The sequence below is a fragment of the Tepidiforma thermophila genome, from assembly GCF_002563855.1.
Classification (GTDB): domain Bacteria; phylum Chloroflexota; class Dehalococcoidia; order Tepidiformales; family Tepidiformaceae; genus Tepidiforma; species Tepidiforma thermophila.
The window spans coordinates 2015454-2129286 of record NZ_PDJQ01000001.1 but is presented as its reverse complement, the minus strand read 5'-3'; the positions used below and the strand labels follow the sequence as shown (position 1 = coordinate 2129286).

Annotated in this window: 113 protein-coding genes (2 of these 113 only partly in view); 63 read left to right on the top strand and 50 right to left on the bottom strand. The window is 67.9% G+C overall.

Features of this window, described 5'->3' with window-relative positions:
* The 3 genes in view from gltX to lspA are tightly spaced (each overlapping or abutting the next) and all read right to left on the bottom strand, a layout consistent with a single transcriptional unit that may run on beyond the window.
* A protein-coding gene (gene gltX / locus A9A59_RS10315) for a glutamate--tRNA ligase (RefSeq protein WP_098504190.1) crosses the window boundary here: on the bottom strand, positions 1-1318 show its 5' portion. The gene continues 155 nt to the left of window position 1, outside the view; only the first 1318 of its 1473 coding nucleotides appear in the window; the start codon lies at positions 1316-1318; its stop codon lies off the left edge, out of view.
* A complete protein-coding gene (locus A9A59_RS10310) occupies positions 1315-2298 on the bottom strand; it encodes an RluA family pseudouridine synthase (protein ID WP_165772655.1) in 984 nt (327 codons plus the stop codon). Before A9A59_RS10310 ends, gltX begins: the two co-directional genes overlap by 4 nt.
* Positions 2250-2762 carry a signal peptidase II gene (gene lspA, locus A9A59_RS10305; protein ID WP_098504188.1) on the bottom strand — a complete coding sequence of 171 codons (513 nt, stop codon included), beginning with the start codon at positions 2760-2762 and terminating at the stop codon, positions 2250-2252. The genes A9A59_RS10310 and lspA overlap by 49 nt, the downstream gene beginning before the upstream one ends.
* Positions 2763-2873: 111 nt before the next feature.
* On the opposite strand from lspA, the gene A9A59_RS10300 reads away from it, so the two are divergent.
* The gene (locus A9A59_RS10300) at positions 2874-3467 is read left to right on the top strand and encodes a sulfite oxidase-like oxidoreductase (protein WP_098504187.1); all 594 of its coding nucleotides are present in this window, start codon (positions 2874-2876) and stop codon (positions 3465-3467) included.
* Between the two features lie 769 nt (positions 3468-4236).
* On the opposite strand, the gene A9A59_RS10295 is transcribed toward A9A59_RS10300, so the two are convergent.
* From A9A59_RS10295 to A9A59_RS10270, 6 genes are all read right to left on the bottom strand, one after another.
* Complete coding sequence (locus A9A59_RS10295) at positions 4237-5055, bottom strand: hypothetical protein (protein ID WP_133117595.1); 819 nt, start codon at positions 5053-5055, stop codon at positions 4237-4239.
* Positions 5056-5147: 92 nt separating this feature from the next.
* Positions 5148-5351: a response regulator transcription factor gene (locus tag A9A59_RS10290; protein WP_098504185.1), complete on the bottom strand. Its 204-nt coding sequence runs from the start codon at positions 5349-5351 to the stop codon at positions 5148-5150.
* 221 nt (positions 5352-5572) lie between these two features.
* Positions 5573-6469, bottom strand: coding sequence for a hypothetical protein (locus A9A59_RS10285; protein WP_133117594.1), 897 nt, complete (start codon positions 6467-6469; stop codon positions 5573-5575).
* 882 nt (positions 6470-7351) lie between these two features.
* Positions 7352-7468, bottom strand: a complete 117-nt coding sequence (locus A9A59_RS14465; protein ID WP_098504183.1) for a LuxR C-terminal-related transcriptional regulator — start codon at positions 7466-7468, stop codon at positions 7352-7354.
* 166 nt (positions 7469-7634) lie between these two features.
* Positions 7635-8003 carry a cupredoxin domain-containing protein gene (locus A9A59_RS10275; RefSeq protein WP_133117593.1) on the bottom strand — a complete coding sequence of 123 codons (369 nt, stop codon included), beginning with the start codon at positions 8001-8003 and terminating at the stop codon, positions 7635-7637.
* Positions 8000-9634 (bottom strand): DAK2 domain-containing protein, encoded by a 1635-nt coding sequence (locus A9A59_RS10270; protein ID WP_098504181.1) that lies wholly within the window; start codon positions 9632-9634, stop codon positions 8000-8002. Before A9A59_RS10270 ends, A9A59_RS10275 begins: the two co-directional genes overlap by 4 nt.
* A gap of 86 nt (positions 9635-9720) precedes the next feature.
* Here A9A59_RS10270 and A9A59_RS10265 point away from each other — a divergent pair, with 86 nt between their 5' ends.
* A complete protein-coding gene (locus A9A59_RS10265; RefSeq protein ID WP_098504180.1) occupies positions 9721-9933 on the top strand; it encodes a large ribosomal subunit protein bL28 in 213 nt (70 codons plus the stop codon).
* Positions 9934-10019: 86 nt separating this feature from the next.
* On the opposite strand, the gene A9A59_RS10260 is transcribed toward A9A59_RS10265, so the two are convergent.
* The 6 genes from A9A59_RS10260 to A9A59_RS10235 form a co-directional block, all read right to left on the bottom strand.
* Positions 10020-10667, bottom strand: a complete 648-nt coding sequence (locus A9A59_RS10260) for an alpha/beta hydrolase (RefSeq protein WP_098504179.1) — start codon at positions 10665-10667, stop codon at positions 10020-10022.
* Positions 10664-11590 (bottom strand): alpha/beta fold hydrolase, encoded by a 927-nt coding sequence (locus A9A59_RS10255; protein ID WP_098504178.1) that lies wholly within the window; start codon positions 11588-11590, stop codon positions 10664-10666. Before A9A59_RS10255 ends, A9A59_RS10260 begins: the two co-directional genes overlap by 4 nt.
* 134 nt (positions 11591-11724) lie before the next feature.
* The gene (locus tag A9A59_RS10250) at positions 11725-12522 is read right to left on the bottom strand and encodes an SIR2 family NAD-dependent protein deacylase (RefSeq protein ID WP_278286878.1); all 798 of its coding nucleotides are present in this window, start codon (positions 12520-12522) and stop codon (positions 11725-11727) included.
* Positions 12519-14087, bottom strand: a complete 1569-nt coding sequence (locus tag A9A59_RS10245; protein WP_098504177.1) for a glycerol-3-phosphate dehydrogenase/oxidase — start codon at positions 14085-14087, stop codon at positions 12519-12521. Before A9A59_RS10245 ends, A9A59_RS10250 begins: the two co-directional genes overlap by 4 nt.
* On the bottom strand, positions 14072-15571 hold the full coding sequence (gene glpK / locus A9A59_RS10240; protein WP_098504176.1) for a glycerol kinase GlpK: 1500 nt from the start codon (positions 15569-15571) through the stop codon (positions 14072-14074). The genes A9A59_RS10245 and glpK overlap by 16 nt, the downstream gene beginning before the upstream one ends.
* A gap of 46 nt (positions 15572-15617) precedes the next feature.
* Positions 15618-16133 carry a DUF3090 family protein gene (locus tag A9A59_RS10235; protein ID WP_165772654.1) on the bottom strand — a complete coding sequence of 172 codons (516 nt, stop codon included), beginning with the start codon at positions 16131-16133 and terminating at the stop codon, positions 15618-15620.
* Between the two features lie 176 nt (positions 16134-16309).
* On the opposite strand from A9A59_RS10235, the gene A9A59_RS10230 reads away from it, so the two are divergent.
* The 3 genes from A9A59_RS10230 to A9A59_RS10220 are packed head-to-tail and all read left to right on the top strand — an operon-like array spanning position 16310 to position 20815.
* Positions 16310-17275 carry a helix-turn-helix transcriptional regulator gene (locus tag A9A59_RS10230; protein WP_133117592.1) on the top strand — a complete coding sequence of 322 codons (966 nt, stop codon included), beginning with the start codon at positions 16310-16312 and terminating at the stop codon, positions 17273-17275.
* Between the two features lie 22 nt (positions 17276-17297).
* Positions 17298-18683 carry an aminopeptidase P family protein gene (locus A9A59_RS10225; RefSeq protein ID WP_098504173.1) on the top strand — a complete coding sequence of 462 codons (1386 nt, stop codon included), beginning with the start codon at positions 17298-17300 and terminating at the stop codon, positions 18681-18683.
* On the top strand, positions 18680-20815 hold the full coding sequence (locus A9A59_RS10220; protein ID WP_098504172.1) for a S9 family peptidase: 2136 nt from the start codon (positions 18680-18682) through the stop codon (positions 20813-20815). Before A9A59_RS10225 ends, A9A59_RS10220 begins: the two co-directional genes overlap by 4 nt.
* Here the strand turns inward: A9A59_RS10220 and A9A59_RS10215 are convergent.
* Complete coding sequence (locus A9A59_RS10215) at positions 20812-21726, bottom strand: methionyl-tRNA formyltransferase (protein ID WP_098504171.1); 915 nt, start codon at positions 21724-21726, stop codon at positions 20812-20814. The two genes, A9A59_RS10220 and A9A59_RS10215, sit on opposite strands and share 4 nt — an antisense overlap.
* 233 nt (positions 21727-21959) lie before the next feature.
* Between A9A59_RS10215 and A9A59_RS10210 the strand changes: the two genes are divergently transcribed.
* Positions 21960-22445, top strand: coding sequence for an N-acetyltransferase (locus tag A9A59_RS10210; RefSeq protein WP_098504170.1), 486 nt, complete (start codon positions 21960-21962; stop codon positions 22443-22445).
* Positions 22446-22454: 9 nt separating this feature from the next.
* Positions 22455-23048, top strand: coding sequence for a hypothetical protein (locus A9A59_RS10205; protein ID WP_098504169.1), 594 nt, complete (start codon positions 22455-22457; stop codon positions 23046-23048).
* Here the strand turns inward: A9A59_RS10205 and A9A59_RS10200 are convergent.
* From A9A59_RS10200 to rpsB, 9 genes are all read right to left on the bottom strand, one after another.
* On the bottom strand, positions 23045-23554 hold the full coding sequence (locus A9A59_RS10200) for a hypothetical protein (RefSeq protein ID WP_098504168.1): 510 nt from the start codon (positions 23552-23554) through the stop codon (positions 23045-23047). The genes A9A59_RS10205 and A9A59_RS10200 overlap by 4 nt on opposite strands.
* A 118-nt stretch (positions 23555-23672) precedes the next feature.
* Positions 23673-24431 carry a TVP38/TMEM64 family protein gene (locus tag A9A59_RS10195; protein ID WP_098504167.1) on the bottom strand — a complete coding sequence of 253 codons (759 nt, stop codon included), beginning with the start codon at positions 24429-24431 and terminating at the stop codon, positions 23673-23675.
* Positions 24428-25282 (bottom strand): alpha/beta fold hydrolase, encoded by an 855-nt coding sequence (locus A9A59_RS10190; RefSeq protein WP_098504166.1) that lies wholly within the window; start codon positions 25280-25282, stop codon positions 24428-24430. The genes A9A59_RS10195 and A9A59_RS10190 overlap by 4 nt, the downstream gene beginning before the upstream one ends.
* A gap of 37 nt (positions 25283-25319) precedes the next feature.
* Positions 25320-26126 (bottom strand): phosphatidate cytidylyltransferase, encoded by an 807-nt coding sequence (locus tag A9A59_RS10185; protein ID WP_165772653.1) that lies wholly within the window; start codon positions 26124-26126, stop codon positions 25320-25322.
* Between the two features lie 26 nt (positions 26127-26152).
* Positions 26153-26959 (bottom strand): isoprenyl transferase, encoded by an 807-nt coding sequence (locus A9A59_RS10180; RefSeq protein WP_278286877.1) that lies wholly within the window; start codon positions 26957-26959, stop codon positions 26153-26155.
* Positions 26949-27512: a ribosome recycling factor gene (frr, locus tag A9A59_RS10175; RefSeq protein ID WP_098504163.1), complete on the bottom strand. Its 564-nt coding sequence runs from the start codon at positions 27510-27512 to the stop codon at positions 26949-26951. The genes A9A59_RS10180 and frr overlap by 11 nt, the downstream gene beginning before the upstream one ends.
* A gap of 18 nt (positions 27513-27530) precedes the next feature.
* Positions 27531-28283 carry a UMP kinase gene (gene pyrH / locus A9A59_RS10170; RefSeq protein WP_098504162.1) on the bottom strand — a complete coding sequence of 251 codons (753 nt, stop codon included), beginning with the start codon at positions 28281-28283 and terminating at the stop codon, positions 27531-27533.
* 6 nt (positions 28284-28289) lie between these two features.
* Positions 28290-28778, bottom strand: coding sequence for an elongation factor Ts (locus A9A59_RS10165; protein ID WP_098504161.1), 489 nt, complete (start codon positions 28776-28778; stop codon positions 28290-28292).
* A 28-nt stretch (positions 28779-28806) separates the two neighbouring features.
* Positions 28807-29646, bottom strand: a complete 840-nt coding sequence (gene rpsB, locus A9A59_RS10160) for a 30S ribosomal protein S2 (protein WP_278286876.1) — start codon at positions 29644-29646, stop codon at positions 28807-28809.
* Positions 29647-30009: 363 nt separating this feature from the next.
* Here rpsB and A9A59_RS10155 point away from each other — a divergent pair, with 363 nt between their 5' ends.
* The 12 genes from A9A59_RS10155 (at position 30010) to A9A59_RS10100 (ending at position 40362) form a co-directional block, all read left to right on the top strand.
* Positions 30010-30801 carry a biotin--[acetyl-CoA-carboxylase] ligase gene (locus tag A9A59_RS10155; protein WP_098504159.1) on the top strand — a complete coding sequence of 264 codons (792 nt, stop codon included), beginning with the start codon at positions 30010-30012 and terminating at the stop codon, positions 30799-30801.
* Positions 30802-30880: 79 nt separating this feature from the next.
* The gene (gene hisE, locus A9A59_RS10150) at positions 30881-31093 is read left to right on the top strand and encodes a phosphoribosyl-ATP diphosphatase (protein WP_423242399.1); all 213 of its coding nucleotides are present in this window, start codon (positions 30881-30883) and stop codon (positions 31091-31093) included.
* Positions 31090-31932, top strand: coding sequence for an ATP phosphoribosyltransferase (gene hisG, locus A9A59_RS10145; protein ID WP_098504157.1), 843 nt, complete (start codon positions 31090-31092; stop codon positions 31930-31932). The genes hisE and hisG overlap by 4 nt, the downstream gene beginning before the upstream one ends.
* 41 nt (positions 31933-31973) lie before the next feature.
* Entirely contained in the window at positions 31974-32732 is a 759-nt protein-coding gene (locus tag A9A59_RS10140) for a zinc dependent phospholipase C family protein (protein ID WP_098504156.1), read from the top strand.
* A complete protein-coding gene (gene hisD, locus A9A59_RS10135; protein WP_098504155.1) occupies positions 32723-34048 on the top strand; it encodes a histidinol dehydrogenase in 1326 nt (441 codons plus the stop codon). Before A9A59_RS10140 ends, hisD begins: the two co-directional genes overlap by 10 nt.
* A gap of 1 nt (position 34049) precedes the next feature.
* The gene (gene hisC, locus A9A59_RS10130; protein ID WP_278286875.1) at positions 34050-35123 is read left to right on the top strand and encodes a histidinol-phosphate transaminase; all 1074 of its coding nucleotides are present in this window, start codon (positions 34050-34052) and stop codon (positions 35121-35123) included.
* Between the two features lie 2 nt (positions 35124-35125).
* The gene (gene hisB / locus A9A59_RS10125) at positions 35126-35746 is read left to right on the top strand and encodes an imidazoleglycerol-phosphate dehydratase HisB (RefSeq protein ID WP_098504153.1); all 621 of its coding nucleotides are present in this window, start codon (positions 35126-35128) and stop codon (positions 35744-35746) included.
* A gap of 55 nt (positions 35747-35801) precedes the next feature.
* Positions 35802-36821, top strand: a complete 1020-nt coding sequence (locus A9A59_RS10120) for a phosphotransferase family protein (protein ID WP_278286874.1) — start codon at positions 35802-35804, stop codon at positions 36819-36821.
* Positions 36818-37261 carry a hypothetical protein gene (locus A9A59_RS10115; protein WP_098504151.1) on the top strand — a complete coding sequence of 148 codons (444 nt, stop codon included), beginning with the start codon at positions 36818-36820 and terminating at the stop codon, positions 37259-37261. The genes A9A59_RS10120 and A9A59_RS10115 overlap by 4 nt, the downstream gene beginning before the upstream one ends.
* Positions 37262-37265: 4 nt before the next feature.
* Positions 37266-37832 carry an NUDIX hydrolase gene (locus A9A59_RS10110; protein WP_098504150.1) on the top strand — a complete coding sequence of 189 codons (567 nt, stop codon included), beginning with the start codon at positions 37266-37268 and terminating at the stop codon, positions 37830-37832.
* Positions 37833-37872: 40 nt separating this feature from the next.
* Positions 37873-39417: a UDP-N-acetylmuramoyl-L-alanyl-D-glutamate--2,6-diaminopimelate ligase gene (locus tag A9A59_RS10105; RefSeq protein WP_165772652.1), complete on the top strand. Its 1545-nt coding sequence runs from the start codon at positions 37873-37875 to the stop codon at positions 39415-39417.
* A gap of 111 nt (positions 39418-39528) precedes the next feature.
* On the top strand, positions 39529-40362 hold the full coding sequence (locus A9A59_RS10100) for a peptidylprolyl isomerase (RefSeq protein ID WP_278286872.1): 834 nt from the start codon (positions 39529-39531) through the stop codon (positions 40360-40362).
* Here the strand turns inward: A9A59_RS10100 and A9A59_RS10095 are convergent.
* Together A9A59_RS10095 and A9A59_RS10090 are read right to left on the bottom strand one after the other, a co-directional pair.
* Complete coding sequence (locus tag A9A59_RS10095) at positions 40343-40987, bottom strand: hypothetical protein (RefSeq protein WP_133117590.1); 645 nt, start codon at positions 40985-40987, stop codon at positions 40343-40345. The two genes, A9A59_RS10100 and A9A59_RS10095, sit on opposite strands and share 20 nt — an antisense overlap.
* Complete coding sequence (locus A9A59_RS10090; protein ID WP_098504147.1) at positions 40971-41210, bottom strand: hypothetical protein; 240 nt, start codon at positions 41208-41210, stop codon at positions 40971-40973. The genes A9A59_RS10095 and A9A59_RS10090 overlap by 17 nt, the downstream gene beginning before the upstream one ends.
* Positions 41211-41315: 105 nt before the next feature.
* Between A9A59_RS10090 and A9A59_RS10085 the strand changes: the two genes are divergently transcribed.
* The 8 genes from A9A59_RS10085 (at position 41316) to A9A59_RS10050 (ending at position 48778) form a co-directional block, all read left to right on the top strand.
* Positions 41316-42482: an NAD(P)H-dependent flavin oxidoreductase gene (locus A9A59_RS10085; RefSeq protein WP_098504146.1), complete on the top strand. Its 1167-nt coding sequence runs from the start codon at positions 41316-41318 to the stop codon at positions 42480-42482.
* Positions 42483-42485: 3 nt separating this feature from the next.
* The gene (locus tag A9A59_RS10080) at positions 42486-43718 is read left to right on the top strand and encodes a CaiB/BaiF CoA transferase family protein (RefSeq protein ID WP_098504145.1); all 1233 of its coding nucleotides are present in this window, start codon (positions 42486-42488) and stop codon (positions 43716-43718) included.
* A gap of 12 nt (positions 43719-43730) precedes the next feature.
* The gene (locus tag A9A59_RS10075; RefSeq protein ID WP_098504144.1) at positions 43731-44987 is read left to right on the top strand and encodes a CaiB/BaiF CoA transferase family protein; all 1257 of its coding nucleotides are present in this window, start codon (positions 43731-43733) and stop codon (positions 44985-44987) included.
* Positions 44988-45096: 109 nt separating this feature from the next.
* Positions 45097-45666 carry a LemA family protein gene (locus A9A59_RS10070; RefSeq protein ID WP_278286871.1) on the top strand — a complete coding sequence of 190 codons (570 nt, stop codon included), beginning with the start codon at positions 45097-45099 and terminating at the stop codon, positions 45664-45666.
* Positions 45667-45692: 26 nt separating this feature from the next.
* Entirely contained in the window at positions 45693-46619 is a 927-nt protein-coding gene (locus A9A59_RS10065; RefSeq protein ID WP_098504143.1) for a M48 family metallopeptidase, read from the top strand.
* A 535-nt stretch (positions 46620-47154) separates the two neighbouring features.
* Positions 47155-47628 carry a maleylpyruvate isomerase N-terminal domain-containing protein gene (locus tag A9A59_RS10060; protein WP_098504142.1) on the top strand — a complete coding sequence of 158 codons (474 nt, stop codon included), beginning with the start codon at positions 47155-47157 and terminating at the stop codon, positions 47626-47628.
* Positions 47625-48089: a RidA family protein gene (locus tag A9A59_RS10055; RefSeq protein ID WP_098504141.1), complete on the top strand. Its 465-nt coding sequence runs from the start codon at positions 47625-47627 to the stop codon at positions 48087-48089. The genes A9A59_RS10060 and A9A59_RS10055 overlap by 4 nt, the downstream gene beginning before the upstream one ends.
* 35 nt (positions 48090-48124) lie before the next feature.
* Positions 48125-48778, top strand: a complete 654-nt coding sequence (locus tag A9A59_RS10050) for an LON peptidase substrate-binding domain-containing protein (protein ID WP_341454992.1) — start codon at positions 48125-48127, stop codon at positions 48776-48778.
* Positions 48779-48790: 12 nt separating this feature from the next.
* Here the strand turns inward: A9A59_RS10050 and nadA are convergent, their stop codons facing one another.
* Complete coding sequence (gene nadA, locus A9A59_RS10045; protein ID WP_098504139.1) at positions 48791-50008, bottom strand: quinolinate synthase NadA; 1218 nt, start codon at positions 50006-50008, stop codon at positions 48791-48793.
* Positions 50009-50222: 214 nt separating this feature from the next.
* Here nadA and A9A59_RS10040 point away from each other — a divergent pair, with 214 nt between their 5' ends.
* Positions 50223-52628 (top strand): methyl-accepting chemotaxis protein, encoded by a 2406-nt coding sequence (locus A9A59_RS10040; protein WP_098504138.1) that lies wholly within the window; start codon positions 50223-50225, stop codon positions 52626-52628.
* A 104-nt stretch (positions 52629-52732) separates the two neighbouring features.
* Here the strand turns inward: A9A59_RS10040 and A9A59_RS14125 are convergent, their stop codons facing one another.
* A complete protein-coding gene (locus tag A9A59_RS14125; protein ID WP_165772651.1) occupies positions 52733-52879 on the bottom strand; it encodes a hypothetical protein in 147 nt (48 codons plus the stop codon).
* A gap of 394 nt (positions 52880-53273) precedes the next feature.
* Entirely contained in the window at positions 53274-53657 is a 384-nt protein-coding gene (locus A9A59_RS10035) for a hypothetical protein (RefSeq protein ID WP_098504137.1), read from the bottom strand.
* A gap of 122 nt (positions 53658-53779) precedes the next feature.
* On the opposite strand from A9A59_RS10035, the gene rnc reads away from it, so the two are divergent.
* From rnc to mutL, 12 genes are all read left to right on the top strand, one after another.
* A complete protein-coding gene (gene rnc / locus A9A59_RS10030) occupies positions 53780-54502 on the top strand; it encodes a ribonuclease III (RefSeq protein WP_165772650.1) in 723 nt (240 codons plus the stop codon).
* Positions 54493-58137 (top strand): chromosome segregation protein SMC, encoded by a 3645-nt coding sequence (gene smc, locus A9A59_RS10025; RefSeq protein WP_098504135.1) that lies wholly within the window; start codon positions 54493-54495, stop codon positions 58135-58137. The genes rnc and smc overlap by 10 nt, the downstream gene beginning before the upstream one ends.
* A 61-nt stretch (positions 58138-58198) precedes the next feature.
* Entirely contained in the window at positions 58199-59209 is a 1011-nt protein-coding gene (gene ftsY / locus A9A59_RS10020; RefSeq protein WP_098504134.1) for a signal recognition particle-docking protein FtsY, read from the top strand.
* Positions 59210-59214: 5 nt separating this feature from the next.
* Positions 59215-61647 (top strand): DUF2298 domain-containing protein, encoded by a 2433-nt coding sequence (locus tag A9A59_RS10015; protein ID WP_098504133.1) that lies wholly within the window; start codon positions 59215-59217, stop codon positions 61645-61647.
* The gene (locus A9A59_RS13555; protein ID WP_133117588.1) at positions 61644-63269 is read left to right on the top strand and encodes a hypothetical protein; all 1626 of its coding nucleotides are present in this window, start codon (positions 61644-61646) and stop codon (positions 63267-63269) included. Before A9A59_RS10015 ends, A9A59_RS13555 begins: the two co-directional genes overlap by 4 nt.
* Positions 63266-66514, top strand: a complete 3249-nt coding sequence (locus A9A59_RS10010; protein WP_106427073.1) for a flippase activity-associated protein Agl23 — start codon at positions 63266-63268, stop codon at positions 66512-66514. The genes A9A59_RS13555 and A9A59_RS10010 overlap by 4 nt, the downstream gene beginning before the upstream one ends.
* 17 nt (positions 66515-66531) lie before the next feature.
* Entirely contained in the window at positions 66532-67533 is a 1002-nt protein-coding gene (locus tag A9A59_RS10005; protein ID WP_165772649.1) for a lysylphosphatidylglycerol synthase transmembrane domain-containing protein, read from the top strand.
* The gene (locus A9A59_RS10000; RefSeq protein WP_165772648.1) at positions 67530-68864 is read left to right on the top strand and encodes an NAD(P)/FAD-dependent oxidoreductase; all 1335 of its coding nucleotides are present in this window, start codon (positions 67530-67532) and stop codon (positions 68862-68864) included. Before A9A59_RS10005 ends, A9A59_RS10000 begins: the two co-directional genes overlap by 4 nt.
* A 72-nt stretch (positions 68865-68936) precedes the next feature.
* Positions 68937-69410 (top strand): NADH-quinone oxidoreductase subunit NuoE family protein, encoded by a 474-nt coding sequence (locus A9A59_RS09995; protein WP_098504129.1) that lies wholly within the window; start codon positions 68937-68939, stop codon positions 69408-69410.
* On the top strand, positions 69407-71140 hold the full coding sequence (locus A9A59_RS09990; RefSeq protein WP_098504128.1) for an NADH-ubiquinone oxidoreductase-F iron-sulfur binding region domain-containing protein: 1734 nt from the start codon (positions 69407-69409) through the stop codon (positions 71138-71140). Before A9A59_RS09995 ends, A9A59_RS09990 begins: the two co-directional genes overlap by 4 nt.
* Positions 71141-71207: 67 nt before the next feature.
* Positions 71208-73769, top strand: a complete 2562-nt coding sequence (gene mutS / locus A9A59_RS09985) for a DNA mismatch repair protein MutS (RefSeq protein ID WP_098504127.1) — start codon at positions 71208-71210, stop codon at positions 73767-73769.
* On the top strand, positions 73766-75601 hold the full coding sequence (gene mutL / locus A9A59_RS09980; RefSeq protein ID WP_098504126.1) for a DNA mismatch repair endonuclease MutL: 1836 nt from the start codon (positions 73766-73768) through the stop codon (positions 75599-75601). The genes mutS and mutL overlap by 4 nt, the downstream gene beginning before the upstream one ends.
* 3 nt (positions 75602-75604) lie before the next feature.
* Here the strand turns inward: mutL and A9A59_RS09975 are convergent, their stop codons facing one another.
* From A9A59_RS09975 to A9A59_RS09950, 6 genes are all read right to left on the bottom strand, one after another.
* Positions 75605-76198 (bottom strand): FumA C-terminus/TtdB family hydratase beta subunit, encoded by a 594-nt coding sequence (locus A9A59_RS09975; protein ID WP_098504125.1) that lies wholly within the window; start codon positions 76196-76198, stop codon positions 75605-75607.
* Positions 76191-76718 carry a GNAT family N-acetyltransferase gene (locus A9A59_RS09970; RefSeq protein ID WP_098504124.1) on the bottom strand — a complete coding sequence of 176 codons (528 nt, stop codon included), beginning with the start codon at positions 76716-76718 and terminating at the stop codon, positions 76191-76193. The genes A9A59_RS09975 and A9A59_RS09970 overlap by 8 nt, the downstream gene beginning before the upstream one ends.
* A complete protein-coding gene (locus A9A59_RS09965) occupies positions 76715-77281 on the bottom strand; it encodes a GNAT family N-acetyltransferase (RefSeq protein ID WP_098504123.1) in 567 nt (188 codons plus the stop codon). The genes A9A59_RS09970 and A9A59_RS09965 overlap by 4 nt, the downstream gene beginning before the upstream one ends.
* A gap of 1 nt (position 77282) precedes the next feature.
* Positions 77283-78128, bottom strand: coding sequence for a fumarate hydratase (locus A9A59_RS09960; protein WP_098504867.1), 846 nt, complete (start codon positions 78126-78128; stop codon positions 77283-77285).
* 54 nt (positions 78129-78182) lie between these two features.
* Entirely contained in the window at positions 78183-78362 is a 180-nt protein-coding gene (locus tag A9A59_RS09955; protein WP_098504122.1) for a hypothetical protein, read from the bottom strand.
* A gap of 79 nt (positions 78363-78441) precedes the next feature.
* Complete coding sequence (locus A9A59_RS09950; protein WP_133117587.1) at positions 78442-79269, bottom strand: enoyl-CoA hydratase/isomerase family protein; 828 nt, start codon at positions 79267-79269, stop codon at positions 78442-78444.
* A 93-nt stretch (positions 79270-79362) separates the two neighbouring features.
* Here A9A59_RS09950 and A9A59_RS09945 point away from each other — a divergent pair, with 93 nt between their 5' ends.
* The 19 genes from A9A59_RS09945 (at position 79363) to A9A59_RS09855 (ending at position 95398) form a co-directional block, all read left to right on the top strand.
* Complete coding sequence (locus tag A9A59_RS09945; protein WP_098504120.1) at positions 79363-80532, top strand: acyl-CoA dehydrogenase family protein; 1170 nt, start codon at positions 79363-79365, stop codon at positions 80530-80532.
* A gap of 47 nt (positions 80533-80579) precedes the next feature.
* Complete coding sequence (queF, locus tag A9A59_RS09940) at positions 80580-80960, top strand: preQ(1) synthase (RefSeq protein WP_098504866.1); 381 nt, start codon at positions 80580-80582, stop codon at positions 80958-80960.
* 64 nt (positions 80961-81024) lie between these two features.
* Positions 81025-81801 (top strand): NAD(P)H-hydrate epimerase, encoded by a 777-nt coding sequence (locus A9A59_RS09935; protein ID WP_098504119.1) that lies wholly within the window; start codon positions 81025-81027, stop codon positions 81799-81801.
* Between the two features lie 81 nt (positions 81802-81882).
* On the top strand, positions 81883-82260 hold the full coding sequence (locus A9A59_RS09930; RefSeq protein ID WP_098504118.1) for an NADH-quinone oxidoreductase subunit A: 378 nt from the start codon (positions 81883-81885) through the stop codon (positions 82258-82260).
* Complete coding sequence (locus A9A59_RS09925; protein WP_098504117.1) at positions 82257-82781, top strand: NADH-quinone oxidoreductase subunit C; 525 nt, start codon at positions 82257-82259, stop codon at positions 82779-82781. Before A9A59_RS09930 ends, A9A59_RS09925 begins: the two co-directional genes overlap by 4 nt.
* Before the next feature lie 5 nt (positions 82782-82786).
* Positions 82787-83887, top strand: coding sequence for an NADH-quinone oxidoreductase subunit D (locus tag A9A59_RS09920; protein ID WP_098504865.1), 1101 nt, complete (start codon positions 82787-82789; stop codon positions 83885-83887).
* Positions 83884-85137: an NADH-quinone oxidoreductase subunit NuoH gene (nuoH, locus tag A9A59_RS09915; protein WP_278286869.1), complete on the top strand. Its 1254-nt coding sequence runs from the start codon at positions 83884-83886 to the stop codon at positions 85135-85137. The genes A9A59_RS09920 and nuoH overlap by 4 nt, the downstream gene beginning before the upstream one ends.
* Entirely contained in the window at positions 85137-85655 is a 519-nt protein-coding gene (locus A9A59_RS09910; RefSeq protein WP_098504116.1) for an NADH-quinone oxidoreductase subunit J family protein, read from the top strand. Before nuoH ends, A9A59_RS09910 begins: the two co-directional genes overlap by 1 nt.
* Positions 85652-85966: an NADH-quinone oxidoreductase subunit NuoK gene (gene nuoK / locus A9A59_RS09905; protein WP_098504115.1), complete on the top strand. Its 315-nt coding sequence runs from the start codon at positions 85652-85654 to the stop codon at positions 85964-85966. The genes A9A59_RS09910 and nuoK overlap by 4 nt, the downstream gene beginning before the upstream one ends.
* A 21-nt stretch (positions 85967-85987) precedes the next feature.
* Entirely contained in the window at positions 85988-86170 is a 183-nt protein-coding gene (locus tag A9A59_RS09900; RefSeq protein WP_133117586.1) for a hypothetical protein, read from the top strand.
* A gap of 4 nt (positions 86171-86174) precedes the next feature.
* Complete coding sequence (gene nuoL / locus A9A59_RS09895) at positions 86175-88130, top strand: NADH-quinone oxidoreductase subunit L (RefSeq protein WP_278286868.1); 1956 nt, start codon at positions 86175-86177, stop codon at positions 88128-88130.
* Between the two features lie 9 nt (positions 88131-88139).
* Complete coding sequence (locus A9A59_RS09890) at positions 88140-89603, top strand: complex I subunit 4 family protein (protein WP_165772646.1); 1464 nt, start codon at positions 88140-88142, stop codon at positions 89601-89603.
* Positions 89600-91057, top strand: coding sequence for an NADH-quinone oxidoreductase subunit N (locus A9A59_RS09885; RefSeq protein WP_098504112.1), 1458 nt, complete (start codon positions 89600-89602; stop codon positions 91055-91057). The genes A9A59_RS09890 and A9A59_RS09885 overlap by 4 nt, the downstream gene beginning before the upstream one ends.
* A gap of 2 nt (positions 91058-91059) precedes the next feature.
* A complete protein-coding gene (ybeY, locus tag A9A59_RS09880) occupies positions 91060-91536 on the top strand; it encodes an rRNA maturation RNase YbeY (RefSeq protein WP_278286867.1) in 477 nt (158 codons plus the stop codon).
* A 64-nt stretch (positions 91537-91600) separates the two neighbouring features.
* Positions 91601-93097 (top strand): DNA polymerase III subunit gamma/tau, encoded by a 1497-nt coding sequence (dnaX, locus tag A9A59_RS09875; RefSeq protein ID WP_278286866.1) that lies wholly within the window; start codon positions 91601-91603, stop codon positions 93095-93097.
* 68 nt (positions 93098-93165) lie between these two features.
* Positions 93166-93471 carry a YbaB/EbfC family nucleoid-associated protein gene (locus A9A59_RS09870; protein WP_098504110.1) on the top strand — a complete coding sequence of 102 codons (306 nt, stop codon included), beginning with the start codon at positions 93166-93168 and terminating at the stop codon, positions 93469-93471.
* A gap of 9 nt (positions 93472-93480) precedes the next feature.
* Positions 93481-94089 carry a recombination mediator RecR gene (gene recR / locus A9A59_RS09865; RefSeq protein WP_098504109.1) on the top strand — a complete coding sequence of 203 codons (609 nt, stop codon included), beginning with the start codon at positions 93481-93483 and terminating at the stop codon, positions 94087-94089.
* 2 nt (positions 94090-94091) lie between these two features.
* Positions 94092-94853, top strand: coding sequence for a DNA repair protein RecO (gene recO, locus A9A59_RS09860; RefSeq protein ID WP_098504108.1), 762 nt, complete (start codon positions 94092-94094; stop codon positions 94851-94853).
* Positions 94854-94957: 104 nt separating this feature from the next.
* The gene (locus tag A9A59_RS09855; RefSeq protein ID WP_098504107.1) at positions 94958-95398 is read left to right on the top strand and encodes an FmdB family zinc ribbon protein; all 441 of its coding nucleotides are present in this window, start codon (positions 94958-94960) and stop codon (positions 95396-95398) included.
* A gap of 75 nt (positions 95399-95473) precedes the next feature.
* Here the strand turns inward: A9A59_RS09855 and A9A59_RS09850 are convergent, their stop codons facing one another.
* Genes A9A59_RS09850 through rsmI form a run of 4 tightly spaced genes read right to left on the bottom strand, consistent with a single transcriptional unit; the run spans position 95474 to position 99812 of the window.
* A complete protein-coding gene (locus tag A9A59_RS09850) occupies positions 95474-96451 on the bottom strand; it encodes a polyprenyl synthetase family protein (RefSeq protein WP_098504106.1) in 978 nt (325 codons plus the stop codon).
* Positions 96448-97266, bottom strand: coding sequence for a TatD family hydrolase (locus A9A59_RS09845; protein WP_098504105.1), 819 nt, complete (start codon positions 97264-97266; stop codon positions 96448-96450). The genes A9A59_RS09850 and A9A59_RS09845 overlap by 4 nt, the downstream gene beginning before the upstream one ends.
* Positions 97263-98912, bottom strand: a complete 1650-nt coding sequence (gene metG, locus A9A59_RS09840) for a methionine--tRNA ligase (protein ID WP_098504104.1) — start codon at positions 98910-98912, stop codon at positions 97263-97265. Before metG ends, A9A59_RS09845 begins: the two co-directional genes overlap by 4 nt.
* Before the next feature lie 60 nt (positions 98913-98972).
* The gene (gene rsmI, locus A9A59_RS09835) at positions 98973-99812 is read right to left on the bottom strand and encodes a 16S rRNA (cytidine(1402)-2'-O)-methyltransferase (protein ID WP_098504103.1); all 840 of its coding nucleotides are present in this window, start codon (positions 99810-99812) and stop codon (positions 98973-98975) included.
* Positions 99813-100058: 246 nt separating this feature from the next.
* Between rsmI and A9A59_RS09830 the strand changes: the two genes are divergently transcribed.
* Both A9A59_RS09830 and A9A59_RS09825 read left to right on the top strand, forming a co-directional pair.
* A complete protein-coding gene (locus tag A9A59_RS09830; RefSeq protein ID WP_423242398.1) occupies positions 100059-101180 on the top strand; it encodes a GuaB3 family IMP dehydrogenase-related protein in 1122 nt (373 codons plus the stop codon).
* A complete protein-coding gene (locus tag A9A59_RS09825) occupies positions 101161-101757 on the top strand; it encodes a hypothetical protein (protein WP_133117585.1) in 597 nt (198 codons plus the stop codon). The genes A9A59_RS09830 and A9A59_RS09825 overlap by 20 nt, the downstream gene beginning before the upstream one ends.
* On the opposite strand, the gene A9A59_RS09820 is transcribed toward A9A59_RS09825, so the two are convergent.
* The 10 genes from A9A59_RS09820 to A9A59_RS09775 form a co-directional block, all read right to left on the bottom strand.
* Entirely contained in the window at positions 101754-102551 is a 798-nt protein-coding gene (locus tag A9A59_RS09820; RefSeq protein WP_165772645.1) for an HAD hydrolase family protein, read from the bottom strand. The genes A9A59_RS09825 and A9A59_RS09820 overlap by 4 nt on opposite strands.
* A complete protein-coding gene (gene prmC / locus A9A59_RS09815; protein WP_098504099.1) occupies positions 102542-103363 on the bottom strand; it encodes a peptide chain release factor N(5)-glutamine methyltransferase in 822 nt (273 codons plus the stop codon). The genes A9A59_RS09820 and prmC overlap by 10 nt, the downstream gene beginning before the upstream one ends.
* A complete protein-coding gene (prfA, locus tag A9A59_RS09810; RefSeq protein ID WP_098504098.1) occupies positions 103360-104436 on the bottom strand; it encodes a peptide chain release factor 1 in 1077 nt (358 codons plus the stop codon). The genes prmC and prfA overlap by 4 nt, the downstream gene beginning before the upstream one ends.
* Before the next feature lie 80 nt (positions 104437-104516).
* Positions 104517-104951 (bottom strand): 3-hydroxyacyl-ACP dehydratase FabZ, encoded by a 435-nt coding sequence (gene fabZ, locus A9A59_RS09805; RefSeq protein WP_098504861.1) that lies wholly within the window; start codon positions 104949-104951, stop codon positions 104517-104519.
* A gap of 2 nt (positions 104952-104953) precedes the next feature.
* Entirely contained in the window at positions 104954-105814 is an 861-nt protein-coding gene (locus A9A59_RS09800) for a PHP domain-containing protein (RefSeq protein ID WP_165772644.1), read from the bottom strand.
* A 1-nt stretch (position 105815) separates the two neighbouring features.
* Positions 105816-106583: a TIGR00282 family metallophosphoesterase gene (locus A9A59_RS09795; RefSeq protein WP_098504096.1), complete on the bottom strand. Its 768-nt coding sequence runs from the start codon at positions 106581-106583 to the stop codon at positions 105816-105818.
* A 7-nt stretch (positions 106584-106590) separates the two neighbouring features.
* Positions 106591-108120 (bottom strand): ribonuclease Y, encoded by a 1530-nt coding sequence (gene rny / locus A9A59_RS09790; RefSeq protein WP_098504095.1) that lies wholly within the window; start codon positions 108118-108120, stop codon positions 106591-106593.
* Between the two features lie 114 nt (positions 108121-108234).
* Positions 108235-108873, bottom strand: a complete 639-nt coding sequence (locus A9A59_RS09785) for a trimeric intracellular cation channel family protein (RefSeq protein ID WP_098504094.1) — start codon at positions 108871-108873, stop codon at positions 108235-108237.
* A gap of 37 nt (positions 108874-108910) precedes the next feature.
* On the bottom strand, positions 108911-109912 hold the full coding sequence (ilvC, locus tag A9A59_RS09780; protein ID WP_098504093.1) for a ketol-acid reductoisomerase: 1002 nt from the start codon (positions 109910-109912) through the stop codon (positions 108911-108913).
* Positions 109913-109969: 57 nt separating this feature from the next.
* Entirely contained in the window at positions 109970-110785 is an 816-nt protein-coding gene (locus tag A9A59_RS09775; RefSeq protein ID WP_098504092.1) for a nuclear transport factor 2 family protein, read from the bottom strand.
* A gap of 205 nt (positions 110786-110990) precedes the next feature.
* Here A9A59_RS09775 and pepN point away from each other — a divergent pair, with 205 nt between their 5' ends.
* Entirely contained in the window at positions 110991-113555 is a 2565-nt protein-coding gene (gene pepN, locus A9A59_RS09770; protein WP_098504091.1) for an aminopeptidase N, read from the top strand.
* Between the two features lie 199 nt (positions 113556-113754).
* Positions 113755-113833, top strand: partial view of an isochorismate synthase gene (locus A9A59_RS09765; protein WP_165772643.1) — the beginning only. 1118 nt of this gene lie beyond the right edge of the window; only the first 79 of its 1197 coding nucleotides appear in the window; its start codon is at positions 113755-113757; the stop codon falls past the right edge of the window.

Below are 113833 nucleotides of genomic sequence, written 5' to 3'. Positions count from 1 at the left end.
CCTCCAGCCCGCGGAGCGCCGCCTCAATCGCCGGCGTTGCCCAGTCGTGGTCGCTGATGGCATCGAGCCGGACGAGCGCCTCGTCCAGCACCCGCACCGCCGTCGCCGCATCGCCCACCCGCTCGGTAAGGAGTGAGACGTCGTACTCCGGGGCGTCGTACGTGAACAGGAACTCGACCATCCCGGCGATCTCGTCCAGCCGGGTCACCCGCTCGCGCAGCAGCGGCGCCGTCGCGCGGATCACCGCCGGGTCCAGCGGCCGGGGGATCGACGCCGGCAGGCCCCGGTCGGCCCACTCACCCACCAGCGCAACCCAGCGCTCCTCGGCCATCGCCCGGATGTAATGTCCGTTCAGGTAGTTCAGACGCTCGATATCGAACACAGCCGGGTTCGGCACCACCCGCGCGAGATCGAAGTGCCGCTTCATCTCCTCGATGCCGAGGATGGTCGTGTGGTCATCCAGCGACCAGCCGAGCAGCGCGAGAAAATTGACCATCGCCTCCGGCAAATAGCCGTGGTCGCGGTAGTCCAGCAGCGCAGTGTCGCCCGAGCGTTTGCTCAGCTTCTTATGGTCCGGACCGAGGATGAGCGGCAAGTGGGCCCAGGCCGGCGGCGTCCAGCCAAGCGCTTCGTACAGCTGGATGTGCTTCGGCGCGCTCGAAATCCACTCGTCCCCGCGGATGCAGTGGGTGATCTCCATCGCCGTGTCGTCGACGACGACCGCGAGGTGGTAGGTCGGAAAGCCGTCCGACTTCAGAATCACGAAGTCGTCCTGGAGCGCGTTTTCGAACACGACCTCGCCGCGGATGACGTCCTCGAGGACGGTGACCCCCTCCCGGCGCATCGCAAAGCGGACCACGTGCGGCTCCTTTGCCGCCCGCTCGGCCGCCTCCGCCCTGGGGATGCCGCGGCACAGTCCGTCGTAGCCCGGAGGCTGTTTTGCTGCAGCCTGCGCCGCCCGCAACGCATCAAGCCGCTCCGGCGTGCAGAAGCAGGGGTAGGCCCGGCCCAGCTCGATCAACCGGTCTGCCGCCCGCCGATAGAGGTCGAGCCGCTGCGACTGGAAGTACGGCCCGTGCGGACCGCCAATGTCCGGTCCCTCGTCCCAGTCGATGCCGAGCCAGCGCAGGCTCTCCATGATCGCCTCGACTGCGCTCTCGACGTACCGGTTGCGGTCCGTGTCCTCGATCCGCAGCAGGAATTTGCCCCCGTGCGACCGGGCATATGCCCAGCTAAAAAGTGCCGAGCGGATGTTGCCGATGTGCGGATTGCCGGTGGGGCTTGGCGCATAGCGCGTGCGGACTGGTCGGTCGGTCACGAAGCCTCGCCTCGCTCGATGGTCGGCGGAGGAACCGCCGCGTACCGAGAGGCTACCGCCTCTCCCCCGATGGCGCGAATCGCCGCGAGCAGGTCGGCCGGGGGCGGTGCAGCTGCAATTAGTCGGCCGCCGGCCGGGTGCGGCAGCTCCAGCCGGTAGGCATGGAGGAGCTGGCGGCTCCCCGGTGAAGCCGTGCCGTACACCGCATCGTTCGCTACCGGCGTGCCGATCGCCGCGAGGTGCACGCGAATCTGGTGCGTGCGCCCGGTCTCAGGGTGCACCTCGAGCAGGCTGCGGCCCCCGTCGCTTGCCACGACAACGTACTCCGTGCGCGCCGAACGGCCGCGCGCGGTGACCGCCATCCGGGTCCGGTCGCGCGGATCGCGGTCGATTGGGGCATCAATCACGGCCCGCGGCTGCGCCGGGACGCCGTCAACCACCGCGAGGTACGTTTTCTTTGCCCTTCGCTCTTCGAATGCCCGGCTGAGCGCCGCCTGCGCCGCTGGGGTTTTCGCCAGCACCATCACGCCGCTGGTCTCCTTATCGAGCCGGTGCACCACCCCCGGGCGCTCAACGTCGGGTGCGAACGCCGCGCTTGCCGGCCCGAGCCGGGCCAGCCACCACCCGGCGACCGAAGGAGCGGTATCGCCGGGCGCCCCGTGCACCGCAAGCCCCGCCGGCTTGTCGATGGCGGCCAGCAGCTCGTCCTCGTACACCACCGGCAGGTCAAAGTCCACCGCCTCCGGCGCCCGCGGTCCTGCCTCGATGACGACGACCACCGCATCCCCTTCAGCCACGACCGCCGACTTCCGCGCCACCGCCCCGTTCACGCGGACCATGCCCCGCTCGATGAGGCGCTGCACCCGCGACCGCGACAGGTCGTCGAGCGCTGCCGCGAGCACCGCGTCGAGCCTGCCGCTGCGCGGCGCCGTCAGCTCGACGACCTGTCCCGCTCCGTGTCCTGGAACAGCATGCTCCACAGGAGAATCACCACCCCGATGCTGATTGCCGAGTCGGCCACGTTGAACGCCGGCCAGTGCGGCACCTTTAGGAAGTCGACCACGCGGCCTTCGGCGACCCGGTCGATCAGGTTCCCCACCGCGCCGCCGAGCATACAGGCCAGTCCGAGCCGCACCACCGGGTGCGCGAACCCCGGGTTGAACAGGTAGACCACGATGGCTGCCAGGCCCGCAAGGCTCGCAACAATCAACAGCGGGCCCGCACCCTGCAGGATCCCGAACGCCGCGCCCGTATTCGTCACGTGGACGATGCGGAAGAACGGCAGCACCTCAACCGCGTCGCCCCGCTCGATACTCGCCCGGATCGCCCACTTGGTGAGCTGGTCGACCCCCACGATGGCGGCTGCGAGCAGCAGGAACCAGCCATCCCGCCGGGCCACCCGCAGGCGCGGCCCGCTGCGGCCCTGTGCGTGGACGTCTTCCATCACTACCAGTGTACCTGCCCGGACCTGAATGGTCGGCAGGGTGTCTTGCCGCCCTCGATCGCCACCGGCTACGCTGACAGGTGACCCCTCATTGCAGCGGAGGAACCGCGCATGTCCACCCCGGCGTCGAAAGAGCTCCGCCCCGACGGGAAACCCCGGCTCCCGCCCGGCCAGCACCTCACCACCGGGTGGCCGGTCCTCCACTACGGCAGCATCCCGCGCATCGACCTCGAAACCTGGCGCTTCCACGTCTGGGGGCTCGTGGAGGAAGAGAAATCGTTTACCTGGGAGGAGTTCAACGCCCTCGGCCAGGTGACCGACACGAGCGATATCCACTGCGTCACAACCTGGAGCAAGTTCGACAACACCTGGGAGGGTGTGCCGTTCCGCGCGCTCTACGATGCCATCCGCCTTAAGCCCGAAGCGAAGTACGCGATGATTCACTGCTACGGCGGCTACACGACCAACCTGCCGCTCGAAGACCTGTTGCGTGAAGGCGTCCTCTTCGCCCACTCCCACAACGGCCAGCCCCTGACGAAAGAGCACGGCTGGCCGATGCGGCTGGTCGTCCCCCATCTCTACTTCTGGAAGAGCGCGAAATGGGTCGGCGGCATCCAGTTTCTCGACCGCGACCGGCCGGGCTTCTGGGAGACCTACGGCTACCACATCTACGGCGACCCCTGGAAAGAGCAGCGCTACGCCTGACGGGCCGCTAACCGGTCCATCAAGCAAGCAGGCTGTCGCTGGGCCAACCGCCTGTCGGCGCCGGCTCAAGGATTCGAGTACTGCGTCACGTAGATCCAGTCGGATAGGTCACGGGGAAGCTGCTGGTACGTCGCTGTCGTGCAGGGAAAAACTGGTGCCGCCAACGGGCAGTTGTACCAGGGATCCCGCGGCAGCACGTTGTACGTGCCGTCAAGGCTCGCGTACCAGGTCATGATGTGTGGGGCCGAAGGGCAGCTGCCAGTTTGTGCGAAATTCCCGACGTGGCGGGTATTCCAATATCCGCCCGAAGAAAAATTGCGACCATAGAGAGTATACCAACTCCCGCTGTTGATTGCTGAACTATGTATGTAGTACATGCCAGATTTCGGATAAGCTGACTGATTGTGAATCTTCACGGATGTGGCCGGGCAGTTTGAATTTCCTGGTGCCGGATCGTTTCCGATTAGCATATACCCAATGAAAGTCGGTGAAGCGGTAGTATTGAATCCCCACCCATGAAAGAAGGCGCGCGCGGTCCAATAAGGGTCACTTGTCGCGATGAAGTCAAGGCCTCGCTCCTTAGCGATGGGGGAAGCTGAGCAGTCAAGATGCCAACCGCACGTCAGATAGGCATTTCCGTAATCAACGCCCGCGTAGATGTAGATGGTGGCTGCCGTAGTAGCTCCAGCGTCAGGTCTCGGCGAAAAAGCTCCCATAGCTGCACCGGCGGCCAGCAAGATGGCAAACAGAAAAGACGGGAGACGGACGTTCATTTCAGCAACTCCGAGGCGACCTGGACGAGCTGGGCGGCGGTTGCCCCGTGACCGATGACCTCGGTCACGGCGAATCCTTCCATCGACTTCTCCGCGAACACAACGCGTGCATCAACGGACTCAAGCCCGGGGATGCCTGCAACGACGATGACCTGGTTCGAAGCGACAGTCGTCGTCGAGAAGCGCTCTGGCGAGGCCGCAACAGCCGCCCAGGCCTCGGGGCGCAAGTACTTCACGATGTGGACCGTCACGGCAGGTGCGATGCTGACAAGTCGGTCGGACGTAACCACCCGGCCGTCGCAGGCCCAGGCTGTGTAGCCGGTACCCGGTGCATCGGACCAGCCCTTTGGTAGTCCGCGCACAAAGATGTCCATCGAACTCCCGGCGACGGTGTCGGTGTCGGCGATGCGCCTCGCGGGCTCTTTACAGGGCACGGTGTGCTCACCGAACCCGGTGCTGTCCGGTGCAATGCGCAAACCGGCGATGGTGCCCTCGAACTTTCCCCGGGTGTTCTCGTCGCACACGGTGCGGCCCGCGGAATCCAGCGGATACGCGGCGGGCGAACACGGTTCGAGCGGCGGTGTGGTTGTGAGGTCCGGTTTCACGGGAATTTCTGTCAGATTGCCGACTCCCGAATCAGGTCCGGGGTCGGCGACGGCGGAATTACCTGGGTCCCAAATGCCGCTGCCCACGATTCCACGCATCAGTATGAAGCCAGAGAGGAACGCCGCCAGACCGAGCCCGGTAAGGAGGACGGTGCGCGGACGCATCAGAGTGCCGAACAGTCGCTGCCGCACTTGAGAGATGAATCGCATCTCGTTCCTCCCCCGAGGGATGCGTCAGGAAGCGTCGCTCCAGCCGACCGAGTCTGCAATACGGCTCTTCGGCCCCCGCCGATCGGCCGGGATCAACCGGCTCCCTCCCGGTCGCGCAGCCACATGGCAAGCAAGACACGGTTCGTGACACCAGCCTTGCGCATGGCGGACTCGACGTAGTGCTTCACGGTGGACGCGCTCAATCCGAGCGAGCGTGCGATCTCCGCGTTGGTCATCCCGCTCGCCACCAGCCTCGCCACGTCGCGCTCCCGCGGGCTGAGTTGTCCCTGGTCCATCCTTCACCTCCGGCCGCTCCGCTCCCGGAGTGCCGGGGGATGTAATAGCACAAATCCGGGGTCGCCTCCATCACTTGAGAGTAAACGTGGGCGATTGGCCGCGACTGCAGCGGACGAGTGCAAGAAGAGCACAGGAGTGCCAACCCGGACCCATCGGCAATAGCAGCGAACCCCCGCCGCTGGGCAGGGGTCGGCTGAATTCCGCTGCGCGGGCCCCTCGTTCAGGCTCTGTGGCGAACTGCAAACCCCAGGGCGCCCAGCAGTGCTGCCAGCGCGACGAGTCCGGCGCCTGCGATGCCCAGGGGCGTGAACCTACGTGATTCGTCGCCAGGAAGCTGGCCGGTTGCAGGCGGGTTGGGCGCGGCGCCGACCGGCGATGGGTCACCCGTTCCGGGAGGCGCGGCCGCAAAGTTGTCCAGCAACCGCGTAACCCCGGGGATCAGTTCCATTTCCACGAAGAGCCGCTGGCCGCGGCTGTTGAAGAACGTCAGCCGGGCGCCGGCCCTCGAGCACGCGGCCGGCTGGCCCGCCTCGCCGAGTCGCAAAGCGAGCGGCGGCGAGCCTGCCGATACGCCATTAGTCGCGACCCCTGTGCAACGCTCGCCGTCCGCACGCACCTCTACAGAACCGAGGAAGGCCCCGAGCGAGGTCCTGTCGGGCCCGTTCGAGAGGCTGGCCAGTGCGGCCGATGACAGGAGGATCGTGGAGGTGTTCCCGGGGTTGCGCCCCGGGTCGAGGACCGCCAGCTCGACACCGAGCGAATCATCGACGACGGGAGCGTCGAGGCACTCGCCCTGGACTCCCGGCCACACGCGGGTGGGGCCATCCGGCAGCTCCCGAGGGAGCGGGAATGAGACCGAAAATGTCCCGGCGGCTGATACTGCGGCGTTCGTTCGAGCGGTGTTTGAGGGTTCGAACGGCGTGATCACCTTCGGGTCGCCGCGGTCGCGGATGAAGAGCCCGACCTCGACCTCCCGACCTGCACAGGAGGCCGGGAGGTTGCCGACGACGTTCATCGCACCATCTCGTCCGACGACGTTCACCGGCGAAGAAGCGCGGACACTCGGCGCGGGCGCCTGGGCTGCAGCCGGCGCAGCGCCAAAGGCGACTGTAAGCAACGCCAGGCTGACCAGTGTAATGATTCGCATTGTTTCTCTCCGTAAACTGCCGATTTCGGGCTACCAGCCATTACGGCTGATGACCGCCGCAACTTCATTGTTGGAAGCCGTGTAGTTGTAGGGGAAACCTGAACAGGTGCCAAAGGTTCCGTTGTTCATCAAAGGTTGATATCCAACCCACCACGCCCAGCATGATGTCGAGGTGTCGTTCAGTCCCAGGGCATGGGCCATCTCGTGCCGCTTAGCGTGCAGATGGCTATAGCTGGGAGCACTATAATAGTTGACTACGAAAATCGGGTTCGTGTCGGATCCGAGCGATGTGCACCCTAAGTTGTTTTCCGATGTTCCTGCGGCTATGCGAAGGTCTGCCCAGGCACCTGATGAAGGATACGGTACGACACATGATGTGTAGTATAGCGTAGCTCCAGAGTTCGCGTAGATGATACAGACTCCTGCACAGGACGTACCTAACGAGAGCTTCGAAGTTCCGGTCCAGGAGTTTCACGCACCCACCGCGTCCGACGGACTAAGCGGAGTTCCCTGGTTCTGCACTTGAGCGCCGTTAGGCCCGACAACGTGGTTATACGGTCCGGCCGGAGGCGTGTAATCTGCCCGCGCGACATCGAGCATTGCCACAAAGGCTCCCGCAACAGCCAGCATTGATGCCAGTGAAAGGAGAGTCCGCGATACGGCGTGCCTCCGAGGTTGAAGATGGCCTTGCATTGTAGCTTGTCCCTTGGAGAAGTCTGTCGGTGGCAGGAGGGCAGCAGTGGTCGGCGCCGGGCAGCACCGTACAAACAGGCCACGTAGCCCCGCAATACGGCTCTTTGGCCCCCGCCGATCGGCCGGGGGTCATCCGGCCCCATCCTGCTGGTCGCGCAGCTACATCGCCAGTGGGATACGGTTCGTCGCACCAGCCTTGCGCATGGCGGACTCGACGTAGTGCTTCACGGTGGACGCGCTCAATCCGAGCAAGCGTGCGATCTCAGCGTTCGTCATCCCGCACCCACGAGCCCGGCCACTTCCCGCTCCCGCGGGCTGAGTTGCCCCTGGTGCATCCCGTCACCTCCGGCCGCTCCGCTCCCGGAGTGCCGCGGACGGTATACCACAACAGTCTTGGCTCTGCCATAACAGGAACGAAAGAACCGCCCGGTGCCGGGACGCGCTACCGGACGATGACCTGCCCGGACATTGCAGCTCCGTGCACCCCGTAGGTGTAGGCGAACACGCCGGGCTCGGTGAACTCGAACTCGAAGTTGCCGCTCCGCAGCTCACCGGAATCCACCTCCTCGCCCGCAAAGGTGCCCGTTACCCGGTGGCTCTCCTTCCCGCGGAAGCTCCAGGTCACCCGCGTGCCGACCGGCACCTGCAGACTTCGCGGCTGGAAGCGGAAGTCAGTCACGGTGATCGTCGTCAGGTTCGCCGGCAGTGCGCCCGGTTTCGTCGGTGTTGCCTCCGGCGCACCCGCTCCGCCGCTGCAGGCGCTCCCCATGACCGCCAGGCAAACTGCGATGACGGCGCTCCGCCCCCTCATGACTCCACCGATGCGATGTACGGGTACAGCGGCTGCCCCCCGTCGATGACCTCCACCTCTGCGGCGGGGAACCGCTGGCGCACCGTATCACCCGCGAGGCCGGCATCCCCGCCCTCTCCCACATAGACCGTTACCAGCGTCCCCGGTCCTGCGCCCGCAGCCGCCAGCCCCTCGGCCAGCGCGTCCTCGAGCCTGTCTCGGGCCGCCGTCAGCCGGCCGTCGACCACCGCAATCGCCTGGCCCGCCTCCACGCGGACGCCGTCCGCCGTCCGCGACGCCGCTGCGCGCGTTACCTCAACCGTCCGCATGGCCTGCGCAGCCCCGGCCATCCGGTCGGCGAGCTCTGCCGCCCGCGCCCCGGGGTCGAACACCAGCGCCGCCGCGACCCCCTGCGGGAGAGTTGTCGTGGGCACGATGTGCAGCGTGCAGCGTGCGAGCTGCGCCGCCTGCTCGGCCGCGAGCAGCACGTTCCTGTGGTTTGGAAGCACGATGACGTCCGCTGTCCCAATGCGCTCAGCGGCCCGCGCGATATCCCCCGCGGCCGGCTTCTCGACCATCCCAAGGTCCACCACCCGGGCACCGAGACTCTCGAACAGCCGGTCGAAGCCGGCGCCCCGGCTCAATGCCAGCAATCCGACGGCGGCCGTGGCGCCGCTCCCCGCCGATTCAAACCGGGCGCGCTGGGCGTCCATATCGTCGACCTTCACCCGTTCCGGCCGGCCCAGGTCCGCCATCGCCGCGAGCAGCGCATCCGGCTGCTCCGTGTGAACGTGCACCCGCGCCAGCCGCTCGTCCCCCACGACCACCACGCTCTGCCCCAGCCCCTCGGCCAGGGCCCTGACGCGAGGCAGGTCGAGCACCGCCCCGGTGACGGGCTCGAGCACAAACTCGGTGCAGAACCCGTACGTGTCGCCGGCGTGGGCCGCAGCAAACTCCATGGCGTGGCCGCCTGCGCCGAACTCCTCGAGCTGCAGCTCCTCGCCCTTCAACTGCGCGAGCATGCCCCCGAGCAAGACACATACGCCCTCGCCCCCTGCGTCGGGGACGCCCGCTTCCCGTAGCGATTCCAGCTGGTCGATGGTCCGCTCCTCGGCCTCCCGCGCGGCAGCGGCGGCTGCCTCCAGCACCGCGAGGCACGGGAGTCCCGCGCCCTCGCCGGGCATCTGAGCGGCGGCCGCCTGCGCCGCCTGCGCCGCTTCGCGCAGCACCGTCAGCATCGTTCCCTCCTGCGGCCGGCTGACGGCGGCATATGCGGCCTCGGCTGCGGCCAGCAATCCTGCCGCGAGCCGCGCCGCATCGAGCTCCGCGGCGCCCGCAAGCCCCTTCGCGAACCCCCGCAGCGCCTGCGAGAGGATGACGCCGGAATTCCCGCGCGCCCCGTACAGCGCTCCGCGCGCCGCTGCCTCGGCCACCTCGGCTGCGCTGCTCCCGGGCGAAACCTCCTTCGCGGCGGCCGCCGCTTCGCGGAGCGTGGCCGCCATGTTCGAGCCCGTGTCGCCGTCCGGCACCGGGTACACGTTGATGGCGTTAATTGCCGGTGCCGCCGCTGCGACAGCCGCAGCGCCCGCTTCGAAGAGCGCCCGCAACGCATCGCCATCCACCCGGGGCACCGGGCTCCCGCCACCGCTCACGCGCCGCCACCCGGCCCAGTTTGGCCGCTATCGAATCCCGGTGCTAGCATGAGATTTCGATTCTGCCACGGAAGGAAGCATCACGCATGGCCAGTGGAGCATGCGACGTCTGCGGCAAGACAACCCAGTTCGGCCGGCACATTCGCCACACCCACGGCGGCCGCTGGGAGCGCAAGGCGACCAAGAAGTCGCGGACGTTCCGACCCAACGTGCATAAGCACCGCATCTTCTTCGGCGGCGCCTCGCTCCGCGTCAATATCTGCACGCGCTGCCTGAAGACCATGACCAAGTCCGTCTAGCGGATAGCACAGCGCCCTGCGCCGAACGGCCGGCTCCCCTCAGGGGAGCCGGCCGCACTCGTGTCTGCGGGCACGGCCCGCCCTGCCTACCCGGCCGCGGCGAACCGCCGGAGCGCCGCCCCCAGCTCCTCCTCGACGATGCCCGGCACTTCCAGTGCCGCCTGCAGCCAGGCAGGCCGCTGCCGCCCGCACACCGCGACAGGGTTCGGTACGGGGCATTCGGCCGTCGCAAGCTCTGCAAACCGCCGAACATACTCGCGCGGCCGGAGGTCCGACCCGAGTTCGACGAGCGCGAAGGGGTCGGGCGCTGCGTGCGCGCCCGGGACGCCGCGCACGACGGACGGCCCCGGCCAGTCGCCGCCGCCCGCAAGGCCCGGCCCATCGAGGATGGCCACACCGCGCACTTCCCGCGGGCGTGCGCCCGCCAGCAGCAGCCCGATGTATCCCCCGAGCCCCCGGCCCACAATGGTCGCCGGCCCGATGGCAGCCAGCGCAACATCGGCGTCACCCATGAGCACTTCAGCGGTGTAGCCCCCGCCTGAGGGCACCGTTGATGCCCCATGCCCCGTGAAGTCGAGCGCATACACGGCGCCCGGCCACTCAGCAAGGCCGCCTGGCACCGCGGCCGGTGAGCGCTCACCCAGCGCATGCAGCAGGAGAAGCCGCGGGCCGGTCCCTTCGCGGAGGGTGTGGAGCGCCAGCTTTACGCGGTTGTGCTGCAGGAAGACCGTCATCGCAGAAACTCCAGCACCAGCTCGGCCACCCGGTGGGGATGCTCGATGTGAATGAAATGCCCCGTGTTCTCGAACGGGATGATCTCCGCCTGCGGCGGCAGGTACGGCAGCAGCGCACGGTGGTTGGTGCCCCAGCCCATCTCCTCCTCGACCGTCGCGGTCAGGCCCAGCAGCGGCACCCGCAGCTCCTTCAGCCGGTGCAGCGACCATTCCGGGCTCCATGGGCCAAAGCCGCCGAACCGGATCGCCGGGTCGAGCTTCCACCGCCAGCCGTCAGGGTCCCGGCGGGCCCCGATCGTCACCAGGTAGCGCAGCCAGTCATCCGGCAGCCGCGGGTTCATCCGCTTGCGCCGGCGGGCCAGCTCCTCCAGCGTTCCCGGCTTGCGCAGGGTGATGTGCGCCGCCCGGCGGTGGTCGAGCCACTCCGCGAGCGTCTTCTGGGTGAATCGCCGGTGCTCGTGGTCCGAAACGTCCGGGGCGGGGTCCCGGCTCGGCAGCCCGTCGATGACCACCAGCTTCGAAAGGCGGTACGGCAGCGCCTCAGCCAGCTGGAGCATCATGCCGCCGCCCTTCGAGTGCGCCACCACCGGCACGGCGTCGGGCGTGGTCGAATCGAGCACGGATAGCGCATCCCGCACGTCGGCATCCCAGCTGTAGAGGGCCGCATGGTCCGAATCGCCGTGGCCTCGGTGGTCCCACGAAATCACCCGCCACCCGGCATCGGCGAGCAGCGGAGCGAACACATCGAACGTCCCGGCAAAGTCGGAGCCGCCGTGGACGAGGAACAGGGGCGGCCCATCGGCATCGCCCCATTCGCACACGTGCAGCCGCACACCGTAGGAGTCCACCCAGCGATGGCGGTCGGGGCGCCGCGCGCCGGGGTAGCTCAGAAAGCGCGGCTCATCGATGACCGGTGCGGTCATACCATTTCACCTTCCTTGGGACGTCGTGAGAGAGCAGAGAGCTCGGGCGAATGCCCCGGGGGCAACGCACGATCGGAGCATCCCGCCCGCTGGCGTTGTCGGTCAAGGCGAGCCGGGGAAACGGACCGGGCCGCTCAGGGAACGAGGAGCAGGTCGACCAGCGCCGGCAGGGCCACGCCTGCGGGGGCCCGGATGATAACGTCGGCGATCTCGCTCAGCGCCGTCTCCTCCGGGTTGATCTCGATCAGCGGAGCGCCGCGCCGCTTCGCCAGCACCGGGAAGTCTGCGGCGGGGTAGACGACCGCGCTGGTCCCGACGGTGAGGAACAGGTCGGCGGCGAGGGTCTGCCGGTAGCACTCCTCCAGCGCATCACGCGGGATCGGCTCACCGAACATGACTACGTCGTTTTTGTACAGCCCCCCGCACACCGGGCACGACGGCGGCAGCCGGTCGAGGTTCACCGTCTCCAGCCGTTCGCGCGCGCCGCATTCGATGCAGCGCACCCTGTACCGGTTCCCGTGGATTTCCGTGACCCGCCGCGAACCCGCCATCGCATGCAGGTTGTCGATGTTCTGGGTGATGACGTGGGCAAGCCGCCCCATATGCTCCAGGTCGGCCATGGCGTAGTGCCCCGGGTTCGGGGCCGCGCGGTCGATCGCCTCTGAGAACGGCGAGCCCGAGGTTTCGTGTGCGATCGCCTGGCGCCACCACTCCGCCGGGTCGGCGACGAACAGCTCCCAGCCGTCGATGGTCGGCTCGCTGAACCGCTCGTAGACGCCGCCGCTGCCCCGGTACGTCGGGATTCCGCTTTCGGCCGAGAGCCCGGCCCCGACCAGTGCGACAGCGTACTGGCTGCGCCGAAAGAGTGCTGCAGCCTGCCGGAGCGCGGATTCGACCGCCGGGTCCGAAAGCAGATGCCGGGTGGAAGTCAAGCCGTCCCCTCTACCGGAAGATGATACGCCACTTCGGCGGCGTATGCGGCCGCTGCCCGGTCGCGCTCGACTGCGCTCCAGCCCAGCTCCTCCGCGAGGATGGCCGCGACCCGCTCATGGCAGCAGAGCCCCCGGCACCGCGCCCAGCCGATGCCGGTTCGCCGCAGGAGCACGTCCCCGACCGTGCGCGCCTGCTCGTTGCGCGCCGCGAATCGCACCTCGCCCTCGAACCCTGGCGCGTGCGGACAGAGCACCTCGCGGCCAAGCTCGATGACGGCTGCCGCGTCGCCACCGTATCGCCGCAGATGCCGCCGCGCCGGGTGATGAAGGTCGAGGCCAAGCAGCCGCTCCCGCCACCCGGCCGGCGGGGCTGCGAGCCAGCGCTGCGGCTTCCGGCCGGTCACCGCTTCGATGACGTCGCCCGCAAGCGGCCGGAACGTGCTGAGCTTCCCCCCGACCACGCTGTACATCCCTTTCGCCCCGCCCAGCTTCCCGTGGTCAATGACGGCGTGCCGCCGCGTGATCGCCGCCTCCGGGCCGCCGGCAACCTTCTGCAGCGGCCGCAGGCCGGCGTAGGCGTAACGGATGCGCTCGCGCCGAATGTCGAGCCCCGGCAGGAGCGTTTGCCCTTCGGTCAGCAGGTAGTCGATGTCTTCCGGCGTGGGCCGCACCGCAGAGGGGTCTCCGTCGTACCGCTCGTCAGTCGTGCCGATGAGCAGCAGGTCGTCCTGCGGCACCGCGAAGAACACGCGCCCGTCGCTTTTCGCAGTACTGAAGACTGCATCGTGCCCGGGCGGTCCGTCCAGTTCGACGACGATGTGCGACCCGCGCGTGACGCCCAGCAGCTCCGGGGGCGGCAGGTCGCCCAGCCGGTTCACGGCGTCTACCCACGGGCCGGCTGCGTTGACCACGGCCCGCGCAGGAATCGTGACGTGCTCGCCGCCGGCATCGACCACCACCGTCTCGACGGTCCCGCCCGGGGCGTTGATGGCGACCACCGGCGTGTGATTCAGCGTGGCCGCACCGAGCTGCCGCGCCTCCCGGACCAGCTCCCACGTCAGCCGTTCCGGCGCGATCACCCGCGCATCGAAGAAAGAAAACCCGCCGCGGGTCTCGTCAGGCAAATAGGGCGCGAGTTCGCGCAACCGCTCCCGGCTGAGCGGCCGGTGCGGGGGCACCGCACGGTACAGGGCGAGCAGGTCGTAGGTGGCGAGGCCGATGCGCAGCTGCCACCCCGGCCGGCGCGTCCACGGCAGCAGCGGCAGCAGAAACCGCTGCGGCCGCACGAGGTAGGGCCGCGTCTGCAGCAGCCACGCCCGCTCCCGGAGCGATTCAAACACCAGCCCAACGTCGCCGTGTTCGAGGTAGCGGAGCCCGCCGTGGATGAGCTTCGTCGACTTCCACGTGGTCCCGAACCCGTAGTCGCTCGCCTCGAAGAGCGCCGCCCGGAGCCCGCCCGCCGCAGCCGCACGCGCGATCGCTGCCCCGTTAATCCCCCCGCCGATGATGGCAAGGTCGAGCGGCTCCCCGGAGGCGAGGTCGCGCGCGTTCAATTCGCTGCCCATCCGAGCGTCCGCTCCACCGCGCGCCGCCACTCGCGCAGCCTCCGGTGGCGTTCGGCGCTGCCCAGCCGGGGCTCGAACACCCGCTCGGGTCGCCACAGCTCCGCGACCTCGTCGGTGCCAGACCAGATGCCTGCGGTCAGCCCTGCGAGGTACGCCGCCCCGAGCGCCGTCGTCTCGGTGGACTGCGGGCGGAGCACCGGGATGCCCGCAAAATCGGCCTGCAGCTGCATCAGGAGGTCATTTGCCGCCGCACCTCCGTCCACCCGGAGCTCCCGGATGGGCTCCGGCAGCGATTCGTTCATCACCTCAATCAGTTCCGCGCTTGAGAGGGCGATCGCCTCCAGCGCCGCCCGGGCAAGGTGCGCCTTCGTCACCCCGCGCGTCAGCCCGAGGATGGCGCCCCGGGCGTGCGGGTCCCAGTCGGGCGCACCCAGGCCGGTGAATGCCGGGACGATGACCACCCCCGCTGTATCGGGCACGCTCTCCGCCAGCGGTTCAATGTCGGACGACCGGGCAATCAGCCCGAGTTCGTCCCGCATCCACTGCACCAGCGCCCCGGCGACGAACACCGATCCTTCGATGACGTATTCAGGCCCCTGCGGTCCTGCCCCCGCGCCGAGGCTGAGCAGCAGCCCGTTCTCCGGGACAGCAGCCTTCGGCCCGGCGTTCGAGAGCAGAAAGCAGCCCGTTCCGTACGTGTTCTTCGCCACGCCCGGGGCGAATCCGCCCTGCCCGAAGAGCGCCGCCTGCTGGTCGCCCGCAACCCCAGTAATCGGCACCCGGCTCCCGAACTCCTCTTCGCTTGTAAACCCGAACTGCGACTGCGACGGGGCGGCTGAGGGAAGCGCTGCCCGCGGCACTTCGAACAGGTCGAGCAGCTCATCGTCCCAGCGCCCGCGCCTGACGTTGAACAGCAGGGTGCGCGACGCGTTCGTGAAGTCCGTCAGGAAGCTGGCGCCCCCCGTCAGCTTCCAGGTCAGCCAGGCGTCAACAGTCCCGGCGCAGATTTCGCCCAGCTGCGCCCGCCGATGGAGCCCCGGGTCGTGGCGGAAGAGCCACGTCAGCTTGGTGCCCGTAAAGTACGGGTCGAGCGTCAGCCCCGTCGCCCGCCGAACTCGCGCCTCCTCGCCGGCCGACCGCACATCCTCGCAAATGCCTGCGGTGCGGCGGTCCTGCCAGACGATCGCCCGGTGGATCGGTGCGCCCGTTGCGCGCTCCCAAACCACGGCGGTCTCGCGCTGGTTGGTCAGGCCGATGCAGGCAAGGTCTCGGAACGCCAGGCCGGCCTGGGCAAGCGCGACCACGATCGCCTCGAGGGTGGTGGTCCAGATCTCCTCGGGGTCATGCTCTACCCATCCGGGCTGCGGGTAGTGCTGGGTAAGCGCCTGCTGGCCGATCCCGACGATTGCGCCGGTCCGATCGACGATGAGGGCGCGGGAGCTGGTCGTTCCCTGGTCGATAGCAAGGATGTACGGGGGCGTCATGTGCGGGAGTATACGAACCCCCCGCTCCTGCGGAATCCTGCCCCGCTCACAGCTCCCGCTGGTGCCCGTTTCGTCGGACACACATGTGCCCGCCCGGGTCCATTGGCGCTGTGCAGAGCGGGCAGAGCGGCCGCCCGGCCGCAATCACCTCGGCAATTTGCTGGCGCAGCTCATAGCCGCTCCGGTAATCGAACTCCATCGTCAGCCCTGTGGTTGCATCTGCGTCCGGCGGCCCATCTGCTGCGATCAGGACAATGCGCCGGTCCTCGGCGTTGACGCCCATGCTGAGCTGGAAGAGCTGGATGTCGATGTCGAACGACTGCGGCGCCTCAAGTTTTGGCGGCGCGTCGTCGGGCGGCAGCGGCACGTACTCGTACCCCTCGTCCTCGAGAACCGTCTCGATCGCATCACCGAGCGCATTCAGCTGCTCTTTCTCGAGCCACAGTGACGCGGCGAACCCCGCGCCGTTCACGACGCGCAGCCGGAAGCGGCGCTGCCCGGGCCTCCCGATCGCCTCCGCGGAGATGTGGAGCAGGTGACCCAGATCGTGCGTGCGTGCCATCCCTGCGATCGTAGGGCAGGCCGGCCCTCCCGTCGCGGCCATGCGTCCTTTACCCCGCCGGCGAGCCGTGCAGAAAATTCACAATATCGGCGCTTTCCCCGGAAAACGCGACAAAATTTGTCGCCTGCGAGACGTACTGTGCCCATCCACAACGCCACACCAGGGAGGTGAGCGGCATGACCGAACAGACCCGTCGCTCGACCCGGCTCATCCGCATCCGCGACATCCTTGTCCGGCGCCCGAACGGCGTCTCGACCATGGAACTGGCGCGTGAGACCGGCTACTCGCAGCGCACCATCCAGCGCGACCTCCAGGCACTCGAGACGGAGCTGAATGTCCCGCTCGTCATCGAGAATCGCCGCTGGCGGATAATGGAGGGGCACCAGCCGCTGTTCGGCCCGGTCCGGCTGACGCTCCAGGAGGGCCGTGCGGTGTACTTCGCCATGCGGCTCATGCTCCGCTCGGCCGACGAACACGACCCGGATGCCCTCACAGCCCTCGAAAAGGTCGCCAACGCGCTCCCGAAAGGCATGGCCGAGCACATGCAGCGCACCGTGCGCGAATACCAGCAGCTCCCGTTCAACCGCGAGGCGACCGAAGTCCTTTGCCGCATCACCGAGGCCTGGGCCGCAAGCCGCTCGGTCGCCATCGAGTATCGCTCCGCCCATGCTTCCGAGCCCCGCCGTTACGAGGTCGACCCCTACATCCTCGACCACACCGAAAGCGGCACCTACCTGGTCGGCTACTCCCATACCCACGGTGAAGTCCGCGTCTTCAAGGTCGACCGCATCCGGTCGGTCGAACAACTCCAGCGTGAGTTCGACCCGGTAGATATCGACGAACTCGCCGAGACCCTCCGCCATAGCTGGGGGGGCGTGGTCCTCGGCGAGGCCCGGTACGACGTCGTTATCGACTTCACGCCGGCAGTCGCCGCACGTATCCGGGAGAGCTACTGGCACGTCTCGCAGGAGCTGGAGGCGCTCCCCGGCGGCGGCGTCCGGCTCAAAGTCTCGCTGCCCAGTCTGCTCGAAATTACCCCGTGGGTGCTGAGCTGGGGGCCCGAAGCGACGGTCGTCGCCCCGGATGAGCTCCGCAGCCGGGTAGCCGACCTCCTCAAGGCCGCCGCGGAGCGCTACGCCTGACGCCTCCGCTACACTGGCGGACGTGAACCCCGCCGCCCTCGTCAGCAGCCGCCGCGACCGCGTCGCCCGGGCCTGGGCGCTCGAGCGCGGCGCCGTGCTGGTCGCCAGCGGCCTGCCCGTCCCAATCGCAGGAACCGACCAGTTCCACGAGTTCCACGCACACCCCGAGTTCCGCTACCTGGCCGGCGTCGGCGAACCTGCCAGCGTGCTCGCCTTCGACCCGGCCACAGGGTGGGAGCTCTTCGTCACACTTCCCACGCCCGACGACCGCATCTGGACGGGCGACGGTCCCGACCTCGACGCCCTGCGTGCCAGTTCCGGCCTCGACATTCGACCGATCGAATCCCTCGCCGGCTGGCTCGAAGTGCGCCGCGCCGAGCCGCTCGCCGTCATCGGCAATGACGACCTGCTCCATCGGCCTGGGCACTACCGACTGCCGGCACTCGAACGTTTCGAAACCGCCCACGATGCGGCGCTCGCCGGGCGCCTCTCCTGGGATGTGGCCGAGGCCCGCCGTGCGAAGGACCCCGATGAGCTCGAGGCGATGCGCCGCGCCGCGGCTGCCAGCCGGGCCGGCCACCTCCTCGTACTCCGCACCGCCCGGCCCGGGATGACGGAGCGCGACCTCCAGGTCGAACTCGAGGCCGAGTTCTTCCGCAGCGGCGGCGACCGCACAGCCTACGGCTCTATCGTCGGCAGCGGCCCGAACGCCGCCGTCCTCCACTTCGCGCCGACCCGGCGGTCGCTGAACGATGGCGAACTCGTGCTGATCGACGCCGGCGCCGAGGTCGACGGCTACGCCAGTGACGTCACCCGAACCTTCCCGGCGGGCCGCCGATTCGAGGGCATCCAGCGCGACCTTTACCGGCTGGTGTACGAGGTCCAGCGCGCTGCCATCGCCGAGGCCCGCCCCGGCGTCGAGTACCGGGACCTCCACCTCCGTGCTTGCGAACGGATCGCCGCCGGCCTCGCCGATCTCGGCATCCTCCGCGGCAACCCCGCCGACCTCGTCGAAATGGATGCCCACGCCCTGTTCTTCCCCCACGGCCTCGGTCACCTGCTCGGCCTGGCCACACACGATGCCGGCGGCTGCCTCCGCGGTCGAACCCCGAGCGACCGTTTCGGTCTGAAGTGGCTCCGGGCCGACCTCCCCCTCCAGCCCGGCTACGTGGTCACCATCGAGCCCGGCATCTATGTCATCCCGGCCATCCTCGATGACCCGGCCAGGCGCGAAACGTACCGCGACGTCGTCGACTGGGACCGCGTCGACGCCCTGCGTGGGTTCGGCGGCATCCGCATCGAGGACGACATCCTGGTGACCGAGGAAGGTGCTGAAGTTCTCACTGCTGGCCTGCCGTCGGACATCGCTGCCATCGAAGCGCTCCGCCAGGAGGCGTTCGACCGGTGACGCAGCCGCCCCGGCTCACCATTGCCGATGTCGCGCGATTTCCGCGCCCGGGCGCGAACGTCCCCGGCGGCCTCGGCTTCACCCCGGACGGGCGCGCGGTGACCTTCCTCTACTCCGCCGAAGGCAACCTGGTCCGCAGCCTCTGGCGGCTCGACCTCGAAACCGGCGCCCGCGAGGTGCTCGCCGGCCCGCCTCCGGCCACCACATCAGAGGGCGCGCTCTCCCGCGAGGAAGAGCTCCGGCGCGAACGCGCCCGCCTCCGCGAACTCGGTGTCACATCGTACGAATTCGCGACGGCCGCGCCCGCCCCGATACTCCTCGTTCCCGGCGGCGGGCGCCTCTGGGTCCGCATCGGCGATAGCGAACTGGCGCCGCTCCCCGGGTCCGACGGCGCCATCGACGCTCACCTCTCGCCCGCCGGCGACCGTGTCGCCTTCGTCCGTGAGGGCGACCTCTACGTGCAGGAGACGCGGGGTGGTGACCCCCGCCGCCTGACCTCCGACGCCGAGGATGGGCTGACGAACGGCCTCGCCGAGTTCATCGCCCAGGAGGAGCTGGACCGCGACCGCGGGTTCTGGTGGAGCCCCGACGGCTCCCGCATCGCGTTCATCCGCGCCGATTCCCGCCACATCCCCGAGTACCCTATCGTTCACCAGGGCCGCCCCGGCATCGACGTCGAACGCCACCGCTACCCGTTCGCGGGCCAGGCCAACGCCCTGCTCGATCTCGGTGTCATCGATGTGGCCACCGGCGCCCTGACCTGGCTTGACCTCGGAACTGACCGCGACATCTACATCGCCCGCGTCGGCTGGCGGCCCGATGGCGCCCTCGCGGTGCAGCTCCTCTCCCGCGACCAGCGCCGCCTGCGCCTCCTCCTCTTTGAAGGCGGTGCCGCCCCCCGGACGCTCATCGACGAGTACCAGGAACCCTGGATCAACCTCGCCGGCGAAACGACCTTCCTCAAGGACGGGCGCATCGTATGGTCGACTGAGCGCTCGGGCTTCCGTCACCTCGAGCTCCGCTCACCTGATGGCGCCCTCGAACGGGTCCTGACAGCCGGGCCGTGGATGGTCTCCTCCTTCTTGGGCGTCGACGAGGAGGGCGGCTTCGTCTACTTCGCGGCGACCGAGGCGTCGCCGCTCGAACGCCACCTGTACCGCGTGCCGCTGACCGGAGATCCGATGGAGCGCCTCACCGGTGAACCGGGCTGGCACACCGGCGTCCTCGCGCCGGGCGGCGAGTGGCTGCTTGACGCATGGAGCAGCCGCACCGAACCGCCCCGCGTCATCGCCCGCAACCTCCGCAATGGCCGGACCGTCGAGGTGCACCGGCCCGAAGCGCTGACCCCCGCCGGCCTCGGGCTCGTCGTCCCGGAGTTCCACGAGGTCACCGCAGACGACGGCACCCTGCTCTACGGCGCCCTCTACCGCCCCCCGGCTGCCAAAGGGCCGGTGCCGGTGGTGGTCTCGGTCTACGGCGGCCCCCACGTCCAGCGCGTTATCGACGACTGGTCATTAACCGTCGACCTCCGCATCCAGTACCTCGTCCAGCAGGGCGTCGCCGTCTTCAAGCTCGACAACCGCGGCAGCGCCGGCCGCGGCCTTGCCTTCGAAGCCCACATCCACCGCCGGATGGGTACCGTTGAGGTCGAGGACCAGGTCGCGGGCGTGCGCTATCTCGCGAGGCTCGGCGGCCTCGACACCTCCCGCGTCGGCATCTACGGCTGGAGCTACGGCGGCTACATGACGCTCATGGCCATGCTCAAGGCGCCCGGCGTCTTTCGCGTCGGGGTAGCCGGCGCACCCGTGACCGACTGGGACGGCTACGACACCGCCTACACCGAGCGGTACATGGGAACTCCCGCCGCCAACCCGGAGGGCTACCGGGACGGCTCAGCCATCACCCATGCCCACCGGCTCGAAGGCAGGCTTCTCCTCGTCCACGGCATGACCGACGAGAACGTGCACTTCCGCCACACGGCGCGGTTCATCGTGGCCCTCACGGAGGCCGGCAAGGAGTACGACCTGCTCATCTTTCCCGAAGAGCGGCACATGCCCCGCGACCAGCGCGGCCTGGAGTACCAGGAGCGCCGCGTCATCGAGTTCCTCCTGCGCGAACTCCGGCCCCGCTAGCGGAACCGGTAGCCCGGCGCGATCCCGGCCTGTGCCGCCCACTCTCCGGCCGGAATTTTCTTCTCTCCCTCCGGTTGCACGCGCATGACCCGCAGCACTCCGCCGTTCAGGCGCACGTCGAATGTGCCCTCGTCGACCCGGAGAACCCGGCCCGGCATGCCCGGGGCCTCCTCCCCCGTCAGGCGGCAGTCGAAGATCCGCAGCCGGCCGCCTTCCACCGTTGTCCACGCCCCCGGCTGGGGATTGCAGCCCCGGATGAGCGCATACACCCGGTCGGCCGGCTCGTACCAGCGGATCTGGGCGTGCTCGTCCCTGCAGGGCGGCTCGTACGTCGCTTTCGCGTGGTCCTGCTCGATGCGCGGCGCCCGCCCCTCGCGTACGAGCCGTGCCGCCTCCGACATCGCCTCCACGCCCATCGGGAAAAGCCGTTCGAAGTAGACCGACCCCACCGTATCGTCCGGACCGATGGGGCACCGCCGCTGGAGCAGGATCGGCCCCGTGTCGATGCCACGGTCCGGCCAGAAAATCGTCAGCCCGGTCTCCGTCCTTCCGAAGATGATGGCCCAGTTGATCGCCGATGAGCCCCGGTGCAGCGGGAGCAGGCTCGGGTGGTACTGGATGCTCCCCAGCCGCGGAAGCTCGAGCACCTCATGCGGGATGATCTCCGTCACGAACGCCATCACGCAGAGGTCCGGTTTGAGCGCGGCCCATGCCTCCTGCCCGGCGGAATCCTTCAGCGCCCGCGTCTCGACGACCGGCACCCCGGCCGCTTCAGCAGCAGCCCAGAGCGGATCGTGCCGCCCGCCCGACGGCCCCGGAGCGCTCGCGCCCACGACGTCAAACCCGTCGTCTCGCAGCCGCCGGAAGACCGCCTCGCCGAACGCAGCCTGCCCCATCACGACGACACGCATCTCGAGCTCCCCGCCGGAGGTCCCGGCTGCGTCAGCCTACCTCGGGCGCCCATCTCCGCTCCACCCTGGGCCTGTCGCTGACCGCGGGCCCGGCATCCCGTACACTTGCCGCATGCATCCGTTCTGCGCGGTCGAGGTCATCCCGGGCGACGCCACGCACGTCGCCCGTGTTCGCCGTGCCTCCTGACGGCCGGGTTCTCCACACTTCGCACCGCAGGAGCACACTTCCCAAAATGATCCAGGTCCAGCCCGCCCGGCTCGCCGATGCCGCGGCAATCCACGCCCTCGTGACCTACTGGGCCGACCGCGGCGACATGCTGCACCGGCCCATCGGCGAAATCTACGAAGCGATCCGCGACTTCAAGGTTGCCCGCATCGACGGCGAAATCGTCGGCTGCGGCTCGCTCCATATCATGGGCCCCGACCTCGCCGAAATCCGCTCGCTCGCCGTGGCCGAATCCGCCCAGGGCAGAGGCGTCGGAGCGGCCATCGTCGCGGCCTGCGTCGACGATGCCCGCGAATTCGGCCTCGAACGGGTCTTCGCCCTGACCTACCGGCCGGGCTTCTTCGAAAAGCAGGGCTTCCGCCTCGCGAACGTCATGGAATTCCCGCAGAAGGTCTGGAACGAGTGCGTCCGCTGTCCGTTTTTCACCAACTGCAAAGAAGTGGCCGTCGTCCTCGACCTCCGCGGGCCTGACCTCGCCGTGCCCCTCGCATAAACTCCGACCATGCCGTTCCCTGCGCACCGCTATCTTGTCCAGCGCATCCGCGCCGACCGCCAGCTCACCCCGGAGCGTGCTGCCGAACTTGCCCGGCAGTGGAGGGAGTCCTGCACGGCAAACGGCGTTGTCCCGTGGGGCGTGTTTGCCGGCCTCCTCGGACTCCGCACCGATGAGCTCCTCATCGTTGCTGCCGCTGAGACGGATGATGCGGAGTGGCCCGCGCTCCCCGGGCTGGCCGTCGAAGATGGGCTCGACTGCCGTCCGACGGCCCGGCCGGAGCGGCCCGAGGCGCAGTCGCGCCCCGGGATCTACGTCTTTCGCACGTTCGAAATCGCGTCGGCCGATGTCGACGAGTTCGTCCGCCTGTCCGCCGAGGCATGGCAAACGTTCGAAGCTGCCCCTGCCTACCGGGCCGAGCCGCGCGCCCTCCTCCGTGCTGACCTCCCCGGCGCCAGCTCGCGGATGCTCCTGGTCACCTGGTATGACGGGCTCGCATCCTGGGAGCGTTCGCGGCAGCCGGACCCGGAAGCCCGCGCGAACTTCGAGGCACGGGCGCGCCTGACGCGCTGGGCCCTCCCCATCGCCACCCGGCTGGTCTAGCCGCCGCAGCAGTCCCTGTCGAACATCTCGAGCGCAGCCCAGGCGAGCCGCCGCCCGTGGCCTCCGGTCCCCGTCGCTGCGCCAACCAGCACGGCGCAGCCAGCCGGGAGGAAGGCGAGACGATTGAGGTGATGCTGCACCCGGGCCGCGGCTGCGGCCGCAGCTGTCGCGCCTGAGCCCTGGAGGACGATACCAAACGTCCCTTCGCCCAGCTCCCCGGGGAGGTCCGTTCCGCGGCAAAGGCCCAGGAGCGCCTCGCCAACTCCCCGGCTCACGAACCTGACGCCGACTTCGCCCCGCTCCTCCAGCACGCCGTCCAGCCCCGTGACCCGCACCGCAAGAAAGGAGAGGGGCGCCCGGGGCGCGAGGTCAACCTGCGCATCGAGATGGCGCAGCAGTTCGACCCGGGACAGCAGCCTGCGGGCCGGGGCGGTCGGTGCTGTGCCGGGTTCGGCCGCGTGGCGCGGCACGGGCTGGAGATAGGCCGGGAACCGGGCTGCTTGCATCGGGAATACCTCCTCTCCTGCAGGAGGCATTTTCCCGTTGTCCATTCCTCACGCAGATAGGCGAAACCCTGAGGGCGCCTGTTCGCGCCTCCGGATCCGCAGCCGCGGCATCCCGGACTTACGGCGCCCCGCCGTTCCGCCGCCGCCCGTTGGCTCGCCGACGCCAGTACACCGCCGCGCTCGCCACAATGACTCCGAGCCACACTCCGCCGGCAGCAAGCGTAATGCGGGCGTCGCGCCCCAGCCCATCGCCGGCGACCACCGCCACTGCCGTTGGAAACAGCATGCCCAGGGCCGAATACACAATGAACACCCGGAACGGGATCGCCGTCATCCCGGCCACGAAACTAATCCAGTCGAAGTTCACCGCCGGGATCATCCGCGACCAGAACACCACCCGCCCGCCCATTTCGAGGACCAGCGTGTCGATCCGTTCAGCGTTCCTTCGGCCGATCAGGCGAGGCAGATGCCGCCGTCCGAACCGCCGCGCAACCCAGAATGCCACCGCTGAGCCCAGCACCAGCCCGGCCATGCAGTACAGCGTGCCGAGCACCGGGCCCCATGCCAGCCCGGCCGCCATGAAGATTGGCGCATTCGGTACGGGTGCGAACAGCACCGACAGCGCCATAACCGCGACGAAGACAATCGGACCGAGAATGCCGAACCCGTCGACCCAGTCGCGAAACGGCTCCGCCTCAATGGTGTACGAGATGCCGAAGTACTCGCTCGTCGCCCAGTAGGCAATCACCACCAGCAGGAACAGCACCACGAGACCGGTGACCACCCTCCGCCTCAGGAGGAGCGGCGTTTCGCCCCCCGTCAACTGCTCCTCGATCTCCATGAGGCTGGGCCGCGTCGTCGTCGCTGGCTCGCTCATCCCTCGGCGCCCGCGAGGTGCTCGAGCAGCAGCCGGTTGACCTCATCCGGGGCCTCCTGCTGGACCCAGTGGCTCACGCCCGGCAGGTGCACAACGCGCAGTTTCGCCACGTACTGGTCGGTGCCCTCGGTTAGCTCTTTGCCGAGATAGCGGTCTTCGTCACCCCAAATGAGAAGTGTCGGCACGGTGATGAGCGGTACCGGGTCGGGGATGCGCGGCGGGTGGCGCAGCAGCGCGCGGTACCAGTTGATGCCGCCCGAGAGTCCCTGCCTCCGCCAGCCGGCGAGGAACTCCCGGATGTCCTCTTTCGTGAACGTCCCCGGCCGGCATTCGCGGATCATCCTCCGCGCAAGCCGGTGGTACCCGCCGGCCGAAAGCGCCAGCTCGGGCAGGAAAGGCAGCTGAAAGAACAGCACGTACCACGACCGCAGCGCCTGCCGGGGCCGCAGCACATGCCGCCGGAAAATCGCCGGGTGGGGCAGATTGCAGACGGCCAGGCTCTTCAGGCGGTCACCGTGCTGCATCGCCAGCAGCCAGGCGATGACGGCGCCCCAGTCGTGCCCCACAATGTGCGCCCGTTCGATGCCGAGATGGTCGAGCAGGCAGAGGATGTCGGCCTGGAGCGTCTCCGTATCGTAGGGTCCGCGCGCCTCGGTCAGGTTGTACCCCCGCTGGTCGGGTGCAATGACCTGGTATCGCTCGCGCAGCGCACGCAGCTGGTGCCGCCACGAGTACCACGATTCCGGGAAGCCGTGCAGAAACACGACTGGCTCGCCGTCCCCAGCCTCGACATAATGCATTCGAATTCCATTGACCGTCGCTTCCCTGTGGGCGAACTCCGTCATCTCCATGCGTACCTGCCCGGGGGAATGCCCCGCATTCAGGCTATCAGAGCACCCGCAGCCGCAGGAACAGCGCGACGATCGGGAAGACGAACAGGACCGAGTCGAGGCGGTCCATAAAGCCGCCGTGGCCCGGCAGCAGCCCGCTCGCGTCCTTCACCCCCATGCGCCGCTTCATCCAGCTCTCGAATAGATCGCCCGCCATCGCCGCAATCGGGAGCGCGACGGCGAGGTGCAGCGCTGTCGACGCGCCGACGCCGGTGTCGAACAGGGCGTTCAGGCCGAGCACCGCGGCCATGCCCGCAGCGTAACCCCCGGCTGCTCCTTCCCAGGTTTTCTTGGGGCTGATGCGCGGCGCCATGCGGTGGCGTCCGAACGCCCGGCCGACCGCGTAGGCGCCGGTATCGACCGCAAACGTCGAGAGGAGCCCGATGAAGAACCACTCCCGCCCGTTCGGCGCATCGCGCACCAGAACGAGCATCGACGCCAGCACGCCCAGGTAAAGCGTGCACCCGGCGAACACCCGGAACGGCTTCCGCGGCCCGAACGCCTGCGTCGGCGCGTATCCCAGCGCGGCGAACACCGCCGCAAATGCCGCGCCCATCAGCACAAACCGCGCGTCGAGGTGCGCCGCAGTAGCGGTAAGCGGCGCAATCGCGATGGTCGGGATATGGACCACGGCCTCGCGAATAGGGCGGCTCGGGATGAGCCACCCGTGCACGAACTCCAGCGAAGCCAGCAGCGAGACAAGCGCAACGGCCAGCGCGAACGGCCACCCGCCAATCCACCCAAGTCCCACCACGACCGGCAAACCGGCGGCGGCCGTCAGGAGGCGCTGCTGCAGGTTCGACACCGGCCGGGACCTCCCGCTCCCGCCGCTCAGGAGGACGGCTCGCGGAACGCTTCGAGGTCCTCCTCGAGCAGCCCGCCGAACTTCCGCTTCCGGCGGCCGTACTCCGCCAGCGCGATGTCGGTGTCCTCCCGGCCGAAATCCGGCCAGTAGGTATCGGTGAAGTACAGCTCCGCGTAGGCCGACTGCCAGAGCAGGAAGTTCGAAATCCGCTGCTCGCCTGCCGTGCGGATCACCAGGTCGGGGTCTGGCATCCCGGCGGTCATCAGGTACCGGCTGACCAGCTCTTCCGTGACCTCCTCCGCCCGGACGCCGTCGGCAAGCATCCCGCGGATCGCCATCACGATGTCGTCCCGCCCGCCGTAGCTGAAGCAGATGTTCAGCACCATCCGGTCGTTCTCCCGGGTGAGCGCAATGGCGTCACGGACCTGCTGCTGCAGCCATTCCGGCAGCGTCTCGATATGGCCCAGCATCTGCAGCCGAATGCCGTTCCGGTGGAGGTTGTCCAGCTCCCGCCGGATGAAGTAGCGCAGCAGCCGGATGAGCGCCCGCACCTCGCGCTGGGGCCGGTTCCAGTTCTCCGTGCTGAACGCGTATAGCGTGAGGTACTGCACCCCGTGGTCGGCGAACCGCTCGATGACCCGCCGGATGTTCTCCGTGCCGGCACGGTGGCCGGCCGCCCGCGGCAGGCCACGCTGGGTGGCCCACCGGCCGTTCCCGTCCATGATGATCGCGACATGGCGCGGAATCCGGCCTCCGGAGATCGGCGAAATCAGGTCTCCGAGGTACTCGGCCGGCTTGCCGAGCGTGCCGGGCTGGCCGGGCTCAGACCTCAAGGAGCTCCGCCTCTTTCTTCTTGGTTTCAGCGTCGATGGTCGCGATGTGCCGGTCGGTGAGCTTTTGCAGCTCATCTTCGGCTCGCCGCAGTTCATCCTGCGACATGCCGCCTTCTTTCTCCAGCTTGCGCAGCTCCTCATGCGCGTGGCGCCGGACGTTCCGCACGGCCACACGAGCGTCCTCGGCCTTGTGGTGTACGAGCTTCACCAGCTCCTTGCGCCGCTGCTCGGTCAGCGGCGGGATCGGAAGCCGAAGGACCTGTCCGTCAATGGCCGGGTTGAGGCCGAGGTCGCTCGCCTGGATCGCCTTCTGGATTGCGGGGACCGCGCTCCGGTCCCAGACCGTCACTGTCAGCAGCCGCGGCTCCGGCGCATTGATCGTGCCGAGCTGCTTGAGCGGCGTCAGCGCGCCATAGTAGTCAACCATCAGCGTTTCGATCAGGCTCGGGTGGGCCCGCCCGGTGCGCACGCCATTCAGCTCCCGCCGCAGCGCCTCCACCGAGTGGTCCATCTTCTCGTCGGCTTCGAGGAGGATCTCCTCAGCATCCGCCATGGTCTGCCTCCTCCGCGTTCAGGGATGTGCCGCCGGCTCCGGCGAAGCCGAAACCAGCGTCCCAATGGTATCGCCGCGGAGCGCCCGGTACACCGCGTCCGGTGCGGCCACATCGAACACCACGATCGGCATGTGGTGCTCCATGCACATGCTCAGCGCGGTGATGTCCATCACCTGCAGCCGCCGCTGGATCGCCTCGATGTGCGTGACGTGCTCGAACTTCTTTGCCCCGGGCACCTTTGCGGGGTCCGCGTCGTACACGCCATCCACCCCGTTCTTTGCCATCAGGAGCACTTCGCAATCGGTCTCGATGGCGCGCAGGGCGCCCGCCGTGTCGGTCGTCATGAACGGGTTCCCCGTCCCCGCGGCGAAAATCACCACGCGCCCCTTCTCGAGGTGGCGGATCGCCCGCCGCCGGATGTACGGCTCGGCGACCTGCGCGATCGGCAGCGCCGTCTGCGTCCGGACCACGGCGCCGCGCTTCTCCAGGGCATCCTGCAGCGCCAGGGCGTTCATGATGGTGCCGAGCATCCCGGCGTAGTCGGCGGTCGCCCGGTCCATTCCCGTCTCGGCAACGGTCGCGCCCCGCCAGAAGTTCCCGCCGCCGACCGACACGGCAACCTGCACGCCCTCATCGACCGCCTGCTTAATCTGCCGGGCAAGGTCGTTCAGGGTTACCGGGTCGATGCCGAACGGCCGCGAGCCCATCAGCGCCTCGCCGCTCAGCTTGACGAGCGCCCGCCGATACCGCCCGCGGCCGTGCCCGGTCATCGTCTGCTACCGCCCAAGTTCGAAGCGCACGAATCGGCGCACGCGGATGTTCTCACCGGTCCGGGCGATGGCATCCTGCACCAGGTCCTTGATGGTCTTGCTGGCGTCGCGGATGAACGGCTGGGCGAGCAGGACAACCTCCTCGTCCGGGCCCTCATACTTCGCGCGCTCGGGGTCATCGGCCGAGACGACCTGCGGGCTCATCGCCGCGATCTGCATCGCAATGTTCCGCGCGAGCTGGCGGAACTCCTCGGTATTTGCCACGAAATCCGTTTCGCAATTGACCTCAACGAGCACGCCGATGCGGCCGCCGGCGTGGATATATGCATCGACCACGCCGTTGCTCGTCTCCCGGTCCTGGCGCTTCGCTGCCGCGGCGATACCGCGCTCGCGCAGGATCTGCTTCGCCTTCGCCTTGTCGCCGCCCGCCTCTTCGAGCGCGCGCTTTGCGTCCATCACCCCTGCCCCGGTCTCTTCCCGGAGCTCTTTGATCATTTCGGTTGTAACAGCAGCCACCTGCAAATTACTCCTGTGCCTGGGTCTGGGCGGCGTCAGCCGCCTGCATGCTGATGACGGTCACGCGGGTGCCCGCCTCGGCTGGTGCCTCGTCCTCGGGCGACGCGGTGTAGACACCGGCGCCTTCGGCCGATCGTGCCAGCTCCTCGACCTGGGTACCCGGCGCCACCCCCGATTCCCGCATCGCGCGGCCCTCGATGGCGGCGTCGGCAATCTTCCCGAGGATCAGCTTGATCGCGCGGATTGCGTCGTCGTTGCTCGGGATGGGGTACGCGATCGGGTCCGGGTCGCAGTTGGTATCGACCAGCGACACGATCGGGATGCCGAGCCGGACGCACTCGGAGACGGCGATCGCCTCCTTAACGGTATCGATGATGAACACGGCGCCGGGCAGCCGGTCCATGTTCTTGATGCCGCCGAAGTACCGGTTCATCCGCTCGATCTCGTTCTGGATTTCGAGCTGCTCGCGCTTCGGGAGCCGGGCGAAATCCCCCCGCTCCATCGCCGCCTCCAGTTCGCGAAGGTGGCGAATCCGCTGCTGGATCGTCCGGAAGTTGGTCAGCGTGCCGCCGAGCCAGCGGTTGTTGACGTACGGGAGACCGGCGCGCTTCGCCTCCGCTTCGACGGTTTCGCGAGCCTGCTTCTTCGTGCCGACGATCAGCACATCTGCTCCCGAGGCGACGACATCGCGTACGAAGTTGATGGCCGCTTCGAGCCGGGTCACCGTCTGCTGAAGGTCGATGATGTGGATGCCGTTCCGCTCGGTGAAAATGAACTGACGCATCTTCGGGTTCCAGCGGCGGGTCTGGTGCCCGAAGTGAACGCCCGCTTCGAGCAGCTGCTTCATACTGACAGGGGTAACCAGGGGAATCCTCCATCTTGCGGCATCAGAGATTTGACCCGGTGGGCCAGGATGCCGCCGATCAACGCAACGCATCTCAGAATAGCAGGGGCGGCCTTGGGCGAAAGCGCCCGACCCCTCACGCCCCGCCCCACTTGACAGCCTCCGCCGCGCGGCGCATGCTGCGCGGCAGGAAAGGAGGTGATGCGCATGGACCATCATAGTCGTAGCTACGACCGTACCTTTGCGCTGGAGGTGACCTCCTCCTAGACCTCTCGGAGGAATCACCCAACCTCCTAAGACTCCGGTCTTAGCTACGCCAGGGCCCCGGCACTACCGGGGCCCTTTTCTCGTCGCCGGGTTTCCGCAATGAACAACGTCATGCCGCCCTTCGACTTCGCACGCTTCCAGTCGCTGCTGACGACCACCCTGGTGGGCCGCTCCCTCGTCTACCGCCCCGTCGTCGGCTCGACCATGGACCTCGCCAGGCGCGAGGCCGCCGAAGGCGCCGTCCACGGCACCGCCGTCTTCGCCGAGGAGCAGACCGCCGGCCGCGGCCGGCGCGGCCGCGCCTTCTTCAGCCCCGCCGGCGCGAACATCTACGTCACCTTCGTCCTCCGCTGCAGCCTCGAACTGCACCGAACCCTCCCGGTCCGCATCCCGGTCGCAGTCGCCCAAGCCATAGCCGGGGTCATCCCCCAGGCGGCGATCAAGTGGCCGAACGACATCTGGGTCGGCCGCCTGAAGGTCTGCGGGATGCTCATCGACGGCGAACTCGAGGCCGAGGGCCCCGTTGCCTTCCCCGGCATCGGCATCAACGTCAATTTCGACCCCTCCACGGCACAGCCGGACCTGGTCGGTATCGCGACCTCGCTCTCGGCACTGCTCGGGCAGCCGGTCGACCGGGAAGCGCTCTTCGCCAGCGTGTGCAACGAACTGGAACGGGCCCTCCAGTCGCCGCTCGGCGCCATCCTTGCCCGGTACCGCGAGCGCAACCTTGTACTCGGACGGCGCGTGCACGTCAGCCCGGTCGGGGGCGAGCCCTTCGAAGCGCTCGCCGTCGACCTCGACGACGCCGGCGCCCTTGTTGTCGAGCGCGATTCCGGTGTGCGCGAAACCGTCACCGCGGCCGACGTGTCCGTCCGCCCGGCGGCGACATGATCCGTTCGCCGTGGTGATTTATCGTGACGCTGTGACATTCGAGGAGATCGTCGCCCTCGCCGCCAGCCGGAAGCGCGAGATGCCCGAAGGCTCCGGCACCGCCGCCCTGCTCGCGCAGGGGCCGCATGCGATCGGAAAGAAGCTCGTCGAAGAGGCTGCCGAGGCCTGGATGGCTGCCCGCTACGAATCGCGCGAGGCGCTCGCCGGAGAGCTCTCGCAGGTGCTCTACTACGTCGCCTGTATGATGGCCGCCGCCGACCTCACGCTCGATGAGGTGTACCGCACCCTGTGATCAAGGTTGCCCTGCCGAACAAAGGGGTCCTCTTCCAGCCGACGCTCGACCTCCTCGCGTCGTGCGGGTACCGCGTCGGCAAAAGCGGCAGCCAGCTCTCGGCCTTCGACCCCGAAAACGATGTGGAGTTCTACTTCCTCCGTCCGGGCGACATCCCCGTCTACGTATCGAACGGCATCCTCGATGCCGGAATTACCGGGAAGGACCTTGCTGCCGAGCGAGGTCACAGCCCCGAACTGCTCCTCGACCTTAACTACGGCGATTCACGTCTCTGCGCCGCTGTCCCCGCTAACTCGCCGGTCCGGACGCTCGAGGAAGTCGCCGGCCTGCGCATCGCGACCTCCTTTCCCAACATCGTCCGGCAGTACTTCCATGGCCGCGCTCTGAAGCTGATTGAGCTGGAAGGCGCCGTGGAAATCTCCGTCGCGCTCGGCATCGCCGAAGCGGTCGTCGATGTCGTCGATACCGGGACCACCCTGCGGCAGGCCGGGCTCCGGATCGTCGGCGAACCGCTCTTCGTCTCGAACGCCGCCCTGTATGCCCACCCCGAGCGCGCCGACCATCCGCCCGTCCGGGTGCTCCGCAGCCGTATCGAGGGCCGCCTGGTCGCCCTCGATTACATGATGGTCGAGTACGACTGCCCGGGGACGATCCTCCAGCAGGCCTGTGAAATAACACCTGGCCTCGAATCGCCCACCATCACGCAGCTCCAGCGTGAAGGCTGGTACTCGGTCAAGGCGATGGTCCGCCGCAAGGAGGCCCACCGCATCATGGACGAGCTGTCCAGCATCGGTTGCCGCGGCATTCTCCTGACGAACATCGAGAGCGCCCGCATCTAACCACAGGACCATCCGCGCCCGCGGTTCGCTACCATGAGGCCATGCCCCCCATCACCCTCCATATGGTGATCGCCCGCCAGGTCGCGCTCGACCTCTGCCACCCCGATGTCCCCGCCGATTCCGGCGCCTACCTCCTCGGCGCGACCTCACCGGATATCCGCGTCATCACCCGACAGGACCGCTACAGCACCCACTTCTTCGACCTCAACGAACATAACCACCAGGACTCGGTCGCAACCTTTCTCGCCACGTACGGAAAGCTCGCCGCGCCGGAGCACCTGAACCCGCCGACCCGCGCCTGGGCCGCCGGCTACATCTCCCACCTCGTGCTTGACGAGCAGTACATCACGGGTGTCTATCGCCCCTATTTCCTCCGCCACGACCACCTCGGCGGCGCCATGCGCGCCAACATCATGGACCGCCTCCTTCAGTTCGACCTTGACCGCCGCTACGGCTCCGACCCCGAGCTCAAGGCGTCCATCTGCAGTGCCCTGGCCTGCACTGTGGCCGATATCGAGACCGGGTTCATCGACACCGACACCCTTGAACGCTGGCGCCAGGTCTCGCGCGATGTCGCCGCTCGGAACCTCGACTGGGACCGCGCCCGCGCCATGATCGCCAATCACCTGCGCTTCGCCGGTCTCGAAGAGGAAGAAACGCTCGACGCGTTCCTCGATTCGCTCCCCGAACTGCTCGATGAGACAATCGCCCACGTTACCGACGCCGAAGTCGAAGCCTTCGTGCAGCGCGCGACGGCAACGGCACGCGCCGCCGTGGAGAGGTACCTGGGATGCGCATAATCCGCAATGCTGAAGAAGGCCGCCGCACCCTCCTGGCCCGCCGCCCCCTCGAAATCGAAGAGCTCCCGATGGAGATCCGGGAGACCACCTTCCGCACCTTCGGTCAGGAACTCGCCCCCGACGAGGTTGTCCGCCGCATCATCCGCGACGTCCGCGAAGACGGCGATAACGCGGTCCGCTACTACAACTCCGCCATCGATGGCGCGCACACGCCGGAACTCCGCGTCCAGCCGGATGAAATCCGCGCCGCCTACGATGCGCTCCCATCCGATCTGATTGAGGCGCTCCGGTTTGCCGCCGACCGGGTCCGCCGCTACCACGAAACGCAGCTCCGGGGCGCCTCTATCGATTTTCAGCACCATGGGCTCGGCCAGGTCACGAGGCCTATCCAGCGCGCCGGGATTTACGTTCCCGGGACGCGCGCGCCCCTGCCCAGCACCGTCCTGATGTGCGCCATCCCCGCCCGCGTCGCGGGGGTCGATGAGGTCTACCTGACCAGCCCGGTCCTGCCCGACGGCACGGTCCCGCCGGTCAAGCTCGTCGCTGCCGATATCGCCGGGGTCGATGGCGTCTTCAAAGCCGGCGGCGCACAGGGCATCGCCGCCTTCGCCTACGGCACTGAGACCATCCCCCGCGTGGACAAGATCGCCGGGCCCGGCGGCCTGTTTGTGACCATCGCCAAGCGCCAGGTCTTCGGCGATGTCGGCATCGACAGCATCTACGGCCCCACCGAGACGATGATAATCGCCGACGAAAGCGCCAACCCCGAGCTGGTCGCGGCTGACCTTATCGCCCAGGCCGAGCACGACCCGCTCGCCAGCCCGATCCTCCTCACCCCCTCGCACTACCTCGCCGAGGAAGTTGCGGTGGCTATCGAACGGCAGCTCCGCGGCCTCGAGCGGGCGAAAATCGCCCGCGCGGCTCTCGAAAACCGCGGCGGCTGCATCCTCGTCAACGACATCGACCACGCCATCGAACTCGCCAACGAGTACGCCCCCGAGCACCTCTGCCTCTGCGTCGAAAACCCAACGGCCTACGCCATGAAGGTCCGCAACTGCGGCGGCCTCTTCCTCGGCGAGGCGTCTCCCGAGGCCGTGGGTGACTACACCGCCGGCCCCAGCCATACCATGCCGACCGGCGGTGCGGCGCGCTGGAGCGGGCCGCTTGGCGTCCACGACTTCCTCAAGAAAATCGCCGTGGTCAACCTCCCGGAAGACGAAATGGAGGAGCTGAACCGCGCTGCGGCGATCATCGCCCGCGCCGAGGGGCTGACCGGCCATGCACATGCCGTCGAGCGGCGGCTCCAGGGACGGTGACGTGGCTCTCCGCCGACTTCTGCGCGAGGACCTCGACGACCTCGAGGAATACCTCCCTGTCAAGCCGCTCGATGTCCTGGCGGCCGAGATCGGCGTGCCCGTCGACCGGTTGGTCAAGCTCGATGCCAACGAAAACCTGTACGGACCCCGGCCAGCCGTCCGCGAGGCGGCTGCCCGCGCTCCCTTCCATATCTACCCGGACCCCGGACAGGCCCGCCTCCGGGAGGCCATCGCCGGGTACGTCGGCGTCGAGCCCGGCCAGATTGTCGCCGGCACCGGCGCCGACGACCTCATTGACGTCCTCATCCGCCTTGTCCTGCCGCCGGCGGTCGTCATCCCCACGCCGGCGTTCGGCATGTACCGCTTCCTCGCAAAGATCCTCCGCGCCCGCCCGATCGAGGTGCCGCGGCGTCCGAACTTCGACCTCGACGTGGTCGCCATCCGCCACGCGGTCCAGCACCAGGGCGCCCGGCTCATTTTCTTGACGCACCCGAACAATCCGACCGGGAACCCTATCAATCGCGCCGAGCTGGAGGCCCTCCTCGCGCTTGACGCGATCATCGCCGTCGATGAGGCGTACATCGAATTTGGCGGCAGCTCGGTCGTGCCGCTCATCGCAGCCCACCCGAACCTCGTCGTCCTGCGCACCTTCAGCAAATGGGCCGGCCTCGCTGGACTCCGCGTCGGCTACAGCGTCTCAGCTCCGGAGCTGGCAACCCACATGATGGCCCTCAAGCAGCCGTACAACGTCAATGTCGCTGCTGAGGCTGCCGCGATCGCCGCCATCGAACACCGCGCAGAGATCGCCGAAGACATCGCCGCCATCGTGGCCGAGCGCGAGCGAATGTCCGGGCTCCTTGCAGCGCTTGGCTGGCTCCAGCCGCTCCCGTCCTGTGCAAACTTCGTGCTCGTCGCCGTCCGCGGCCGCTCGGCAAAGGAGGTTGCCGCTGCACTTCGCGCGCGCGGCATCCTCGTCCGCTACTACGATCGCCCCGACCTGCACAACTATCTCCGCATCAGCGCCGGCCGCCCGGAGGATACCGACGCGCTGATGGCCGCACTCGAGGAGCTCTAGCCATGGCCGAAACCGCCCCCATCCCCGCCACCGCCCCCCGCATCGCCACCGTCTCGCGCCGCACTGCCGAAACCAGCATCGATGTCACCCTGAACCTCGACGGCTCCGGCCGCTTCTCCTGTGCCACCGGCGTCGGCTTCCTCGACCATATGCTCTCCCACATCGCCAAGCACGGCGTCTTCGACCTCGAGGTCCGCTGCGAGGGCGACCTCTGGATTGACCAGCACCACACCGTCGAGGATGTGGGCATCTGCCTCGGCGAGGCGCTCGCAAGGGCCGCCGGCGACAAGGCCGGCCTCGTCCGTGCCGGGTCGGCCTACATGCCGCTCGACGAAGCGCTCGCGTTCGCTGCAGTCGACCTTAGCGGGCGGCCGTACGCCGTGCTCGACCTCAAGCTGCTCGGCCGTGAACTCGGCGGGCTTCCGCCGGACCTGTTCAACCACTTCCTCGAATCGTTCGCGTTCGCCGCGAAGATCAACCTCCACCTCCGTGTTCTTTATGGCGCGAACGACCACCACAAATGCGAAGCCGCCTTCAAGGCGCTGGCCCGCGCGCTCGATGCCGCCACCCGGTTCGACCCGCGGCGCGGCGGCGACATCCCCAGCACTAAAGGAACCCTCTAAGCCGGACGCCCGGCTTGACACTCCCGCCGAAGGCCGTAACCTTCCCCTCCGCCCCGTGGAAGACGCACTCGCACGCTACCTCGCATCCCGGCTCGAGGCGAACGATGTCCGGGTCACGAACTTGCTCCGCATCCCGGGCGGCGCCTCCCGCGAGACCTGGATGTTTGATGCCGAATGGACCGCCCCGTCCGGGGAGCGGCAGACGGCAGCCTTCGTGCTCCGCAAGGACCCGCCGGCATCCCTGCTGGAGACCGACCGCGAGGCCGAGTACGCCTTCTACTCTGCGTTCTGGGGAAGCGACGTGCCCGTCCCCCGGATGCGCTGGCTGGAGAACGATGCCTCCATCCTCGGGGGGCCGTTCTTCATCATGGAGCGCATCCTCGGCTGCGAGTCGGCGACCTCAAAGATCATCGCGCCGCCCTACACCGCCGTGCATCCGCAGCTCGCCGAGAACATGTACCGCATCCTCGCCGCCATCGCGACCTTCGACTGGCGCGGCACGCCGATCGAGCGCGTGGCCGAGCCGCCCACACCCGAAACGGCCTGGCAGCGCGAACTTGATCACTGGGAGCGCATCCTCGATACCGAGGCGATGGAGCCGCAACCCATCATGAAGGCCGCCATCCGCTGGCTCCGCGCCAATCCCCCGCCGCCTGCGCAGCGTATCAGTGTTGTCCACGGCGACTACCGGGTCGGCAACTTCCTCTACCGCGAAGACGGCAACATCGACGGCATCGTCGACTGGGAGATGGCCCACCTGGGCGACCCCCTGGAAGACCTCGCCTGGTCATTCAACCAGTCGTGGCACTGGGCCAAAGACGGACGTCCCGGCGGCATCGTTGACCGTGCGACCGCCATCGCCCACTGGGAGCGGTATAGCGGCCTCCGCGCTGACCCCGAGGCCCTCTACTGGTGGGAGGTCTTCAGCCACGTGAAGTGCCAGGGCATCTGGGTCACGGGTGCCCGCTCGTTCCAGGAGGGCCGCACCAACGAACTCATCCTGCCCCTCGTCGCCTACTCGCTGATCAACGCACAGGACCAGTACCTCCTGCGCACCCTCGGGAGGCTCCCGTGAACCCCTCTGCACCTCGGGTCCTCCAGGGCCTCGCTGTCAACCTCCTCTCCGAGGTCATGCCGAACATCGCCACCCCGTTCGGCCAGCAGCTCGTCGGTATCGCGGCCATGCTCGACATGATGATCGCCGAGGAGTTCGACCGCGCTGCGGACCGCCTCGTTACAGAAAACCGGGCCGTCAGGGCGATCCTTGCCGAGGGCAGCACTCTCCTCGGCGAGCAGTGCCCGCCATCGGTCGCGTCGGCCGTCAAATCACCACCTGCCCCCAGCCTGCGGATTCCCGACCTCCAGCGGGAAAACGATCTCCTCCGCGCCGCTCTCATCGACCTCCACGCCGCGGTCGAGCAGACCCCCGGCGAGGCTGCCCGCGCCTTCGAAGAGCGCATCTGGGCCGAACTCATCGAGTCGACCCGCCGTCGCCATCTCGTCTCTCGCCTCTAATCAGATGCGCGAGCAAATCCGCCGTCTCCTCCAGGCCTACGAGCCGACCCGCCAGCAGCCCGACCCGCCGCTGCCGCCTGCCGGCGTCCTCCTGCTCCTGCACGACCGTCCCGGCGGCCCGCACATCATCTTCCAGAAGCGCACCGACCATGTCCGCGACCACAAAGGGCAGGTCAGCTTCCCGGGCGGTGTCATGGACCCGGGCGACCCCGATATTCGTTACACGGCCCTCCGCGAGACCTACGAGGAGATCGGTGTCCACCCCGACCACGTGGAGGTACTCGGCCAGCTCGACGACATGGTGACCGTCTCGAACTTTCTCGTAACCCCTTTCGTCGGCTGGCTCGACCGCTACCCGTACGAGTGGCGCTTCAGCAGCACTGAGGTCGCCTACCTGCTCGAGGTTCCGCTGGACCACGTCCGCGACCCGCGCAACCTTGTCCCCGACCGCCGCATCATCAACGGCAGGGAATACGTCTTCCAGGCCTACCAGTTCGGCAATGACCTGATCTGGGGCGCCACCGCCCGGATGCTCGGCAACTTCCTCGACCTCCTCCGGGCACTCGAATGAGCCCGCGACACCCGTCCCCGGCCGCACTACCATCGGACCCGTGACGCACGACGCCATTAGCCACACCCGCCCGCTTCGCTCCCTCCTCGACGAGCTTCCCGGCGCCCGCCTGCTCCGTGGCGAACCTGCGACGCCGGTGGCAGCGGTTCACCACGACTCCCGCCTTGCCGGCCCGGGCAGCCTGTTTGTCGCGATCCAGGGCTTTACGGTCGACGGGCACCAGTTCCTCCCCGATGTTGCTGCCGCCGGCGCTGTGGCAGCCCTTGTCGAGCGCGGCCACGAACTCCCGCCGCTGCCCGAGTCGCTTGCCCTCATCGAGGTCCCCGCGACCCGCCCTGCCCTCTCGGCCGCTGCGGCATGGTTCTACGGCCACCCCGGGCGTGAGCTCGTCGTTATCGGAATTACCGGGACCGACGGGAAGACGACGACCTCCCACCTCCTGACCAGTGCGCTCGAAGCCGCCGGCGCCCGCGTCGGCCGACTGGGCACCGTCGACGTCTATCTCCCGGGCGAAACCGGGCACGTCACCGCGCGCATGACGACGCCCGAGGCCACGGAGGTCCAGCGCCTCCTGCGCCGCATGGCTGACGCCCATTGCGACTATGCCATCGTCGAGTCGACCAGCCACGGCCTTGCCCTGCACCGGCTTGATCACGTTGATTACGACGTGGCCGTCTTTACGAACATCACCAGCGACCACCTCGATTTCCATAAGACCTTCGAGGCCTACCGCGATGCCAAAGCGAGGCTCTTCTCCGCCCTCGACCGCGCCATCGACAAAGGCGTCGGCAAGCACGCCGTCGTCAACGCCGATGACCCATCGGCGAACTACATGCTGAGCCACACGCGCGCCGAGCCGCTGCGCTTCGGCCTGGAAGCCCGCGATGCCGACGTCGTCGCCCGGAACATCATCCTGCGCCCCGATGGCACGAACTTCCGGATCGTCGCACCCCACGGCATGGCCGAGGTGTCGCTTCGCCTGCCCGCGCTGTTCAACGTCATGAATGCGCTAGCCGCCGCTTCCGCTGCCCTCGCCGTCGGCGCCGACCTGCAGGCGGTCGCCCGCGGCCTCGGCGAGTGCCCCGGCGTCCCGGGCCGCATGGAACGCATCGAGGCTGGCCAGCCGTTCGAGGTCATCGTCGATTACGCCCATACCGGCGACGCCGTCCGGAAGGTGCTCGAAGTCCTGCGCGACGTCTGCCAGGGGCGGCTCATCATCGTGGTCGGCGCAGCCGGCGAGCGCGACCCCGGCCGACGCTTTGGCGTGGGCCGGGCTGCCGCCGAGGGCGCCGATTTCGCCATCTTCACGAACGAAGACCCGCGCTCCGAAGACCCTGCCCAGATAGTCCGTGAAATCGGCCGCCACGCAGAGAGCGCCGGCCGCAAACGCGGCACCGACTTCCTCGAGATCGAAGACCGGCGCGAGGCCATCGCCACCGCGCTGGCGATGGCCCGCTACGGCGACATCGTCGTCATCGCCGGTAAGGGCCACGAAAAGTCGATCGTTTACGGTACGGAAGCCATCCCCTGGGACGACCGCGAGGTTGCCCGCGAAGAACTCGCAAAGCTCGGTTACCGGGGCTGAACGAACCCTTTCCCCGCCAGGCGACCCGCCGCATTGGTCGCAAATCCGGCCGTCCGTATACTGGCCGGGAGCCGGCTACGCACCCCAGCAGCCGTCCACCGGAGTAGCACCGTGCCCAAGCGCAAGAAACGCGAGCTGCACCACCTGCGGCAGGAGCCCTCGCGACGCCGAACCTATCAGCTCAGCCACGCCTCACCGTCGGAGATTTACAAGCCCGGATTTCCGATGAACATCCTCGGCGATGTCCGATGGTTCGCGATCGTCGGCGTTGTCGCCGCTGTGGCCATGGTTGTGACCGCCGTTCTCACCACAGGCGGCGTCGACCAGGGCAACCCCGACGCGCTCCCGACGGCCACGCCGACCGCGTCGGCAACGGCCGATGCATCTCCGACAGGCAGCCCCACCCCCGCGCCGAAGCAGTTCGAAAAGGCCGAGCAGGTTATCGACGCCGAAAAGTACACCTACACGGCCACCTTCAAGACCAGCAAGGGCGACTTCACCGTGCGTCTCTTCGCGGATGTCGCCCCGAAGACCGTCAACAGCTTCGTCTTCCTCGCGAAGCAGGGCTTCTTCGATAACACCACCTTCCATCGGGTAGTTTCGAACTTCGTCATCCAGGGCGGCGACCCTACCGCCACCGGCACCGGCGGCCCCGGCTACCAAACGCAGGACGAGCCGAATGAGCTCCGGAACAAGAAGGGCACCATCTCCATGGCGAAGGTCTCGGGGCAGACCCAGTTCGGCAGCCAGTTCTTCATCAACCTCAAGGACAACCCGTCACTCGATTTCGACAACCCCTCGGCCAACAAGTTCTACCCGTTCGGCGAGGTCATCTCGGGCATGGATGTCGTCGAGGCTATCGGGCGGGTGCAGGTCGGCCAGGGCGACCGCCCCATCGAGCCAGTGACGATTTCGACGATCGAGATCACCGAGACCCCGAAGTAGCGCCTCCGCGCTCCAGCCGCGCATCCCGCGCAGCCGCGATGGCCAGCGCCGTCGCGGCCTCCGTGCGTCCGTCGCGGTCACCGGCGAACACGCTCAGCACGAGCCTGCCCCGCGGCTCATGGAGCGCAAACAGGCGGACCTTTGCATCGCCTTCCGCAGCGTCCAGCTCAAACAGCCGCCCGCGCTCGGCTGGAAGTTCGATCGCCGTCGCGCGTTCCATCGGCGCCCAGAGCATCCCAGAGTCACGGATGACCTCCGGCTCGGCCGTGAGGGCCGCCACCCATGCCGCTGCCTGCGCCTCGGAGCTGAACGAAAGAACCTGGCACACCACGTTGACCGGGCTCGCGAACGGGGGCCGCGGTAGCGCCTCCTTCCAGAAAACGAAGCGGCCCCCCTGCATCCCGGCGGTCCGGTAGGCCGCTTTCCGCTCCTCCGGCATCCGGGAAAGCCCGCCCAGGTCATCGGCGGTAAAGTCGCCGCGGGTCTGCTCCATAAACGCACCCGGCAGGTCCTCCGCCTGGCAAAGCAAGGGGTCGAGCCCGGTGCCGTCAAATCCGGCCCCCGCCCGGCAGCCGGCGATCACCACCGCCGCGGCCAGGAGCATGCCGCTACGCCAGCTCGTCATCGTTTGCTGGCGCCGGCTCCGGGCCGATCAGCCCATGTTTCGACTGGTAGCGCTCGACAACCACAATCAGCAGAAAGAATGGGATAAACGCGAGCGCCGAACCGAGCGCCCACCACCAGAAGGGGACGACCAGGAAGAGGATCGTGCAGGCCGCGGTGAACGCCATCCCGATGATGGCGAAAATGCGCCCGGCGAGCACCCATGGCGTGACCGGCGTGTGCATGCCACCAGTTTCCCCTTCCCGGCGGCCCGGGTCCATCCCGGGGCCTGCGGCTTCACCCGACGTCCCGTATACTCCCCGCGAACTCCCCCCTCCGGAGGCCTTTCCATGGGACGTCCCGTGCTCCGCACGGAGCTGTGTGACCTGCTCGGCATCGAATACCCCGTCATCCTCGCGGGCATGGGCCCGGTTGCCGGCGGCCTGACCGGGCCTGTGGCCACCGCTCCCCTCGTCGCCGCGGTGTCCAACGCCGGCGGCCTGGGCGTCATTGGCGGGGCCGGGTTCAGCGCCGAGCGCCTCCGCGAGGAAATTCGCAAAGTCCGCTCGATGACCGATAAGCCGTTCGGCGTCGACCTCCTCCTCCCCTCGAACTACATGGGCGCCGCCGCCGGCGGCGAAATGCCGCGCGACCCCCGCGAGCTCATCCCGGCCGCGACCCGCGAAGCGCTCAAGAAGATCGTGGAAGACCTCGGCGTTCCCTGGCAGGAGATGCCCCGTGAACCTGCCGCCGAGCCCCGACGCCCCCGCGCGGGCGGCATGTCCGACGAGCAGATGGAGGTCGTCATCGAAGAGAAGGTCCCTGTCTTCGCCAGCGGGCTTGGCAGCCCTGCGCCCTGGATCGACCGCCTCAAGGCGAACGGCACGAAGGTCCTAGCACTTGTTGGCAACGTGAAGAACGCGAAGCGCGTCGCCGCTGCCGGGGTCGATATCGTCGTCGCCCAGGGAACCGAGGCCGGCGGCCATACCGGCCGCGTCGCCACGATGGCCCTCGTCCCCCAGGTCGTCGATGCCGTCGCGCCCACGCCGGTCGTCGCAGCCGGCGGGATTGCCGATGGACGCGGCATCGTCGCGGCCCTCGCCCTGGGCGCCATCGGCGTGTGGTGCGGCACCGCCTTTCTCGTCTCCGAGGAAGCCAACCAGCCCGACCTCCAGAAGCAGCGCATCCTCGCTGCGACGGACGAAGACACGCGCGTTACCCGCCTCTACAGCGGGAAGACGATGCGCAACATCACCAACCCGCTCATTGAGGCCTGGGAGGCGGCCGGCATCCAGGCCCTGCCGATGGGCCTCCAGGGTCTGCTAATCCAGGACCTCGTCTACTCCTGCCGCAAGGCCGGCCGCGAAGACCTCCTGATGAACGCTGCGGGTCAGGTCTCCGGCATGCTCAACCGCATCCGGCCGGCCGCCGACATCCTCCACGACATGGTGGCCCAGGCCGCCCAGATTCTCGCGCGCGACCTCCCCGCCCGCGTCACCGCCATCCCGGAGTCCTGAGCCATGCCCGACCGCGCCCTCGACGGTGTCCGCGTCATTGAATTCGCCGACGAAACGGCGGCCTACTGCGGCCGCCTCCTGGCCGACCTCGGAGCCGAGGTCATCAAGGTTGAACCCCCGGGCGGCGGCCGCCTCCGCCGGGCGCGGCCCTTCGTCAAGGGCCACGAAGGCGACCCCAACGCCAGCCTCGCCTTCTGGGTCCACAACACCTCGAAGAAATCCGTCGTCCTCGACCTCGAAACCGACGAAGGCCGCACGCTCGCACGGAAGCTCGCGCTGACCGCCGACATCGTCCTCGAGGACTACCCGGTGGGCTATCTCGCCGAACGCGGTCTCGGCTTCAACTCCCTCCACGCCGAAAAGCCGGCGCTCGTCTACACCTCGGTCACCGGTTTCGGACAGGATGGCCCGCATGCGCACTGGGCCTACTCCGATATCGTCGGGCAGGCGATGGGGGGCATCATGACGCTCGCCGGCGAGCCGACCGATCCCCCGAACATGATCTACGGCCGCCAGGCCGATATCTCGGCCAGCATCCAGGCCGCCCAGGGCACCCTTATGGCCCTCCTCTATGCCGAAGCGACCGGCGAGGGGCAGCAGGTCGACGTTTCTGCGCAGGAAGCGCTCTCAATGGCCCAGGAGACGGCCATGCAGACCTGGGACTTCCAGAAGCGGAACCGCACCCGCACCGGAGAGCTCGGCATGCTGCCCATCCCGCTTCCGGCGACCGGCGTTGCGAAGTGCAGGGACGGCTACGTCTCGCTCTACATCCTTGCGCCAGCCGGCAAGGACCTGCCCGCGCTCGTCGACTGGATGCGCGAAAAGGGGATGCAGGGGCCGCTCGATGACGAGCCGTACCGGACCATCGTCAACCAGCTGAACATGGCCTGGCTCACCCAGCTCATGTCGAACCTGGCCGCAGCCGGCGAGATCCTGCAGCATCTGCCGGTGATCACGAAGACGATTCTCGATTTCTTCGCCACCATGAGCGCCCGTGAGGCCTACGAAGAAGGCCAACGCCGCCAGCTGCTCATCGGTATCGTCTCGACACCAAAGGACATCGCCGAAAACGCCCAGCTCCGCGCACGGGACTGGTTCGTGCGCATTGAGTCGCCCCTCGGCGGCACCATTGAGTTCCCCGGGCCCCCGTATCGGCTCTCCGAGACCCCGGCCGTCATCTCCCGGCCGCCACGCCTCGGCGAGCACACCGACGACATTCTCGCCTCGCTGCGCTAAGGAGCTGTTCAAATGCCGAAGAAGCCGCTGGAAGGTCTCCGCGTCGCCGATTTCTCCTGGTACGGCGCCGGCCCGATCGCCGGCAATACCCTCTCCCAGTTCGGCGCCGAAGTCATCCGCGTGGAATCAGAAACCCGCCCCGATGGCCTCCGCCGCGTTCACCCCTTCGCAATGAACCCCGACGGGACGTTCAAGACCGGCTACAACGTCTCCGGCTACTTCAACAACTTCAACACCGGCAAGCTCTCCATCCAGCTCAACCTGAACGTCCCGAAGGGCCAGGAGGTTGCCTACCGGCTCATCGAGAAGTGCGATGTTTTCCTCACCAACTTCACGCCGCGCGTCATCGACAAGTGGAACCTGCGCTACGAGCAGATCAGCGCGGTGAACCCGCGGATCATCGCGGCCTACGCGCCGATGCAGGGCCTCACAGGCCCGCACCGCGACTTCCTCGGCTTCGGCGCCGTCCTGACACCGGTGACCGGGATCAGCCACATGAGCGGCTTCCCCCATCGCCCGCCAATCGGGGTCGGCACCAACTACCCCGACTACGTCATTAACCCCGGCCATACCGTGACCGCAATCCTCGCCGCGCTCCGCTACCGCAACCGGACCGGCAAAGGCCAGCTGATTGAGCTGCCGCAGATTGAGTCGGTCGTCAATGCGCTCGGCACTGCCGTCCTCGAGTACCTGGTGAACGGCGACAACCCCACCCGCATGGGCAATCGCAGCCTTAATGCCAGCCCCCACGGCGCCTTCCGCTGCGCCGATGACCCCGAATCGGTCGGCTCCGTTGACCGCTGGGTCGTTATCGCCTGCCGCGATGACCGCGAATGGGCGGCTGCCGCCGCGGCGCTCGGCCACCCCGAAGCCGCCGCCGACCCGCGGTTCGCCACTTTCGAGGCCCGCAAGGCAAACGAAGACGAGCTGGAGGCGCTCATCGCCTCATGGGTCCGTGACCGGAAGGCTGAAGATGTAGCCGCCGCGCTCCAGGCTGCCGGCGTGCCGGCAGGCGTGGTCCAAAACGCGCAGGACCTCCTCGAGCGCGACGAGCACATGCGGGCGCGCGGCTACTACCAGTACGTCGAGCACCCCGAGGCCGGCCGGGAGGCCCACGACGGCCCCGCCTTCCGCCTCAGCGCAACCCCCGGCTCCGTGCCCGGACCTGCGCCGCTCCTCGGCGAGCACACGATGGAGGTGTGCGAGCGCATCATCGGCCTCTCGATGGACGAGGTCGCCGACCTCCTCGCCGAAGGCGTCCTGGTCTAGGCTCCGCCGGCTGCCCGCCCGTCGCCGGATGAGCACGCCATTCAGCGTTGCGCGCCGCTTGGTGCGGTGCGTGTGGTAGCATGCCGCCACCAACTCAAGGAGCGCTCCCTTGACCGGCCTGATCGTGCTCGTCGTCGTTATCGTCATCGCGCTCGTGCTCGTGTTCTGGGTCATCGGCCTGTACAACGGCCTCGCCCGCGCGCGCATCCGCGTGAAAGAATCGTGGTCCGGCATCGATGTCCAGCTGAAGCGCCGTTCCAGCCTCATCCCCAACCTCGTCGAAACCGTCAAAGGGTACGCGGCGCACGAGAAAGAGGTCCTCGAAAATGTGACCCGCGCCCGCGCCATGCTCGACCGTGCGCAAACCCCGGGCCAGGCCGCCCAGGCCGACAACATGCTGACCGGCGCCCTCCGCTCCCTGTTCGCGGTCGTCGAGGCCTACCCCGACCTCAAGGCCAACCAGAACTTCCTCGAACTCCAGCGCGAACTGACCGATACCGAGGACAAAATCGCCTACGCCCGCCAGTTCTATAATGCCAACGTGCGCGTCTACAACGAAAAGGTCGCGACCATCCCCAGCTCCATCATCGCCGGGATGTTCAACTTTGAGCCCGCCGAGTTCTACGAAGCTGAGGAGGCCGCCCGCGAGGATGTCCGCGTCTCCTTCGTGAGTAACTGACCGCACCCGCCGGTCAGTCCTTCGCTATGGCGTCGGCGCCCGTCCCCGGCTCAATCCTGATCTACGACCGCATCGCGGCGAACCGCCGGATGACGTGGGTGCTCATGGTTGCCTTTGTGGCGGTCCTCACCGGGCTAGTCGCACTGATCGTCCTCGCGCTGGGGCTCCCGGTCGGCTTCATCGGCATCGCGGGGATCGCGCTCATCATCTACGCACTGGTCAGCTATTTCGCCGCTTCGAGCATCGTGCTCTCCATTTCCGGCGCCCACGAAGTGACGAAGGAGCAGGAGTGGGAGTATGTCCGCCGGGTCGAGAACCTCTGCATCGGCGCGGGCCTGCCGATGCCGCGCACCTGGGTCCTTGAGGACTCGGCGCCGAACGCCTTCGCAACCGGCCGCGACCCGCAGCATGCCCACGTCGTCGTGACCCGCGGGCTGCTGCAGAAGCTCGAGCCGATCGAACTTGAAGCCGTGCTGGCCCACGAGCTCTCGCATATCGCCAATTACGACATCCGGGTCATGACGATTGCGACGGTCCTCGTCGGCCTGGTCGTGCTCCTGAGCGACTTCTTCCTCCGCTGGACCTACTGGGGAGCCGGCGCCCGCCGCGGCAGCCGCGGCAGGGGTGGCGGAGGCGCCGCGCTCCTGGTGCTCCTCGCAGTGGTCGCGGCGATCCTTGCACCGCTCGTGGCCCAGGCGCTGAAGTTCGCCGTTAGCCGCCAGCGCGAATACCTTGCGGATGCCTCCGGTGCGCTGCTCTGCCGCCACCCTGAGGCGCTGGCCCGCGCCCTCGAAAAGATCGCCGCAGACCCCGAGCCGCTCGAAGCCGCCAACAAGGCCACTGCCCACCTCTACATCTACAACCCGCTCCGCGAGCACCAGAGCTTCCTCAATAACCTGTTCAACACCCACCCGCCTATCGAAGAGCGCATCCGACTGCTCCGCAGCATGTAGCCGAGAATGGTTCGAAAGGGCCGCCAGGCCGGGGCCCTTCGGACCACCCCGCCCCGCCGTCCGTCGCAGATACTCGGGGTGGAGTCCGCACCGGGCTCGACCGAATGGCGAAAGGAGGGAAGCGGAATGAAGAGCAAAAGCATCCGCCTCCACGCCCGATTCGGGGTCTGGATCGTGCAGAGCTGATGCGCTCGCGAACGATCAACTGCCCGGGAGGTGACCAGTGAAACTCCGCATCCATGCTCTCTTCCGGCGGTGGCACCGGCCGGTAGCAGGCCCGCAGTGGCGGGCCGCGCGCTGGCTCCCGGCCCCGGTGAGCGTCTCAACCCGGCGCTCGTAAGCGCCCCGGCCTCTGGCGAGGCAGCAGACGCCCGGCTCCGGCGGCCGAAGGAGCAGGGTTTCTGACAACAGCGAGACCCCGCCATGGCGGGGTCTCGGCGTTTCCTGCCAATTCCTGCGCAGTCCGGCATACAATCGGCCGGCGGCGCATTGCTCGGCCGAATGTCGGAGCGGGCGCCCGGAAGGAGGAATCACCATGTCCGCAAAGGCTGAAGCCCTGGCAGCGCTCGATGAAGGCTACCGGAAGTTCCGTGCCGGGATTGCTGACCTCGATGACGCCGCCTATTCCGAGACCTGGCTCGGGAGCTGGAATCTCTCGCAGCTGCTGGCCCACATGGCCGGCTGGTATCGCGAAATGGCCGGCGCCTTCGAACGCGTGGCCCGCGGCGAGCGCCCGGTTCCACCCGGGGTCGACTACTCCGACCCGGAGCCGTGGAACCAGCGGTTCGCCGCCGGAGCGCTCCCGGGTCGAGCGGCCCTCGACGACTGGGACGCCGCCTTCGCTGCCTACCGGGCCGCTGCTGCCGCCCTCCCCGATGACCTGTACGGCGTCGACCCGGAAAGCGGCCGGCCGCGCATCGGCAACCGTCTCCTCCAGGGCGCCGGGATCGGCCACTTCGAGGAGCACCAGCCCGAGCTCGACGCCTGGCTCGCAGCCCGCTGCCGGTGACGCCGGAGGAGCGCCTCGCCGCACTCGGGCTCGAACTCCCGCCCCCGTTCGCCCCGCCGGCGAACTTCGTTGCCGCGGTCCAGGCAGGAGGCCTGCTGTTTCTTTCTGGCCATGGCCCGACGGGCGCGGGTGGACGTCTCCTTATGACCGGCCGCGTCGGTGCTGACCTTACGCTCGAACAGGGCTACGAGGCCGCCCGCCTTACCGCGCTGGCCCTGCTTGGCTCCCTGAAGGGCGCCATCGGCGACCTCGGCCGGGTCGAGCGGGTGGTCAAGCTGCTCGGCATGGTCCGTTGCACGCCGGACTTCGGCAACACCCCCGCGGTCATCAACGGCGCGTCCGACCTGCTCGTTGCCGTGTTCGGCGAGAGCGGACGCCACGCCCGCTCTGCCGTGGGGATGTACGAGCTTCCGTTCGGCATGCCCGTTGAGATCGAAATGGTCGTCGCCCTCCGCGACTGACATAATCGAACCAGCCAGCCAGGAGGTCGTGACCGCTGGAACTGCCGCTCTTCCCATTGCGCACCGTGCTGTTTCCCGGGATGCGCCTGCCGCTGCGTATCTTCGAGGAGCGCTACCGCGTCATGGTGCGCGAGCTGCTCGACTCCGGCGGCGAGTTTGGTGTCGTCCTCATCCGGGAAGGCCCCGAAGTTGGGCCCGGGGCGATTCCCCACGAGGTCGGCACGGCCGCACGGATTGAGTCATGCGAGAAGGTCGATGGGGGCCAGTTCATGCTCACGGCCCGCGGCACCTGGCGGTTCCGCATCAACCGCCTCCTCCCCCCGCGCCCCTACCCGTATGGCGATGTCACGCCCCTCGACGATACTGACGGCCCGCTCACGCCCCGGCTCAAAGCCGGGCTCGAAACCGTCCGCGCAACCTTCCCGCTCTACTTCCGCCTCATGCTCTCCCTCACCGACCAGTGGGCCCGCGGACTGCAGCTGCCCGAAAAGCCCCACCGGCTCGTCAACTTCCTCGGCGAATGGCTCCAGGTGGGCGAAGACGTGAAGCAGCGGCTCCTCGAGATGGAAGCAGCGGAGGACCGCGTCGCCTACCTCGCGGAAGTCCTCGACGACCTGGTGATGCGGACCAAAGATGCTGTGATCGAGCACCGCCGGAAGAAGTACGGCGCCCTGGGCATCGCAAACTGAACGAAGCCGGCCTCAGCCCAGCTCGAGCATCCGCTCCAGCGCCACGAGCGACCACTTCCGCGTCTCGGGGTCGACCCGGACTTCATTCACGACCTGGCCCTGCACGATCGCTTCGAGCGTCCAGGCTACATAGGCCGGGTGGATGCGGTACATGGTGCTGCAGGGGCACACCACCGGGTCCAGGCAGAACACCGTCTTATCCGGGTTCTGCTTCGCCAGCCGGTTCACGAGATTGATCTCCGTCCCGACCGCCCAGGTCGTGCCCGCCGGAGCCTCGCGAATCGTCTTCGCAATTTTTTCGGTCGAACCGTAGCTGTCGGCCGCCTGCACGACCTCCCAGCGGCACTCGGGGTGCACGATGACATGGACGCCCGGGTGCTCGCGGCGCGCCTTTTCGATCTGCTCGACCGTGAACCGCTGGTGGGTGCTGCAGTGCCCCTGCCACAGGATGATCTTCGCCTTGCGCAGCGCCTCAGGCGTCGTGCCGCCCATCGGCAGCCGCCAGTTCCACAGCACCATTTCGTCGAGCGGGATGCCCATGGCGTACCCGGTATTCCGGCCGAGGTGCTGGTCCGGGAAGAAGAAGACCTTCTCTCCCCGCTCGAAGGCCCAGCGCAGGGCCCGGTCGGCGTTGCTCGATGTGCACACCAGCCCGCCCCGTTCGCCCACGAACGCCTTCAGGCTCGCCGCGCTGTTCATGTACGTCACGGGGATAATCCGCGCGTCCTCGCCGAGCACCTCGTGGATTTCGTCCCATGCGGCGTAGACATCATCCGGGTCGGCCATGTCCGCCATCGAGCAGCCGGCGGCCATATTGGGGAGGATGACCCGCACATGCTCGGGCGTCAGGATGTCGGCCGACTCGGCCATAAAGTGCACCCCGCAGAAGAGCACATACTCGATGCCCTCCTGCTCCGCGGCATGCCGGGCGAGCTTGAAGCTGTCGCCCGTGAAGTCGGCGTACTTAATGACCTCGTCACGCTGGTAGTGATGCCCGAGGATGACGAGCTTCGAGCCGAGCCGGGCCCGCGCGGCCGCGATGCGGTGGTCAAGCTCCTCGGGGCTCATCTCGAGGTAGACCCGCGGGATATCCTGCTGCCAGCTGACGAAGGCCGGCTCCTGCGCAAGCGGCACCGGCGCCAGCGCTTCGGCCGGGCACGTATCCGGGTCCGAGTACAGGACGAGCAGCTCGGCGTAGCTCTTGCCCGCAGGCGCCAGTGTTGCAGCCATCGTATCCCTCCCTACTTAGTGTCAAACGTACACTAAGTACTGCTTCCACTGTGCCGCAGCCCGCGCTTCGTGTCAACCCGACACGAACTCTCCTGAGCACCTGCGAGGTCATTCCGGGTGCGCCCGGCGGCGCCATCCGGGGGTTCCCCGATCCCGCCATCGGTGCTCGCAGTCGAAGCTGGCGATGGAGCGAGGAACACCCTAAGGAGCAACGATGTCGTTCTGGAGCAACCAATCTATCGTCGTAAAGCTTGTCGTCGCTGCGGTCGGCTCGCTCGCCCTGATGTCGGTGGCCGTCATCCTGGGCGTGAGTCGCGTCATCACTGGCGAAACGAACGAAACTACCCGGACCATCCTCACCGGCCAGGCCGAGCTGGCCGTCCGGGAGGCCCTCGCAGAGATTGAGCGCGAGACGTCGAGGGCATCCGCGCTCGGCTTCGCCGGCCAGTTCACGAGTCTCGCCGCAAACTCGAACGCGGCTCCGGCCAGCGAGAGCGAGCTCAAATCGCTCGATGAGCAGTGGATCGCCTGGCAAAAAGGCGGGACCGGTGGACGCGCCGAACAGGTGTACGAGTCCCTGGTCCAAAATGCCGCCTCCCGCGCCATTCGGGAGTTCCAGGCCCGCTATCCCCAGCACATCGAAATGTTCGCCACGGACCGGTTTGGGCGGAACATCGCCCAGGTGCAGCCGACGTCCGATTACTACCAGGCAGATGAAGGCTGGTGGAAAGCTGCCTACGCAGACGGCAAAGGGGCGATCGTCGTACAGCCAGCCTCATACGATGAGAGCACCGGGAAATGGGGGATGAACGTCGCGGCTCCGATCATGGACGGCAACCAGGTGGTCGGAGTGCTCCGCAGCACCATCGACGTCACCGCGGTGTTTGAAAAGCTGCGCGCCTTCGCGTTCGGGGAGACGGGCAGCGTGGTCCTGCTCGACAGGGAGGGCAAGGTCCTGTACCACCCAAACCAGGAAGTCTTCGGGCAGCCGCTTGCCGACGTGCTCTCCAGCGCGGCAGCCGGGCGTACGTCTGCCCAGGGCACGTACACCGACCCTGACGGTTCGGCGTGGCGGTTTGCCGCTATGCCCGCGCCGGGGCCCCTTGGGGAACAGCTCGGGTGGATGATCGTTGCCCGGAAAACACCGTCGGAGGCGAATGCCGCGACGCTGGCAGCTGTCCGCAGCGCGGTCCTGATCGTGCTCGTCGCCGCCGTCGCCGCCGCCGGCGTGACAGGTGCCGTTGCCTGGACCATAGGCCGGCGCGCCCGCCGCATCGCCGGGGCCGCGCGAGTGATGGCGACCGGGAATATCGCCGCTGCCCACGCCGACGACCGGAGCACCGATGAGATCGGAGCCGTGGCCGCCTCCTTCCGCGACATGCAGGACTACTTCGCCCAGATTGCCGAGGCGGCCGAGCGCTTCGCCGGGGGCGACCTGGCTGCCGCGGTCCGGCCCCGCGGCGATTCCGACCAGCTCGGCAATGCGCTCAGTCGGATGTTCGCCGAGATGCGCCGGGTGGTCGCGTCCGTCGCCCGCCAGGGCCAGGCGATCCTTGATGCTGCCGACGCTCTCCAGGAGGCATCCACCCAGCTTGCCTCTGCGACGTCGCAAATCTCGAACGCAATGGAGGATGTCACCCGCTCGGCCGTGGCACTCTCCAGCCTGTCGCAGGAATCGGCAGGCGAAGTCCAGCGCCTCGCCGCGGTTTCGAGCGATGTCGCCGACGCCGCTACGCAGTCGCTTCGTGCTGTCGAACTCTCCCGGTCCGAGGCAGCGCGCATCGGCGAACGGATTGAGCAGGTTGCCGCCGTCTCCCGCGATGTGGCTGCCGCCGCCGATGCCTCCCGCGCTGCAGCGGACCAGGGCAAGCAGGCCGTCACCCAGGCTGTCGCGTCGATGGAGTCCATCGCGGCGGCCGTTGAGCGCGCCTCACGCACCGTCGACCAGCTCGGTGAATTCGGACAGCAAATCGGCGACATCGTCCGGACCATTGACGAGATTGCAGCCCAAACCAATCTCCTCGCCCTGAACGCCGCAATCGAGGCAGCGCGGGCCGGGGAGCAGGGCCGCGGATTCGCTGTTGTCGCGGAGAATGTCCGCTCCCTGGCCGAGCGCTCCAGTGCATCGACCAAGGAGATCGCCGACCTCATCGCCCGGGTCCGCTCGGGCACCGAAGAGGCGGTCCGGGCGATGGCCGCTGGCGTCGAAGATGTCGAAAAGGGCCGTGCGATCACTGCGGAAGCAGGCCAGGCGCTTGAAGCCATTATCGCCACAGTGCAGTCCTCGGCCTCGAGCATGCAGGCTATCGCGCACGACGTGCAGGACCTTGCCGTCGGGGCCCGGCGCATCGTCGAAACCTCGGAGGCCATCGCCGAGCGCACCGAGCGTACCGTGCAGGGCGCCGATAGCGTCGGGTCGGGCGCCGCCCGGGTGAGCGACGCCATCCTGCAGGTCTCGGCTGCGAGCGAGCAGACGTCCGCCTCGGCCGAGGAGGTGTCGGCATCGACCCAGGAGCTCGCGGCGCAGAGCGCCAGCCTTGCGGAAACGGCGGCACGCATGCGCCGGCTCGCGGACGAGCTTGCTGCGTCCATCGCCCACTTCCGGGGGGCCGCAGCCTAGGCACGACCACGAACTGTGGATTTTCGCCCAACAACCGGCGGCTCCCTGCCCCGGCAGGGAGCCGTCGGCCATTCGGTGACCTCCAGGGGAAAAGGGCGAAGCGTCTACCGCTTGCGCCGCTGTGCCCGCGTCCAGCGGCGGCTGAGGATCCAGCGGGTGCTCAGCCGCGAAAACCCTGCCCCCAGCAGCACCGCCCAGGTGACGCTTGCCAGCAGGAAGGCCGTGTCGTTCAGGGACGCCCACAGGCCCATGTACAGGCCCAAAAATCCCCCGAGTGCGAACGCAAAGAAGACCGGGAAGGTTCGCCACTTCCATTCGGGCAGGGGGATGGGCCGCGCCGCCTGGGCTGCGGGTGCCGGTTGCGCCGTTCCCGGTGTTGCAGGGCTCCCGTGCGGCCGCCTGCGCCGGCGCGCCGGGCTCACGATGGCACCCCAAAGCGCAGCCGAAACGCCATATCGCACCGGCGGCAAAGCGGCACGATGTCCCGTCCGAGCAACTCCCGAAGGCCAATCACGTGAACTCCGCACTCCTTCCCGGTCTCACCCTTGCGGGCATCGGGGAAATGAAAGAGCTGGCCGCAATCCGCGCACACCAGCGCACTTGCGCTGCCAATCGGCAGTTTACACTCGCAGCAAACCTGACCCCTCATCCACGCCGGGCCACCCCGCCGGGAAGGTCGCCCCTCCGGAAGAGCAGGATGCCGCCGGCCGTCCGCCGATGGCGGACCCCCCCGGCTTCGGCGAGCGCCTCGAGCGCCGCGGGTGTCATCCCCGCCGCGGCCGCTGCCTCCACGAGGTCGAGCACGTCGTCCAGCGATCCCGGCTCGGCCGGCGGGGCCAGGCAGACGTTGCAGGCGAACTCGAGCGCGAGGTGCTCCTCATTGATCCAGACCTGGCCGCAGTCAGTCCCAGGCAGGTCTGCCCGCGAGTTCAGGTGATACAGGTTGCCGCACCAGTTGCACCAGGCCTGCATGTACGCCTCGACCTCGCCTGCGCAGACGTGGCACCGTTTCAGCTCGTCGCTCTCCATACTGTCCCCGAGCATACGGTACAGCTTGACTCGCCGTGAATCGGCTCTCTACGATGTTAGCGCTTTAGCATTTCCAGCCGCCAGCGCGGCTGCCCGGCGCCATCAGCCGGGCCGGAGGGGACGTGGGACAATCCGAAACAGGGGACCGCGCCGAGCTGCTCACCCGCCTCAGGGTCCCCTCGCTTCGTCCCGACCTCCTCCTCCAGGCATTGACGCACTCCTCTTACCTGAACGAAAACCCGTCCACCCCGGCCTCCAATGAGCGGCTGGAATTCCTCGGCGATGCGATCCTCGGCCTCGTTATCGCGCGGCTGCTCTATGAGCGCTGCCCCGGTGCTGGCGAGGGCGAGCTGACGCGGATCCGCGCCGAAATCGTCCGCGGGAGCACGCTCGCCCGTGCAGCAGCCCGCATCGGCCTCGGCGAATTCCTCATCCTCGGGCGCGGCGAGGAGGCCGCGGGCGGCCGCACCCGCGAACGGAACCTCGCCGGCGCGCTGGAAGCCCTGATTGGCGCCGTGTACCTCGACAGGGGCCTGCCGGTCGCCAGGGCGCTGATTCGCCGTCTTCTGCGCGACGAGATTGACCAGGCGATCCGCGAGGGGGTTCGGCCCGACGCGAAGAGCTCGCTGCAGCACCTTGCCCAGGCTCGCTGGCATGAACCGCCGGAATATGTGACGGTTGAGCATACGGCGGATGCACCCCATCGCCGATTTGTCGTTGAAGTCAAAGTGGCCGGGCTGCCGCTCGGTCGCGGCGAGGGACGCAGCAAACGCGAAGCTCAGCAGCGCGCAGCCCAGGCCGCGCTCGAAGGGCTTCGCAGCAAGGAGGGCGCAGCATGTACCTGAAGCGGCTCGCCATCCACGGCTTCAAGAGCTTCGCCAATACCACGACCTTCGACTTCGGGCCCGGCATTACCGCCATCGTCGGCCCGAACGGTTCCGGCAAGAGCAATGTGGCCGATGCGATCCGCTGGGTGCTCGGTGAGCAGAGCGCCCGCCTCCTCCGCACGAAAAAACAGGAAGATGTCATCTTCGCCGGCACCGGCAACCGCGCGGCGGTTGGCATGGCCGAAGTCGCGCTCACGCTCGACAACGCTGAGCGGTGGCTCCCGCTCGACTTCGCAGAGGTCGAAATCGCCCGCCGCCTCTACCGCAACGGCGAAAGCGAATACCTGCTCAACGGCTCGCGCGTACGGCTTCGCGACATCCTCGACCTTTTGATGAAGGGCGACGTCGGCCAGAACTCCTACTCCATTATGGGCCAGGGCCTGGTCGACGAGGTCCTCTCGATGACCCCCGACGAACGCCGCTCGTTTCTTGATGAAGCGGCCGACGTCAAGCGGTTTCGCCTCAAGATCAAGGAAGCCCAGGACCGGCTCGCTGCCACCAGCGACAACATTGAGCGGGTCGCGCTTGTCATCCAGGAGATCGAACCTCGGCTCAGCCAGCTGAGCCGCCAGGCCGAGCGCGCTGCCGAGTATCGCCGTCTCACGGCCGAGCTCGCGAGCCTCCTCAGGCTCTACTACGGCCACCTGTGGGCAGAAGCCCAGAACGCGGTCGTGCGGGTCCGTGCAGCCCTCGACCAGGGCATCGCCGAGAACGAGGCCGCCGCCCGCCGCGTCCAGCAGCTGCGCGAGCAGCTTCGTACCCTCTCCGACGAGATTCGCAAGCGCCGCGACGCAATTGCCCGGCGCGATACCCGTAGCGCCGAGCTGGAGCAGCGCATCGCAGCGACCGAGCAGGCGATCGCCCTTGACCGCGAGCGTCGCTCCATGGTCGCCGTGCGCAGCGAAGAGGTCCGCCGCGAACTCGAAGCGCTCGAAGCCGAGCGCCTCGCGCTGGCGAGCACAGATGTCGATGATGGCCGCCGCAATCTCGAGATCGCCGGGCAGGCGGAAGCGATCCGCGCCGAGATGGAGCGCGCCCGCGCGGAGCTTGATGCCGCTGAGCGCGAGTACTCGCGGGTCCGCAGCCGCGTTCAGGAGCTCCGCGACGGCGCCGACGGCGACGACCGTCGTGCCGCGTCCTTCCGCGCCGACATCGAAGCCGCGGAGCGGCGCATCGCCGACCTCGACCACGAACTGGAACAGCTCGTGGCGCGCCGCAAGGCTACAATCGTCGAGCTGCTTGGCAGCCGGCGCCGCATCGCCGAAGCCCGCGCCGCAGTCGCCGAGGGCGAGGAACGGCTTGTCCGCGCCCGTGAAGAGGCCGACGCGGCCCGCGAGCAGCTGCTTCGCGTCCAGGAGGAGGTGCGCGAGTACGAGGCTGCCGGCAACCAGGACCTCCGCGAGCTCGATCACCTCGAGGGGCGGCTCGATGCCCTTCGCCGGGTACAGGCCGAGCATGACGGCGTTGCTGCCGGCACTCGCCAGGTGCTGATCATGGGCCAGGCGCTCATTGAGGAGTTCGAACCCGGCAGTCTTGGCGAGCCGCCCGAACTCCCGGGGGTCATCGGCCTGCTCTCACGCCAGCTCCGGGTGCCGCCCGGGCTCGAAATCGCCATCAACGCCGCGCTCGAACACCGCCTGCACGCCATCATCGTCGAAAACGAAGCGGTCGCCCTCGAAGCGATCGCCATACTCCAGCGGCGCCGGCAGGGGCGTGCCCAGTTCCTGCCCCTCGATACCGTCCGTCACGTCTACCCGCTCAACCTCCAGAAGGAGCGCGGCGTCGTCGGCGTTGCCTCAAAGCTCGTCCGCTGCGACCAGCGGGTCCGCGCGCTCGTCGATACCCTCCTCGGCCGCGTCATCGTTGTCGAAGACATCCAGGTTGCGATGCGGATGATCCGTCGCTCGCTCGGGTCCGTTGTGACTCTTGATGGTGTGTACATCGAGCCGACCGGGGTCATCGCCGGCGGAGCGACGGGGGCCGACGAGGGCGAGTTCGCCCGCCAGCGCGAACTGGAAGAGCTGCCGGCGCGCATCGAAGAGCTGCGCAGGCGGACCGAGGTCGCTGCGGAACGCATCGCCCAGGCCCGGCTCGCCATCGAACAGGTCGCCCGGCGCTCCCACGAGGCCGAGGCAAACTACGAACTGCTCCGCCGGGCTCTCGAGGGCGCGCGGCACGACCTTGAGCGGGAGCGGGAGCGCCGCCACCGCATCCGCCGCGATGCCGATGCCCTCCGCTCCAAGCGTGCCGACATCCAGCGCGAGCGCGCCGGGCGCCTCCAGCAGATTGAGCAGGCGCGGCTTGCTCTCCAGGCGCTGGAAAGCCGCGCCGCCGAGCGTCGCGCTGAGCTCGCGACGCTTGAAGAGGAACTGGCCCTGGCCACTGCCCGGCGCGAAGCCGCGCTCGCAGCGGTCAGCGAGGTGTCCAGCAAACTCGCCGCCGCTGAAGGCGAGCGTCGCACCCTGCTCGCCATGCGGGAGCAGCATGAGCGCGCGCTCGAACGGCTGGATGCCCAAATCCAGGCGAAGAAGCTCCAGGCGCGCAACCTCGAACTCGAAGCCGGCGTGATCGAGGAACGGCTCGAACGGCTCGCACGCGAGCTCGAAACCATCCGCGCGGAGCAGGCGCGGTTCGCCGAAGATGCCGCACCCGACCGCGACGAACTCCACCGCCTTGAGAATCACGAGCGCGCCATCCAGGACGAATTCGCAGCCGCGCAGGAGCAGCTGCTCTCCATCGACCGGCGCCGGCTCGACCTCGAGAACGAGCTCGCCCGGGCCCACGAACGGCTCGAATCCCTCCGCCACGAAATGGAGCGCGAAGGGCTCGGGCCTGCGCCGTCCGGCGAGATCGTCAGTCTCGACGAGCTGGAGCGCATGGAGTCGGCCCGTGAGCCGGAAGCGCCTCGCGTCCAGGGCGGCGCCGCCATCGACGTCGAAGCCGCCCGTGCGCGGATTGAAGAGCTCCGGCGCCAGATTCGCCGCCTCGGCGCCATCAACGAAGAGGCCCCCGAGGATTACCACGAGCTGAAGGAGCGACATGAGTTCCTCACTACCCAGCTCGCCGACCTCACCGACGCCGCCGACCAGCTCCGCACCGCCATCGCAGAGCTGAACGAGGAGATCCGGACTCGCTTCACCGTCACCTTCGAGACCGTCAACCGTGCGTTCGGCGAGTACTTCCAGGCCTTCTTCGGCGGCGGCCATGCCAGCCTCGCCCTCACCGACCCGGAGCACCCCGCCGAGTCCGGCATCGAGATTGAGGCCCAGCCGCCCGGCAAGCGGATCAAGAGCCTGTCGCTGCTCTCCGGCGGCGAGCGCTCGCTCACAGCAGTGGCGCTCCTGTTCGCCCTGCTCACAGCGAATCCCGCCCCGTTCTGCGTGCTCGACGAAGTCGATGCCGCCCTCGACGAAGCCAACGTCGGGCGCTTCACCGGCGCGCTCAAGAAGCTGAGCGAACGGACGCAGTTCATCGTCGTCACGCACAACCGCCGCACCATCGAGGTCGCCGATGCGATTTACGGCGTCTCCATGGGCCGCGATGGCGTGTCGAAGGTCCTCAGCCTCCGGCTGTCAGACCTTCCCCAGTCATGAGCCTGTCCCCTAACTCTGCGGCCGGTACCATCGCCCCGAGAGCACCGAGAGGAGTGCGCCTGTGAGGTTCTGGCGTCGAAAACCCGCAGAGGCTCAGCCGGCAAACGAGGCCGCGCCGCCGGCTCCCGCTGAGCCGACCGCCGAAGAACGCGCCGAGCTCCACGAGCAGACCGGCCGCGCCGTCGAACGGACCCGCCGCGGCATCTTCGGCCGTCTCACCGCGCTATTCGAAAAGGCAGATTTCGGCGAGGCAATCTGGGACGAACTCGAGGAGATCCTCATCGGGTCCGATGCCGGGCTCGAAACCACAACCGCCATCCTCGACCGGGTGCGCCAGCGCGCGAGAAAGGAGGGTGTGAAGCAGTCGGCCCGCGTCCGGGAGATTCTTCGCGACGAGCTCATCGCCACCCTCCGCGAGCCCGGGGGGACCGTCCCCGCGTGGTCGCGGCCTGATGCCCCTGCTCCGCTCGTCATCCTCGTCGTCGGCGTCAACGGTGCCGGCAAGACGACGACCATCGCCAAGATGGCCCATGCGTTCAAGCGCGACGGTGCGACCGTCATCCTCGGCGCCGCTGACACCTTCCGGGCGGCGGCCACGGACCAGCTGAAGGTCTGGGGCGAGCGGGTCGGTGTCCGCGTCGTCGCTCACCAGCCGGGCGCGGACCCGGGCGCGGTCGCGTTCGATACGCTCGCCGCTGCCGAATCCTCGCGCGCCGATGTCGTCATCATCGATACCGCCGGGCGCCTCCACACCAAGTCGAACCTGATGGAGGAGCTGAAGAAGATTGACCGCGTCATCAAGCGCAAGGACCCCTCGGCTCCCCACGAGACGCTCCTCGTGCTCGACGCGACGACCGGCCAGAACGGCCTCCAGCAGGCGCGCACATTCACGGGCGCGGTGGGCGTGACCGGCATCGTCCTCGCCAAGCTCGATGGCACGGCAAAGGGCGGCATCGCCTTCGCGATTGCACACGAACTCGGTATACCTGTCCGGTTTATCGGCACCGGGGAGCGGATGGAGGACCTCGCGCCCTTCGACCCCGTCGAGTTCGTCGACTCCCTGCTGGCCTGAGCGCCATGGAGGCTGTCCTTGCGACGCTGCTCGCTTCGCTCGCCCTCGGAGCGATCGGCCTGCCGCTCGCTGCCGTTCTCCTCCGGCGCCTCCCCGACATGGGAGCCGGGCTCGCTATCCCCCTTGGCCTGCTCGCTGTCTCCCTCCCGTATTTCCTCCTGCGCGTGGTAGACGTGCTGCCGCCCGGCCGGGGCGGCTACCTCATCGCCGCTGCGCTGGCGGGGGCCGGTGCCGCGTTCGTCTCCCGGCACATCCGCTGGCGCCGCGCCGACCGGGCGCGCCTCCTCGTCGGCATCGTCATCGCCGCATCCGTCTACTCCGCAGCGTTCCTCGCATACACAGCCTTCCGCTCCTACAACCCGGAAATCGTCGGGACCGAGCAGCCGATGGACCTCCTCTTCCTCAACGCGACGCTTACTTCGCCCGAGTACCCTCCCCGCGACCCGTGGCTTGCCGGCGAGCCCGTTAGCTACTACTACTTCGGCTACCTGCAGACCGGGGTGCTCACCGCCATACCCGGGGTCCCGTCGTCCGTCGGCTACAACCTCGGGCTCGCCGCGACCTTCGCAGCGACAGCCTCCGGGCTCGTATCCGTGGCATGGGCGCTGGGCCGCTGGGCCCTCCCCGCGCGGGCGCGCCGCTACGCCGCGGTCGCGCCTGCTGCTGCCATCGTCCTCGTCCTGTTCGTGGGCTCCCTCTCGGCCGTCTTCGAATGGGCGGCAGCCCATGAGCGATACAGCGAACCGCTCTACCGTGCGTTCGGCGTCGACTACCTCCTCCCCTGCGAGCCGGGAACAACCGCGAACTGCTACGCCGGCCCCGCAGGCTCGCGCACATCAGCGTGGTACCCCACGGAGTACTGGTTTTGGTGGCGCGGCTCCCGGGTCATCCCCGGGACCATTACCGAGTTCCCGTCGTTCAGCTTCCTCCTCGGCGACCTCCATCCGCACGTCATGGCCCTCCCGCTGGTCACCCTCGCGACCGGTATCGCCCTCGCCCTCTGGCGGGACCGGACGCCGCTCACCTGGCGGCGCGCCCGTGCCCGGCCCTGGGAGCCGGCCGTGCTCGGCGCCATTTTCGGCGCGCTCGCCTTCCAGAACGCCTGGGATGTCATCACCTTCTCGGCCCTGCTTGCGCTGGCGGCCATCGGCCGCAACGCCCGGCTGATGCCCGTGGTGCGCGCCCTTGCCGGCGCTGCGGCGTTCCTCGCCCCGGCCGGGGCGGCAGCAGTCGCGCTCTACGCGCCGTGGTGGCTCACCTTCAGCTCCCAGGCGAGCGGGCTCCTGCCGTACGTCGGCGAGGGCACCCGTCCGGCCCACGCCTTTCTCCAGTTCGGCGTTCCCGGCCTGGCGGCGGCGGCGCTGCTGCTCGCCGCCTACCCGGGCCGGGAACGCCTCGGCCCGCCCGCGGTCGCCGCCGGATGGGTCGCAGTCGTCCCCTTCGTCGGGTGGGTCGCCTTCGCCGCTGCCCGCGGCGACCTTGCAACCGGTGCCGATGCCCGCGGCTCGGGCGGCTGGGTCACGCTGGCGGTTCTCGGACTCGCCGCCTGGTCCCTGGGCGCGCTTGCGCTGACCCATGCAGTTGTCCGCCGGGGGGCAGCTCCCGCGGCAGCGCTCGCCGCGCTGGGCTTCCTCCTTCTCTACGGGGCCGAACTCTTCCTAATCCGCGACATCTTCTACGGGTCGGTCCCCCGCCTGAACACCGTCTTCAAGCTCAGCTACCAGGCCTGGCTGCTCCTGGGAATCGCCGGTGCCGTCGCCCTTTCTGGTGTGGTCGCCGCCGCAGTCACCCGTGGGCCGCGCTGCCTCCAGCTCCCGCGCCCTGCGGTGGCCCGCGCCGCCCTCCTCCCGCTGGGCCTGCTTGTCGCTGCCGGGCTCGCCTATCCCCTGCTTGCCGTGTTCAACCGGACCGAGGGCTTTTCCCGGGCGACTGCCATCGACGGGCTGGCCTGGCTCCAGGCATCCGACCCCGACGAGTACGCCATCACCCGCTGGGTTGCGGCGAACACGCCCCCGGGCGCGGTCGTCATCGAGGCGACCGGCCGGCGGTGGGCCATCGATGCCGCCGGGAACCGGACTATGGTTGACGCGAACGTCGACTACACCGACGCCGGCCGTATCGCCTCGCGCACCGGCAGGCAGACGCCGATTGGCTGGTACTTCCACGAGATTCAGTGGCGCGGCGATTCCGAGGCGAACCGGAGCCGCCTGCTTCAACGGCAGGACGCCGTCGACAGCGCCTACCTCACCACCAGCCCCGATCGGGTTGTCTCAGTCATGCGCGACTTCGGCGCAGAGTACCTCGTGGTCGGTGCGGTCGAGCTGGCCCGCTATCCCGGCCCGTTCCCTGACTACGACACCTTCCTCGACCGTGTCTTCGAATCCGGGCGGTACCGGGTCTACCGGCTGCCCGAGTACCGCCCCGTGAGCGCACCATGACCGAGGCGTCACTTCCCGCCGGCCGTCCGACGATACCGGTCGCCGCGCTTGCCTGGGCGGCGGCCACCGCCGCATACGCCGGCATGCGCATCGCAGCCCTGCTCTCCCTCCCGGTGGGCGGAGTCGAACTCTGGTCGCTGTCAGGTGCATGGCAGGCTCGTGCCGGCTTCGATGACCCGCGGTACGTTCCAACGCTGTTCCAGGCGGTGTCTGCCGCGCTCCTCCAGCTCTCAGAGTCGGAGACACCTTCGCGGCTGCTGGCGCTGGCGGCCGCACTGACGGTCCCGTGGTCGCTCTATGCCCTCCGGCGCAGCATCGGCGAACCGGCCGCCATCGCTGCGCTCCTCCTGCTTGCGTTCGACCCGCTCCAGCTCGTCCTCGGCCCGGCGGCCTCCCTGGCCGCGCTCGATCTCCCCCTGGCGTTCGGTTCACTCGCCCTCCTGCAAAGCCTGGGCCCGCGCCCGTGGCTGCTCGGCCTGCTCGGGTTCCTCTGGGCAACCTCAGGCCCCGTTTGCCTGCCGCTCCTCCTCGCCGCGGCTGTCGTCGCCCCGCAGGTGCGATCGGTGCCGTGGCTGCACGTTGCTGCTGCTGTGGTCGGCTCACTGGGCGGCGTCGTGCTCGCGAGCGTTGGGTTCGGGTTTGGGTGGCAGGGCGTGACTGTGCCCCCGTTCGACGCCTTCGCCCTCGGTTTCAACGAGCACTGGGCGAGCGAAACGTCCCGGCGGCTGTTCGTCCTCTACGCATGGGGCCCCGCCCTTGTGGCCGCGGCGGGCCTGGCCGTCGAAGTCCTCAATCGGAAGTCACGCGCCTTCCCCCCAGGCCTCGACCGTGTGGTCGCAGCCTGGTTTCCCGCCGCCGCGGCCTGGCTGTTCCTCGCCGGCGGCGCACGAGACCTGCTCCCGGTCTCGGCCGTGACTGCGGCGGCAGCGATACCGGCGGGCAGCGCACTCGCCCGGCTCATCGATCGGCTCGGCGAGGTCGACTGGCGCAACGCCGGCTGGCCGCTTGCGGCTGCGCTCGGTGCCGTCCTCGTGGTCGTCGGCCCGCTCCTGGATTGGGCGCGCCTCGACCGTGTCGGGCGCTCCACTGAGGTGGCCGCCGTCATCGTCCTGGCCGGCGTGGCCGCTGGAGGAATCACGCTGGTCGCCCGTTCGCCGCGCAACCGGCCTGCCGCCATCCTCCCCTTCGCCGCGGCAGCTGTCATCCCCTGGCTCGCCGGGGGATTCGCGGTCGCCACCGGAAGCCCCAACGAGCCGCTGCCATCCCCGGTGACCACGCTCCAGGCCGCCGAGATCCGCGATATCGTCACCGGTCCTGCGCGGGACCCCGCGGGCGTCGTGGCGATCCACCCCGACCTTGCGGACGCGCTTACCTGGCCCCTCCGCGGCAGTCGCGGGCTCGTCGTCACCAGCCGCATCCCTCCCAATGCCAGCGTTGTCGTCTGGCAGGTCGGCGGTCCGCCGTCGGACGGCTACCGCACTTTCGAAGGCCGCTGGGTTCTCGTCAGGGAAAGGCGCGGTCCAGAACCGGGCTTCCTCGACTATCTCCGCTGGCTGGCGAACCGCAATACTCTACCTGTGCGCGACCTCCAGGCAGCGGTCTATGCGAGGGAGCAGCCGTGACGTTGGCCCCAACAGCCCAAACGAGCCGGCTCGAACGCGCCCTTGCGGTGCGCATCCCGCTCTCTCCTGAGGTGGTGCTGTACGCGCTCGTCTTTGCGGCTGCCATAGCGCTCCGCTTCTGGGACCTCGGCTCGCGAGCGCTGCACCACGACGAGAGCATCCACGCCCAGTGGTCGTGGGGCCTCCTCCAGGGCAACTACCGGCACAGCCCTATTTTTCACGGCCCGTTCTACTATCACGTCCAGGCCGCCGCCTTCTTTGTTTTTGGCGCTAACGACTACACGAGCCGACTCACGGCGGCTTTGGCGGGCATGGCAGTGGTGGCGCTGCCGCTGCTCCTCCGCCGCCGGCTTGGCCCCGTGGGCACCTTCGCCGCCGTCGCGCTCATCGCCTTCTCCCCGACGCTCGTCTACTTCAGCCGCTTCTTCCGCGAGGACATTTACATGGCGGCCTTCACCCTGCTGATGGTCGTTGCCATGTGGCGCTACATCGACGAAGGCCGGGACCGCTGGCTCTACGTGTTCGCCGCCGGCTTCACCGGCAACGTTCTGACGAAGGAAGGCTCATTCCTCGTCTTCGCCGCCATGCTGGTGTACCTCGACCTCTATACGGCCGCGATCCTCGCTCGCCGAACGCTCGCGGGCCGGTCCGAGCGATTCCTCCGCGACGACCTGGCCCGCCTCGATGTGTCCGCGCTTGCCCCGCCCGAGCGGGCCGCCGCCGAAGACCGGCTCCGCGCCAGCGCTGCGCTCGATACCCCGGTGCGCCGCTTCGCACTGGCGGTCGCGTTCGCACCGTACGCGTGGGTGCTCGTCGCATTCTGGCCGTTCATTGGTCCGCTCCGGCGGCGCCTCGACTGGGGCGACGACCTGCCCCGGCCCGCCGGCGTCCTGCTCCTGCTGGGCACGTTCTGCCTGCCCCTCCTCACACCGGTGGCCCGGGTCACCCTCCTCGAGCCGCTCGGCATCATTGAGAAAGACCGGCTGAGCTGGGAGAAACGCCTCCAGGGCCCAATCGACGTCCGCGATGCCATTGCCCTGCTCGGCCTCTTCACTGTGACGACCAGCATGGCAGCCTTCGCCGGTCTGCAGTGGAAGCCGAAACTTTGGGGCATCGCCTTCGCGCTCAGCGCCCTCGCCTACCTCACCCTGATGACCTCCCTCTGGACGAACCTGAACGGGCTCGTCAGCGGTCCCTGGGGTTCGCTCGACTACTGGTACAGCCAGCAGGATGCCCACCGCGGCGAGCAGCCCTGGTTCTACTACTACCTGTTGATGTTCGCCTACGAATTCCTCCCCCTGGCGCTCATCCTCTTCGGGGGCTGGTGGGCGGTCGTCCGCGGCGACGCCTTTTCGCGGTTCCTCGTCACCTGGCTGGTCGGTATCTGGCTTGCCCTCTCCTGGGGCGCCGAAAAGATGCCCTGGCTGAACACGCATATCGCCCTCCCTGCCTGCCTTCTCGCTGCGTGGTGTCTGCAGCGCGCCTGGGATAGCTGGAAGGACCGGCCCCCCGTCTCGGCCAGGCTGCTGACCAGCCTCGGGTCGGCGGCGCTCGTGGCGTTCGGTGCGCTCCTCGCCATCGCCTACCTCCCCGGGGGCCAGGCTGCCGCGCTGTTCCGTCTGGGCCTCGCAGCCGGTGCGGTCGCCGTCGTGGTCGTCATCGGTCGCGGACTCGGAGCGGGCGCCTGGCGGCCAGTGGCCGCCGTTGCCATCGTCGGCGCGCTCGCCCCGTTCTCCTTCCGCACCATGGTCCAGGCCGCGTACGAACGCGGCGACGTGCCGAAGGACCTCCTGGTCTACACCCAGAGTTCTCCGCAGCTGAAGGACATCGCCGACCAGGTGAACGCGCTGGCTGCGGCGACCGGCCTTGGTTATGACCTCCCCATCGCCGTCGATACGACCGACTCCTTCGCCTGGCCGTGGGCCTGGTACCTGCGGGACTACCGTGCTGTCTCGTACCTCGACTTCTCGACAGGCGAACCCCCGGGGCAGTACCAGGTGATGCTCGTCGCTGCCGGCAACCTCGGCCGCATCCAGGACTACCTTGCCCGCCCCACGACCACGCAGTACGCGGCGCCCGTCCGCTATCCCCACCGCTGGTGGTACGACGAGACCTACAAGTGGGCGATGGCGGTCGAGAAGGGCCAGGCCTGCACCTCGAACTCCGGCAATTGCGGCCCCTTCCGCCTCGCCACCTGGCGCCATATCTGGAACGGCATCACCGAGCGCGGCTGGCTCAACGCCTGGGCGCGCTACTGGCGCGACCACGACCCTGGCCGGCCTCCCGGCTCGACCGATGCCTACGCCTTCCTTCCTGCGAACTTCGACCCGGCCGCCGGCCGCCTCCGCTCCGAGCCCGTCGAACCGCCGCGACCAACCACCGATAGCGAAGGACGCGCCCTCTTCGGCGGCGCCGGCTACCAGCCCGGTCAGTTCTTCAGCCCGGTCGATATCGAGCGCGACGCTGCCGGCAACCTCTACGTCATCGACAGTGCAACGAAGCGGCTCCAGAAGTTCGACTCCGAAGGCAACGTCCTCCAGTCGGTTGACATCCGCGTCGACCCCCAGGACCGAAACGAACAGTCCGAGCCCTGGGGCCTTGCGATTGGTCCGGGCGGCGAAGTCGTCGTGGCCGATACTTTTGGCTGGCGTATCCGCATCTTCGACGCCGGCCTCCGGCCCATCGCCACCTTCGGCCAGCCGCCGACCGGAGCAACGCCCGGGCCGTTCGACCTGTTCGGCCCGCGCGATGCCGTCGTCCTCCCTGACGGCACTGTCTGGGTCACCGACACCGGCCACGACCGGATCCAGGTCTACACCCTGGCCGGCGAGTTCGTCCGGACGGTCGGCCGCCCTGGCAGCGGCCCCGGCGAATTTGACGAGCCGGTCGGGCTCGCGCTCGGGCCCGATGGGGCCGTCTATGTCGCCGACATGTACAACCGGCGCGTCCAGGTGCTCGAACCCGACGGCTCCTACCGGTCAGAATTCCGCGTTGAAGGGTGGGGCGGCCAGGACGTGACCGATAAACCGTATCTCCGCGTCCTCGCCGATGGCCGCATCGCCGTCAGCCTCCCGTCGCTCAACCTCGTCCGCATCTATACCCCCGATGGCCGCCCGGCCGCCGAAATTCGGCCGACCGCGGAACCCCTGTCGCGGCCCTACGGGATGGTCGAAACACCCGGTGGTAAGCTCTGGATTGTCGAGGGCGGCGCAGCGCGCGTCCGCCGCTTCGACCTCCCTGATTGACCCCCGAAAGGCCGCACGTGGTCCGCTCCCTCCGCTTCTGGGTCAGCCTTGCCGTCAGCGCAATCCTCATCGCGCTGTTCCTCCGCGCCACCCATCCCCGGGAGCTGGCCGGTGCCCTCGGCGACGCAGATTACCGCTGGCTCATCCCCGGGACGGCCGTCCTGTTCATCGCGATCGTCGCCCGGTGCATCCGCTGGTCGGTGCTCATGCGGCCTGTCGCCCCAATGAGCCCCGCCCGGCTCTTCCCGTACGCCATCATCGGGTATATGGCGAACAACCTCCTCCCGGCGCGCGCCGGCGAGGTCGTCCGCGCCTACGTCCTCGGCGACCGTGAGCGTGTCTCGAAGATGGGCACCTTCGGCACCATCGCCGTCGAGCGGCTGTTCGATGGCTGTACACTGGTCCTCATGCTGCTCATCGCCGGCGCGCTTGTCGGCTTTGAAGATGGCCGATTGCGGGCGATTGCGGTCGCGTCCACCATCCTCTTCCTGGCTGCCGTAGTCGGGTTCTACCTCCTGACCCTGCGCGAAGAGCGCGCGCACCGGGTCATTCACTACCTCCTGCGCTGGCTGCCCGGCCGCTTCGAGCCGCACTTCGAATCCGTGGCCGAAAATCTCGTGCGCAGTCTCCGTTCGGTCCACCGGCCAGCACCGCTCCTCCTCGTTGCAGCATTCTCCGGGCTGGCATGGACCATCGAGGCCGGCGCCTACGCGGTGATTGGCCGTGGCTTCGATATGGACGTCAGCTTCGCCCACTACTGCCTTCTGCTCGCGGCCGCCAACCTCGCGATCATCATCCCCACCTTTTTCGGCGGTACAGGCCCGTTCGAATGGGCGGCCAAGCTGGTACTCGTTGCAGCCAGCGTCGACCCCGCGGTCGCTTCGGCGTACTCGGTCGTCGCCCACGGTGTCATCCTCATCCCGACGACCGTGCTCGGGCTGATTCTCCTCTGGAGCTTCGGCGTCTCGTTCCGCAGGATCACCCGGGTCGAGGTCGAGGAGCAGGGGGTGGTGCCGTGAGGGTTGGCATCGTCGGCGCCGGGGTCGCGGGCCTCGCCGCCGCCCGCGTTCTCCGCGACCTCGGCCACGAGGTCGTCCTCTTTGAAGGCCGCGAGGAAGTCGGCGGGCAGGTCGTCACCTTTCCCGTTGGCGGCGAAGAGCTCGAGTGCTTCTACCACCACATCTTCACCAGCGACACGACGGTCATCCGCTACATCGAGGAGCTCGGTCTCGGCCAGTACCTCCGCTGGATTGAGCCGCGCAACGCCCATTTCGTCCGGGGCCGGATGTACCCGTTCGTCACGCCGCTCGACCTCCTCCGCTTCACGGCCATTCCCCTCACCAGCCGCATCCGCCTCGGGCTGGCCGCGCTCTGGCTGCGGCGCCGGGCCGACGGCGTTCAGCGGTACGAGGCCGTCACTGCCCGCGAATGGATGCTCCGTGCGGTTGGCCAAAAGGCGTTCGATGCCTTCTGGGGACCGCTGCTCAAGGGGAAGTTCGCCGACCAGGCCGACCAGGTCGGGATGGTCTGGCTCTGGAACAAAATCTACCTCCGCTTCGCCTCCCGGAGGGGCGGCTCCTCAAAAGAGGTGCTCGGCTACCTCGAGGGCTCGTTCAAACGGTACTACCGCGCGCTGGCCGACCGGCTCGAGGCGCAGGGCGTCGCCATCTACCTCCGGACCCCCGTCGAGACCGTCGTCAGCGACGGTGGCCGGGTGACCGGCCTCCGGGCCGCCGGCACGTTCCACTCGTTCGACGCGGTCCTCCTGACTGTCCCAAATGTCATCGCGCTGAAGATCGCCCCCGGGCTCCCGCCCGGTTACCGCGCCGTGCTCGAACGTGTCCGGTACCAGTGGGCAACCTGTCTCGTGCTCGCGCTCGACCGGCCGCTGACGCCCTACTACTGGCTCTCCATCGGCGATGACCTGCCGTTCGTCGCCTGCATCGAGCACACCAACTTCATGCCTCCCGAGCGGTACGGCGGCAATCACGTCGTCTACCTTTCCAATTACACTGCGCCCGACCACCCTGTCCTCCAAATGGACGCGGACGCCGTCTTCGCCCACTACCTCGACGGGATCCGCCGCCTCAACCCGGCGTTCGACCCCTCCTGGGTCCGGGAGAAATGGTTCTTCAAGGACCCGGGCGGCCAGCCGGTCATCACGACCCACTACTCCCGCTCCATACCGGACATGCACACGGGCATCGCCGGTCTCTACCTTTCGAACACCACGCAGGTCTACCCCGAGGACCGCGGCCAGAACTACAGCCTCCTCCTCGGCGAGAAGGCGGCTCGCCTCATTCACGAGGACCACACCCGCGCCGAAGGGGCTCGCGGGGCGGGCATCTGACCCGGCTCACGCGCCGATTAGCCCCCTGTCTGCTACAGTTGCACCGAATTTCACAAGCGAGAGGTCCGGTCGATGGCCGCTGAACCCGGTTTGCAGGAGCTCCGGGAGCTCGTCGCCGAATTCCAGCCCGGTCGCGGGCACGTCCTGCCCGCACTGCACAAAGTCCAGCGCACCTACGGCTGGGTCCCGCGCGCCGCGATCGAGGTCATCGCTCGCCAGCTGAACACCACCCCCGCGCTCATCTATGGAGCCGTTACCTTCTACAGCGACTTCCGGCTCCACCCTCCGGCCAGGTATGAGATTGCCTGGTGCTGCGGACCAGCGTGCAGGCTCCGCGGCGGTGAAGCGATTCGCGAAGCCATCCAGGAGGAACTCGGCATCGGCCTCGACGAACAGACGCCCGACCACCGGTTCGGTCTCCATGTCGGGCAGTGCAACGGCACCTGCCACGAAGCGCCCCAGATCTGGGTCAACGGGCGCGTCCGCGGCAACCTGACGCCCGAATCCGCCCGGGACATCATTCGCTCGCTGAGGGATGGGGAATGAACGCGCGCCTGCAAAAGCTCATCGACACTGCGAAGGCCGCCTGGAACGCTGAGCAGGCGTCCGGCCGCGTCCGGGTCCGCGTCACACTCGACACCTCGTCCATCGCCCGGGGCGCCGAAGAAACGCTCGCGCGCCTCCGCGAGGCAGCCGCCAGCCGAAAAATCGACGCCGATGTGGGCATCACCGGCTCCTGGGGCTTCTGCTGGATGGAGCCGTGCGTCACGGTGCGCTCCGCCGCCGGGACCCACGCGGTGCTCTACGGAAATATCACCCCCGACCGGGTCGACGATTTGATCGCCGCTATCGCCGCCGGGCGCGACCTCCCCGAACTCGCCATCGGCGTCATCGAAGGCAACGCCACGCCCGAAATCCCGCTCCTCGAGGACCATCCCTTCATGAAAGGGCAGGTGCGCCGCCTGATGGCGAACCTCGGGCGGACCGACCCCGAGAACATCGACCACTACCTCGCCCACGGCGGCTACGAAGGGTTCGGCAAAGCGCTCGAGATGGAGCCCGAAGCGATCATCAAGGAGGTGCTCGATTCCGGGCTTGGCGGCCGCGGCGGCGGCGGTTTCCCCACCGGGCGGAAGTGGGACTTCCTCCGGAACGCCACGGCCTCGCCGCGCTATCTCGTCTGCAACGCTGACGAAGGCGACCCCGGCGCCTGGGTCAACCGCATCCTCCTCGAGGGCGACCCGCATCTCGTCATCGAAGGCATGCTCATCGCCGCCCTCGCCTCCCACGCCGACGAAGGCTACATCTACATCCGTTACGAATACCCGCTCGCCTTCGAACGGATGCAGAAGGCCGTGGCCCAGGCGTATGAGCGGGGGCTTCTCGGGAAAGACATTCTCGGCACCGGCAAAAATTTCGACCTGATCGTCTTCCTCGGCGCCGGTTCGTACGTCTGCGGCGAGGAGACCGGCCTCATCAACTCCATCGACAGCTACCGCGGCATGCCGCGCATCAAGCCGCCCTTCCCGGCGCAGGCCGGCCTCTGGAACAAGCCGACGAACGTCAACAACGTCGAGTCGTACGCCAACGCGCCCCTCATTCTCCGGCACGGCGCCCGGTGGTGGAGTTCGGTCTCCGACGTCAAGGAGAAGGGCACCAAGATGTTCACCTTCTCCGGGCACGTCAAACAGGCCGGCTGCATCGAAATCCCTTTCGGGCCGAAGGTCCGCACCCTGCTCGAGCAGTACGCCGGCGGCCTCAGCGGGGACCTCCCGCTCAAGGGCTTCCAGCCCGGGGGCCCGCTCTCCGGCGTGCTCCCGGCTTCCGATATCGACCTGCCCCTCACGCTCGACCCGTACCGTGAGCGCGGCATGTTCCTCGGTTCCGGCGGCGTCGTCTTCTTCGACCAGTCGGCCTGCATCGTCGACCTCTGCCTGTTCTTCCTCGGCTTCTGCGAAGACGAAAGCTGCGGCCGCTGCACCACCTGCCACGGCGGTACCCAGCGCGCGGTCGAGATTCTCCGCCGCATCCAGGCCGGCGGCGGCCGCGACGCCGACCTCGAGAACTTCGAACGGCTGATCGGCACGCTCGTCTGGTCGAACTGCCTCCACGGCCAGTTCGCGATGACCAGTATCAAGACTTCGCTCAAAACGTTCCGCGACGAGTACGAAGAGCACATCGTCGATAAGGTCTGCCGCGCTGGCGTCTGCAAGGGGCTGATGCCAGGGCGCTGGGCGCGCAAGACTGCTGCACCGGTCGCCGCCGCGGCCGACTGAGCCGGCGCACATCCGTTCGCCCGCGCTACAATGGCCGTGCCCCCGTGCGGGGCCGGAGCCTCGCCCCGTGTCGACGCCCATCCGGCAGCAGTATCTCGACCTCCGCAAGCGTTACCCGGGCACCATCCTCTTCTTTCGTCTCGGCGATTTCTACGAGACGTTCGACGACGATGCGAAGCTCGTCGCCCAGGAGCTCCAGATCACCCTCACCTCGAAGCCAATGGGCAAGGACCTCCGCGTCCCGCTCGCCGGCGTTCCATACCACGCCATCGACCAGCACGTCGCGAAGCTCGTGGCCCGGGGGTACCGGGTCGCTATCTGCGAACAGCTTGCCGACCCGTCAGAGGTGAAGGGGCTGGTCCCCCGCGACGTCGTCCGGATCGTCACTGCCGGTACGGTCACATCCGATGCCTCGCTTGAGGCTGGTCGGGCCAACTACCTCGGGGCGCTTGTCCGTCGCGGGCGCGATGCTGCCCTCGCCCTGGCCGATGTCACCACTGGCGAGATCCGTCTCGTGCAGGGTGACACCGCCGTCGTCGAAATCGGCCGGTCGCCGGTCGCGGAGCTCCTGGTCGAGGACCTCGAAGACGCCGCCGGCGCTGCCGTGCCGGTCGTGCTCCGCCCGCTGCTGAGTGACATGGCCGTCGATGCGGCCCTCGCCGAGCAGTTCGGTGAGCACGCGCGCGAGGCGCTCGTCCCCGGGCCGGCCGCGGCCGCGGCGCTCGCGCATCTTCTGTCCTACCTGCGCGAAACGTTCCCGGCTGCGCTCGGCAGCCTTCAGCGGATCCGTGCCGAGTCTTCCGCCGATGAACTGCTCGTGGACGAGCGTACCCTGCGCAACCTGGACGTCTTCCCTGCTCCCGGGCGGGCATCTTCGCTTCTGTCCGTGATCGACCAGTGCCGAACGGCCATGGGCACCCGCCTCCTGCGCCACTGGCTTGCCCACCCTCTGCGTGACCCGGCGCGCCTCGCTGAACGCCACGATGCCGTCGGCTGGGCCGCCGCCCACCCGATCGAACGCGAGCGGGTCCGCTCAGTCCTTCGCTCCATCCCCGACCTCGCCCGGCTCGCCGGCCGCGTCGGGGCCCGCACCGCAACGCCGAAAGACCTCGCCTCGCTGCGGGATGGACTGCGGGCGGTGCTCGACCTTGGCGCGCTGCTTGCTCCGGACGCTTTGCCTCCCCTCCTCGAGGGTGCGCTCCGCCAGCTTGCCGCGGCCGCCGAGCCGCTTGCCACCCTCGACGCAGCCCTCGCCGAAGACCCGCCCTCCTCCTTCGACGACGGGGGCGTCATCCGGCAAGGGTTCAGCCCGGAGATTGACTCGCTCCACGCGCTCACGCGCGATGCGCGGAGCTTCCTCCTCGGTCTCGAGCGGCTCGAGCGGGAGCGCACGGGCATCAAGTCGCTGAAGGTCGGCCACAACAAGGTCTTCGGCTACTACATCGAAGTGAGTGCTGCCAACGCGGCGCTCGTCCCGCCCCACTACCAGCGCCGCCAGACCCTGGTCGGCGCCGAGCGGTACGTGACCGAGGAGCTGAAGGAGCACGAAGCCCGGCTGGTCGGCGCCCGGGAGCGCCTCGTTGAACTCGAGCGCCAGGCGTTTGCTAGCCTCCTCGAGACCCTCGCCGCGGGGCTCGCGGTGCTGCAGGGCGTGGCCGATGCCGTGGCCCTTATCGACCTCGTCTTTGCCCTCGGCGAGACGGCTGCCGACCGCGGGTACACCAGGCCTGTCTTCACCGGGGGCGACCTCGCGATCCGCGGCGGCCGCCACCCGGTGGTCGAGGCCGCGGTCGGCCCGGGCCGTTTCGTGCCCAACGACTGCGTACTTGACGGCGAAACGCAGATCCTCGTGGTCACCGGCCCCAACATGAGCGGCAAGTCGACCTTCCTTCGGCAGGTTGCGCTCATCGCCCTGATGGCGCAGGCCGGTTCGTTCGTTCCGGCCGCCGAGGCCCGGCTCCCGCTCTTCGACCGGATCTTCAGCCGCATCGGCGCCCACGACGACCTCGCCGCCGGACAGTCGACCTTTATGGTCGAAATGGTCGAAACGGCGCAGATTCTCCACCGCGCCACCCCGCAGTCGCTCGTCATCCTCGATGAAGTGGGCCGCGGCACCAGCACCTACGACGGCATGGCGATCGCGCGGGCTGTCATCGAGTTCCTCCACAACCGCAGGGAGGGCGCCGCCCGCACCCTCTTTGCCACCCACTACCACGAGCTCACCGCCCTCGAAGGCATCCTCCCCCGCGTCCGCAATGCCCACGTCGCCGTTCGTGAAGAGGGCGCCGATATTGTCTTTGAGCACCGGGTGGTGCCCGGCCCGGCTGACCGGAGCTACGGCATTCACGTGGCCCGGCTCGCCGGCCTGCCCCGCGCCGTCGTCGCTCGCGCCGAACACCTCCTCGCTGAGCTCGAAGCCGAGCGGGCGGCGCACGGGCACAGCGGCGCTGTTCATTCTCGCAACGGCTCGGCCCCGGAGCCGGCGTTCCAGCCGCCGCTCTTTGGTGGGCCCTCGCCCGTCGAAGAGGCGCTCGCTGCCCTCGATGTCGACGGCATGACGCCCATCGAGGCGATCCAGAAGCTGTACGAGCTGCGCGCCATGGTCCTCCAGCAGCGGGTGCCGCGATGACCCTCAGCCCGCCCCCGGTGCCGGCCATCCGTGTCCTTCCGCCGGAAGTCGCTGCCCGCATCGCTGCGGGCGAGGTCGTCGAGCGCCCGGTCTCGGTTGTCCGCGAACTCCTCGACAACGCCATCGACGCCGGCGCCACCCGCATCAGCCTCGCCTTCGACGACGGCGGCCTTTCGCGAATCGAGGTCTCTGACGACGGCCGCGGCATCCCGCCCGGCGATGTCGAACTCGCCTTTGAGCGACACGCCACCTCAAAAATCGCCTCAATCGAGGACCTGCATCGCGTCCACACCCTTGGGTTCCGCGGCGAGGCGCTACCCTCAATCGCCGCCGCAGCCGACGTCGAGGTGCTGACCCGGGCGCGGGGCGAGCCGGTCGGCGTCTTCCTCGCGCTTGTCAATGGCCGGCCGGTCCGCCGGATGGCCCGTCCCGCCCCCGAGGGGACGACTATCACCGTCCGGGACCTCTTCGCCCGCGTCCCGGCCCGGCGAAAATTCCTCGGCTCCCCGGCAGCCGAAGCACGCGCCATTACGACCCTCGCGATGCATTACGCGCTTGCCTACCCCGGCATCGCCTTCCAGGTCGTGAACAGCGGGCGCCGAATCCTGGCGACGAGCGGGGATGACGACATGCGGCACGCTTTTGCGGCCGTGTACGGCGCAGAGATAGCTCGGCAGGTCCTTGAGGTCGACGACTGCGACGGTGGGGTTGCCGTAACCGGCCTTGCAGCGCCGCCGTCCATCCACCGCGGGAACCGGGGTGGCATATCCGTCTTCGTCAATGGCCGCTGGGTTCAGAGCCGCCCGCTTCTGTTCGCGGTTGTCGAGGCGTACCAGTCGCAGCTGCCGGTTGGCCGGTTCCCTTTGGCTGCGCTCCATCTCCGGCTCCCCGAAGACGACGTCGATGTCAACGTCCACCCTGCTAAGGCGGAGGTCCGCTTCCGCGACGAGCGCAGGGTCGCCCGGGCCCTGCGCCACGCGGTGCGGGCCGCGCTCGAAGCTGCTGCTCCGGTGACCTGGGTAGTCCCCGGGCACGAACCGGCCGCGCCTACCGCCAGCCTGCCCGCTGACGTCGCCGACGTCCGAGCGCCCCTTCCAGGAACGCAGCCTCCTGCTCCCCGGGCGGCCGTCCCGCCGGGCGAGCCACCCGTGGCGCTGCGCGGCCCGGTGCCGACCCAGGGGGTGCTCGCCCTCTCCCGGGTCATGCAGCCCCCTGTCCCGCCCGCGGCGGGGCCGACAGCCCACTCCCACCGCGATGTCCTTCCGCTGCTACGGGTTGTTGGCCAGCTCAACGCGACGTACATCGTGGCCGAAGGCCCTGATGGCATGTACCTCGTCGACCAGCACGCCGCCCACGAGCGGGTCGTGTACGACCGCCTGCTCGCGCAGCGCGCTGCGGCTGGCGCGCCCGCCGTGCAGCCGCTGCTCGAGCCGCTTCTCATCGAAACCGGTGCCGCCCTGGCTGCCGTGGCGGCAGCGAGTGAGGCCGACCTCCGGGCGCTGGGTCTTGTGCTCGAACCGTTCGGCGAAGGCGTGCTCCTCCTCCGCCAGGTTCCTGTCGGCTTCCGGGCCGATGACCCCGTTGCGGCGGTCGTGAGCGTCCTCGAGGCGATCGAACGGGATGAGCGCGTGCCCGCGGGATTCGGCCGGGCGGCGGCGACGGTCGCCTGCCACTCCAGTGTCCGGGCCGGCATGGCGCTTTCAACCGAGGAGATGCGCCGGCTCCTCGAAGACCTCGCCGCGACGGCCACGCCCCGGACCTGCCCCCACGGCCGCCCCACGCTCGTCCTGCTCGGCACCGAGGCCATCGAGCGGCAGTTCGGCCGGCGCTGAGGCTCAGCCGCCGAGTGCCTGCACCGCCGGGATTGGCCGCGGACTCGTACGGTACTGCCGCTTCCCCTCCTCGAGCAGGTCGCCGCCGTGGCAGTCGTTCACCACGATCGCCGGGAAATCCTCGACGACCAGCCGGCGGATAGCCTCGGTGCCGAGGTCCTCGAACGCCACGACCTCGGCCGATTTGATGTGGCGGTTGAGCAGCGCCCCGGTGCCGCCCACGGCGATGCAGTACACCGCGTGGTGCTGGCGGATCGCCTCCCGGACTGCCGGCCCGCGCCCGCCCTTGCCGATGATGCCCTTGAGGCCCGCTTCGAGCATCGGGATGGTGTAGGGGTCGAGCCGCATCGCCGTGGTCGGACCGGCAGACCCGATGACCGCCCCGGGACGCGGCGGTGTTGGCCCCACGTAGTAGATAACCTGTCCGCGGAGGTCGATGGGCAGCGGCTCGCCGCGCTTCATCAGCTCGATCATCCGCTTGTGCGCGGCATCGCGCGCCGTGTAGATGACGCCCGTGAACGTGACGTGCGTCCCGATGGTCAGCCCCTCGATGACGTCGTCGGTCAGCGGGGTGGTCAGCCTAACTGAGTCAGCCATGGGTTCCCTCCGCGGGTGGTTGTGTGAGAGACTTCGACATAACGATGAAGTGCGCCGGCTGCTTGAGCTCGTGCAGGGCGTGATCCGGCCAGGGTCTGGTGCCGGCGACCCGGAAGCCGAATCGCTGGTACAGGGGCAGCAACTCGGTCCGGGGACTGGCCACTTCGAGCGTGAGCGATCTGCAGCCGGCCTGGCAGCACCGCGCCTCAACCGATTCGATAAGGCGCCGGGCGATGCCTCGGCCCTGGGCATCGGGGTGCACGGCCAGCATCCCGAAATGCCCCTCGGGCGGCGCAGCGCTGAACCGGATGCAGCCCAGCAGCTCATCCTCGCTGTCCCGGGCGACCAGGAACTGCTCGCGCTCGAAGCAGGCGCGGACCTCGGCGAGGCTGGTGCGGTCAACCGCCTTGAAGAAGTCCTCCACGCGGTAGGCGAGGTTGATGAGCCGTACCAGCGCGACGGCGTCGCAGAGGGCGGCCTCCTCGATGGACACACCCGAGACATCGCCGGTCTCGTTCATACCGGCTTCACCAGTTCGCAATAGCGGTGAGGGACCAGGAAAGCCCAGTGCCCCGCCGGGTGTTCGGCCTCGTGGATGACCCGGTAGCCGAGCCGCTCGTAGTACGGCACCAGCCCGAACTCCCGGACCGTCCCCAGGCCGACTGCGGGATGGCCCTCTGCCCGCGCTATTTCCTCCGCCAGCGCCACCATCGCCCGCCCGATGCCCTGGTTGACCCGGTCGTCCGCGACGGCAGCCATCCCGAAGTAGAGCGCCCCGGCCCACGGGTGCCCCTCCGGCACGCCGGACGGTTCCGGGCGGGGCGTGCCCGAAGGGCCGAGCATATCCGGTTCAATGAACCGCTCGGCCGGGGCGATGAGCGCGCTGCCGATGAGCCGCCCGTGCTCTTCCACGATGATGAAGCGCGCATCAGGGCCCGCCTCCAGGAGCAGCTCCTCAGGCGTCGTCCGCTGGCCCGCGAAGAGGTGGCGGTAGCGCGCATACGCCCGGTTCACCAGCCCGGCCACGGCCTCGGCGTCGATCTCCCCGGCGGGAATCAGCCGGAACGTACCCGGCACTGCCATCTCAGATGACCGCCTGCTTCGTCCGCGCGCTGTGGCACTGGATGTTCACCGCGACCGGCAGGGCGGTGATGTGCGTGGGGTAGGTCTCGACAAAGACATCCAGCGCCGTCGTCGTTCCGCCGACCGCCTGCGGCCCGACGCCCAGTTCGTTGACCGCCTGGAGCAGCTCCTGCTCAAGCTCGGCGACCTCGGGGTCCGGGTTGCGTTCGCCGATCTTCCGGAAGAGCGCGTGCTTCGCCATCATCATCGCCTTCTCGGCCGTTCCGCCGACGCCGACCCCGATGACCAGCGGCGGGCATGGGTTGCCGCCGGAAATGTCGACCGTCTCGCAAACGAAATCGATAATCGCCTGCTTGCCCATGCCCGGGAGGAAGTTCTGGTAGCGGGACATGTTTTCGCAGCCGCCGCCCTTCGGCATGAACATAACCTTCACCCGGTCGCCCGGGACGATTTCGGTGTGGATGACCCCCGGCGTGTTGTCGCCGGTGTTGGTCCGGGCACTGAACGGCCGCGCCGCGATCGACTTGCGCAGGTAGCCCTCGCTGTACCCGCGCCGGATACCTTCGTTGACCGCGTCGATGATGTAGCCGCCGGTGATGTGGACGTCCTGCCCGATCTCGAGGAGGACGACTGCCGTGCCGGTGTCCTGGCAGAGTGGGAGCATCCGCTCCCGTGCGATCTGCGCGTTTTCCAGGATTTCGTCGATGATCTGGACCGCCAGCGGCGATCGCTCGGTCTGCCGCGCCGCCCGAATGGCGCCTTCGACGTCCTCGGGCAGGAAGTGGGTGGCTTCGATGGCGAGGCGCGCCACCGTCTCGGTAATCAGCTCAGCCGGAACCTCTCGCATGCGCATCCCATGGTGGTGATGCACAGAGCGTACCAGCCGAACCCCGCTCGTTCCTCAGGCCGAACGGTCGAGGTGCTTCCCGACGTTAGGGTCCAGGAGGCGCACCAGCTCGGCCTGGGCTTCGGCCGCGGCCCGGACGGCTTTCACAGCGGCGCTGAATGCGACGCGACCGGTGATTCCCTCGACCGGGTCAGTCGGCACCGACGTTGGCGCAAGCGCTGAAAGAAGATTCATAGGCCGAGTTTCGCATCATATTGCCCGGTCATCGGTGACGACCGGGGACCGGAGCGGTGACAGGTTCGAACTCACCCCGTCAGCGGCCTTTGAACACCGGTTCACGTCTCTCGAGGAATGACCGGCGCCCCTCCTCGGCGTCCTCGGTCTGGTGGGTGATCTGCTGCAAAAACTGCTCCAGCTCAATCTGCTCGTCCAGGCCGCGTGTTTGCCCCTCCTGCACGAGCCGCTTCATGAGTTCGATGGCCACGCTCGGCCCGCGCGCAATCGACCCGGCGAGGGCATTCACCGCATTCGGCAGCTCCCCGTCCGGCACAACCTCGCTCACGAGTCCAATCTCCCGCGCCTTCTGTGCGTCAATCAGCTCGCCGGTATACAGCAGCCGGTAGGCCCACTCTGTCCCGACCAGCCGCGGGAGCAGCCAGGTTGCCCCGGTATCCGCCACGATGGCGCGCTTGACGAAAATCGCCGAAAAGCGTGCCGACTCCGCCGCGATGCGAATGTCGCAGGCCATGGCCAGGGAGAACCCGGCGCCGACACACGGTCCGTTAACTGCGGCTATCGTCGGTTTCCGGCAGTGGTAAACCTGGGCCGTGGCCAGGTAGCGCGAGCGCATCATGCCGGCCCGGCCGGTAAACGGCCGCTCGGGCCAATCCTCTTCCCGCGTCGTCGTCGTCAGGTCGGTCCCGGCGCAGAACCCCCGGCCCGCGCCGGTGAAGACGACCACCTTCACGGCGTCGTCCGCTTCGGCCATGACCAGCGCATTCTCGATCTCCGCCCAGGAACCCCAGGAGAGGGCGTTGAGCTTCTCGGGCTTGTTCAGCGTGATGCGGGCGATGCCGTCGTGAACCGAGTAGAGAATATCGCGGAAGTGCATGGCTTGGTCCTTCGCGTCCAGCAGTGTCACGAAGCGTACGCTACCGGGCCGGGCGCGCCCACTGCGTCGCCGCAGGGCCCGGGCTATACTCCGGGCACAACCCGACAGCCTGGACGACGCCGGATGCTCTTTCGCGACTCCCCCGAACACGCCGCCTTCCGCGCTGAGGTGCGCGCCTTCCTCGACGCCGAGCTGCCCCGCGAGACGTGGGACATGCGGAACGACCGGGAGGAGATGACCCCGGAAGAGAAGGAGTTCACGCGCCAGTTCCGGAAGAAGCTCGCTGCCCGCGGCTGGCTCACCATGGGCTGGCCGAAAGAGTTCGGCGGTGCCGGCGCCACCTACATGACTCAGACGGTCTACATGGAGGAGATGAGCGCAGCCGGCGCGCCCGGCGCCTACGACCAGGGCGTGTGGCTCGCCGGGCCGGCGCTCATGATGCACGGCACCCCCGAGCAGCAGCAGCGCTGGCTGCCCCGCATCCGGTCTGCCGATGACCACTGGTGCCAGCTCTTCTCCGAACCCGGCGCCGGCTCAGACCTTGCCAGCCTCCAGACCCGCGCCGTGCGCGACGGCGACGTCTACGTCATCAACGGCCAGAAGATCTGGACCAGCGGCGCCCAGGAGGCAGACTGGGGCATCCTCCTCGCCCGCACCGACCCTGAGGCGCCCAAGCACCGCGGCATCAGCTACTTCATGGTGGACATGCGCCTTCCGGGCATCACGGTTCGGCCGCTTGTCAACCTCATGGGCAGCCGCCACTTCTGCGAGGTGTTTTTCGATGACGTCCGCGTCCCTGCCGATTGCCTCGTCGGCGAGGAGAACCGCGGCTGGTACATCGCGACCACGACGCTCGACCAGGAGCGCTCGAGCATCAACCGCGTCGTCATGACCCGGAGCACGCTCTACGCCCTCATCGACTACGTTCGCGAACACCCGCACCTCCGCACCGACGTCATCCGCCACGAGCTGGCCGAACGGTACCTCGAGTTCGAAATCGGGCGCTGGCTCTGCTACCGCGTCGCCCAGATGCAAAGCGAAGGCAAGATTCCCAACGCCGAAGCGTCGGTCTCCAAAATCTTCGGGACCGAACTGCAGCGGCAGATGGGAATCACGGGGCTCCGCCTCCTCGGCCTGCCCGGCCAGCTCGAGCCCGGCTCCCGCTGGGCTCCGCTGCGGGGCCGCATCGAGCGGTGGGCCCTCGCCGCTCCGAGTTACACCATCGCGGGCGGCACCAGCGAGGTGAACCGGAACATCATCGCCACCCGGGGCCTTGGGCTCCCGCGAGGCTAGGCTTGCGCGCGGCGCGCCGCCGTCCGAACCTGCTCCGTGAGGAATCCGTGAACCCGAAGAACACCTTCCGCACCGACGGCACCATCGACGCCTTCGACAACCAGTTCCCCGGGCGCGACTACGTCATCGAATTCATCGCGCCTGAGTTCACCAGCGTATGCCCCATGACGGGACAGCCCGATTTCGGCACCATCCGGGTCACATACGTCCCGGACCGCAAGTGCATCGAACTCCGCAGCTTCAAGTTCTACCTGCACGCGTTCCGCAACCGGGGCATCTTCTACGAAGACGTCGTGAACACCATCCTCGAGGACATCGTCGCTGCGGTGCAGCCGCGCTCGGCGACAGTCACCGGAGAGTTCAACACACGCGGAGGCATCAGCGCCCGTGTCACTGCTTCGTACCCGTCTCGGCCTTCCGGGGCATGACGCTGCCCCCGGCGATTCCGTAGACTCCAGAGCCCGGAGCCCGAGGTGGGCTCGTGAGGACCGCATGCCCGTCAAGCCCGACCCGCCCGGCTTCCCCCAGCGGCGCTGCGCCGATGTCTGCAGCGTGACGGCCGCACAAATGCGCGAGGTCCAGCGCCTCGCCCAGGAAGAATTCGGTCTCGATATCCTCCAGCTCACCGAGAACGCCGGCAGGAGCGCCGCGCTCCTCGCGTTCGCGATGCTGGGCGGCCGCGGCCGGGGCCAGCGCGTGGTCGTGCTTGCCGGCGGCGGCAATAAAGGCGCCGCCGGCCTGGCGGCAATGCGCCATCTCGCCAACTGGGGCTGCCGCGTCGAACCGGTCATCAGCGGAGTCGAGGAAGAGGTCTCGTTCACGGCCCGCCGCCAGATGCACATCCTCCGCCAGAGCGGGCTCCTCCAGCCGGCTGACCTCGAGGCCAGCGAGGTGACGCTCGAGGAGCACCTCGCCAGCGCTGATCTTGTTATCGACGCGCTCGTGGGGTATGGGCTCGAAGGCCCGCCGGTCGGTGTCGCCGCGGCAGTCACCCGCCTCGCTATCGAATCCCGGCGGCCAATCCTCGCGCTCGATGTGCCGACCGGCGTCAACGCCACCACCGGGGAGGTCAGCACGCCCGCCATCCGTGCGGTCACCACCCTTATGCTCGACCTGCCAAAGCGCGGCTGCCTCGAGTCCCAGGCGCGCGGGATGGTCGGTGAACTCTACCTCGCCGACATCGGCATTCCGCTCAGTGTCCACCAGCGTCTCGGCATACCCGTCGGCCAGCTGTACGCCGAAGGCCCCATCGTGCGCCTCCGCCGGTAGGCGGGCGGCTTTGTCCGCCAACCGAGCCCGTGCTATAGTCAGCGCCGGTCCTTAGGGACGAATTTCACAAACGGCCCCCGCGTGCTGTACGAATACGGTCACATCGGCATCCTCGTCATCATCGCGCTGATCTTCCCGCTCGGCGCGGTCGTTACCTCGTGGGCGCTCCAGTTCGTCCGCATCCGGCCGAAGTCGCGGCCCGACCTGGTCCGCGATGACATCTACGAATGCGGGCTGAGGACCGAGGGCCCCAGCCTCGTCCAGTTCAACTTCCGCTACTACTACATCGCCCTGCTGTTCGTGCTGCTCGACGTCGAAATCATCTTCCTCTTCCCTTGGGCCCTCGTGTTCGACGCCGTCGGCTGGGTGGGGTACGGGAAGGGCCTGCTCTTCATTGCAACCTTCATCATCGGCGGCATCTACGCCTGGCGAAAACGAGCCCTGGAGTGGCGCCTGTGACCCGCGAACTCACCGGTCCCGAAGCCGCAGCCCTCGCCGAAGCGCTCGTTCCCGGTTCGGTTGACCGCACCACCGCGACGGCCTGTTACCTCAAACCCGAACGGCTGGTTGACACGTTCCGTGCCCTCCGCGACGACCCCGGCGCGAACCTGGTTCACCTGACAAACCTCTGCGGCGTGGACTACTGGGACCACTTTGAGGTGGTCTATCACATCCAGTCGTTCGAGAAGAACCACATCGCGCTCTTCAAAGTCGAGGCCTGGGGCCGCGAGAACCCTGAAGTGCCGAGCGTCACTCCGGTCTTCCACGGCGCCTGGATGCAGGAATGCGAGGCCTACGACCTGCTCGGCATCCGGTTTACCGGGCATCCCAACCTCTACCGCATTCTCCTCTGGGAAGGCTACCCGGGCTGGCCGCTGCGCAAGGACTTCCTCTCGATGCCCGGAGGGCTTCAGCCCGGACTTGGTGAATTTGCCGGCGTCGCCCGGCGGCAGGAACCGCCCGTGAAGGTGATCGAATGACCGGCATCATCAAAAGCGAACCGTTTGTCATCAACATCGGTCCTCAGCACCCGTCCACCCACGGGGTGTTCCGCATCAAGGCAACCGTCGATGGCGAAAAGGTCATCGATGCCGAGATGGTGATGGGTTACCTCCACCGGTCGATGGAGAAGCTCGCCGAGGAGCGCACCTACACCCAGAACATCCCCTTCACCGACCGCACCGACTACCTGAGCAGCATGTCGAACAACCTCGGCTATTGCCTGGCGGTCGAAAAGCTGGCCGGCATCGAAGTTCCCCCCAGGGGAAATGCCATTCGGGTCATCATGGCTGAACTCCAGCGCCTTGCCAGCCACTGCATGGCCGTCGGCGCGTTCGCCAACGACACCGGAGCCTGGCAGACGCCCGTGATGTGGGCCTTTCGCGAGCGCGAAAAGATCCTCGATATCTTCGAGGTCACCTCTGGCGCACGCCTGACCTGCAACTACATGCGCATCGGGGGCGTCGCCTTCGACCTCCGGCCGGAATTCGAGCCAATGGTCCGCCGCGTCCTCCGCGAGTTCCCGCCCTTCATCGACGAGATGGAAGGGCTGCTATCAGAGAACGAAATCTTCATCGCCCGGACGAAGGGCGTCGGTGTTCTCACCCCGGAGATGGCAATCAACAGCTCGCTCTCCGGCCCGATGCTCCGCGGCAGCGGCATCGCCTGGGACATCCGCAAGGCCGACCCGTACTGCGGCTACGAGCAGTACGACTTCGATATCCCCATCGGCTACAACGGCGACAGCTACGACCGCTTTATCGTCCGCCTGGAGGAGATGCGCCAGAGCCTGAAGATCATTCAGCAGGCGCTCGACGGCCTCCCCGGCGGGCCGTTCCGCACGGAGGTGCCGCTCGCGCTTCGCCCGCCGAAAGGCGAGGCCTACGCGCGCATCGAGAGCCCCCGCGGCGAACTGGGCTACTACCTCGTTTCCGACGAAGGCCCGTCGCCCTACCGCTTCCACATTCGGCCGCCATCGTTCATCAACCTCTCGGCACTGAAGGAGATGACCGTTGGCGGCACCGTCGCCGATGCGATCGTGGTCCTTGGCTCCATCGACATCGTCGTGGGGGAGATCGACCGGTGACCCCGTTCCTCGTTTCCGACAAGTGGTACGACATCCGCGACCTGGGGAACCTCTCCCGCGCACTTCTCGATGCCGCCGACAAGGTCCTCCCTGGCGGCGTGGTCTACGTCCTTGCCGCGCTCATCGGCTTCGTTGCGAGCTTCCTGCTGTTCGTCCTTCCTTCGCAGCTCATCATCGGCGTCTACGGCGAACGGCGGATCATCGGCCGGATGCAGTCGCGCCTGGGTCCGAACCGCGTCGGCCCGTTCGGCCTGCTCCAGCCCATCGCCGACGCCATCAAGCTCATCCAGAAGGAAGCGCTCACCCCGACGCAGGCCGACCGCGTCGTCATGTACATCGCGCCGATCATCTTCGTGATGCCGGCGGTCCTGCTCTGGGCGGTCATCCCGTTCGGCGAGAACATGGTCATCGCCGACATCCCGGTCAGCCTGATGTACTTCCTCGCGGTCTCCGCGCTCCCGGTTATCGCGACCTTCATGGCAGGCTGGAGTTCGAACAACAAGTACAGCCTGTTCGGCGCCATGCGCATCGTCTCGATGGCCATCAGCTATGAGTCGCCGCTTGTCCTCGCGCTCCTCGGCGCCGTTGTCATGAGCGGCACCATCAGCCTCTCGGGCATGGTCGCCTGGGCGGACGAGTACACCATCTGGATGGTGTTCGTGCAGCCGCTGGCGCTCGTCATCTACTTCATCTGTGTCAGCGCCGAGCTGAACCGCACCCCGGTCGATATCGCTGAGGCTGAGTCCGAAATCGTTGCCGGCTACCTGACCGAATACTCAGGCATGAAGTGGGGCCTGTTCTACGGTATGGATATCGGTTACGCTCTGGCCGCCTCCGGTTTCGCTGCGACCGTGTTCCTCGGCGGCTGGACCTTCTTCGGGCTCGAGCAGTGGGTGCCGGGCTGGCTGATCTTCATCGCCAAGACCCACCTGTTCTATTTCCTCTTTATCTGGACGCGCGGTACGCTTCCGAGGCTGCGTGCCGACCAGCTCATGGCGTTCGCCTGGAAGTTTCTCCTCCCCCTCGGCGTCTTTAACCTCCTCATCGTCAGCACCGAGCGGATGCTCTGGGCCGAGCAGGACTACGCGAAGGGCCTCATCTACGTTTTCGCACTGGTGAACATCGCCCTCTCCGTCGGGCTGGTGTACGCGTGGGCGCGGTTCAACGGCTACCGACCCGAACGGACTCCTACCCGGCCGCGCCTCGTCAAGCAGGCCGGCGGCTACATCCCGGTCGGGGAGCGCCCCTAATGGACGGCTTCGGCGTCTCGCTCGCGTTCTGGGTGCTGGCGGCCGTCACGCTCGTCGCTGCGGGCGGCGTGATGGTCTCGCGCAACCTCCTGCACGCCGTGCTCTTCCTCATCCTCACGTTTGTTGGCGTTGCCGGTTTCTTCGTCCTGCTCTCCGCCGACTTCATCGCGATGGCGCAGGTCATCATCTACGTGGGCGCCATCGCCGTCCTCGTCCTGTTCGCCGTGCTTCTCACCCCGCGCGCCAGCCGCGATAACGGCGAGACACGCTGGGCGCTGCCGGGGGTGCTGCTTTCTGTGTGCCTCGCGGCTATCTTCCTCTTCGTCATTCACGATACCGCCTGGAAGACGACCGACGACGTGCCGCAGGGCCTCTCGGCGAGTGACCTCGGAACCGCGCTCCTCACCACTTGGGTGGTTCCGTTCGAAATCGCCAGCGTCCTCCTGACCGCCGCCCTGGTCGGCGCCATCATGCTGACCCGCAGCCCGGAAGAAGAAGCGGAGGACGCCCTCGCATGAATCCCGGCATCGAACACTTCCTCACCGTGGGAGCGCTGCTCTTCTGCCTCGGCCTTGCCATTGCGCTGAGCAAGCGCAATGCCGTCGGCGTGCTGATGGGCGTCGAGCTCATGCTCAACGCCGTCAACCTGACGCTCATCACCTTCTCGCGATTCACGGTCAGCCCCAATCCCATCGCCGGGCACACCTTTGTCGTGTTCGTCCTCACGGTGGCCGCCGCCGAGGCCGCCGTCGCGCTGGCGCTCGCCGTCGCCGTCTATCGCAACCGGGAGACCATCGACGTCGACCGGCTCAATCTCCTCAGGTCGTGACGCAGTATGTGGGTTGAATTCATGTCGGTTCGCAACGCCTACGTCGCCCAGACCTGGGCGGAGCTGTTCGCTGCCGAAGCACTGAGCGTCCGCATCGTGCCGCCCATCGGTTACGGGGAGAAGGCGTCGATGCTTGATGAGCGCACCCTCTACGTGCCGTCGGGCAAGGCCCACGTCGCCCGCGAAATCCTGAGGAAGATCTGAGCCGATGCTATTCCTCGCTGCCGAGCCCTCTGCTGCCTCCACGCCGACCATCGACCAGGCCGTGCTCTGGGCGATCATCGCCTGCCCGCTCGTCGCCTGGGCGCTCATTGCGATCTACCTCCGGAAGCTCCCGGCGATCGCCGGCTACGCGGCCATCCTCGGCATCGGCGCGGCGATGGTCCTGAGCTACGTCACGCTCTTCAACGTTATTGACGCGAGCGGCGGCGTCGCGCAGTACACCCACGAATGGTTCACCGCCGGCGACCTGGTCGTGCCGATTGGCGTCCGCGTCGATGGGCTGACTGCCGTGATGCTGGTTGTTGTCACGACAGTTGCCTTCCTCGTCCAGGTCTACTCCACCGGCTACATGGCAGGCGACCCGGGCTACGGGCGGTACTTCGCCCACATGTGCCTCTTCACGACCTCCATGCTCGGACTCGTCCTCGCCGACAACCTCTTCCAGATGTTCGTCTTCTGGGAGCTTGTGGGCCTCTGCTCCTATCTGCTCATCGGGTTCTGGTTCCACAAGCCGAGCGCCGCCGCCGCCGCCAAGAAGGCCTTCATCGTTACCCGCATCGGCGACCTCGGGCTGCTCGCTGCCCTGCTCCTCATCTGGACCCGGGCTGAGACGTTCGATGTCACGGCCATCCAGGAGTGGGCTGCAAGCGGTGAGGCGAAGAGCACCATCGTCACGCTCTTTGCCCTCGGCCTCTTCGCCGGCGCGGCCGGCAAGTCGGCGCAGTTCCCCCTCCACGTCTGGTTGCCGGACGCTATGGAGGGCCCGACGCCCGTTTCCGCACTCATCCATGCAGCGACGATGGTTGCTGCCGGCGTGTACCTCGTTGCGCGCTTCTTCCCGGTGTTCGAAGCGTCGACCGATGCTGCTGACGTTGTCGCGTGGATCGGCGCTATTACCGCCTTGCTCGCTGCGACGATTGCGCTGGTCCAGACCGACCTCAAGCGCGTCCTCGCCTATTCCACTGTGTCACAGCTCGGCTACATGATGCTGTCGCTCGGCGCGCTCGGCTACGTCGCTGCGATCTTCCACCTCTTCACCCACGCCTTCTTTAAGGCGCTCCTCTTCCTCGGCAGCGGCTCCGTCAACCACGCCACAAACACGTTCGATATGCGCAAAATGGGCGGCCTGCGGAAGGCCATGCCGGTGACGTACTGGACGTTTGTCATCGGCTCCCTCTCGCTTGCGGGCATCTTCCCCCTCGCCGGCTTCTGGTCGAAGGACGAAATTCTGCTCGATGCCTGGCGGCACGACCGGGCGCTCTGGGCCATCGGCGCTGTCGTTGCGTTCATGACCGCGTTCTACATGTTCCGGGCGATCTTCCTGACCTTCCATGGGAGCTACAAAGGCGGCGAGCCCGTCGACCACCACGACCCGGATAACCATTTCCACGGCGACCCCGCCCATCCGCACGAGTCGCCCTGGTCCATGAAGGGCCCGCTCATCGTGCTTGCTATCCCGTCAATCGCTGCCGGGTGGTTCGCCTACGACCACATGTTCAAGGACTTCATCGAGGCTGCGCTGCCCGAGGCCGGCCACCATGGCAGTACCTTTGAGGTCGGCATCGCAGTGTCGTCGACCATCATCGCGCTGGCTGGCATCGGCACTGCCTACGCCATCTACATCCGCCGCTGGGTCGACTCGGCCTCCATCCGCGCCACCTTCGCTCCGCTTGCCATCATCTTCGAGCGGAAGTACTTCCTCGATGACCTGTACGAAGGGCTGTTCGTCCGGCGCATCTTCTACGGCGGCTGGTGCCGCCTGCTCGAAACGTTCGACCGCCGGGTCGTCGACGGCATCGTCAACGGCACCGGCCAGGTCGGTCGCCTCGCGAGCGACCGCCTGCGCGCCATCCAGGTCGGCGAGGTGCAGTCGTACGGGCTGGGTGTGGCTGCCGGCGTGATCGTCATCTTCATCGCCGTCATCCTGGCGAATCCCCTCTAGGAGGCCGTGGTGGAACTGAGCATCCTCATCTTCCTGCCCGCCATTGCGGCCGCCGTCATCCTGCTGCTCCCCCAGCGGTTCGAGCAGAACGCGAAATGGGTGGCCCTCGTGACCGCCGCCGCCATGTTCGCGCTGTCGATCCAGCTCTTCTTCCGCTTCGACCCCGACGCTTCCGGTTACCAGTTCGTTGAGCGGCGCTCTTGGGTCGATATCGGTGCCTTCAACCTGCAGTACTTTGTCGGTGTCGATGGCCTCAGCCTGCCGCTCGTGGTTTTGACCACCTGCCTCACCCTCGCCTCGGTCCTCGTCTCCTTCAGCATCACCCACCGGCCGCGCGCCTACTTCGCCTGCCTGCTCATCCTCGCCAGCTCGGTCGTCGGGGTCTTCGTCTCGCTCGACCTGATGCTCTTCTTCCTCTTCTGGGAGCTCGAGCTCTTCCCGATGTACCTCCTCATCTCGATCTGGGGGTCAGGCAGGAGGGAGTACTCGGCAACCAAATTCGTGCTCTACACCATCGCCGGCTCGGCGTTCATGCTCATCGGCATCCTGGTCCTCGCATTCGACGCCCGGACGTTCGATATCGAGCAGCTTGCCGGTGCGGAGTTCCGGGACACGCTCCTCCCGCTTGGCTGGGTCTTCTTCCTCCTCTTCGTCGGGTTCGCGGTCAAGCTCCCCATCGTGCCGCTCCACACCTGGCTCCCCGACGCCCATAGCGATGCCCCGACAGCCGTCTCCGTGATGCTCGCCGGCGTGCTCCTGAAAATGGGCGGCTACGGCATCATCCGGCTCTGCGTCACCCTCATGCCCGAGGTCGCACACGACTGGGACGCCTGGATGGCCGGGATCGGGGCGTTCAGCGTGCTCTACGGTGGGTTCATTACCCTCCGGCAGACTGATGTCAAACGGCTCATTGCCTACTCCTCGGTTTCGCACATGGGCCTCGTTTTGCTCGGTATCGGCGCGCTTGGCTCGACGGGGCTGACCGGCGCGACCTACCAGATGCTCGCCCACGGCCTCATCACCGGCCTGATGTTCGTCATGATCGGCCTGATGTACGAGCGCACCCACACGCGCGACATCGCGCGCCTCGGCGGCCTCGCCCGGCAGATGCCGCTCATCGCGACGGGGATGGTCTTCGCCGGCATGGCATCGCTCGGTCTCCCGGCGCTGGCCGGCTTCGTTGCCGAGGTCACCGTCTTCCTCGGCGCGTTCCAGCGGTTCGAATGGGCCGTTCTCGCATCAATCATTGGCGTCGTACTCTCGGCAGGCTACATCCTCTGGATGCTCCAGCGGGTGATGTTCGGCCCGGTCCGGCACGAGTGGGATGAACTCCACGACCAGCGCCACTGGTGGGAGCACACCGTCGTTGGCGGGCTTGCGGCGCTCGTCATCCTCCTTGGTGTCTACCCGGCGCTCATCATGAACGTCGTCGAACCCGCGATGACCACGCTCGCTGAGAGGTTGCAGGTATGAACGGTATCGACGTCCTCGGGCCGCAGCTGAGCGTACTCGTCGCGGCTGGCGTCGTCCTCGTCGCCGATGCGCTGTTCCCCGGTCAGCGCCGCATTCTCCCGTTCCTCGCCCTTGCCGGCCTCCTGACGGCGGCGCTCTGGACTACCTCCTGGGTCGGGCGCGGCGAATACCAGACGGTCTTCGATGGGACGATCGCGCTGGACCGCTACGCCGTCTTTTTCCAGTACGTGTTCGCCGGCGTGACGGCGACGGTGATCCTCGCCTCTATTGACTGGGTCAACCGCGAAGGGCGCCGCCAGGGCGAGTACTACGCCCTTGTCCTCACCGTCTGCGGAGGCCTGATGCTCCTCGCCGGCGCGCGGGACCTCATCACCATCTTCATCGCGCTCGAACTCTCCTCGATTCCCCAGTACATCCTCGCGGGCTGGGGCAAGGACGCGAAGTCGAGCGAGGCCGGCCTGAAGTACCTCCTGCTCGGTGCAGTCGCCTCGTCGCTGCTCCTTTACGGCATGGCGCTCCTCTATGGTGTAACCGGCACCACGCTCCTTTCGGGGATCGCCGATGCCATCGCCGCCGACGGCGAGTCGTATCGCGGTCTCCTCATCGTCGCGATGACGCTGCTCATCGCCGGGTTCGGCTTTAAGATGGCCGTCGTCCCGTTCCAGATGTGGGTGCCAGACGTCTACCAGGGTGCGCCGACCCCGGTCGCCGCCTTCCTCTCCGTCGGATCAAAGGCCGCCGCGTTCGCGGTCGCGATTCGCGTCTTCTTCGAAGCCCTCGGCGCCGACTTCCTCCGCGACGACTGGTCGATGATTTTTGCCGTCATCGCTGCCGTATCGATGACGCTTGGCAACCTGATGGCCATCGTCCAGACCGACATCAAGCGGATGCTCGGGTATTCGTCGATCGCCCAGGCCGGCAACTTCCTGGTGGGCCTCGCAGCCATCTCTGTCGCCGGTGAAGAGTTCACCCTCGGCGCGAGCGGGGTCCTCCTGTTCGTCGCCGCGTACGCCTTCACCAATCTCGGCGCGTTTGTCGCAGTCATCGCCATATCGCAGCGCATCAACTCGGACCGCATCGCGGACTACGCCGGGATGTGGCGGGTGTCGCCGTTCCTCGCGCTCGGCCTCGCGTTCTGCCTGGTCTCGCTCACCGGCATCCCGCCGACCGTCGGCTTCTGGGCAAAACTGTACATCTTCAACGCGGCCGTCCGCGCCGATCTGGTCTGGCTGGTCATCATCGGCGTGCTGAACAGCGTCGTTTCCGCCTACTACTACCTGGGCGTGGTGCGGGTGATGTTCCTCGGCGAGCCGGGCACCGAACAGCGCTTCCGGGTCTCGCCCTCCATCGCCGTCGCCATGACGGCGACCGCGCTCGGCGTCCTCATCTTCGGCATCATCCCGATGCCGCTCATGTCCGCGGCGCGCGACGCCGTCGAAATCTTCGCCCGCTAGCCGTGTCGGACGAGGTCCCGTACGACATCTCGGTCGAAGTGGTCGTCGATGCGCCCGACGTGGATGTCGACGCCCTCTACCGGCTCGCCGCGGAAGTGATGGCCGGCGAATCCGTCGAACCCGGCACATCCCTCGCCATTCTGATTACCGACGACGACGAGATCCGGCGGCTCAATGCCCAGTTCCTCCGCATCGACGAGCCGACCGACGTCCTCTCCTTCCCGGACGAGCCGGGCGACTTCGTTGAGGCCGTGCCGGGTGAGCCGCACCTCGGCGACATCGCGATCTCGATTGACACCGCCCGGCGGCAGGCCGAGCAGATCGGCCATCCGCTTGCCGCGGAACTTGCCCATCTGCTGGTCCACGGCATTCTCCACCTCTGCGGCTACGACCACGTCAACAGCCCGGAGGAAGAGGCAGCGATGCGGGCCCGCGAGGAGCACTACCTCGGCGACCTCGGCCACCTGCACTGCCACTGACCCCGCCATGCCGGCGTGGCACACCTGTTCTATACTTCAGGGTACCCCGCGGACAGGAACGCTTGTGCTCTACGGTAAGTGGCGGCCTAAAGGCTTCGCAGAAGTCGTCGGACAGGACCACATCGTTCGGACCCTGAAGAATGCCCTTGCGACCGGGCAGATCGCGCATGCGTACCTCTTCAGCGGGCCGCGCGGCACCGGCAAGACGACGACCGCTCGCATCCTCGCCCGTGCCGTCAACTGCCACCAGCTCCGCGATGGCGAGCCCTGCAACGCGTGCGATGCCTGCCGGGCCATCCTCTCCGGCTCCGCCCTTGACCTGATCGAGATGGACGCCGCCAGCAACCGCGGTATCGATGATGTGCGGGAGCTGCGCGAGAAAATCGCCTACGCCCCGTCCGACCTCGCCCGCAAGGTGTACCTCCTCGATGAGGTCCACATGCTCACGGAGGGGGCGTTCAACGCCCTGCTCAAGACGCTTGAAGAGCCGCCGCCCCACGCAATCTTCATCCTTGCCACCACCGACCTCCACAAGGTCCCGGCGACCATCATCTCCCGCTGCCAGCGGTACGACTTCCACCGGGTGCCCAACGACGCCATTGTCGAACGGCTCGCGTACATCTGCGAGCAAGAGGGGGTCAGTGTGCCCCGCGAGGGGCTCCTTGCCATTGCCATCCAGTCCCGGGGCGGTCTCCGCGACGCCATCACGATGCTGGAACAGGTCATCGCCCGGTACGGAGCGCAACCCACCGTCGATGATGTGCGCACGGCCCTTGGGCAGGTTCACGACAGCCGCGTGGCCGGCCTCGTCCGCGCGCTGCTGGCATCCGACCTCGCCAGTGCGCTCGACATCGCCCGCTCGGTCGCCGATGACGGGCTCGACATCGCAAGGTTCACCCGCGGCGTGATTGACCTCATCCGCGAGCTGCTCGCGCTCGTGCTGCGCGACGGCACAGCGGGCCGGCAGGACGAGCTCGTTGAACTCGCCCGTTCGCGGGCCGACGCTGTGCCGGTATTAGTGCAGGCGCTCTCCGAACTCGCGCGGGCCGACTTCCGCCTCGACCCGGCCAGCCCCGTCCCGCTCGAAGTCGCCTGTGCAGCCGCGATTCTTGGGCCCGTATCTCCCTCCCAGGCGGCGCCCGCCCCGGCCGCGCAGCGCCCTGCTCCCGCGCCGGCCGTGCGCCCGGGGGCCGCTCAGCCGGCTGCCGGCCAGCGCAGTACTGCTCTTACCCGCGAGGAGCGATTCGCCCGCGACCTGTACGAGCACTGCAAGATGGTCAACCCGTCGCTCGCGATGTGGCTGAACGGCTCCTTCGAGGTCCTCCAGATGGACGGCGACGAGCTCGTGCTCGGTTTCCAGCGGAAGATGCCGCTCGAGAAGGTCGACACCGCCTGCCGGCCAATGGTCGAGCAGCAGGCCGCGGCCATCCTGGGGCGCGAAGTCCGGCTCACCGTCAAACTGATTGAGGGCACCAGTCAGCCCCGGCGCGAGCCCCGCCGAGGTCACCTCGTCGAGGCGGCGAAGGCCATGGGCGGCCAGCCCGTCGGAAAGGACTCCTGATGGCGAAAGGTAGCGGCAATAACCGGTATCTCCGTCGCGCCGGCGGCGGACTCCCCGGCCGCAGCTCCATGGGCGGCGGCAATGCCCTCGCCCAGGCGCAGGAGCTGCTTGCAAAGGCCCAGGCGGAACTCGCAGCCGCAACGGTCGAGGGCACCGCCGGCGGCGGCGCGGTGCGGGTCACCATGTCCGGCGAGCAGAAGATTCTCGGGATCCGGCTTGAGCCGGAGGTCGTCGACCCGGACGACGTCGAGATGCTTCAGGACCTCATTATGGCCGCCATCGCTGACGCAACCCAGAAGGCCGCTGAGCTCCAGCAAAAGTCATTCGGGGCCATCACGGGCGGCCTCGGCCTGCCCGGCCTCGGCCTCGGCTAGCACACCGCGATGCCCGAATCGCTCGCCACGCCCGAACCGATCCAGCGCCTGATCGAGGCCTTCCATCGCCTGCCCGGGATCGGCCCAAAGTCGGCCCAGCGGCTCGCCTACCACCTGGTGCGCACCTCACCGCAGGAGGCGGAGGGCCTCGCCCGGGCGATCGTCGAGGCGCGCGAGCGCATCCACTACTGCTCCCGCTGTGTGAACCTCACTGAGCGCGACCCCTGCGCAGTCTGTGCCGATCCCCGCCGCGACCAATCCACCATCTGCGTCGTCGAACAGCCGCTCGATGTGCTGGCAATAGAGCGGTCAGGCATCTACCGCGGCGTGTACCACGTCCTCCACGGCATCCTGAACCCGATGGAAGGGATCGGCCCGGAGCACCTGCATATTGACGCCCTCGTCGCGCGGGTCGCCGGTGGTGACGTGCGCGAAGTCATCATGGCGACCAATCCCAGCCTCGAGGGCGAAGCCACGGTGATGTACATCCAGCGGGTGCTCGCCCCGCACGGGGTCCGGGTGACCCGCCTCGCCCGCGGCCTGCCCTCGGGCGCCGACCTCGAGTACGCCGATACGATGACGCTCGCCCGCGCGCTCGAGGGGCGCCAGGAGCTCTAGGCATGGCCGGCCGGCCGGCGCGCACCCTTGCGACCGAGGCCATCGTCCTTCGCCGCCGCCCGGCCGGCGATGCCGACGCCATCCTCGTCCTCCTCACCCCGGGCGAGGGCCGCGTTGATGCCGTCGCCCGGGGCGTGCGCAAGCCCCAGAGCAAACTGCGCGGCCATGTCGAGCCGGTCACGCGCTCCCGGTTCCTGCTCGCCCACGGCCGCTCCCTCGACGTCGTCGCGCAGGCGGAGTCCGTCGATGCCTACCTCGGCATCAAGGCGAACCTCGACGCCCTCGCCGCCGCCATCTACTGCTGCGAGCTGGCCGAGCGCTTCGCCGCCGAGCGGTCGCCCCAGCCCGACCTCTACCTGCTCCTCGTCGACGCTCTCGACGCGCTCGCGAGGGGCGCGAACCCTGCGCTCGCGGCACGCTACTTCGAAGTCCACCTCCTCGCGGTCTGCGGGTTTGAGATGCAGATCTCGGCCTGCGCTGGCTGCGGCGCTGGACTGCCTGAGGCGGACGCCCTCTTCTCCGCAGCTTCGGGCGGCCTGCTGTGCGCCGCCTGCCGCGTCGAGGTGCCGGGCCGGCTCCTCTCGGTGCGCGCCCAGAAGGTGCTTCGCTACGCCCGCCGGGCCGGCGTCGATGCGTTCTGCGGCGTCCGCGTCCCGGCCGAGACTGCCGAGGAGGTCCGCGCCGCCCTCGGCGAGGCGATCAGGGCAGTGCTCGATGCGGAGCCGCGGTCGGCCCGGTTTCTCGAAACCCTCCCGCCGTCATGAATCGCGCGCCTTCCCGGCGCCGTACCCTCGGTGCGTGTACAATGCCGCTGCACAGCTGAATCTTGGGCCGACCCGAGAAACCCTGTCGCTGGAGGAGGGGGAGGATGCCCCTGTACGAGTACTACTGCGAGCCCTGCAACGGGATCTTCGAGGAGCTTCGCCCCATGCGCGAAGCCAGCGAGCCGGTGCCCTGCCCGGTCTGCTACAAGGACGCGAAGCGGATCATGCCCACCTCCTTTGCGGCGTTCACCTTCCGCGACGGCTACCCGCGGCGCATCCCTGACGACGGCAAGTACTGGCATCTCGGCAAGAAGGTCTCGCGCCTCGTCACCAGCGCCCGGCCCAATGAACACCCCGAGGTCAACAAGCCGGAGCCGAAGAAGCGGAAGACGAAGGGCGAGAAGCAGGAGCTGCAGGACATGAAGGAGCTGGCGGCGAAGCGGGAGCTCGTCGACCTGTACGGCAACGAGATCAAGCCCGAGGAAGTCCCCGAAGTCGTTGAGCAGGGCCGGGTCGTCCGCAAGGGGACGCCCCGAGGGCTCTAGCGCCTCGCTGCGCCCTCCAGTCTGCGGGTGGAGGCCGGGCTCCTGCGGCTTAGCCTCCTGTCGATGAGCGGACTGTCAGCTGTTCCGTGAGAGAACGTACTCGCTCAGGTCGATGAGGCAGCGCTTCGTTTCAGATTCTGGCAGGAACGCGATCGCCTCCTGCGCCCTGCGGATGTAGTCCCGAGCCATCTCCATCGAGGCGTCGATGCACTCTGAGTTTCGAACTGCCTCGATGGCCTCGCGCAGCCGGGACTCCCGGTCACGCCGGGCGAGAATGAATCGCCGAATCGGGTTGTCCTTCGGGTAGCGTTCGAGGAAGAGCAGCCCGGGAAGCGTGATGGTCCCCTCGAGCAGGTCGCTTCCGACGGGCTTGCCCATGACGGTCTCGTCGCCGATGAAGTCGAGCACGTCGTCGACAATCTGGAAGGCCATGCCGAAGCTGTACCCGTACGTCCGCATCGCCTCGATGACCCGCTCATCGCAGTTGCCGAGCATCGCGCCGCCTTCTGTGGCGTTGGCGAAGAGCGCAGCGGTCTTGCCCCCGATCCGCCACAGGTAGTGCTGGACGTCCTTCCCGGCATCGAAGGCGGCGGCGTCCTGGTCGAGCTCGCCGCTCGTCATCTTCATCAGGGCAAGTGCGAACAGCCGGGTGACGGCGAGGCTCCCTGTCCGAGTCACCATCTCCGCGGCGTTGGCAAACATGTAGTCGCCGAGGAGCACAGTCAGCGCGTTATCGAACACCGCGTTGGCCGTAGGCCGGCCCCGTCGGCTGGTCGCGCCATCGACGACATCGTCATGGACGAGGCTGGCAGTGTGCAGCAGCTCGATCGCAGCACCGAGCGGCACGAGCTTGTTCAGGTTGTAGTCGCCGAGGTGGCCGGCAAGGAGCACAAGCGCCGGGCGCAGCCGCTTTCCCCGGGCCTCGAGCGCGTGGTCGAGCATCCGCTTCAGCGGCGGGAGGTCGACATTTTTCGTCGATTCGAGGAGGTCTTCGACGAGGACCATGTCCTCGGCGACGGGTCCGTACAGCTCCGCCACCTGCACGGCGGTCATCGCGCCGCCGCCCCGGCGAGTGACGCTGCGACCAGCCGCCGCGCGTTCTCCGTTGTCACGCGCGCAACCTCCGAGAGCAGCTCCCCGCGCGCGGCTGCAACCGCCCGCGCAGTCTCGACGATATAGGCCGGTTCGTTGCGTTGTCCTCGCATTCCCTGTGGAGGAAGGTACGGAGTGTCGGTTTCGATCACAAGTGAGCGCGCTGGCAATCCGGCGGCGAGTTCGCGCGTCCGGTCGTTTCTGGGGTAGGTGACCGGCCCGGCAATAGAGATCAGGTAGCCGAGCTCGACGAACGGCCGGGCTTCGCTGAGCGTCCCGCCGAAGCAGTGCATCACCCCAGGCAGGGGCAGGCCGGCCGCAGCCGCTGCCTTCGCGAATGCCTCGAGCTGCGGGAGGATGGCCGTCTCCGCTGCCCGCGAGTGCACGCAGACGGGCTTGCGCACATCGAGCGCAAGCTGCAGCTGCGCCTCGAGCAGCCGCCGCTGGTTCGCCTCCGATGACCAGCCGCGATAGGCGTCGAGCCCAAGCTCGCCGATGGCCACCACCTCCGGTGCTGCGGCCAGCTCCCGCAGGCGGGGCAGCACGTCGGCCCACGCCGTATCGGCCTCGTGCGGGTGCAGTCCAACCGCCGGGTAGAGCTGCCCCGGGTACCGGGCGGCCAGGCGGACCGTTTCCTCGCTCGACGGGAGGTCGTAGCCGACGACAACCATCGACCTGACGCCGGCAGACCACGCCCGTTCCAGCACGGCCTCGAGATCGGCGGCGATTTTCGGGTCCGTCAGGTGGGCGTGGGTATCGAACAGCTCCGCAGTCATGCCTCCGCGGCCTCGCGCGGCTCAATCTTCGTGTAGAGCGGCCGGACCGGCCCGAGCCGCGTGCCCGGCTGCATCGGCCGGAACCTCCACCCCTGGGCGCGGACGGTGCCTTCCTGCCCGAGGTCGGCATGCAGCTGCTCGGTCGAGAACGGGAGCACCGGGTGCAAAAGCGTCTTCAGTGCATTGATGGCATCGAGCGCGGTAACGAGCGTCTCGGCGGCGTGGTCGGGGTCGGTCTTCACGGCCTTCCACGGCGCGCGTTCATCGAGGTACTTGTTGGCCGACTGCGCGAGCTGCAGCGCCGTCTGGAGGCCGCCGCGGAAGTGGCACCGCTCCAACTCGTCCCCGACCGCATCGAACATCGCCTCGCACTCGGCCAGCAGCGCCGTGCTCTCCGGCGATCGCGAGGACACTGCCGGCACGACCCCGTCGAAGTTGCGGTGCACCATCGAGATGACCCGGTTCGCGAGGTTGCCCCAGGTGCCAATGAGCACATCGTTGTTCGCGCGGATGAGCTCGTCCTCGCTGAACACGCTGTCGTTGCTCTCCGGCATGATGGTGGTCAGGTAGAACCGGATAACGTCGGCGTGGTACTGGTCGAGGAGGTCGAGCATCCACGTCCCCGTGCCCTTCGACTTGCTCTGCTTCTGCCCGGCGGCGAAGTTCACGTACTGGTTCGCCGGCACATCGTATGGGAGGTTGAGGCCCCCATACCCGAGCAGCATCGCCGGCCAGATGATGGTGTGAAACGGGATGTTGTCCTTCCCGATGAAGTAGTACGAACGGGTCGCGGGGTCCTGCCAGAAGGGCCGCCACGCCTCGGGCTCGCCGCGGGTCTGGGCCCACTCCTTGCTTGCCGAGAGGTAGCCGATGACGGCATCAAACCAGACATAAATGCGCTTGTCTTCAAAGCCGGGCACCGGCACCGGCACCCCCCAGGAGATGTCGCGGGTGATTGCGCGGTCCTTCAGCCCCTCATTCAGCATGCCGAGCGTGAAGTTCTGCACGTTTCGTCGCCAGTGCGGCTGTCGGGAGACCCATTCGCGCAGGGGCTCCTCGAACGCCGAGAGCTTCAGGAAGAAGTGCTCTGAGGGCTTCAGCACCGGCCGCGCTCCGCTCAGCTTGCTGCGCGGGTCGCGCAGCTCCGTCGCATCGAGCGTCTTGCCGCAGTTATCGCACTGGTCGCCGCGCGCTTCGGTGTAGCCGCAGTACGGACAGGTGCCTTCGACGTACCGGTCGGGCAGGAAGCGCCCGACCTCGGGGTCAAAGAGGTACTCGTCGGTACGGCGGTAGAGATACCCCTTCTCAAGGAGCCGCAGGAACATGTCCTGCGTGACGGCGTAGTGGTTCTCGGTCAGTGTGGTCGTGAAGAGGTCGAATGAGATGCCGAACCGCTCCCACACCTCAAGAATCTTTGGGTGGTACCGCTCCACCACCTCGCGCGGCGAAATCCCCTCGCGGTCGGCGGTGACGGTAATCGGCGTCCCGTGGCAATCCGACCCGGAGACCATGAGCACTTCGTTCCCGCGCAGGCGCTGGTACCGGGCAAAAATGTCGGCGGGCAGGTAGGCGCCGGCCGCCTGGCCGACGTGCAGGAGGTAGTTTGCGTACGGCCACGCGACGCAGACGAGGACACGGTCGGGCACGGTTCACCTGGGGAAAGGAGTCGACCAAATCCTACCACACCGGCGGTATGCTGCCGCCGCTCAGCCAGGTGCGTGCTCCCCGCCGTCCAGCCGGTCCCATGCTGCGTACAGCTCTCCCCGGGGCGCCCCGGTCAGGCGGGACACCTCGGCCGCCGCCGCGCCCCGGCGCGCCCCGGCGCGCCTGAACGCGGCCAGGAGCCCGTGGGCGTCAGCTGCGGCCGGGGCCTCCTCGGTCGGGCCGATGACCACGGTGCACTCCCCGCGCGCAGCGGCGAATCGGTCCGCCAGCTCCGCTGCCCGCCCGCGCACAACCTCCTCGTGCATCTTGGTCAGCTCCCTGCACACGACCGCTTCGGGGTCGCCAAGGACCTCTGCTGCATCGCGGAGCAGGGCGCCGACCCTCCCCGGCGCCTCGAAGCAGACGACGACGCGGTCCGGCCCGGCGAGTCGCGCAAGCATCGACCGGCGCTCTCCTGGTTTACGCGGCAGGAAGCCAGCGAAGACTGCCACCGCCGCATCGAACCCCGCGACTGAGAGCGCGGCCGCGAGCGCTGAGGGCCCCGGGACGGGCACCACGCGCACGCCAGCCCGGTGCGCCGCCGCGACGAGGCGACCTCCCGGGTCACAAATTCCAGGGGTCCCGGCGTCCGATGCAAGCACGGCGATGCCCGCGGCGGCGGCCTCGAGCACCTCGGGAATTCGCTCTACGACATTGAACTCCGTCAGGCTGACCAGCCGCGCTGTGCTCCCGGCCGCACGCGCCAGCCGGCCCGTTATGCGGGTATCCTCGGCCGCGATGAGCGAGGCCAGCCGGAGCGTCTCCTGGGCCCTGGGAGAAAGGTCGCCCAGGTTCCCCAGCGGAGTGGCGACCACGTACAGCCCGGGATGCCAGCTCGTCATCGAACCGTCCAATCGAAGCTATTGCACATAAGCGGCTCCCGCGAATCGAATTTGTGTTGACCCGTCAATCCTGCCCTCCTACACTCGAGAACAACGCCGCGGCCGCCCGACAGGCCGCAATTCTAGCCCCGGGATTGCGCTGAATTGAGTACTGCTGTGAACCTCTCGTCCGCCGCCTCCGATGAGCCGGAGCGCGGCCCTGCGCCGTACCCGGACGGGGACCAGCCCGTTCCGACCTTCAAACAGCTGCGACGCGCATACGGCTTCGATGAAGTCGCAATCGTTCCCGGCACCGTCACCATCAATCCCGAGCTGACGGAGCTCGGCCTCGATATCGGCCCGCACCATTTCGCTATCCCCTTCCTCGCCTCGGCGATGGACGCCGTTGTCGACCCCTCGTTCGCCATTGCCATGCACAAGGCTGGCGGCCTCGCTGTCCTTAACCTTGAGGGAGTCTGGACGAAGTACGACGACCCCGGCTCCATCCTGCAGGAGGTAGCGTCGGTCAGCCGCGATGAGGCCACCGCCCTGCTCCAGCACGCATACCAGCAACCGATTCGCGAAGACCTGATCCGGCGCCGCATCCAGGAAATTAAGGCCGGCGGTGCTGTGGCGGCAGTCTCAGTAACTCCCATGAACACCAAGCGCTGGGCCCCGCTGATCCAGGAGGCTGGCGCGGATATTCTCGTAGTCCAGAGCACCGTCACGACCGCGCGCCACGTGTCGACCAGTGTCGAAGGCCTCCGCTTCGAGAAGCTGGTCAAGGAGATCCACATCCCGGTTGTCGTCGGGAACACCGTCGGCTTCGAGGCGACGCTTGAGTTGATGCGGACTGGCGTGGCCGCGGTCCTGGTGGGCGTGGGCCCCGGCGCAGCCTGCACCAGCCGCGAGGTGCTTGGCATCGGCGTCCCGCAGGTGACCGCCACCATCGACTGCGCTGCCGCCCGCGACTACTACTTCAAGGAGAGCGGCCGCTACGTTCCAATCATCACCGACGGCGGCATCCGCACCGGCGGTGATGTTTGCAAGTGCTTCGCGGCCGGCGCCGATGGGGTCATGATGGGGTCGCCCTTTGCTGCCACTACCGAGGCCCCGGGGCGCGGCTACCACTGGGGCATGGCGACGCCGCACGCCCACCTGCCGCGCGGCACCCGCGTTGCAGTCGGCGTGAATACCACGCTCCAAAAGCTCCTGTATGGGCCCACAAGCCGCACCGATGGAACGGAAAACCTGGTCGGCGCCCTGCGCACGGCGATGGGTATGTGCGGCGCCCGGACCATCAAGGAGTTTCAGAAGGCCGAAATGGTCATCGCCCCGGCTATTAAGACCGAAGGCAAGATTTACCAGTTTGCGCAGGCTGGCACCTAGCTTCCTCCTGCTCGTGCTGCTCATTGCGGCGGCACCGGCTGTCCCGGCTGGTGCCGCCGGCCCCTGCCTCGAGGTCGACCCGGCCGCCCCCGACACAGCCGTCCTCGCCGCCAACGTCATCGTGCTTGGGAAGGTCGTTCGCGTGGCTGACGGACCGCAAATCGTTCCGGAGGCGTTCCTTAAGGGCACCGTCACCCGCCAGGCTGTGCACCTTCCGGCCGAACCCCGCGACCTTGCCGATTGTGCCCCCGCCGAACTCCCGGCCGAGGCCCGCGTGCTCGCGTTCCTGGCCGTAGCCGACGGCACCCCAGCCTGGCCCGGGAGCGGGGCGGTGTTCATCCTGCAGGACGGCCAGGCTGCCCGCGTCGATGGAAAGACACAGACCATGTCTGAACGCGAACTCGTCGAACGCATCCGCGCCCTGACCGGGCAGCTGGCCGCGCCGCCGGCCGAAGACGAATCGGCCGCTGGCATCGACTGGACCGGGACCATTGTGCCGGTTGGAGGCCTGCTGCTCGGGGTCTTCGCGATTGGGCTGGTGCTGATGCGGGTCTGGCACCGCATCGACCCGAGCTAGCGGACGAGCGACTCGAGGAAGGCCGCAAGGGAATTCTCGCCGGGCTCAAGGATGATGTCGGCGGCGTCGCGGGCGTACGGGTCGGCGTGTGCCATCGCGGCGCCGAGCCCGGCCCAGGCCAGCATGGCCGCGTCGTTCACGCTGTCCCCTACGGCAACGACGTCGTGCCGGTCGATGCCGAAATCGGCGCAGATGAGCGAGAGGGCGTGTCCCTTGTTCGCCTCCGGCGCTACCGCTACGGTCACCTCCGGGAAGTCCAGCACGTGCAGGCGCTCGCCGTACCGCGCCACGAGTTCGCGGTGGATCTCGCCGGCCCGCTCGGCGTCGGAGATGATGCCCACCCCGGTCGGCACCACGCCGGAGAACTCGGGGTCGGGCCGGTATTCCGGTTCGATGCCGCTCACTTCACCGTAACGGCGGGTTGCCGCAGACGGCCGATTCGCGATGTACCGCACCGGGTTGAACCATTCGTAGTCCAGCCCGCGTTCGCGCGCGAAGTTGATGATGTCGATCGCCAGCTGCCGCTCGATGGGAAAGAGGTGGAGCATCTCACCGTCGAGACGATGGACGGAACACCCCTGCTGGCAGACCACCGGCGTGATGAGCCGCAGCTCGCGTGCGACCCGACGGGTGCCAGGGAACATCCGCCCGCTGGCCAGTACGACCGCGATCCCGGCAGCTGTCAGCTTCGATACCGCATCGCGGACTGCTGCCGGGGGCAGGTGGTCTCCGTCGGGATGGCCCGGCGGGATCACCGTGCCATCAATGTCGAGAGCGACCAGCTTTACTCCCACCGCAGGCACACCACCCGGTCAATCCCGGCCAGGTCGGGGATGCACGTCGCCTGCGCACCGGTGGCCTGGCCCAGCGTCGCAACCGCTTCGGCCTGCCCGAAGCCCACTTCCAGGGCGAGCAGACGCGGGCGGAGCCGTCCGGCGCAGTCGGCGACGAGCGCACGGATGAGGGCGAGCCCGTCCGGGCCCCCGTCGAGCGCGACCCGCGGCTCCCAGCGACTCACCTCCGGCTCGAGCGCTTCGATCTCCGGCGAAGGGATGTACGGGAGGTTCGCGAGCACGACATCTGCCCGGCGGACTGGCGCGGCGAGGTCACCGCGCACAAAGTGGACCCATGGCGCGTGGGCAGCGGCGTTCAGCGCTGCAAAGCGGAGCGCCTCCCGGCTGATATCGGTCGCGGTGACCGGCGTCCCGGGAGCCTCGGCAGCGATGGAAACGGCGATTGCCCCGCTTCCCGTGCCGACCTCCACCACCGCCGACCCGGGCGTCGCACTGAGCTCCCTGAGGGCAACCTCGACGAGCAGCTCCGTCTCCGGCCTCGGAATAAGCACGCCCTGCCCGATGGCGAACCGGCGTCCGTAGAACTCGCGCCAGCCGGTGATATACGCCAGGGGTTCGCGCCGTTCCCGCCGCTCCAGCCATGCCTCCAGCCGCCGGCGAGCTTCGCCCTCGAGCACGGCCCCGGCAAAATACGCTGCCCGCGAGATGCCGGCCGCCTCGCGCACCAGGACCTCCGCCTCGAATCGGGCGTCTTCCAGCCCGGCCGCCTCCAGCCGCCGGGCCGCAGCCCCCGCCACCTCTCGGGCGTTCATGCCATCGCTTCGAGGCGCGCCGCCTCGTCGGCAGTCGCCACGGCGTCAATGATGTCGTCGAGGTCGCCGTCCAGCCGCTGGGAGATGTTGTGTACCGTCAGGCCGATGCGGTGGTCGGTGATCCGATCTTGCGGGAAGTTGTAGGTCCGGATCTTCTCGCTCCGATCGCCCGTCCCGACCTGGCTCCGGCGGTTTGCCGTGAGTTCGGCCTCCAGCTTCTGCTGCTCGAGGTCGAACAGCCGTGAGCGGAGGTGGGTCATCGCTTTAATCCGGTTTTTGAGCTGCGACCGCTCGTCCTGGCAAACCACCACGATCCCGGTGGGAATGTGCGTGATGCGCACCGCTGTCGCGACCTTGTTGACGTTCTGGCCCCCCGCTCCGGAGGAGTGAAAGATGTCGACCCGCAGGTCTTTCTCGTCGATGTCCACGTCGACCTCTTCAGCCTCGGGAAGCACCGCAACCGTCGCTGTTGAGGTGTGGATCCGCCCCTGGGCCTCCGTCTCCGGGACGCGCTGCACGCGGTGGACGCCGCTCTCGTATTTCAACCGCGAGTAGGCGCCCTCGCCCCGCACCTCGAACACGACCTCCTTGAAGCCGCCCTTGTCGGACTCCGAGGCGCTCAGGATTTCCGTCTGCCAGCCTTTCCGCTCGGCGTACCGCTGGTACATGCGGAATAGCTCGTGCGCAAACAGCGCAGCCTCTTCGCCACCGGCCCCTGCGCGGATTTCGACGATGACGTTCCGGCTGTCGCGGGGGTCCTTCGGCAGCAGCATCCGTTTCAGTCGCTGCTCCAGTTCGTGCATCCGGCGCTCGGCGTCCTCGAGCTCCTCCTGCGCCAGCTCCTTCATCTCCGGGTCCGCCTCCTGCAGGAGCGCGCGGGCGCTGCCCGCATCTTCCTGCGCGGAGCGATATTCGCGGAATACCTCGACGATAGGCTCAATCTCGGCGCGTTCCTTCGCCAGCTTGCTGACGGCCTCGAAATCGGCAGCGACCTCCGGCCGCCCCATCTCGGCGGTCAGTTCGTCGTAGCGGGCGTTCACCCGCTCCAGCTGGGCCAGGACATTTGCATCCATGGGTTCCGGAACACGATGACGGTCCGCCGTGGGCGGACCGCCGGGAGATTCACTTCGCTTTCAGTATAGCACCAGGGCGTTCATGCTCCCGTCGGGTCGGCCAGGGCGAAGGTGATGCTGCCCTCGGCCGCAACCTGGCCGTCGACGGTAGCCCGCACACGGCCTTTGCCGACCGGCCCGCGCATCTTCTCGAGTTCAAACTCCAGCCGAAGCTGGTCGCCAGGCACCACCGGCCGCCGGAACCGGAGCTGTTCAATGCCCCCGAAGAGCGGCAGTTTGCCGCCGGTATCGGCTCCGCGGAGCAGGGTCACGGCTGCAACCTGGGCGAGCGCTTCCACAATCAGCACGCCGGGCATGATCTTGCGGCCGGGGAAGTGACCTTCGAAGAACCACTCGTTCGCGGTGACATTCTTGATGCCGACGCCGCGGCGCCCTTCTTCGATTTCGATCACCCGGTCGACCAGCAGGAACGGGTAGCGGTGCGGGATGATCCGCTCGATCTCTTCGATGTCGATGGTCACAGGGCTCCCTCCATGGCGCCGCAGGCGCAGTTCGCATCGATGAATCGGACAAACGCGTCCACCCGGTCGTCGGGAAACGGGATATCGCCGATGTCGCGGTCGTCAGGGTTGCCGAGGCCGTGGTAGTCGCTGCCCCCCGAGGTCATCATGTTCAGCTCAGCAGCCAGCGCAGCGTGGGAAGCGACGACCTCCGGCCCGTAGTGCTTGTAGTAGGTTTCGATGCCGGCAGCGCCGAGGTCCCGAAGATACCGGATGACCTCCGGGTAGTCCTCGCCGATGTACGCCGGGTGCGCGACAAACACGACGCCCCCGTGCTCGCGGATGATGGCGATGGCGTCCTTCGGGTCGAGTTTCTCCCGATTGACGTCGGCCGGCTTTCCATTGCCGAGCCAGCGGTCGAATGCCTCCTGGACGCTCGCCACGTACCCCTTCTCGACGAGCGCGCGCGCGACGTGGGGCCGCCCGACCGTCGCCTCGCCGGCGATCTCGAACACTCGTTTCGTTTCGAGCGGCATGCCGTGCTCGCGAAGGATGCGGACGATCTTCTCCACGCGGGCGAGCCGGCCCTCGCGTTGCCAGCGGAAGAACTCCTGCAGCCGTCTGCCGGCCGGGTCGAAGCCGAACCCGAGCAGGTGAACGTCCGCCTTCCCGACCTCGGTGCTGATTTCGACGCCCGGGATGAGCCGCAGGCCCAGCCGGGCGGCAGCCGTCGCAGCTTCCGGGAGGCCGTCGGTCGTGTCGTGGTCGGTCAGCGAGAGCACGCGGACGCCGTTGGCGGCAGCGCGCTCCATGACCCAGGTCGGGCTGTGGACGCCATCGGAGGCTGTCGAGTGCAGGTGGAAGTCGCCGATCGCCACGTCAGCTGACCTCCCGGTCAACCCGCTCGATCTGGAGGGCGCGGCGGGTCGTGTCGTCGGCCTCGACCAGGACCCCGTTAATTACCGCCGGCCCCTCCGCCGGTGCCAGGCGTGTCGGCATTTGCGTCAGGAACTTGCTGAGCACCGCCTGGATATCGTCCCCGATGACCGAGTCGCGGGCACCGCACATCCCGGCGTCGGTGCAGTAGGCGGTTCCGTGCCGCAGCAGGCGGCAATCCGCCGTCGGCACATGGGTATGCGTCCCGACGACAAAGGTCACGCGGCCGTCGAGGTGCCAGCCCATCGCCTGCTTCTCACTGGTTGCTTCGGCATGAAAGTCAACCACGATGAACCGGTTTGCCGACATCCCGGCCAGGGCCGCATCCACCGCGCGGAACGGGTCGTCGTAGTGAGCCGGCATGAAGGCCCGCCCGATCAGGTTGATGACCACCAGGTCGCCGCACTCTGCGATTCCGCGCCCGGGAGCGCCGGGAGGATAGTTCAGCGGGCGCGTGATTCCGGGCGTTGATTCCAGGTAGGGGTAGAGCTCCCGGTGCTGAAAGGTGTGATTTCCCCCGGTGATGACATCGACGCCGGCGGCGAACAGGGCATCGGCATGGCGGGGAATCAGCCCCTTTCCGCCGGAGCAGTTCTCGCCGTTAGCGACTACATAATCGAGTTTCAGCTCGGCCCGCAGCGCCGGCAGGGCGCGGATGACCGCCTCCCGGCCGGCGCTGCCGACAATGTCGCCGAGGAACAGCAGCCGCATCGCGCTCCTACCGCGCGTACTCGGTGGCCCGGGTCTCCCGGACCACGGTGACCTTGATCTGGCCCGGGTATTCCATCGTCTCCTCGATCTTCTGGCTGACGTCGCGCGCGATGCGCATCGCCTCGAGGTCATCGACGATTTCAGGCTTTACGATGACGCGCACCTCGCGTCCCGCCTGGATGGCGAAGGCGGATTCAACGCCCTTGTAGCTCTTGGCGATGTTTTCCAGCGTCTCAAGCCGCTTGATGTACGCCTCGAGCGATTCGCGCCGCGCACCCGGGCGCCCGCCGGAGATGGCATCGGCCATCATCACAATGATCGCCTCCACTGTGCGCGGCTCTACCTCTTCGTGGTGGGCCTCGATGCAGTGTGCGATCGCCTCCTTCACCTTGTAGCGACGCGCAATATCTGCACCGATGAGCGCGTGGGTCCCCTCGACCTCGTGGTCAACGGCCTTGCCGAGGTCGTGGAGGAATCCACCGGCCCGCGCCACTTCCACGTCGGCGCCGATTTCCTGCGCGATCATCGCGGCGATGTGCGCCGTTTCGATGGAGTGGCGCATCACATTCTGACCATAGCTCGTGCGGTACTTCAGGCGGCCGAAAATCTTGAGAATCTCGGGATGGAGATTGAGGACGCCTGCTTCGACCGCAGCCGACTCGGCGGCCTCCATCATCGTGGCCTCGACGTCGCGTCGAGCGCGGTTGACCGCCTCTTCGATGCGGGTCGGGTGAATACGGCCATCCTGGACCAGCATGGTCAGGGCCTGCCGCGCGATCTCGCGCCGGACGGGGTCGAACGCGCTGACGGTCACGGCATCCGGCGTGTCGTCAATGATCAGGTCGACGCCCGTTGCCGCCTCAATCGCGCGGATGTTGCGCCCCTCCCGGCCGATGATCCGGCCCTTCATGTCATCACTCGGGATCGGCACAACAGAGACGGTTGTCTCGGCGGTGACCTCTGATGTGTATCGCTGGATTGCCGTCGCGAGGATCTTCCGGGCACGCTGGGCAGCGGTCGCCTCGACCTCCTTCTCCATTTCACGGACCCGGCGCGACGCCTCTTCGCGAATCTCAACCTCGACGGCGGCCAGCAGCTGCTGCCGCGCTTCTTCGACCGACAGGTTGGCGACCCGTTCGAGCTCGGTCGCCTGCCGCTGCCGCAGCTCCTCTGCCTCCGCGCGGAGTTGTTCGACCTGCGCTTCACGGTCCCGCAGCGATTGCTCCCGCCGCTCGAGCGCCTCGAGCTTTCGGTCGAGGTTCTCTTCTTTTTGCGCGAGGCGCTGTTCGATACGCGAGATTTCGGCCCGCCGCTCCTTCATCTCCGCCTCGAGGGAGTTCCGGAGGGCGAGGGTCTCTTCCTTCGCCTGGAGCAGGAGCTCCTTCTGTCGCGTTTCGGCCTCAGCGAGGATGCGGCTGGCCTGTTCCTCTGCCTGTAGCAGTGATGTCCCGGTAACGCGGCGGCGGTACAGGATGCCCGCCGCCAACCCGACCAGCAATCCCACGAGGCCGACGATAATCGCAGTTATCGCCAGCATTCGTTATCTCCAGCGCGGTCATACGAGATGACACGGGTGTAACTCCGGCGCAATGAAGTTCGCCGAAAGCTCTCATAACCATCCTACGCGTCGCTCTTCCAAAAAGGAACCGCGTCACCGCGGACGCCGCTGCGCACCGGGATGCCGCGGCCGGGGCAGGTGCAGATTGAAGGCGACACCACCGGCACGGACAAGCCCGGCAACAGAGAGCCCAAGCAGTGCGGCGGCGCTGCTGGACACGTCGTACGCGGCCCACGTCGCGAGCCCGCCGAGGCCGGCAGCCGTGGCATTGACTTCGCTGTGCAGGACCAGCGGCACGCGGTCGGCGAGCAGGTCGCGAATCACGCCGCCGCCCGTCGCCGTGAGGATTGCCATGAGCAGCGCGCCGCTCCAGCCTTCGCCGGCGTTGATGGCGGCCAGCGCCCCGGCGACCGCAAATGCACCGAGCCCGCCGGTCTCCGCGATGGCCACGACTGCCCGCGGGTAGGGCCGGCCCCGCCATGCCAGCGCCATGGCGAATACTGCCCCGCCGGTCGCCCAGAGGAGGTAGTCGGGGCGCGCGAGCACGAGCGGCTGCCGGTCGAGGATGACGTCGCGCATGACGCCGCCGCCCGTCGCGGTGACGAGCCCCATGACCCACAGGCCGAAGATGTCGAAATTCCGGCGGACGCCGGCCTGCACCCCGGAGATAGCGAACGCAACCGCGCCCACCCGGTCGAGCACCCCAACCAGCGCAGTCGTATCCAACTCCACCGGGGCACCTCCGGGGCGCGTAGGGACCGGCCGGGCGTCAGTTCTTCGGGCGGTTGAGCCAGCTCATCATGGCGCGCATCTCTGCGCCGACCTTTTCGATCGGGTGTTCCGCCTCGAGCCGCCGCGTGGCCAGGAAGTGCGGGCGGCCGGCCATGTTTTCAAGGATGAACTCCTTCGCGAACTGGCCGGTCTGGATCTCCCGGAGAATCTTCTTCATCTCGGCGCGGGTCTGGTCGGTGATGATGCGTGGCCCGCGCGTGTAATCGCCATACTCCGCGGTATCGCTGATGGAGTACCGCATCCGGGAGAGCCCGCCCTCGTAAATCAGGTCGACGATCAGCTTCAGCTCGTGCATCGTCTCGAAGAAGGCGCTTTCGGGCTGGTAGCCGGCCTCGACCAGCGTTTCGTAGGCAGCCTTGATCAGTGCCGACAGCCCCCCGCAGAGAATCACCTGCTCGCCGAACAGGTCGGTCTCCGTCTCCTCCCGGAAGGTCGTCTCCAGCACGCCCGCGCGCGTGCCGCCGATCCCCTTCGCGTAGGCAAGCGCAAGCTGGAGCGCGACTTCGCTGGCATCCTGGTGGACGGCGACGAGGCAGGGAACACCGCCGCCCTCGGTGAAAACCCGGCGGACGAGGTGGCCGGGCCCCTTTGGCGCGATCATGGTCACGTCGACGAACGGCGGCGGCTGAATCTGCTGGAAGTGGATGTTGAACCCGTGGGCGAACATCAGCATCTTGCCCTCGGCGAGGTAGGGCTCGATGCCCGCCTGGTAAATCTGCTTCTGCACCTGGTCGGGCGCCAGGATCATGATGATGTCGGCCTCGCGCGCCGCTTCTTCGACGCTCACCACCCGCAGCCCTTCTGCCTCGGCCGCCGCCCGCGACCTCGAACCCGGGTACAGCCCAACGATGACGTCGCACCCGCTATCGCGGAGGTTCAGCGCATGGGCATGACCCTGCGAGCCGAAACCGATGATGGCGATCTTCCTGCCGTTCAACAGCGAAAGGTCGGCATCCTTGTCGTAGTACATCGTGGCCATAATGGGCTCCCCCGGGCTCGTGATGGTGGAGTGTTTCGGGCGGGAAAGACACCCCGGTTAAATGGGCATGATGACACGCCGCAGGTGTCGGTCGTGGGCGTAGTTTTCGTAGGGATTGATGCCGATTTCGCGGAGCATTGCGTACCCCTCGATGACCTGGATCTTGCCATCGACGAGCCGGACCCAGTCCGCGTACCGCGGCCGCGCCGGGTCGATCGCCAGCTCGACCATCGCCATGTGGTCGCCGGCCAGCAGGTTCGTGACCCGGAGCTTCCCGAACGCCGGCATCGGGACCGACGCGAGGAGCCCGAGAACGTTTTCCGGGCCCGTCGCAACCCCGTACACCCCATCGATAACCGTGGCTTTCGCGGAGAGCTGGGCCGCCGCAGCCTCGCGGTCGCCGGCGAGGAGGGCATCGTAGAACGCCTTGACCACCTGGCGGGTCTGGGAAGGGCTCCCGCCGCGATACCCGAGCGCGTCATTCAGCGCCGCCGTCGCGGACTTATCGAGCGTGATGTCCCGGAGGGTCGCGTACAGCCGTCGCCGGGCGACCTCCTCGTCTTCCTCGGCCTCGAACTCGAACACTTCGATTACGCGCTGGGTGAACGGGCGCCAGTCGTACCCCTTTGCCTCGATGGTGGCGCGGACGGCGACCGTGTTCCCCTCTTCAATGTATTCGAGGTCCGCATAGTTGCAGTCCTGGTAATCTCGCAGGAACTCGCGGTGCCAGTCGGCAATGGAGACCGCGTCGCGCAGGGTCGGCCCGCGGAACGACTGGAAGACCGCATCCGGCCGGTGCCTCGCCTCAATTTCAGCGAACCGGTCGAAGTTGATAGCGGTAATCAGGGCGTTGACGGCGGGGATGTGGGACATAGGAACTCGGCCACCTGCGCTGGGGTCGGCCGGATTGTACCCCGGTTCACGAAATGGGTCACTGAACAGCCCGCTGCCAGGCAACAACCGGTGGACCGTATCGGGTCAAATGCTGTTGGCGGCCGGGGGGCTTTCCACGTGGCGTTGCACTACCCTTTCCTGCAGCCACCACATGTGAGCGGCATCGGGCCGCACCGGAGCTGCCATGTCCAGCACAGAAACGCAATCCACACCCCCGCGCGACGTCCTCACCCGGGCTGAGGCTGAAGCGCGGGCCGCCCGCGTCCGTACCTGTGCCTACACCATCAGCCTCGACCTCTCTTCCAGCGCACCATCCTATCGCGGCGACGCCACGCTCAACTTCGACCTCTCGGGCGAGGGCGACCTCTTCCTCGATTTCCGCGGCCGCACCATCGAACGGCTCGAGGTGAACGGACGGCGCATCCCGAGCCCAACGTGGAACGGTTACCGGCTCTGGCTGCCCGCAGATGTACTTGGTGCCTCCAATACGGTCCACGTCGTCTACGAAAACGACTACGACCACGAGGGCGACGGCTTCCACCAGTTCGTCGACCCGGAAGACGGCCAGGAGTATCTCTACACGAACTTCGAGCCGTACGAGAGCCACCGCCTCTTCCCCCAGTTCGACCAGCCCGACATCAAGGGCACCTACCGCCTTGAGGTGACAGCACCGGCCGACTGGGAACTCATCCACAACACCGCCCCAGAAGCGGTCGAGGCCGCGCCCGATGGCCGTCGCCGCTGGCGCTTCCTCCCCACGAAGCCGTTCTCGACCTACCTCTTCGCCCTCGTTGCCGGGCCGTACCACGTGGTTCGCGACCGTCACGGCGACATCGACCTCGGCCTTTACTGCCGGAAGTCGCTCGCCCGCTACCTGGATGCCGACGAGATTTTCGAAGTTTCGAAGCAGGGGCTCGATTTCTACGCCGACTTCTTCGGTGTGCCGTACGCGTTCGGCAAGTACGACCAGGTCTTCGTTCCGGAGTTCAACTCCGGGGCGATGGAAAATGTCGGCTGTGTCACCCACAACGAGTACATGGTCTTCCGCGACCCGCCCACGATGAACCAGCGGCGCGCCCGGGCGGAGGTGGTCCTCCACGAAATGGCGCACATGTGGTTCGGCGACCTGGTCACCATGCGCTGGTGGGATGACCTCTGGCTGAATGAAAGCTTCGCGACCTACATGGCGTACCTCTGCATGGAGCGGGCCACGAAGTTCGATAGCGGCTGGCTTGATTTCGCCTCCTCCATCAAGAACTGGGCCTACCGGCAGGACCAGCTCGTCACGACCCATCCCATCGCCGGCGATGTCGAGGACACTGACCAGACCTTCCTCAACTTCGACGGCATTACCTATGGCAAGGGTGCCTCGGTCCTGAAGCAGCTCGTCGCCGCGGTCGGGCTCGAAGGATTCCGCGAGGGGATGCGCGAATACTTCCGCCGCCACGCCTACGGCAACGCCACGCTGGTCGACTTCCTCGCCGCAGTGGAGCACGGGGCCGGCGTTTCGCTCGCGGAATGGGCCCGTCTCTGGCTCGAAACGCCGTCGCTCAACACGATTGCCGCCCACTGGACCGCCGACGGCGACCGGCTGAGCCGCCTCTGGCTTACCCAGTCGGCACCGCCGGAGTACCCCTACCTCCGCCCGCATCGGCTCGACGTTGGGCTGGTGCGCGAAGAGGAGGCCGGGCTCCACCTCACCGTGCTCCCCGCTTCGATTTCCGGGGAGGAGGCTGAGCTGCCCGGGGCGGCCGGGCTGCCGCGCCCGAACTTCGTCTTCCCGAACTACGGCGACCACGGCTACTGCAAGGTCGCCCTCGACCCGGAATCGCTTCGGTACATCCTGGCCAACATCGGCCGGGTCGAAGATACCCTGCTTCGTCTTCAGCTCTGGGCTTCGCTCTGGAACATGGTCCGCGACCGGCAGCTGTCCTCGCTCGACTACCTCGCTCTCGTACGGTCCGCTGCTCCCGCCGAACGGCACCCCGAACTCGCCGAGACCATCACCGCGAACGCGCTCGCCGCAATCTCCCGGTACGTGCCAGAACCCCGCATCGAGGCGGAGGCGCACAGCTTCTTCGAGACGGCGAAGTCGGCGCTCGAATCGGTGCCCGCCGGCGACCTGAAGAAGATCTGGGCGCGGGCGCTTATCGGGGCGGCGGCGGTTCCCGACGATGTCGCCTATCTCACCGCCCTGGCCGACGGCACCGCAGCGATTCCCGGCGTCGAGCTCGACCAGGAAATGCGCTGGTCAATCGCCGTTAAGGCTGTTGCATACGCGCTCCCCGGCGCCACCGAGCGTGTCGCAGCTGAAGCGCAGCGCGACCCTTCGGACCGCGGCGTGCGTGCGCGGCTCCGGGCCGAAACCTCCGTACCCGACCCCGCGGTGAAGGCGGCAGCCTGGGAAAAGTTTCTCGGCGACGGGTACGGCTCGCTCTACCTCACCGGCGCCGCGATGTCCGGTTTCAACTGGCGGCACCAGCGCGCCATCCTCGAACCGTACGTCGAGCGGTTCTTCGAGGTGCTGCCCGGCGTCTTCCGCGACCGGGACAAGGAGTTTGCCGTGGACTTCTTCCGAAACCTCGCTCCCGCTTACCGGGTCGAGCCGGACATCGTCGAGCGGGCCCGCCGCGTGCTCGAGACCGCCGGCGGGAACGTTCTCCTCTCCCGGACCGTCCGCGAGTTTATTGACGATATGGAGCGCGCAATCCGCTGCCGCGAGTTTGCCGCCAGTACTACCGGCAGGTAGGCGGAGCGGTCCGTCATGCTGCGGTCGGGGCAGGCCGTGAGCCCACCTACAGCCGGTAGGTAGCTCTCACGGTAGCCTGTGTCTAACCCCGCTGAAAGAAGCTCAACGTCCAATGATCGCGACGTCGACGAGTCAGCCCACTGCCTCCCTTACCGCTGCTCCGGAGGCCATTTCTGCAACTCCGCTGTCGGCCGGCACGGTGGAATGGTACCGGACGCGGGGCGAGCGCTGGCTGCGCGAACACGCAACCGTCACATGGGAGCGTCCTTCGCGCGGCT

Bases quoted from the DNA above. Each gene is read 5' to 3' on its own strand.
- A9A59_RS10080 (WP_098504145.1), top strand. From the start codon at position 42,486: ATGCCCGACCGCGCCCTCGACGGTGTCCGCGTCATTGAATTCGCCGAC.
- A9A59_RS10035 (WP_098504137.1), bottom strand. From the start codon at position 53,657: ATGGAGAGCGACGAGCTGAAACGGTGCCACGTCTGCGCAGGCGAGGTC.
- A9A59_RS10255 (WP_098504178.1), bottom strand. From the start codon at position 11,590: ATGACCGCACCGGTCATCGATGAGCCGCGCTTTCTGAGCTACCCCGGC.
- rsmI (WP_098504103.1), bottom strand. From the start codon at position 99,812: ATGACGAGCTGGCATCCCGGGCTGTACGTGGTCGCCACTCCGCTGGGG.
- A9A59_RS09955 (WP_098504122.1), bottom strand. From the start codon at position 78,362: ATGAATCTTCTTTCAGCGCTTGCGCCAACGTCGGTGCCGACTGACCCG.
- pepN (WP_098504091.1), top strand. From the start codon at position 110,991: ATGTCCAGCACAGAAACGCAATCCACACCCCCGCGCGACGTCCTCACC.
- A9A59_RS09775 (WP_098504092.1), bottom strand. From the start codon at position 110,785: ATGTCCCACATCCCCGCCGTCAACGCCCTGATTACCGCTATCAACTTC.
- A9A59_RS10060 (WP_098504142.1), top strand. From the start codon at position 47,155: ATGTCCGCAAAGGCTGAAGCCCTGGCAGCGCTCGATGAAGGCTACCGG.
- A9A59_RS10195 (WP_098504167.1), bottom strand. From the start codon at position 24,431: ATGAGCGAGCCAGCGACGACGACGCGGCCCAGCCTCATGGAGATCGAG.
- A9A59_RS09910 (WP_098504116.1), top strand. From the start codon at position 85,137: ATGGACGGCTTCGGCGTCTCGCTCGCGTTCTGGGTGCTGGCGGCCGTC.
- A9A59_RS10095 (WP_133117590.1), bottom strand. From the start codon at position 40,987: ATGACGAGCTGGCGTAGCGGCATGCTCCTGGCCGCGGCGGTGGTGATC.
- A9A59_RS09900 (WP_133117586.1), top strand. From the start codon at position 85,988: ATGTCGGTTCGCAACGCCTACGTCGCCCAGACCTGGGCGGAGCTGTTC.
- A9A59_RS10090 (WP_098504147.1), bottom strand. From the start codon at position 41,210: ATGCACACGCCGGTCACGCCATGGGTGCTCGCCGGGCGCATTTTCGCC.
- A9A59_RS10165 (WP_098504161.1), bottom strand. From the start codon at position 28,778: ATGATCAAAGAGCTCCGGGAAGAGACCGGGGCAGGGGTGATGGACGCA.
- recR (WP_098504109.1), top strand. From the start codon at position 93,481: ATGCCCGAATCGCTCGCCACGCCCGAACCGATCCAGCGCCTGATCGAG.
- A9A59_RS10205 (WP_098504169.1), top strand. From the start codon at position 22,455: ATGCCGTTCCCTGCGCACCGCTATCTTGTCCAGCGCATCCGCGCCGAC.
- A9A59_RS10275 (WP_133117593.1), bottom strand. From the start codon at position 8,003: ATGAGGGGGCGGAGCGCCGTCATCGCAGTTTGCCTGGCGGTCATGGGG.
- A9A59_RS09850 (WP_098504106.1), bottom strand. From the start codon at position 96,451: ATGACCGCCGTGCAGGTGGCGGAGCTGTACGGACCCGTCGCCGAGGAC.
- smc (WP_098504135.1), top strand. From the start codon at position 54,493: ATGTACCTGAAGCGGCTCGCCATCCACGGCTTCAAGAGCTTCGCCAAT.
- A9A59_RS09845 (WP_098504105.1), bottom strand. From the start codon at position 97,266: ATGACTGCGGAGCTGTTCGATACCCACGCCCACCTGACGGACCCGAAA.
- A9A59_RS09995 (WP_098504129.1), top strand. From the start codon at position 68,937: ATGGCCGCTGAACCCGGTTTGCAGGAGCTCCGGGAGCTCGTCGCCGAA.
- A9A59_RS09970 (WP_098504124.1), bottom strand. From the start codon at position 76,718: ATGAACGAGACCGGCGATGTCTCGGGTGTGTCCATCGAGGAGGCCGCC.
- A9A59_RS10040 (WP_098504138.1), top strand. From the start codon at position 50,223: ATGTCGTTCTGGAGCAACCAATCTATCGTCGTAAAGCTTGTCGTCGCT.
- mutL (WP_098504126.1), top strand. From the start codon at position 73,766: ATGACCCTCAGCCCGCCCCCGGTGCCGGCCATCCGTGTCCTTCCGCCG.
- A9A59_RS09885 (WP_098504112.1), top strand. From the start codon at position 89,600: ATGAACGGTATCGACGTCCTCGGGCCGCAGCTGAGCGTACTCGTCGCG.
- nuoL (WP_278286868.1), top strand. From the start codon at position 86,175: ATGCTATTCCTCGCTGCCGAGCCCTCTGCTGCCTCCACGCCGACCATC.
- hisD (WP_098504155.1), top strand. From the start codon at position 32,723: ATGCGCATAATCCGCAATGCTGAAGAAGGCCGCCGCACCCTCCTGGCC.
- ilvC (WP_098504093.1), bottom strand. From the start codon at position 109,912: ATGGCCACGATGTACTACGACAAGGATGCCGACCTTTCGCTGTTGAAC.
- A9A59_RS10155 (WP_098504159.1), top strand. From the start codon at position 30,010: ATGAACAACGTCATGCCGCCCTTCGACTTCGCACGCTTCCAGTCGCTG.
- A9A59_RS10210 (WP_098504170.1), top strand. From the start codon at position 21,960: ATGATCCAGGTCCAGCCCGCCCGGCTCGCCGATGCCGCGGCAATCCAC.
- A9A59_RS10300 (WP_098504187.1), top strand. From the start codon at position 2,874: ATGTCCACCCCGGCGTCGAAAGAGCTCCGCCCCGACGGGAAACCCCGG.
- A9A59_RS10295 (WP_133117595.1), bottom strand. From the start codon at position 5,055: ATGCGATTCATCTCTCAAGTGCGGCAGCGACTGTTCGGCACTCTGATG.
- hisB (WP_098504153.1), top strand. From the start codon at position 35,126: ATGGCCGAAACCGCCCCCATCCCCGCCACCGCCCCCCGCATCGCCACC.
- A9A59_RS09945 (WP_098504120.1), top strand. From the start codon at position 79,363: ATGCTCTTTCGCGACTCCCCCGAACACGCCGCCTTCCGCGCTGAGGTG.
- A9A59_RS13555 (WP_133117588.1), top strand. From the start codon at position 61,644: ATGACCGAGGCGTCACTTCCCGCCGGCCGTCCGACGATACCGGTCGCC.
- nadA (WP_098504139.1), bottom strand. From the start codon at position 50,008: ATGGCTGCAACACTGGCGCCTGCGGGCAAGAGCTACGCCGAGCTGCTC.
- A9A59_RS09990 (WP_098504128.1), top strand. From the start codon at position 69,407: ATGAACGCGCGCCTGCAAAAGCTCATCGACACTGCGAAGGCCGCCTGG.
- A9A59_RS14465 (WP_098504183.1), bottom strand. From the start codon at position 7,468: ATGACGAACGCTGAGATCGCACGCTTGCTCGGATTGAGCGCGTCCACC.
- A9A59_RS09935 (WP_098504119.1), top strand. From the start codon at position 81,025: ATGCCCGTCAAGCCCGACCCGCCCGGCTTCCCCCAGCGGCGCTGCGCC.
- A9A59_RS10140 (WP_098504156.1), top strand. From the start codon at position 31,974: ATGCCCCCCATCACCCTCCATATGGTGATCGCCCGCCAGGTCGCGCTC.
- frr (WP_098504163.1), bottom strand. From the start codon at position 27,512: ATGGCGGATGCTGAGGAGATCCTCCTCGAAGCCGACGAGAAGATGGAC.
- A9A59_RS10290 (WP_098504185.1), bottom strand. From the start codon at position 5,351: ATGGACCAGGGACAACTCAGCCCGCGGGAGCGCGACGTGGCGAGGCTG.
- A9A59_RS14125 (WP_165772651.1), bottom strand. From the start codon at position 52,879: ATGGGCCTGTGGGCGTCCCTGAACGACACGGCCTTCCTGCTGGCAAGC.
- prmC (WP_098504099.1), bottom strand. From the start codon at position 103,363: ATGAACGCCCGAGAGGTGGCGGGGGCTGCGGCCCGGCGGCTGGAGGCG.
- lspA (WP_098504188.1), bottom strand. From the start codon at position 2,762: ATGGAAGACGTCCACGCACAGGGCCGCAGCGGGCCGCGCCTGCGGGTG.
- rpsB (WP_278286876.1), bottom strand. From the start codon at position 29,646: ATGAAGCAGCTGCTCGAAGCGGGCGTTCACTTCGGGCACCAGACCCGC.
- recO (WP_098504108.1), top strand. From the start codon at position 94,092: ATGGCCGGCCGGCCGGCGCGCACCCTTGCGACCGAGGCCATCGTCCTT.
- A9A59_RS10065 (WP_098504143.1), top strand. From the start codon at position 45,693: ATGGCGTCGGCGCCCGTCCCCGGCTCAATCCTGATCTACGACCGCATC.
- hisE (WP_423242399.1), top strand. From the start codon at position 30,881: ATGCCCGAAGGCTCCGGCACCGCCGCCCTGCTCGCGCAGGGGCCGCAT.
- A9A59_RS10200 (WP_098504168.1), bottom strand. From the start codon at position 23,554: ATGCAAGCAGCCCGGTTCCCGGCCTATCTCCAGCCCGTGCCGCGCCAC.
- A9A59_RS10190 (WP_098504166.1), bottom strand. From the start codon at position 25,282: ATGGAGATGACGGAGTTCGCCCACAGGGAAGCGACGGTCAATGGAATT.
- pyrH (WP_098504162.1), bottom strand. From the start codon at position 28,283: ATGACCGGGCACGGCCGCGGGCGGTATCGGCGGGCGCTCGTCAAGCTG.
- A9A59_RS10235 (WP_165772654.1), bottom strand. From the start codon at position 16,133: ATGGCACGCACGCACGATCTGGGTCACCTGCTCCACATCTCCGCGGAG.
- nuoK (WP_098504115.1), top strand. From the start codon at position 85,652: ATGAATCCCGGCATCGAACACTTCCTCACCGTGGGAGCGCTGCTCTTC.
- A9A59_RS10085 (WP_098504146.1), top strand. From the start codon at position 41,316: ATGGGACGTCCCGTGCTCCGCACGGAGCTGTGTGACCTGCTCGGCATC.
- A9A59_RS10110 (WP_098504150.1), top strand. From the start codon at position 37,266: ATGCGCGAGCAAATCCGCCGTCTCCTCCAGGCCTACGAGCCGACCCGC.
- A9A59_RS09870 (WP_098504110.1), top strand. From the start codon at position 93,166: ATGGGCGGCGGCAATGCCCTCGCCCAGGCGCAGGAGCTGCTTGCAAAG.
- rny (WP_098504095.1), bottom strand. From the start codon at position 108,120: ATGCTGGCGATAACTGCGATTATCGTCGGCCTCGTGGGATTGCTGGTC.
- A9A59_RS09795 (WP_098504096.1), bottom strand. From the start codon at position 106,583: ATGCGGCTGCTGTTCCTCGGCGACATTGTCGGCAGCGCCGGCCGGGAG.
- A9A59_RS10230 (WP_133117592.1), top strand. From the start codon at position 16,310: ATGACCGAACAGACCCGTCGCTCGACCCGGCTCATCCGCATCCGCGAC.
- A9A59_RS09965 (WP_098504123.1), bottom strand. From the start codon at position 77,281: ATGGCAGTGCCGGGTACGTTCCGGCTGATTCCCGCCGGGGAGATCGAC.
- A9A59_RS10265 (WP_098504180.1), top strand. From the start codon at position 9,721: ATGGCCAGTGGAGCATGCGACGTCTGCGGCAAGACAACCCAGTTCGGC.
- A9A59_RS09975 (WP_098504125.1), bottom strand. From the start codon at position 76,198: ATGGCTGACTCAGTTAGGCTGACCACCCCGCTGACCGACGACGTCATC.
- prfA (WP_098504098.1), bottom strand. From the start codon at position 104,436: ATGGATGCAAATGTCCTGGCCCAGCTGGAGCGGGTGAACGCCCGCTAC.
- A9A59_RS10260 (WP_098504179.1), bottom strand. From the start codon at position 10,667: ATGACGGTCTTCCTGCAGCACAACCGCGTAAAGCTGGCGCTCCACACC.
- A9A59_RS10015 (WP_098504133.1), top strand. From the start codon at position 59,215: ATGGAGGCTGTCCTTGCGACGCTGCTCGCTTCGCTCGCCCTCGGAGCG.
- A9A59_RS10245 (WP_098504177.1), bottom strand. From the start codon at position 14,087: ATGGGCAGCGAATTGAACGCGCGCGACCTCGCCTCCGGGGAGCCGCTC.
- glpK (WP_098504176.1), bottom strand. From the start codon at position 15,571: ATGACGCCCCCGTACATCCTTGCTATCGACCAGGGAACGACCAGCTCC.
- A9A59_RS10215 (WP_098504171.1), bottom strand. From the start codon at position 21,726: ATGCGTGTCGTCGTGATGGGGCAGGCTGCGTTCGGCGAGGCGGTCTTC.
- A9A59_RS10075 (WP_098504144.1), top strand. From the start codon at position 43,731: ATGCCGAAGAAGCCGCTGGAAGGTCTCCGCGTCGCCGATTTCTCCTGG.
- A9A59_RS09960 (WP_098504867.1), bottom strand. From the start codon at position 78,128: ATGCGAGAGGTTCCGGCTGAGCTGATTACCGAGACGGTGGCGCGCCTC.
- A9A59_RS09855 (WP_098504107.1), top strand. From the start codon at position 94,958: ATGCCCCTGTACGAGTACTACTGCGAGCCCTGCAACGGGATCTTCGAG.